At 64.5% G+C, this 96937-nt stretch carries 106 protein-coding genes and 2 tRNA genes; 73 read left to right on the top strand and 35 right to left on the bottom strand.

Features of this window, described 5'->3' with window-relative positions:
• Positions 1-18: 18 nt before the first annotated feature.
• The 3 genes from B5483_RS20345 to B5483_RS20335 all read left to right on the top strand — a co-directional run bounded on the left by B5483_RS20345 (position 19) and on the right by B5483_RS20335 (position 2063).
• A tRNA-Met gene (locus B5483_RS20345) sits at positions 19-95 on the top strand.
• Between the two features lie 386 nt (positions 96-481).
• Positions 482-1225, top strand: a complete 744-nt coding sequence (locus B5483_RS20340) for a spermidine synthase family protein (RefSeq protein ID WP_079731749.1) — start codon at positions 482-484, stop codon at positions 1223-1225.
• Positions 1226-1361: 136 nt separating this feature from the next.
• Positions 1362-2063, top strand: a complete 702-nt coding sequence (locus B5483_RS20335; RefSeq protein WP_079731748.1) for a Crp/Fnr family transcriptional regulator — start codon at positions 1362-1364, stop codon at positions 2061-2063.
• 7 nt (positions 2064-2070) lie between these two features.
• On the opposite strand, the gene B5483_RS20330 is transcribed toward B5483_RS20335, so the two are convergent.
• On the bottom strand, positions 2071-3378 hold the full coding sequence (locus tag B5483_RS20330; RefSeq protein WP_245829434.1) for a sulfotransferase family protein: 1308 nt from the start codon (positions 3376-3378) through the stop codon (positions 2071-2073).
• 145 nt (positions 3379-3523) lie between these two features.
• On the opposite strand from B5483_RS20330, the gene B5483_RS20325 reads away from it, so the two are divergent.
• The gene (locus B5483_RS20325) at positions 3524-3955 is read left to right on the top strand and encodes a GtrA family protein (RefSeq protein WP_231634826.1); all 432 of its coding nucleotides are present in this window, start codon (positions 3524-3526) and stop codon (positions 3953-3955) included.
• Between the two features lie 54 nt (positions 3956-4009).
• On the opposite strand, the gene B5483_RS20320 is transcribed toward B5483_RS20325, so the two are convergent.
• A complete protein-coding gene (locus B5483_RS20320; RefSeq protein ID WP_079731746.1) occupies positions 4010-4708 on the bottom strand; it encodes an OmpW/AlkL family protein in 699 nt (232 codons plus the stop codon).
• A 235-nt stretch (positions 4709-4943) separates the two neighbouring features.
• On the opposite strand from B5483_RS20320, the gene ccoN reads away from it, so the two are divergent.
• From ccoN to hemN, 10 genes are read left to right on the top strand one after another with little or no spacing between them, the layout of a single operon-like run.
• On the top strand, positions 4944-6596 hold the full coding sequence (ccoN, locus tag B5483_RS20315; protein WP_054948312.1) for a cytochrome-c oxidase, cbb3-type subunit I: 1653 nt from the start codon (positions 4944-4946) through the stop codon (positions 6594-6596).
• A gap of 25 nt (positions 6597-6621) precedes the next feature.
• A complete protein-coding gene (gene ccoO / locus B5483_RS20310) occupies positions 6622-7371 on the top strand; it encodes a cytochrome-c oxidase, cbb3-type subunit II (protein ID WP_079731745.1) in 750 nt (249 codons plus the stop codon).
• The gene (locus tag B5483_RS20305) at positions 7368-7538 is read left to right on the top strand and encodes a cbb3-type cytochrome c oxidase subunit 3 (protein WP_079731744.1); all 171 of its coding nucleotides are present in this window, start codon (positions 7368-7370) and stop codon (positions 7536-7538) included. Before ccoO ends, B5483_RS20305 begins: the two co-directional genes overlap by 4 nt.
• Positions 7531-8451, top strand: a complete 921-nt coding sequence (gene ccoP / locus B5483_RS20300) for a cytochrome-c oxidase, cbb3-type subunit III (protein WP_054948309.1) — start codon at positions 7531-7533, stop codon at positions 8449-8451. The genes B5483_RS20305 and ccoP overlap by 8 nt, the downstream gene beginning before the upstream one ends.
• A 36-nt stretch (positions 8452-8487) precedes the next feature.
• Positions 8488-9945: a cytochrome c oxidase accessory protein CcoG gene (gene ccoG / locus B5483_RS20295; protein ID WP_054948308.1), complete on the top strand. Its 1458-nt coding sequence runs from the start codon at positions 8488-8490 to the stop codon at positions 9943-9945.
• Positions 9942-10400 (top strand): FixH family protein, encoded by a 459-nt coding sequence (locus B5483_RS20290; RefSeq protein WP_054948307.1) that lies wholly within the window; start codon positions 9942-9944, stop codon positions 10398-10400. Before ccoG ends, B5483_RS20290 begins: the two co-directional genes overlap by 4 nt.
• Complete coding sequence (locus tag B5483_RS20285; protein WP_079731743.1) at positions 10397-12544, top strand: heavy metal translocating P-type ATPase; 2148 nt, start codon at positions 10397-10399, stop codon at positions 12542-12544. The genes B5483_RS20290 and B5483_RS20285 overlap by 4 nt, the downstream gene beginning before the upstream one ends.
• On the top strand, positions 12541-12711 hold the full coding sequence (gene ccoS / locus B5483_RS20280) for a cbb3-type cytochrome oxidase assembly protein CcoS (RefSeq protein ID WP_054948305.1): 171 nt from the start codon (positions 12541-12543) through the stop codon (positions 12709-12711). The genes B5483_RS20285 and ccoS overlap by 4 nt, the downstream gene beginning before the upstream one ends.
• Positions 12708-12929: a hypothetical protein gene (locus tag B5483_RS20275; protein ID WP_054948304.1), complete on the top strand. Its 222-nt coding sequence runs from the start codon at positions 12708-12710 to the stop codon at positions 12927-12929. The genes ccoS and B5483_RS20275 overlap by 4 nt, the downstream gene beginning before the upstream one ends.
• A 32-nt stretch (positions 12930-12961) precedes the next feature.
• Complete coding sequence (gene hemN, locus B5483_RS20270) at positions 12962-14275, top strand: oxygen-independent coproporphyrinogen III oxidase (protein WP_079731758.1); 1314 nt, start codon at positions 12962-12964, stop codon at positions 14273-14275.
• Positions 14276-14294: 19 nt separating this feature from the next.
• On the opposite strand, the gene B5483_RS20265 is transcribed toward hemN, so the two are convergent.
• Positions 14295-14567, bottom strand: coding sequence for a PilZ domain-containing protein (locus B5483_RS20265; RefSeq protein WP_054948318.1), 273 nt, complete (start codon positions 14565-14567; stop codon positions 14295-14297).
• Positions 14568-14938: 371 nt separating this feature from the next.
• On the opposite strand from B5483_RS20265, the gene B5483_RS20260 reads away from it, so the two are divergent.
• Positions 14939-16150: an amidohydrolase family protein gene (locus tag B5483_RS20260; protein WP_079731757.1), complete on the top strand. Its 1212-nt coding sequence runs from the start codon at positions 14939-14941 to the stop codon at positions 16148-16150.
• A 22-nt stretch (positions 16151-16172) separates the two neighbouring features.
• On the opposite strand, the gene B5483_RS20255 is transcribed toward B5483_RS20260, so the two are convergent.
• The 8 genes from B5483_RS20255 to B5483_RS20215 form a co-directional block, all read right to left on the bottom strand.
• Positions 16173-16304, bottom strand: coding sequence for a DUF2474 family protein (locus B5483_RS20255; protein WP_079731742.1), 132 nt, complete (start codon positions 16302-16304; stop codon positions 16173-16175).
• Entirely contained in the window at positions 16304-17311 is a 1008-nt protein-coding gene (cydB, locus tag B5483_RS20250; RefSeq protein WP_079731741.1) for a cytochrome d ubiquinol oxidase subunit II, read from the bottom strand. Before cydB ends, B5483_RS20255 begins: the two co-directional genes overlap by 1 nt.
• Before the next feature lie 5 nt (positions 17312-17316).
• Positions 17317-18726 carry a cytochrome ubiquinol oxidase subunit I gene (locus B5483_RS20245; protein WP_079731740.1) on the bottom strand — a complete coding sequence of 470 codons (1410 nt, stop codon included), beginning with the start codon at positions 18724-18726 and terminating at the stop codon, positions 17317-17319.
• A 280-nt stretch (positions 18727-19006) separates the two neighbouring features.
• Positions 19007-19798 (bottom strand): sulfite exporter TauE/SafE family protein, encoded by a 792-nt coding sequence (locus B5483_RS20235; protein ID WP_079731738.1) that lies wholly within the window; start codon positions 19796-19798, stop codon positions 19007-19009.
• Positions 19799-19816: 18 nt separating this feature from the next.
• Positions 19817-21385, bottom strand: coding sequence for a bifunctional protein tyrosine phosphatase family protein/NAD(P)/FAD-dependent oxidoreductase (locus B5483_RS20230; RefSeq protein ID WP_079731737.1), 1569 nt, complete (start codon positions 21383-21385; stop codon positions 19817-19819).
• A 32-nt stretch (positions 21386-21417) separates the two neighbouring features.
• A complete protein-coding gene (locus tag B5483_RS20225) occupies positions 21418-21834 on the bottom strand; it encodes a DUF6691 family protein (protein ID WP_079731736.1) in 417 nt (138 codons plus the stop codon).
• A 1-nt stretch (position 21835) separates the two neighbouring features.
• Entirely contained in the window at positions 21836-22279 is a 444-nt protein-coding gene (locus tag B5483_RS20220; RefSeq protein ID WP_079731735.1) for a YeeE/YedE family protein, read from the bottom strand.
• Between the two features lie 11 nt (positions 22280-22290).
• A complete protein-coding gene (locus B5483_RS20215; RefSeq protein WP_079731734.1) occupies positions 22291-23217 on the bottom strand; it encodes an MBL fold metallo-hydrolase in 927 nt (308 codons plus the stop codon).
• 78 nt (positions 23218-23295) lie between these two features.
• Between B5483_RS20215 and B5483_RS20210 the strand changes: the two genes are divergently transcribed.
• Positions 23296-23931, top strand: a complete 636-nt coding sequence (locus B5483_RS20210) for a peroxiredoxin (RefSeq protein ID WP_054946957.1) — start codon at positions 23296-23298, stop codon at positions 23929-23931.
• Positions 23931-24287 (top strand): ArsR/SmtB family transcription factor, encoded by a 357-nt coding sequence (locus B5483_RS20205; RefSeq protein ID WP_054946956.1) that lies wholly within the window; start codon positions 23931-23933, stop codon positions 24285-24287. The genes B5483_RS20210 and B5483_RS20205 overlap by 1 nt, the downstream gene beginning before the upstream one ends.
• A 134-nt stretch (positions 24288-24421) precedes the next feature.
• Here B5483_RS20205 and B5483_RS20200 read toward each other — a convergent pair whose 3' ends face one another.
• From B5483_RS20200 to B5483_RS20185, 4 genes are all read right to left on the bottom strand, one after another.
• Positions 24422-25144, bottom strand: a complete 723-nt coding sequence (locus B5483_RS20200) for a M23 family metallopeptidase (RefSeq protein WP_245829432.1) — start codon at positions 25142-25144, stop codon at positions 24422-24424.
• A 153-nt stretch (positions 25145-25297) separates the two neighbouring features.
• Positions 25298-26089, bottom strand: coding sequence for a ferritin-like domain-containing protein (locus B5483_RS20195; protein ID WP_079731732.1), 792 nt, complete (start codon positions 26087-26089; stop codon positions 25298-25300).
• 2 nt (positions 26090-26091) lie between these two features.
• On the bottom strand, positions 26092-26565 hold the full coding sequence (locus tag B5483_RS20190; RefSeq protein ID WP_079731731.1) for a peroxiredoxin: 474 nt from the start codon (positions 26563-26565) through the stop codon (positions 26092-26094).
• Entirely contained in the window at positions 26562-29273 is a 2712-nt protein-coding gene (locus B5483_RS20185; protein ID WP_079731756.1) for a bifunctional [glutamine synthetase] adenylyltransferase/[glutamine synthetase]-adenylyl-L-tyrosine phosphorylase, read from the bottom strand. Before B5483_RS20185 ends, B5483_RS20190 begins: the two co-directional genes overlap by 4 nt.
• Before the next feature lie 57 nt (positions 29274-29330).
• Here B5483_RS20185 and B5483_RS20180 point away from each other — a divergent pair, with 57 nt between their 5' ends.
• The 4 genes from B5483_RS20180 (at position 29331) to B5483_RS20170 (ending at position 31654) form a co-directional block, all read left to right on the top strand.
• Entirely contained in the window at positions 29331-29636 is a 306-nt protein-coding gene (locus tag B5483_RS20180) for a hypothetical protein (RefSeq protein WP_176168142.1), read from the top strand.
• Positions 29637-29785: 149 nt separating this feature from the next.
• Complete coding sequence (locus B5483_RS20175) at positions 29786-30769, top strand: agmatine deiminase family protein (protein WP_139384090.1); 984 nt, start codon at positions 29786-29788, stop codon at positions 30767-30769.
• 104 nt (positions 30770-30873) lie between these two features.
• Entirely contained in the window at positions 30874-31002 is a 129-nt protein-coding gene (locus B5483_RS23715) for a hypothetical protein (RefSeq protein WP_281251258.1), read from the top strand.
• Positions 31003-31159: 157 nt separating this feature from the next.
• The gene (locus tag B5483_RS20170) at positions 31160-31654 is read left to right on the top strand and encodes an Hsp20/alpha crystallin family protein (RefSeq protein WP_054946950.1); all 495 of its coding nucleotides are present in this window, start codon (positions 31160-31162) and stop codon (positions 31652-31654) included.
• A gap of 13 nt (positions 31655-31667) precedes the next feature.
• Here B5483_RS20170 and B5483_RS20165 read toward each other — a convergent pair whose 3' ends face one another.
• Positions 31668-32339 carry a spermidine synthase gene (locus B5483_RS20165; RefSeq protein ID WP_079731730.1) on the bottom strand — a complete coding sequence of 224 codons (672 nt, stop codon included), beginning with the start codon at positions 32337-32339 and terminating at the stop codon, positions 31668-31670.
• Positions 32336-34336 (bottom strand): threonine--tRNA ligase, encoded by a 2001-nt coding sequence (gene thrS / locus B5483_RS20160; protein WP_054946948.1) that lies wholly within the window; start codon positions 34334-34336, stop codon positions 32336-32338. The genes B5483_RS20165 and thrS overlap by 4 nt, the downstream gene beginning before the upstream one ends.
• Positions 34337-34646: 310 nt before the next feature.
• Between thrS and B5483_RS20155 the strand changes: the two genes are divergently transcribed.
• From B5483_RS20155 to ddmA, 4 genes are all read left to right on the top strand, one after another.
• A complete protein-coding gene (locus B5483_RS20155) occupies positions 34647-35393 on the top strand; it encodes an alpha/beta fold hydrolase (RefSeq protein WP_079731729.1) in 747 nt (248 codons plus the stop codon).
• Between the two features lie 16 nt (positions 35394-35409).
• Entirely contained in the window at positions 35410-36285 is an 876-nt protein-coding gene (locus tag B5483_RS20150; protein ID WP_079731728.1) for a tetratricopeptide repeat protein, read from the top strand.
• The gene (locus tag B5483_RS20145; protein WP_079731727.1) at positions 36282-37274 is read left to right on the top strand and encodes an LLM class flavin-dependent oxidoreductase; all 993 of its coding nucleotides are present in this window, start codon (positions 36282-36284) and stop codon (positions 37272-37274) included. Before B5483_RS20150 ends, B5483_RS20145 begins: the two co-directional genes overlap by 4 nt.
• A 148-nt stretch (positions 37275-37422) precedes the next feature.
• The gene (gene ddmA / locus B5483_RS20140) at positions 37423-38649 is read left to right on the top strand and encodes a dicamba O-demethylase ferredoxin reductase subunit DdmA (protein ID WP_079731726.1); all 1227 of its coding nucleotides are present in this window, start codon (positions 37423-37425) and stop codon (positions 38647-38649) included.
• A 48-nt stretch (positions 38650-38697) separates the two neighbouring features.
• Here ddmA and queG read toward each other — a convergent pair whose 3' ends face one another.
• Positions 38698-39783: a tRNA epoxyqueuosine(34) reductase QueG gene (gene queG, locus B5483_RS20135; protein WP_079731725.1), complete on the bottom strand. Its 1086-nt coding sequence runs from the start codon at positions 39781-39783 to the stop codon at positions 38698-38700.
• Positions 39784-39858: 75 nt separating this feature from the next.
• On the opposite strand from queG, the gene B5483_RS20130 reads away from it, so the two are divergent.
• From B5483_RS20130 to msrB, 3 genes are all read left to right on the top strand, one after another.
• Positions 39859-40869 carry an ABC transporter ATP-binding protein gene (locus B5483_RS20130; protein ID WP_079731724.1) on the top strand — a complete coding sequence of 337 codons (1011 nt, stop codon included), beginning with the start codon at positions 39859-39861 and terminating at the stop codon, positions 40867-40869.
• Complete coding sequence (locus tag B5483_RS20125; protein ID WP_054946941.1) at positions 40866-42122, top strand: ABC transporter permease; 1257 nt, start codon at positions 40866-40868, stop codon at positions 42120-42122. Before B5483_RS20130 ends, B5483_RS20125 begins: the two co-directional genes overlap by 4 nt.
• Positions 42123-42231: 109 nt before the next feature.
• Complete coding sequence (gene msrB, locus B5483_RS20120; RefSeq protein WP_054946940.1) at positions 42232-42723, top strand: peptide-methionine (R)-S-oxide reductase MsrB; 492 nt, start codon at positions 42232-42234, stop codon at positions 42721-42723.
• 19 nt (positions 42724-42742) lie between these two features.
• Here msrB and B5483_RS20115 read toward each other — a convergent pair whose 3' ends face one another.
• Both B5483_RS20115 and B5483_RS20110 read right to left on the bottom strand, forming a co-directional pair.
• The gene (locus B5483_RS20115; RefSeq protein ID WP_054946939.1) at positions 42743-43372 is read right to left on the bottom strand and encodes a PilZ domain-containing protein; all 630 of its coding nucleotides are present in this window, start codon (positions 43370-43372) and stop codon (positions 42743-42745) included.
• A gap of 148 nt (positions 43373-43520) precedes the next feature.
• A tRNA-Leu gene (locus tag B5483_RS20110) sits at positions 43521-43605 on the bottom strand.
• Positions 43606-43824: 219 nt separating this feature from the next.
• Between B5483_RS20110 and B5483_RS20105 the strand changes: the two genes are divergently transcribed.
• The gene (locus B5483_RS20105; protein ID WP_079731723.1) at positions 43825-44886 is read left to right on the top strand and encodes a protein kinase family protein; all 1062 of its coding nucleotides are present in this window, start codon (positions 43825-43827) and stop codon (positions 44884-44886) included.
• 127 nt (positions 44887-45013) lie between these two features.
• Here B5483_RS20105 and B5483_RS20100 read toward each other — a convergent pair whose 3' ends face one another.
• Positions 45014-45295 carry an integration host factor subunit beta gene (locus B5483_RS20100; protein ID WP_013831643.1) on the bottom strand — a complete coding sequence of 94 codons (282 nt, stop codon included), beginning with the start codon at positions 45293-45295 and terminating at the stop codon, positions 45014-45016.
• Positions 45296-45553: 258 nt separating this feature from the next.
• Here B5483_RS20100 and B5483_RS20095 point away from each other — a divergent pair, with 258 nt between their 5' ends.
• The 3 genes from B5483_RS20095 (at position 45554) to B5483_RS20085 (ending at position 49982) form a co-directional block, all read left to right on the top strand.
• Complete coding sequence (locus B5483_RS20095; RefSeq protein WP_054946937.1) at positions 45554-47209, top strand: peptide MFS transporter; 1656 nt, start codon at positions 45554-45556, stop codon at positions 47207-47209.
• A 68-nt stretch (positions 47210-47277) separates the two neighbouring features.
• Positions 47278-48657: an amidohydrolase gene (locus B5483_RS20090; protein WP_079731755.1), complete on the top strand. Its 1380-nt coding sequence runs from the start codon at positions 47278-47280 to the stop codon at positions 48655-48657.
• On the top strand, positions 48654-49982 hold the full coding sequence (locus B5483_RS20085; RefSeq protein ID WP_054946936.1) for an amidohydrolase family protein: 1329 nt from the start codon (positions 48654-48656) through the stop codon (positions 49980-49982). The genes B5483_RS20090 and B5483_RS20085 overlap by 4 nt, the downstream gene beginning before the upstream one ends.
• Before the next feature lie 105 nt (positions 49983-50087).
• Here B5483_RS20085 and dxs read toward each other — a convergent pair whose 3' ends face one another.
• The 6 genes from dxs to B5483_RS20055 all read right to left on the bottom strand — a co-directional run bounded on the left by dxs (position 50088) and on the right by B5483_RS20055 (position 56167).
• Positions 50088-52010, bottom strand: coding sequence for a 1-deoxy-D-xylulose-5-phosphate synthase (gene dxs / locus B5483_RS20080; RefSeq protein WP_079731722.1), 1923 nt, complete (start codon positions 52008-52010; stop codon positions 50088-50090).
• Between the two features lie 113 nt (positions 52011-52123).
• Complete coding sequence (locus B5483_RS20075) at positions 52124-52585, bottom strand: Fur family transcriptional regulator (RefSeq protein ID WP_013831647.1); 462 nt, start codon at positions 52583-52585, stop codon at positions 52124-52126.
• Between the two features lie 80 nt (positions 52586-52665).
• Positions 52666-52815 carry a hypothetical protein gene (locus B5483_RS20070; RefSeq protein ID WP_245829430.1) on the bottom strand — a complete coding sequence of 50 codons (150 nt, stop codon included), beginning with the start codon at positions 52813-52815 and terminating at the stop codon, positions 52666-52668.
• 200 nt (positions 52816-53015) lie between these two features.
• Positions 53016-53219, bottom strand: a complete 204-nt coding sequence (locus B5483_RS20065) for a hypothetical protein (protein ID WP_079731721.1) — start codon at positions 53217-53219, stop codon at positions 53016-53018.
• 19 nt (positions 53220-53238) lie between these two features.
• Positions 53239-54831: a bifunctional phosphoribosylaminoimidazolecarboxamide formyltransferase/IMP cyclohydrolase gene (gene purH, locus B5483_RS20060; protein WP_079731720.1), complete on the bottom strand. Its 1593-nt coding sequence runs from the start codon at positions 54829-54831 to the stop codon at positions 53239-53241.
• A 100-nt stretch (positions 54832-54931) separates the two neighbouring features.
• The gene (locus tag B5483_RS20055) at positions 54932-56167 is read right to left on the bottom strand and encodes a dicarboxylate/amino acid:cation symporter (RefSeq protein ID WP_079731719.1); all 1236 of its coding nucleotides are present in this window, start codon (positions 56165-56167) and stop codon (positions 54932-54934) included.
• Positions 56168-56317: 150 nt separating this feature from the next.
• Between B5483_RS20055 and glmM the strand changes: the two genes are divergently transcribed.
• The 3 genes from glmM to thiD all read left to right on the top strand — a co-directional run bounded on the left by glmM (position 56318) and on the right by thiD (position 58747).
• Positions 56318-57658 carry a phosphoglucosamine mutase gene (gene glmM, locus B5483_RS20050; RefSeq protein ID WP_079731718.1) on the top strand — a complete coding sequence of 447 codons (1341 nt, stop codon included), beginning with the start codon at positions 56318-56320 and terminating at the stop codon, positions 57656-57658.
• Positions 57658-57885 carry a DUF1272 domain-containing protein gene (locus B5483_RS20045; protein WP_054946929.1) on the top strand — a complete coding sequence of 76 codons (228 nt, stop codon included), beginning with the start codon at positions 57658-57660 and terminating at the stop codon, positions 57883-57885. Before glmM ends, B5483_RS20045 begins: the two co-directional genes overlap by 1 nt.
• A gap of 115 nt (positions 57886-58000) precedes the next feature.
• The gene (thiD, locus tag B5483_RS20040) at positions 58001-58747 is read left to right on the top strand and encodes a bifunctional hydroxymethylpyrimidine kinase/phosphomethylpyrimidine kinase (protein ID WP_054946928.1); all 747 of its coding nucleotides are present in this window, start codon (positions 58001-58003) and stop codon (positions 58745-58747) included.
• A 24-nt stretch (positions 58748-58771) separates the two neighbouring features.
• Here the strand turns inward: thiD and B5483_RS20035 are convergent, their stop codons facing one another.
• On the bottom strand, positions 58772-59647 hold the full coding sequence (locus B5483_RS20035) for an LOG family protein (RefSeq protein ID WP_079731717.1): 876 nt from the start codon (positions 59645-59647) through the stop codon (positions 58772-58774).
• Positions 59648-59761: 114 nt separating this feature from the next.
• Here B5483_RS20035 and B5483_RS20030 point away from each other — a divergent pair, with 114 nt between their 5' ends.
• Complete coding sequence (locus B5483_RS20030) at positions 59762-60817, top strand: S66 peptidase family protein (protein WP_079731716.1); 1056 nt, start codon at positions 59762-59764, stop codon at positions 60815-60817.
• A gap of 37 nt (positions 60818-60854) precedes the next feature.
• Here the strand turns inward: B5483_RS20030 and B5483_RS20025 are convergent, their stop codons facing one another.
• Positions 60855-61196 (bottom strand): hypothetical protein, encoded by a 342-nt coding sequence (locus B5483_RS20025; protein ID WP_054946926.1) that lies wholly within the window; start codon positions 61194-61196, stop codon positions 60855-60857.
• Positions 61197-61540: 344 nt separating this feature from the next.
• Between B5483_RS20025 and B5483_RS20020 the strand changes: the two genes are divergently transcribed.
• Positions 61541-63289 carry a sensor domain-containing diguanylate cyclase gene (locus tag B5483_RS20020; protein WP_245829428.1) on the top strand — a complete coding sequence of 583 codons (1749 nt, stop codon included), beginning with the start codon at positions 61541-61543 and terminating at the stop codon, positions 63287-63289.
• A 600-nt stretch (positions 63290-63889) separates the two neighbouring features.
• On the opposite strand, the gene B5483_RS20015 is transcribed toward B5483_RS20020, so the two are convergent.
• Both B5483_RS20015 and B5483_RS20010 read right to left on the bottom strand, forming a co-directional pair.
• Positions 63890-65185, bottom strand: coding sequence for a lipopolysaccharide biosynthesis protein (locus B5483_RS20015; protein WP_231634697.1), 1296 nt, complete (start codon positions 65183-65185; stop codon positions 63890-63892).
• Between the two features lie 57 nt (positions 65186-65242).
• Positions 65243-66436 (bottom strand): glycosyl transferase, encoded by a 1194-nt coding sequence (locus tag B5483_RS20010; protein WP_245829436.1) that lies wholly within the window; start codon positions 66434-66436, stop codon positions 65243-65245.
• A gap of 782 nt (positions 66437-67218) precedes the next feature.
• Between B5483_RS20010 and B5483_RS23570 the strand changes: the two genes are divergently transcribed.
• The 5 genes from B5483_RS23570 to B5483_RS23285 all read left to right on the top strand — a co-directional run bounded on the left by B5483_RS23570 (position 67219) and on the right by B5483_RS23285 (position 69577).
• Positions 67219-67818 carry a helix-turn-helix domain-containing protein gene (locus B5483_RS23570; RefSeq protein ID WP_245829426.1) on the top strand — a complete coding sequence of 200 codons (600 nt, stop codon included), beginning with the start codon at positions 67219-67221 and terminating at the stop codon, positions 67816-67818.
• Between the two features lie 739 nt (positions 67819-68557).
• Positions 68558-68719, top strand: coding sequence for a hypothetical protein (locus B5483_RS20000; protein ID WP_217698231.1), 162 nt, complete (start codon positions 68558-68560; stop codon positions 68717-68719).
• Between the two features lie 82 nt (positions 68720-68801).
• On the top strand, positions 68802-69050 hold the full coding sequence (locus tag B5483_RS19995; protein ID WP_079731712.1) for a type II toxin-antitoxin system RelE family toxin: 249 nt from the start codon (positions 68802-68804) through the stop codon (positions 69048-69050).
• 12 nt (positions 69051-69062) lie between these two features.
• Positions 69063-69404 (top strand): helix-turn-helix transcriptional regulator, encoded by a 342-nt coding sequence (locus tag B5483_RS19990; RefSeq protein ID WP_079731711.1) that lies wholly within the window; start codon positions 69063-69065, stop codon positions 69402-69404.
• Entirely contained in the window at positions 69404-69577 is a 174-nt protein-coding gene (locus B5483_RS23285) for a helix-turn-helix domain-containing transcriptional regulator (protein ID WP_176168140.1), read from the top strand. The genes B5483_RS19990 and B5483_RS23285 overlap by 1 nt, the downstream gene beginning before the upstream one ends.
• On the opposite strand, the gene B5483_RS19985 is transcribed toward B5483_RS23285, so the two are convergent.
• Positions 69574-70626: a phage portal protein gene (locus tag B5483_RS19985; protein ID WP_176168139.1), complete on the bottom strand. Its 1053-nt coding sequence runs from the start codon at positions 70624-70626 to the stop codon at positions 69574-69576. The genes B5483_RS23285 and B5483_RS19985 overlap by 4 nt on opposite strands.
• Entirely contained in the window at positions 70626-72479 is a 1854-nt protein-coding gene (locus B5483_RS19980) for a terminase large subunit domain-containing protein (RefSeq protein WP_079731753.1), read from the bottom strand. Before B5483_RS19980 ends, B5483_RS19985 begins: the two co-directional genes overlap by 1 nt.
• Before the next feature lie 174 nt (positions 72480-72653).
• On the opposite strand from B5483_RS19980, the gene B5483_RS19975 reads away from it, so the two are divergent.
• The 21 genes from B5483_RS19975 (at position 72654) to B5483_RS19880 (ending at position 87638) form a co-directional block, all read left to right on the top strand.
• Positions 72654-73466 carry a GPO family capsid scaffolding protein gene (locus tag B5483_RS19975; RefSeq protein WP_079731710.1) on the top strand — a complete coding sequence of 271 codons (813 nt, stop codon included), beginning with the start codon at positions 72654-72656 and terminating at the stop codon, positions 73464-73466.
• 63 nt (positions 73467-73529) lie between these two features.
• Complete coding sequence (locus B5483_RS19970; RefSeq protein WP_079731709.1) at positions 73530-74612, top strand: phage major capsid protein, P2 family; 1083 nt, start codon at positions 73530-73532, stop codon at positions 74610-74612.
• Positions 74613-74653: 41 nt separating this feature from the next.
• Positions 74654-75448 (top strand): phage terminase small subunit, encoded by a 795-nt coding sequence (locus B5483_RS19965; RefSeq protein ID WP_079731708.1) that lies wholly within the window; start codon positions 74654-74656, stop codon positions 75446-75448.
• A gap of 138 nt (positions 75449-75586) precedes the next feature.
• Positions 75587-76069: a head completion/stabilization protein gene (locus tag B5483_RS19960; protein ID WP_079731707.1), complete on the top strand. Its 483-nt coding sequence runs from the start codon at positions 75587-75589 to the stop codon at positions 76067-76069.
• Positions 76069-76293 carry a tail protein X gene (locus tag B5483_RS19955; protein ID WP_079731706.1) on the top strand — a complete coding sequence of 75 codons (225 nt, stop codon included), beginning with the start codon at positions 76069-76071 and terminating at the stop codon, positions 76291-76293. The genes B5483_RS19960 and B5483_RS19955 overlap by 1 nt, the downstream gene beginning before the upstream one ends.
• Positions 76294-76297: 4 nt before the next feature.
• A complete protein-coding gene (locus B5483_RS19950) occupies positions 76298-76630 on the top strand; it encodes a hypothetical protein (RefSeq protein WP_079731705.1) in 333 nt (110 codons plus the stop codon).
• Positions 76631-76633: 3 nt separating this feature from the next.
• Positions 76634-77086, top strand: a complete 453-nt coding sequence (locus tag B5483_RS19945; RefSeq protein ID WP_079731704.1) for a D-Ala-D-Ala carboxypeptidase family metallohydrolase — start codon at positions 76634-76636, stop codon at positions 77084-77086.
• Positions 77083-77478 (top strand): hypothetical protein, encoded by a 396-nt coding sequence (locus tag B5483_RS19940; protein ID WP_079731703.1) that lies wholly within the window; start codon positions 77083-77085, stop codon positions 77476-77478. The genes B5483_RS19945 and B5483_RS19940 overlap by 4 nt, the downstream gene beginning before the upstream one ends.
• Positions 77479-77488: 10 nt before the next feature.
• Positions 77489-77611 carry a hypothetical protein gene (locus B5483_RS23710; protein ID WP_281251257.1) on the top strand — a complete coding sequence of 41 codons (123 nt, stop codon included), beginning with the start codon at positions 77489-77491 and terminating at the stop codon, positions 77609-77611.
• A complete protein-coding gene (locus B5483_RS19930; protein WP_079731701.1) occupies positions 77608-78033 on the top strand; it encodes a hypothetical protein in 426 nt (141 codons plus the stop codon). Before B5483_RS23710 ends, B5483_RS19930 begins: the two co-directional genes overlap by 4 nt.
• Positions 78030-78548, top strand: a complete 519-nt coding sequence (locus B5483_RS19925; RefSeq protein WP_079731700.1) for a phage tail protein — start codon at positions 78030-78032, stop codon at positions 78546-78548. The genes B5483_RS19930 and B5483_RS19925 overlap by 4 nt, the downstream gene beginning before the upstream one ends.
• Complete coding sequence (locus tag B5483_RS19920) at positions 78545-79216, top strand: phage virion morphogenesis protein (RefSeq protein ID WP_079731699.1); 672 nt, start codon at positions 78545-78547, stop codon at positions 79214-79216. Before B5483_RS19925 ends, B5483_RS19920 begins: the two co-directional genes overlap by 4 nt.
• Positions 79217-79391: 175 nt before the next feature.
• Entirely contained in the window at positions 79392-80024 is a 633-nt protein-coding gene (locus tag B5483_RS19915) for a DUF5666 domain-containing protein (RefSeq protein WP_139384088.1), read from the top strand.
• 243 nt (positions 80025-80267) lie between these two features.
• Positions 80268-80495, top strand: coding sequence for a hypothetical protein (locus B5483_RS22980; RefSeq protein WP_139384087.1), 228 nt, complete (start codon positions 80268-80270; stop codon positions 80493-80495).
• 288 nt (positions 80496-80783) lie between these two features.
• Entirely contained in the window at positions 80784-82112 is a 1329-nt protein-coding gene (locus tag B5483_RS19910; protein WP_245829424.1) for a sulfotransferase family protein, read from the top strand.
• 129 nt (positions 82113-82241) lie between these two features.
• On the top strand, positions 82242-83135 hold the full coding sequence (locus tag B5483_RS19905) for a baseplate assembly protein (RefSeq protein WP_079731752.1): 894 nt from the start codon (positions 82242-82244) through the stop codon (positions 83133-83135).
• Positions 83132-83686, top strand: a complete 555-nt coding sequence (locus tag B5483_RS19900; RefSeq protein ID WP_079731696.1) for a phage tail protein I — start codon at positions 83132-83134, stop codon at positions 83684-83686. Before B5483_RS19905 ends, B5483_RS19900 begins: the two co-directional genes overlap by 4 nt.
• Before the next feature lie 12 nt (positions 83687-83698).
• Positions 83699-85975 (top strand): gp53-like domain-containing protein, encoded by a 2277-nt coding sequence (locus B5483_RS19895; RefSeq protein ID WP_176168138.1) that lies wholly within the window; start codon positions 83699-83701, stop codon positions 85973-85975.
• A gap of 14 nt (positions 85976-85989) precedes the next feature.
• Positions 85990-86373 (top strand): tail fiber assembly protein, encoded by a 384-nt coding sequence (locus tag B5483_RS19890; protein WP_079731695.1) that lies wholly within the window; start codon positions 85990-85992, stop codon positions 86371-86373.
• Between the two features lie 13 nt (positions 86374-86386).
• Entirely contained in the window at positions 86387-86644 is a 258-nt protein-coding gene (locus B5483_RS19885) for a hypothetical protein (RefSeq protein WP_079731694.1), read from the top strand.
• 175 nt (positions 86645-86819) lie between these two features.
• Positions 86820-87638 (top strand): DNA adenine methylase, encoded by an 819-nt coding sequence (locus B5483_RS19880; protein ID WP_079731693.1) that lies wholly within the window; start codon positions 86820-86822, stop codon positions 87636-87638.
• 74 nt (positions 87639-87712) lie between these two features.
• On the opposite strand, the gene B5483_RS22975 is transcribed toward B5483_RS19880, so the two are convergent.
• A complete protein-coding gene (locus B5483_RS22975) occupies positions 87713-88198 on the bottom strand; it encodes a hypothetical protein (RefSeq protein WP_139384086.1) in 486 nt (161 codons plus the stop codon).
• Between the two features lie 195 nt (positions 88199-88393).
• On the opposite strand from B5483_RS22975, the gene B5483_RS19875 reads away from it, so the two are divergent.
• From B5483_RS19875 to B5483_RS22970, 10 genes are all read left to right on the top strand, one after another.
• Positions 88394-88930: a phage baseplate assembly protein V gene (locus tag B5483_RS19875; RefSeq protein ID WP_079731692.1), complete on the top strand. Its 537-nt coding sequence runs from the start codon at positions 88394-88396 to the stop codon at positions 88928-88930.
• A complete protein-coding gene (locus B5483_RS19870) occupies positions 88930-89280 on the top strand; it encodes a GPW/gp25 family protein (protein ID WP_079731691.1) in 351 nt (116 codons plus the stop codon). The genes B5483_RS19875 and B5483_RS19870 overlap by 1 nt, the downstream gene beginning before the upstream one ends.
• Positions 89281-89296: 16 nt before the next feature.
• Positions 89297-90469, top strand: a complete 1173-nt coding sequence (locus tag B5483_RS19865) for a phage tail sheath subtilisin-like domain-containing protein (RefSeq protein ID WP_079731751.1) — start codon at positions 89297-89299, stop codon at positions 90467-90469.
• 58 nt (positions 90470-90527) lie between these two features.
• A complete protein-coding gene (locus B5483_RS19860) occupies positions 90528-91040 on the top strand; it encodes a phage major tail tube protein (RefSeq protein ID WP_079731690.1) in 513 nt (170 codons plus the stop codon).
• Positions 91041-91102: 62 nt separating this feature from the next.
• Positions 91103-91411, top strand: a complete 309-nt coding sequence (locus tag B5483_RS19855) for a phage tail assembly protein (RefSeq protein WP_079731689.1) — start codon at positions 91103-91105, stop codon at positions 91409-91411.
• 8 nt (positions 91412-91419) lie between these two features.
• Entirely contained in the window at positions 91420-91542 is a 123-nt protein-coding gene (locus B5483_RS19850) for a GpE family phage tail protein (protein ID WP_079731688.1), read from the top strand.
• 14 nt (positions 91543-91556) lie between these two features.
• On the top strand, positions 91557-94091 hold the full coding sequence (locus tag B5483_RS19845; protein WP_079731687.1) for a phage tail tape measure protein: 2535 nt from the start codon (positions 91557-91559) through the stop codon (positions 94089-94091).
• Positions 94092-94103: 12 nt separating this feature from the next.
• A complete protein-coding gene (locus tag B5483_RS19840) occupies positions 94104-94517 on the top strand; it encodes a phage tail protein (protein WP_245829422.1) in 414 nt (137 codons plus the stop codon).
• Positions 94514-95524: a contractile injection system protein, VgrG/Pvc8 family gene (locus B5483_RS19835; protein WP_079731686.1), complete on the top strand. Its 1011-nt coding sequence runs from the start codon at positions 94514-94516 to the stop codon at positions 95522-95524. Before B5483_RS19840 ends, B5483_RS19835 begins: the two co-directional genes overlap by 4 nt.
• Positions 95525-95941: 417 nt before the next feature.
• Positions 95942-96727, top strand: a complete 786-nt coding sequence (locus B5483_RS22970) for a sce7726 family protein (protein ID WP_139384085.1) — start codon at positions 95942-95944, stop codon at positions 96725-96727.
• Here B5483_RS22970 and B5483_RS23385 read toward each other — a convergent pair.
• A partial coding sequence (locus tag B5483_RS23385) for a hypothetical protein (RefSeq protein ID WP_217698230.1) occupies positions 96724-96937 on the bottom strand: 214 nt, incomplete at its 5' end. The two genes, B5483_RS22970 and B5483_RS23385, sit on opposite strands and share 4 nt — an antisense overlap.

Below are 96937 nucleotides of genomic sequence, written 5' to 3'. Positions count from 1 at the left end.
TGAACGCATCCTTGGTGACGCGGGGTGGAGCAGCCCGGTAGCTCGTCAGGCTCATAACCTGAAGGTCGTAGGTTCAAATCCTACCCCCGCAACCAAGCCTTTGCCAAAATCCTGCATCCCTCCGGCAGCGCCAATGGCAGTGCGTTCGACGTGCATGTCGCGCGAAAGGCCGGCCATCCACAATCATTCGACCTCCCGGACACAAGTCTCTTGCGCGACGGGGCAAAGGCGCTCATCGAAACGGGATCGGGGCCATTACTTCGTAGGCACGTCCCGGCTGAGAGACCTCCCGCGCTCCCGCTTACAGCAGGAGCGCGTCCCATGCGGTTCTCGGCAAGTTCTCCGGAAAATCAGTGCGCATTGCCGCCAGTCGCCGGATTGGGACCTGCCCTTTGAGTCCTCGTGCTCCCACCATTTCCCCCCAGACATGCGATCGACCGGACCCGAGCCGTGTTCGATGCAACCTCCCCGAGGAGCGTTCATGACAGAAGACGATGTGCTGGTCGGCACGGCCCATGTGCCCGAAGGTGTCGAACTGAGGCTGGTACAGCACGGCGACGGCTTCACCATCCTGCTTGAAGACAATGAACTGATGAGCACCGAGGCGAGCCATTCGGAAGAAGCCCTGGCAACGATGACCTGCGCCCGGCTTGGCGACCGCGAGGCGGTGCACATGCTGGTGGGTGGTTATGGCATGGGCTATACGCTGCGCGCCGCCCTGCGCGCCCTGGGTGACGATGCGAGCGTCGTCGTGGCGGAGATCGTGCCCGAGATCATCGAATGGGCGCTGGGTCCCATGCGCCATATCACATCGGGCTGCCTCGACGACCACCGCGTGATGCTGGTGAAGGAAGACCTCGCCATGCTGATCGACGCGGCGCGCGAGGGCTACGATGCGATCCTGCTCGATGTCGACAACGGGCCCGAAGGACTGACCCGCAGGCAGAACGATCTGCTTTATTCGAAGTCGGGCCTGGAAAGGACCATGCAGGCGCTGACCCCCGGAGGGATCGCCGCCATCTGGTCGGCATGGCCCGATCCGGCTTTCACCGCGCTGCTCGAGGATGTCGGGTTCGAGGTATCGGTGGTCATGGTTACGTCCGAGCCCGATGGCAAAGGCCACCAGCATGTCATCTGGTTTGCCCGCAAATGCGAAAAGGCACTGGCGACCGTGGCCCGCGACGCAGATGCTGGCGATCGGGTTCTCGATCTTTGCCGTGAATGACGGCGCCAGTCTGCCTGTCGCGGTCGGCCCGACCTGCGACATTGGTCGGGTAAGGGGGCTTGAGGCTTTGAGTACGCTGCGAATTACGGTAAATGCGGCGACTTGAGACAACGGAACGGCGCTGGTAGTAAAGCTTATGTCCAATTGTGACCTTTGCGTCGTTCGTAACCGGGCGATTTGCGCATCACTCGACGCGAAGGAGCTTGAAGCTCTCAATGCGATCGGTCGTACACGCACGATCACGCCCGGTGAATCGCTGATCTGGGAAGGCGAGGATTCGGTCCTCGTCGCCAATGTCATCGAGGGCGTGCTCAAGCTTTCGACCAATACTGAAGACGGACGGGAACAGATCGTTGGCGTCGTCTATCCGTCGGACTTCATCGGCAGGCCCTTCGGCGGGACATCGGGACATGGCGTCACCGCTTTGACGGATGCGAAGGTCTGCGTGTTCTCGCGACGGGATTTCGACGCATTCGCGCGTGAGCATCCGGAACTGGAGCACAAGCTGCTCGAACGAACGTTGGGCGAGCTCGATCGCACACGGCGCTGGATGCTGCTGCTGGGGCGCAAGTCCGCTTCGGAAAAGATGGCCAGCTTCCTGATCGAGATGGCAGAGCGTCTCAACGGGTCGGGTTGCCGCATTGATTTCGACAAGCCCAACCAGAGGCATCTTACCCTGCCGTTCTCGCGCCAGCAGATCGCAGACGTCCTGGGGCTTACGATCGAGACGGTCAGCCGCCAGTTCACCCGGCTCAGGAACGAAGGCGTGATCGACCTGCCTTCGCGCCGCGACGTGACCATTCTCGATTACGACGCGCTCGTCGCCGAAGCCGGCTGACGCCGCGTCAGGCTAGCGCCTCGCGCAGTGTTTCCGGCATGCTTTCGTAATGCCTGCGTTCCTGCTTGGGAGCGAGATCGAAAGCATTCACGTAGTGTTCGAAGCGGTCGCGGACCGTGTCGCTCTCCAGCCCGAACGCCGACAGGTCATAGCGATGGCGCTGCCAGCGATGCTGGCTGCGCGCCTTGCGGACATAGCGGCGCATGCGGGGCAGGGCCGGGGCGATCTCCATGCCGAGAAAGCGGTAGATTCGTTCCATGACGGCTTCCCAGTCTGAGTCCATTTCGCGGTAATGAACGTCGATCCGCTGGCTCGGGTGGATGCGGCTGCGCGCGGCCTGCATCCGGTCGATCTGCAGGCCGGTCTTCTCGAGCCACTGCTTGCCGATCCAGTGGGGATCGGCTTCATCGCTGTGAATGGTCATCTGGTTCCACACGAGCGAGCAACTGCTGCCAACGACGCGCACGGGATCGCGATGGATGAAGATCAGCCGCGCCTTGGGGAAGACCTGCATGAGCGCGGGAAGATCGAGCATGTGCTGCGGAGTCTTGAGCACCCACGGCTTGCGCGAACGGCCGCCGCGCGCCCAGCGCACCAGCCGCAGCAACCGGGCGACATGCTGGTAGGCAGGCGTTGCATCTTCGCCTTCGGTCCAGCGCGCGTAGCTGGGCACGCGCCATTGCGCTTCGTGCTTCATGCCCCACGCGGACGCGACCAGCAGTCCCAGTTCCTCTTCCGGCTCGTAGGGACCGGTGGGATGAATGACGGCCGTGCGCGGATTGAGATGGTGCACGGTCTTGAGCAGGAGACCTGCCTGCCGCGGGCGCCTGTCCTTGCGCCCGGGGCGATAGCCGGGCCGGGGCACGGGGCAGACGGTTTCGAAGAAGCGCAGGTGTTCGAACCGTTCGTCGGCCGCAAGCAGGCGATGCAGCCGCGTCGTGCCCGATCGCATCGGTCCGACGACGATCACCGGCGGAACGAGCGGTTCGGACAGGATTTCGCGCTCGCTCTTGAACCATTGCTGCGCCCAGAGACGCTCGCGCATGACCTTGAGGAATTGCCCCGTCGCCGCGAAGTGCCCGATCGGGTTGAGTGCGGCTTCCGCCTTCAGTGCTTCCACGAGGACTTCCAGAGGTTCAAGGAACCAGGGATCGCCGAAATCGTCGAGCCCGGTCTGCGCGCGCGCGATCGAACAGAGCTCCTGCACGTCCAGTTTGACTTGCGGCATGATGGAGCAGGCATCGAGGCCGGTCAGGAAGCGGTTGGCGACGCCCACAAGCGGTGAGCGGGTCGGTAGCGAGAATTCTCCGGTCATGATCGCAATAAGTGCATGTCGGGAAGAATTGTTCACCGCGACGGGAATCTTTCTGACAGGCATGTTGCTTGCAACAAGGCAGAGGGCGTAGTGTTGAAAGGAAATGGGTTCCTTTCAACACGGGTCAGGCCGACAGTCCGGTCGTTTGAACGATAAGTCCACGCATCCCGGCCTGCGCGAACGACTGGTCAATCGTCGCGGCTCGATCCTGTACATAAAGAATGCTGTCGCATCGACGGCTTCGTTCTTGTTCGACCTCCTGCTTATCTCATTGATGATTGAGCGATGGGGCTGGAACAAGCTGCTGGCCGTGTGCGTCGGTTTCATCCTTGCCAATGCGCTGCATTACCTGCTGGCCCGCGCGTGGATCTTTCGCGGCAGTCTGCGCGGCATCGCCAGCGGCTACATCTATTTCCTTGGCAATTCCCTGCTCGGGCTGGGGATCATCCTGGCCCTGTTCGCCTTCCTGGCAGATGGACTGGGCGTGCCGTACCTGATCGCCCGGGTCATCGCTTCGCTGTGCGCCGGGACCATCGTCTTCATTCTCAACGCGACGCTCAACTTCCGGCAGCTCTGACGAAAAAGGGGAGCCGCAAACGGCTCCCCTTCGCGTTGTCGGGAGAAGACCGGGTCAGAAGCGGTAGGATACGCCCGCGCTCAGCACCCAGGGATCGAGCTTGTGCCGGGTCTTGAGCGCCAGCGTGTCGCCTTCGTAGAAAGAGGCGGTCGGGCGCATCCAGTACTTCTTGGCATCGAGCGAAAGGCCGAAGCCCTGGTCGCCCAGTGCGATGTCGACGCCGGCCTGCGCGGCCACGCCGAGCTTGTTCGACATCTTGACCCTGTCGATCCCCAGCGCCGCCGCGGTTGCCCCCGGCTTCTCGTCGAAGACGAGGAACAGCGCCGGACCTGCGCCCAGGTAAGGCTTGATCGGGCCACCGGTGTCGAGGTGTGCCTTGGCGGTCAGCGTCGCGGGCAGGATCAGAACATGGTCGACCAGTTCCGTACCGGCCAGATCGCCGGCGCCGTTGACGTGGTGCTGGGTGAAGCAGCAGATCGTCTCGACCGAGAAGGTCTTGTTGAAGAAGTACTCCAGCGCGAGCGTGGGCACGACGTTGTCGTTCGCCCTGGTCTGCGGATTGCCGAGCGCGGCGACGGCGCCGCCCAGCGTCGTGGTGGTGTCGACGGACTTCACGCTGTCGATCTTGCCATCCGGCAGGACGGCGGTGCCGAGGACCTTGACCTGGAAGTGACCGTCAGGGCTGCCGGCCATGGCCGGAGCCGAGAAAGCGGTGGCTGCGGCCAGTGCGGCCATCATCGTCAGTTTGCGCATATTGCCTGTCTTTCGTCGCCGCCGGGACCGCCCCTTGCGGTCCCCCTATTGCCAGCGGCTGCAGGGACAGCCTTTCCTCGATCTCGCGCCAGCTTGATTTGATTCCGCGCAAATTTCCTTGGATTTCCGTTATTTTTGCCATGCGGACCCGATTTTGATTCCGGTCAATGCCGGATCGATTCTCAGCCTCCAAGGGGGCAGACAGGTTCAGCAACAATCTCGAAAGAGAAGGTATATGGTAACGGTCCTTGCGCGGGCAGGCGTTTGGCTTGTCGTGCTATTCCTTGCCGTGATCGCAGCTGCTTTGGCGGCTGACGGCGGGTTTGCAATTCACATGGCGATCGTCGCGCTCGCGGCCTTCGTCTGCCTCTGGTTCACCTTGCGCAACACGGACTATGCCGCCGTCTCGCGCGGTATCTTCCGGATGCCGGTGGATGAGGGCCGGTACGACGACGACCCGATCCGCTGGGGCGTCATCGCCACGGTGTTCTGGGGCATGGCGGGCTTCGCCGCGGGGCTGTTCATCGCCCTGCAGCTCACCTGGCCGGTCCTCAACTTCGAGCCTTTCCTCAATTTCGGGCGCCTGCGGCCGCTGCATACCTCGGCGGTGATCTTCGCGTTCGGCGGCAATGCCCTGATCGCGACGAGCTTCTACGTCGTGCAGCGCACCTGCCGGGCGCGGCTTGCCTTTCCCGGCCTCGCCCGCTTCGTGTTCTGGGGCTACCAGCTGTTCATCGTGCTGGCCGCGACCGGGTACCTGCTCGGCATTACCGAGAGCAAGGAATACGCCGAACCGGAATGGTACGTCGACTGGTGGTTGACGATCGTCTGGGTCGCCTATCTCGCGGTCTTCGTCGGCACGATCATCAAGCGCAGCGAACCGCACATCTACGTTGCCAACTGGTTCTACCTTGCCTTCATCATCACCGTGGCCATGCTGCATGTCGTCAACAACCTCGACATGCCGGTCAGCCTGCTCGGGTCGAAGAGCTACCCGCTCTTCGCCGGCGTGCAGGGCGCGCTGGTGCAGTGGTGGTACGGGCACAACGCGGTCGGCTTCTTCCTGACCGCCGGCTTCCTGGCGATGATGTACTACTTCGTGCCCAAGCAGGCCGAGCGCCCGGTCTATTCGTATCGGCTCTCGATCATCCACTTCTGGTCGCTGATCTTTCTCTACATCTGGGCGGGGCCGCACCACCTGCACTATACCGCGCTGCCCGACTGGGCGCAGACGCTGGGCATGGTCTTCTCGGTCATGCTGTGGATGCCGAGCTGGGGCGGCATGATCAACGGCCTGATGACGCTCAACGGTGCCTGGGACAAGGTGCGCACCGACCCGATCATCCGCATGATGGTCATGGCGCTCGCCTTCTACGGCATGAGCACGTTCGAAGGCCCGATGATGAGCGTGAAGAGCGTCAATTCGCTCTCGCACTACACCGACTGGACCATCGGCCACGTTCACTCGGGCGCGCTGGGCTGGAACGGCATGATCACGTTCGCCTGCGTCTATTATCTGGTGCCGCGCCTGTGGGGACGCGAGCGGCTCTACAGCCTGCGCATGGTGAACTGGCACTTCTGGCTCGCGACCATCGGCATCGTCTTCTACGCCGCCAGCATGTGGGTGGCGGGGATCACCCAGGGCCTGATGTGGCGTGAATACGGGCCCGACGGCTACCTCGTGAACTCGTTCGCCGACACCGTCGCCGCCCTGCATCCGATGTTCATCATGCGCGCCTTCGGCGGCCTGCTCTACCTCGCCGGCGCGGTGGTCATGGTGGTCAACGTCTGGGCGACCATCCTGGGCAAGCTGCGCCGGGAAGCGCCGATGCGCGATGCCGCCTACGACCCGGTCGCCGACCGTCCGATCCTGGCTCCTGCCGAATAAGCGTGACGAACAGGGAACAACGACAATGACTTCCATGACCGAACGCCACAAGACGCTCGAAAAGAACGTCACGCTTCTGGGCATCGCCGCGCTGGGCGCCGTCGTGATCGGCGGCGTGGTCGAGATCGCCCCGCTGTTCTGGATCGACAACACGATCGAGAAGGTGGAGGGCATGCGCCCCTACACCCCGCTCGAGCAGGCCGGGCGCGACATCTACGTGCGCGAGGGTTGCTACGTCTGCCACAGCCAGATGATCCGTCCCTTCCGCGACGAGGTGGAGCGCTACGGGCACTACAGCCTTGCCGCGGAATCGATGTACGACCACCCGTTCCAGTGGGGCTCCAAGCGCACCGGGCCGGACCTTGCCCGCGTCGGCAAGCGATACTCGGACGACTGGCATGTCCAGCACCTGAAGAACCCGCAGTCGGTGGTGCCGGAATCGGTGATGCCGCAATACGGCTTCCTGGCGGACAACGACCTCGACGTGCCGGACATCGCCGCAAACCTCACGGCGTTGCGGCGGGTGGGCGTGCCCTATACCGACCGGGACGTGAAGATGGCGCTGGCCGACCTCAAGGCCCAGGCCGATCCGGAAGCGGACGCGGGCGACCTTGAGGAGCGTTACCCCAAGGCACAGGTCCGCGACTTCGACGGCAACCCTTCGCGCCTGACCGAAATGGACGCGCTGGTCGCCTACCTCCAGATGCTCGGAACGCTGGTCGATGTCGACGGCGCTGCGGCGCAGGAGGAACTGGCTTCGGAGCGCGGCCGATGAGCACGCACTCCACATACGACATGCTGCGGCACATCGCCGACAGCTGGGGCCTGCTGGCGATGCTGCTGATCTTCCTGGTGCTGGTCGCCTGGCCTTTCCGGCCCGGCCAGCGCGTGAAGAACGACCATGCCGCCAACATGATCTTCAAGGACGAGAACGATGGCTGAGAAGCGTCTCGACGAAGCGACCAACACCGAAACCGTCGGCCACGAGTGGGACGGGATCGAGGAACTCAACACCCCGCTGCCGCGCTGGTGGCTCTGGACCTTCTACGCGACCATCGTTTTCGCGATCGGATACTGCGTGGCCTATCCGGCCTGGCCGATGATCTCGGGCGCGACCGAGGGCGTGCTGGGCTGGTCGAGCCGCGGTCAGCTCCAGAACGAACTGGATGCGCAGCAGGCGGCGCGGGCCAGGACGGTGGCCGCGCTGGCGGACATGCCGATCGAGCAGTTGCCCGACCATCCCGAACTGATGCGCGCGGCGATCGCCGGCGGATCGGCGGCCTTCAAGGTCAACTGCGTCCAGTGCCACGGCGCGGGCGCGGCCGGTTCCAAGGGTTATCCCAACCTCAACGACGACGACTGGCTGTGGGGCGGCGACCTCAAGACCATCGAGACCACGCTGATCCACGGCGTTCGCCAGCCCGGCGACGATCAGACCCGGCAGTCGATGATGCCCAACTTCGGCGCGGACGGCCTGCTGACGCCGGAACAGGTCGGCCAGATTGCCGACTATGTCCTGACGCTCTCGGGCAAGGCCAGGGCCAGTGCATCCTCGCAGCAGGGCGCGCAGATCTTCGCCGACAATTGCGCGGTGTGCCACGGCGCCGCGGGCAAGGGCAGCCGCCAGTTCGGCGCGCCGAACCTGTCGGATGCGATCTGGCTCGACGGTGGCCGGCGCGAGGACATCGTCGCGCAGGTCACCCGCCCGCACCACGGCGTGATGCCGGCCTGGGGCAATCGCCTCGATCCGGTGACGATCAAGATGCTGGCCGCCTACGTCCACTCGCTGGGTGGCGGCGAAGACTTCGCCGAGACCCCGGCCCCTCCCGACACGCAACCGACAGAGGCTGAATAAGCCGCCTGCCGCTCTGCCCCCAAGCGGACTGGAACGATGAACAAGCCCGACCCGATCAAGACGCAGGACCGCCCCGTTTCGCTCTATGCGAAGCGGGAGCCGGTCTTCAACCGGCGCATCGACGGCAAGTTCCGTCGCCTCAAGTGGGCGATCATGGTGATCTGCCTCGCGATTTACTGGGGCACGCCGTGGCTGCGCTGGGACCGCGGCCCCTATGCGCCCGATCAGGCGGTGCTGGTCGATCTTGCCCATCGCCGCTTCTACATGTTCGGCATCGAGATCTGGCCGCACGAGTTCTACTTCGTGGCGGGCCTGCTGATCATGGCCGGCATCGGCCTGTTCCTCGTGACCAGTGCGGTGGGCCGCGCGTGGTGCGGCTATGCCTGCCCGCAGACGGTCTGGACCGACCTGTTCCAGCATGTCGACCGCTTCTTCGACGGCGACCGCAATGCCCGCTTCCGGCTCTACAAGGCCCCTTGGGGACCGGCCAAGATCGCCCGTCGCCTCGCCAAGTGGACGGTCTATCTCGCGATCAGTTTTGCCACCGGCGGCGCCTGGATCTTCTATTTCGCCGATGCCCCCACGCTGCAGCAGGCGTTCTGGACCGGCACCGCCGACCCGGTTGCCTACGCCACGGTGGCGGTGCTGACGGCGACCACGTTCGTGCTCGGCGGCTTCATGCGCGAGCAGGTCTGCGTCTACATGTGCCCCTGGCCGCGTATCCAGACTGCCATGCTCGACGAGAAATCCCTGATCGTCACCTACAAGGACTGGCGCGGTGAACCGCGCGGCAGCGTCAAGAAGGCCGGGAAGAATCCCGGCAAGTTCGGCGACTGCATCGACTGCAACCAGTGCGTCGCGGTCTGCCCGACCGGCATCGACATCCGCGAAGGGCCGCAGATCGGCTGCATCACCTGTGCCCTGTGCATCGATGCCTGCGACCGGGTGATGGGCGAGACGGGCCGCCCGCGCGGCCTGATCGACTATGCCACGCTGGAGGATGCCGAGCGCGAGAAGGCGGGGCAGCCGCCCACGCGCCACCTCAAGCTGATCTGGCGTCCACGCACGATCCTCTATTTCGCGGTCTGGGCCGGGATCGGCCTCTCGCTGCTGTTCCTGCTGGGCACCCGCGTGCATACCGACCTGACCGTCGCCAAGGACCGCAACCCGCCCTACATCCTGTTGAGCGACGGTTCGGTCCGCAATGCCTACACCCTGCGCCTGCGCAACATGCAGGGCCGCCCGCGCAAGATGGAGATTTCCATCGAGGGCCTGCCCGGTGCGAAGATCTGGAGCGACGACGTCGGCATGGACGGGGCCGGCACCAAGTTGACGCGCACCGTACCCGCAGACGAGACGCAAAGCCTGCGCGCCTATCTGGTGGTGCCTGCCGGTACCCCCTCGCAGGAGTTCACTTTCCACTTGCAGGCCCTTGGCGAAGCGCGCGAACAGGATCGCGCCGAGGCCCAGTTCGATGCCCCGGGAGAGCAATGATGAGCCGCACTGTCCGCCCCTTTACCGGCAAGCACATGACCGCGATCCTCGTCGCAGGCTTTGGCGTTGTCGTGGCCGTCAATTTCACGATGGCCGGGCTTGCCAGCTCGACCTTCGGAGGCATCGTCGTCGAGAATTCCTACGTCGCCAGCCAGCATTTCAACCGTTGGCTCGATGAAGCGAAAGCGGAAAAGGCACTTGGCTGGACGCTGCATGCCGATCGCCGTGCCGACGGCCGGGTGCTTGCCGTTCTTGGCGATGTGCCGGACTATCCCACGGTGACCGCCGTGGCCCGTCACCCGCTCGGCCACAAGCCGGACATGACGCTGCATTTCGAGCGCGATGGCGGTGGCGAGTGGGTCAGTCGCGAAGTGCTGCCCGACGATCGCTGGACCCTGCGCTTCGCGGTCGAGGCAGGGGGGCAAACCTGGCGTACCGAGCAGGCGATCCGATGAACGCGCCGGTTCCCGACCTCACCGCGCAAGGCGCTGCTGCACAGCCCTGCATCGACAGCCGTTTCACCGTGCCCGGCATGCGCTGCGCGGGTTGCATCGGCAAGGTCGAGCGCGGCCTTGCCGCCGTGCCCGGCGTTGCCGCCGCACGCGTCAACTTCTCCGCCAAGCGCGTCGCGGTCAGCCACGATCCCGCGTTGACCGGCGACGATATCCTCGAGGAACTGCGCAAGCTGGGTTTCGAGGCCGAACGCGCCGCCGAGAATCCGCTGGGCCGCGATGACGCCGAAACCCGGCGCCTGCTGCGGGCCCTGGCGGTGGCCGGCTTCGGCATGATGAACATCATGCTGCTGTCTGTCAGCGTCTGGGCCGGGGCCGGAGGCGAGACGCGCGAGCTGTTCCACCTGCTCTCGGCGCTGATCGCCATTCCCGTCATCGCCTATGCCGGTCGGCCCTTCTTTGCCTCGGCGCTGATGGCCTTGCGCTATCGCCGCACCAACATGGACGTGCCGATTTCGATCGGGGTCCTGCTGGCAACGGGGATGAGCCTGTACGAGACCCTGACCGGCGGCATCCACGCCTATTTCGACGGCGCGGTCATGCTGCTGTTCTTCCTGCTCGCAGGCCGTGTGCTCGATGCGATGATGCGCAGCCGCGCGCGTTCGGGAATTGCCGCGCTGCTCGGTCGCATGGGGCGCGGGGCGCACGTGCTCGAAACGGACGGTTCCACCCGCTATGTCGAGGCGGACCGTCTGGCCGCCGGCATGGTCATGCTGGTTGCCGCCGGAGAGGCGCTGGCCGCCGATGGCGAGATCTTGGAAGGGCGCACCACGGTCGATTCCTCGATGCTCACCGGCGAGAGCGATCCGCGTCCGGCGGGCGTCGGCGAGACGATCCATGCCGGGACGATCAACCTCGGCAATCCGGTCCGTGTCCGGGTAACCGCGGCGGCACAGGATACCGCGATTGCCGATATCGCCCGCCTCATGGACGAGGCCGGTCAGTCGCGTTCGCGCTATGTGCGCATCGCCGACAAGGCGGCGCGCTACTACGCTCCAGCGGTGCACAGCCTCGCGTTCCTGAGCTTCTGCGGCTGGATGCTCGCGGGGGCGGGCGTCTACCAGTCGCTGTTGATCGCGGTGGCGGTGCTGATCATCACATGCCCATGTGCACTGGGCCTCGCGGTGCCGGCGGCCCAGGTCGTGGCGGCAAGTACGCTGATGAAGCGCGGGCTGCTGATCAAGGACGGGTCCGCGCTCGAACGTCTCGCCGAAGTGGATGAAGCGCTGTTCGACAAGACCGGCACGCTGACCCTTGGCGAGCCGCGCCCCGTCGACCTCACCGAGCTCGATGCCCGGCAGCGCGGTCTCGCGCTCGCGCTCGCGCAGGCGAGCCGCCATCCGCTCAGCCGCGGCCTGGCAAGCGCGCTGCGCGGTGCCGGCGTCGAACCGGCCACGCTCGATGACGTCAGCGAGACGGCGGGGCATGGCATGAACGGGCACTGCGCGGACGAACCGGTGGCGCTGCTGCGTCCGGAAGTGGAAGCGGGCGGGCTCGCCGTCGACCTGCTCGTCGGGGATGTGCGCAAGCGCATCGCCTTTGCCGATCCGCTCCGCCCCGACGTGCGCGAGACGCTGGAACAGCTCGGTGAACAGGGCATCGTTTCGGCCATCGCCTCGGGCGACCGTCAGGCGGCAGTGGCGCAGGTCGCGCGCGAGCTCGGGCTTTTCGCCACCGCCGCGATGCGCCCGGCCGACAAGCTGGCGCTGCTGGAGCGCAAGGCGGGGCAGGGCCACAAGGTTCTGATGATCGGCGACGGCCTCAACGATGGCCCGGCGCTTGCCGGTGCCCATGTCTCCATCGCTCCGGGCGGGGCGAGCGACGTCAGCCAACAGGCTGCCGATGCCGTCTTCGTCGGCGACAGGCTCATGCCGGTATCGCTGGCGATCCGCGTGGCGCGTGCGACGATGCGGGTGGTGCGCCAGAACTTTGCGCTGGCGGCCATCTACAATCTCTTTGCGGTGCCGCTGGCGATCTTCGGCTTCGTGACGCCGCTCCTCGCCGCGATCGCGATGTCGGCCAGTTCGCTGATCGTCGTCGGCAATTCGCTGCGGCTGGCACGAGCTGCGGGGAGGCCGGCGGCGTGACCATTCTCGGCTTTCTTATCCCGCTGGCCCTGCTCATGGGCCTCGTCGGCCTCGGCGCCTTTTTCTGGGCGATGAAGAGCGGGCAGTTCGAGGATCTCGACGGTGCGGCCAACCGCATCCTGATAGATGAGGACGGCGACGATCCAGATGGGGACCGCAATTCGTGAAGCGCCAGCTTGCCCTGTTTGCCGCGCTGGCGCTGTTGCCGGCCATGATCGGCCCGCTCGAGGCCGAGGCGCGTGCGTTCGTTGCCCCGTTGTGCAGCGGCGGCGCGGTCTCGATTCCGGTGGCGCCCGATGGTCCTCCGGGACCGGTGCAGGGACCTTGCTGCGCGAAAGGGTGCCACAGCGGATCTTCGCGCAAGCGGCTTGATCGAACGCAATGACGAAGGGCGCCATTGCGGCGAATGTCCCGGGCATGTGGACATATCTGCCAGACCTGCTCGCGATTCCCATACCGCGCTACACCAGCTTCCCGACGGCGGCCGAGTTCGATGACCGCGTCGGCGCGGCCGATCTCCTGCGCGTGCTGGAGGGTGAGACCGGCGAAGTCTCGCTCTACGTGCACATTCCGTTTTGCGAGAAGATCTGCTGGTACTGCGGCTGCAACACCAGCGTCGCCAACCGGCGCGACCGGGTGTCGAGCTACCTCGATGCGCTCCACCGCGAGATCACGCTCGTCTCCGAACACCTGCCCAATGCCGCGAAGGTAACGCGCATCGCCTTTGGCGGGGGCAGCCCCAACGGCATCCCGCCGATCGATTTCGTCCGGCTGGTCGATGCGTTGACCCTGCAGTTCGCCGCTTCGCGCCCGGTCATCTCGATCGAACTCGACCCGCGCACGATGGGCCCGGACTGGGCGGCGGTGATCGGGGCGGTGCAGATCGAGCGCGCAAGCCTTGGCGTCCAGACCTTTGCGCCCGCGTTGCAGGAGGCCATCGGCCGCGTGCAGCCGGTGCAGATGATCGAGGACACCACGGCGATGCTGCGCGCCGCGGGGGTAGGATCGCTCAATTACGACCTCATGTACGGTCTGCCCGGCCAGACCATGGCTGACCTTGAGGATTCGCTGCGGCGGAGCGTCACGCTCGGCGCGGACCGCATTGCCCTGTTCGGATACGCCCATGTCCCGCACCTGATCGCGCGCCAGCGCAAGATCGACGACAGCGCGCTGCCCGATGCCGAGACGCGTTTTCGCATGGCGGCGTTCGGCTACGAGTATCTCCTGAGTGAAGGCTATGTGCCGATCGGATTCGATCACTTCGCCTTGCCCGGCGACACGCTCGCCCGTGCTGCCCTGACCGGGAAGTTGCGGCGCAATTTCCAGGGCTTCACCGAGGATCGGGCGCCGGTCCTGATCGGGCTGGGTGCCTCGTCGATCAGCAGCTTCCCGGAACTTCTCGTCCAGAACGAGAAGAACACCGGCCGCTATCGCATGATGCTTTCGCAGGATCGCCTGACCGCCAATCGCGGGATCGTGCGCGGTGCAGACGATCGCCGTCGCGGCGCCGTGATCGAGGGCCTGCTGTGCCAGGGCCGTGCCCATGTCGATCCCGACTTGCGGCGCGAGGCGTTCCCGCTGCTGGAGCCCTACCTCGCGGCGGGGCTGTGCGAAGCCGATGGCGACGACCTGGTGATCCGGTCGGGCGGCCTGCCCTATGCGCGGTCCATCGCAGCGCGCTTCGACCCCTACCGCAAGGATTCGCTGCGGCGGTTCAGTTCGGCGGTCTAGCGGGCGGCGGCGCTGTGCGTCAGACGCGGGTGTCGAATTCCACGCCGAACAGGTTCCCGTCGGTCCAGCGGACAAGGCCCCAGAGTTCGCGGCCGTCCTCGAGTTGGGCGCGCACGACGGAATTGGGCGCCGGCGGTGCACCTGCGGCAGCTGCGCTGAGACCGCGCGAGGAAATGTCGCGCACGATCACGTCGATGGTCTGGCCACTGGCATCGTAAAGCGTGAACCGCGTGCACTGGTTGCGGCGGCGTTCACGCAGAATTGGTGTCGGCTTGAAGCGGCTGGTGTCCATGCTCCGCGTCATAAGCCGGGGATGGTTAAGGGATTGTACCTGAGAGATGCCGTGCGATTGCCGCTCGGCCACCTTCGGTGCGCTTTTTTGAACGGCGATTTCAATATTGACCTTGGTCAATGTCGGGCGGCTCGACCTGCGACAGTAAGGACGTGCCGGTCTCGCACCGCTTCCCTTCGGGAAAGGTGCGAACCGCTTCTCCCCAACTTCGGGCGACCCAACCTCGTGACGGGTCGCCCTTTCTTTTTCCGCAAGACCCTCGCGGCATAGCGATTGATGCGCGTCAATGCGCCCGGCGCGGCGATGGCCAGACTGTCGAATGCCCCGGCGCCTTGCGCAAGGGTGCAACTGGCAAGCCGGGAGTTGAAGTGATGCAGCGCGATGACCTCGTCATCATCAGCACCGAAGACCACCTTTGCGAACCGTCCAGCCTGTTCGACAACCAGCTTTGCGGCGGACTGCTGGCTGCCGCGCCGAGGCGGGGCGTGGATACGCAAGGCGCCCCGGCCTGGTTCTATCAGGACCGCGCATGGCCAGTCGCTCACTGCGCCTCGTTTCTCGCTGGTGGCGCTGGCCCCGAAACGGTCGCGCAAGTCCACCTGCGGTCCGGCTGCCAGGATGTCCACGCAAGGATCGACGAAATGGACGCGAACGGCGTGGCCGCCTCGCTGTGTTTCGGCGATGCGCTGGGGGCCGATAGTGCCATCTTCCATGCGGCCCCGGACAAGGTGCTGGCACTGCGCCACCTGCGGGCCGTCAACGACTGGCATTTCGACGAGTGGTGCATGGCCTACCCCGGTCGCCTCGTACCCCTGGGCATCCTGCCGACCTGGGATGTGCAGGCGAGCCTTGCGGAAATCGACCGTCTTGCGCGCAAGGGGCTGCGGGTCATCGCCCTTGGCGCGAATCCGGTCCTGCAGGGCCTGCCGCCGATCCGCGATGACCGTTGGCTCCCGATCTTTCGCGCCCTTGCCGATCACGACATGACCGTGGCCTGCCGCCCCGGCGCCGGGCAGGGGGCGCCCGGGAATGCAGGCGCCGCCGGTGTCGATGCCTGGGTTGCGACGATGCCGCTGGCGACAGCGCAGGCGCTTGCCGACTGGCTCCAGCTCGACGCGCTGCACGCGTGCCCGGAATTGCGCATCGTCATGCCCGAAGGCTCGGTCGGTTGGGTGTCTTTCCTCGCTGCCCGCGCGGACCTGATGGATTGGCGCAGCCCGGCAGGGAAAGAGTCGGGTCGACACGATGTGATGCCCTCGCATCTGCTTGCCCGGCACTTCTGCCATGCCTTCCGGTGGGACCCCTCAGGTCTCGCCAACTGGGCCGAAGCGGGCGAGGACAACATCGCCTTTGCCGCAGGCTATCCGCGCACCATGGGGCCATGGGCAGACGCGGCGGCGCAGTGCCTTGAGCAGCTCGGCGAGATGCCCCAGGCGGTGATCGACAAGGTCACCCACGGCAATGCGATCCGCTGGTTGCGCCACGAGGCGCTGTTCGAGCAGTTCTCCCGGTCCGAAATCACCGTGGGGGCGCTGCGTGCCCAGGCCGCGGCAAAGGGCGTCGAGACGGCCTTGCTCGATTGATTCGGCGGACGCGGGGCGCCGGCTATCTCAGCCAGAACCGGATCGCGAGCGAGAGGAGCCCCAGCCCGGTCACGCTCCCGACCCAGATCAGCGCCATCCAGCCCAACCGCTTCCACAGCGGGGCTTCGTCTGCGTCGAGGCGCGAGCCCTTCATCAGTGATAGCCTTCGTGGCCGACCTTGCCGCGGAACACCCAGTAGGCCCAGCCGGTGTAGATGAGGATCAGCGGCAAGGTCAGCGCAACGCCAACCAGCATGAAGATCTGGCTGCGTTCGGGCGCGGCGGCATCCCAGATCGTCACTTCGCCAGGAACGACATAGGGCCACATGCTGACACCAAGGCCCGCCATGCCGAGCAGGAAGATGCCCAGAGCGAACCAGAAGGGCGCGGCCTCGTGTCGCTTGGCAAGGGCGCGGAACAGCAGGAAGGCAAGGATCGCGGTAAGCAGCGGGACTTGCGCCGCGAACAGGACGTTCGGCATTTCGAACCAGCGGGTCCAGTAATCCTCATCGAGCAGCGGCGTGTAGAGGCTGACGGCGACAAGCAGCACGAGCGTTGCCACGGCGGCGCGCTTCGCCACCTTGTAGGCATGGGCTTGCGGCGTGCCGTCCAGTTTCCAGACCAGCCAGGTCGCGCCGAGCAAGGCGTAGCCTGCCACCACGCCGAGGCCGGTCAGCAGCGTGTAGGGTGTCAGCCAATCCCACCATGAGCCCGCATAGGCGCGGTTCGACACCTCGATGCCCTGCAGGATCGCGCCGAGCGTCATTCCCTGCGCCATCGCTGCGACGAACGATCCGCCCGAGAAGGCGAGGTCCCAGAATGGCCGGTGCGCCGGATCGCGCCATCTGAATTCGAAGGCGACGCCGCGAAAGACGAGGCCGAGCAGCATGGCGATGATCAGCGGATAGGTCGCGGGCAGCACGATTGCATAGGCCAGCGGGAACGCGGCGAAGAGGCCGCCGCCGCCCAGCACCAGCCAGGTCTCGTTGCCGTCCCACACCGGCGCGATGGAATTCATCGCTCGGTTGCGTCCCTCGCCCACCTTGAAGCTGGGAAAGAGGATGCCGATGCCAAGGTCGAAGCCGTCCATCACGACATAGGCGAAGACGCCGAAGGCGATGATGAAGGCCCAGATGACGGTGAGGTCGAAGTTGACGTCCATCCTGCTTACTCCCCCTTTCCGGCGGGATGCTGGTGCGGCCCGGGCGTGATTCCGGCGGTGCGGACGGGCCCGTCCTCAAGCCCGGTTTCCTGCGGGTGCGGCGCCTTGTCCATCAGCTTGAGGATATACCAGGTGCCGATCGAGAAGACGGAGAAATAGACTACCACGAATGCCAGCAGCGAGGCTCCGACCGCGGGCGCGTCGAGCGGGGAGGCGGAATCGGCGGTGCGCAGCAGGCCGTAGACCGTCCAGGGCTGGCGGCCGACCTCGGTGGTCATCCATCCGGCAATCACTGCGACGAAGCCCGAGGGCCCCATCGCGATTGCCGCACGGTGCAGCCAGCGCCAGTCGTAGAGCTTGCCCCGCGCACGCCCCAGCAGGCTCCACAGGCCGATGCCGAGCATTGCGAAGCCTAGCCCGACCATGGCCCGAAAGGCCCAGAATACGGGCCCGACGGGCGGCTGGTCGGCTTCGGGAACGGTGTCGAGGCCGGCAAGCGGTGCGTTCGGATCGTGCTTGAGGATCAGCGAGGAAAGCTTGGGCACCTCGATCGCGTAATCGACGCGCTTTTCCTTGCTGTCGGGAATGCCGAAGAGGATCAGCGGCGCACCGTCGGGATGGCTCCGGTAATGGCCTTCCATCGCCATGACCTTGGCCGGCTGGTGTTCCAGCGTGTTGAGGCCGTGGGCGTCACCGAGGAAGATCTGCACCGGCGCGACGAGTGCGGCCATCCACATCGCCATAGAGAACATCTTGCGCGCGTGGGCATTGGTCCGGTCGCGCAGCAGATGCCAGGCGCCGACCCCGCCGACCGCGAAGGCGGTGGTGAGATAGGCGGCGGTCACGGTGTGCAGCAGGCGATAGGGGAAGCTGGGGTTGAAGATCACGTCGATCCAGCTCGGTCCGGGCAGGAACTGGCCGTTGGCGCCGATCTCGAAACCGGTTGGGGTCTGCATCCAGGAATTGACCGAGAGGATCCAGAAGGCCGAGACGAAGGTTCCGCCGGCCACCATGCAGGTGGCGAAGAAGTGCAGCTTGCGCCCCACCCGCTCCATGCCGAACAGCATGACGCCCAGGAATCCGGCTTCGAGGAAGAAGGCAGTCAGCACCTCATAGGCCATCAGCGGGCCGATCACCGGCCCGGCCTTGTCCGAGAACACCGCCCAGTTGGTGCCGAACTGGTAGGACATGACGATGCCGGAGACGACGCCCATCGCAAAGGCGACCGCGAAGATCTTGAGCCAGTAGCGGAAGAGGTCGAGGTACAGAGCCTTGCCCGTCTTCAGCCACAGGCCTTCCAGCACCGCGAGGTAACTGGCAAGGCCGATGGAGAAGGCCGGGAATATGAAATGGAAGCTCACCGTGAAGGCGAACTGGATGCGTGCCAGCAGCAAGGCGTCGGCGTGATCCCACATGGATCTTTCCCTCCTGTCCTTTCGGTGCCGGTCCGTGCTGTCCGGCTGCAGTGTCGTGACGGTCGCGGGGCGTGCGTGGAATTAGGCCCGGCAGGATGATGCGATCAGGTAGTGCGGCCTGTGCGGCCGGTCTGGATGAGGCGCTGCAAGCGCGCCTTGCGCCAGCGCTGGAAGGTCTTTTCCGACATGCCGACCTCGCGACAACTTTCGACGACGCCGCGACCTTGACCTACAAGCGCCTCGATTTGAAGGCATTTCTGCTCCTTGTCGGCAATGCGTCTCAGAGCGAGGTTCCGCTTTTCCAGAGCATGTAGGCGGCAACGACGAAGATCAGGCCGGCAAAGACGGTGGTCAGCGTCCCCGCGCCGGACAGGCGCTTGGCCGCCAGGGTGCCGCCCACGCCGCCAAGTATGCCGCCGACGATGAACACTGCCGCCAGCAGCCAGTCGACAAGTCCCGAGGCGGCGTAGTTGAGCGCGGTGGTCAGGCCGAAGGCGGTCACCGCGACGAGGCTGGTGCCCACCGCATTGATCATCGGCATCGAGGTCGATGCGACGAGGCCGGGGACGATGAGGAAGCCGCCGCCGATCCCGAAGAAGCCGGAAAAGACGCCGGTGCCCAGGCCGAACGAGACGACCTTGGGGGCATTGTCGCGATTGCACTGCGCCCCGGGCTCCCCCTGGTTGCGGCGGCCGCGGATCATCAGCACGCCGACCGCGATCATGACGAGTGCAAAGAGGAAGAGCAGCTTTTGCCCGTCGATCGCCTTGCCGAGCGTCGAGCCGAGAAACGCGCCGAGGATGCCGGAGGCGGCATAGACCGCACCGCACCGCCATTTCACGTTATGGGCGCGGGCGTGCTGGACAAGGCCGGTGGCGGCGTTGACGGCAACGGCAAAGGCGCTGGTGCCGATCGCCACGTGGGGGCTTTGCACGCCGACGAGATAGACCATCAGCGGCACGGCGAGGATCGATCCGCCGCCTCCGACGAGGCCGAGCGTGAAGCCGACGAGAACGCCCGACAGCGCGCCAAGCGCGAGGTGGAGCGTGTCGATCTGGACGGGGTCGATCATGGTCTGCGCTCCTTTCGTCTACTGCAGGGGAACCGGCGGGACGAGCCACTCGCGGCCTTTGAGCATGCCGTGCCAGTATATCGGCGGCAGCGCGTCGGCCTTGAGGTACCAGGCCAGGCGCGAGGGCCGCGTGCCGTCGATCAGCCAGGTCGGCAGGGTCGGAGAGAGCTTGCCGCCGTAAGTGAACTCGGCAAGGACGATGTGGCCGCGATCGACCGTGAGCGGGCAGGAGCCGTAGCCGTCGTACGCCGCGACCGCATCGCGGCCGTCGAGCGCGGCAAGGGCATTGACGGCAACGACCGGGGCCTGCTTGCGCGCCGCCGCAGCGGTCTTGGCGTTGCCGGTGTTGCAGCCGTCCCCCAGCGCAAAGACATTGGCGAAGCGGACATGGCGCAAGGTTGCGGCATCGACTTCGGCATAGCCGTTCGCGTCCGCCAGCGGACTGGCCGCGACCACGCTGTTGCCCTCCTGCGGCGGGACGACGTGGAGCATGTCGAAGTTGCGGGTGACCTCGCCGTCAGGGGTGCGGAAGGTCGCGGTGCGGTTCGGCCCGTCGACGGCGATGAGGTTCGATTCGAAGTTCAGGCCGATGCCATAGCGTTCGACCGTCTCCATCAACGCGGGCACATATTCCGGCACCCCGAACAGGACGCCCCCGGCATTGTGGAATTCGACCTCGATGTTCTTCAGCAGGCCCTGCTTCTCCCACTCGCTGCACGACAGGTACATGGCCTTCTGGGGCGCGCCTGCGCATTTGATCGGCATCGGCGGCTGGGTGAACAGCGCGCGGCCACCCTGCATCTGCTGGACGAGCTGCCAGGTGTAGGGAGCCAGGTCGAAGCGGTAGTTCGAGGTGACGCCGTTCTTCCCGAGCGTGGCTTCCAGTCCGGCGATCTTCTCCCAGGCCAGGCGATTGCCCATGGCAACGATCAGGATGTCGTAAGTGACGCGGGTGCCCCCGGCGAGCTGGACCGCGTTGGCATCGGGATCGAAGCTGGAGACCGCATCGCGGATCCATTCGGCCCCGCGCGGCAGGACCGAGGCGGTCTTGCGCACGGTGTCGCGCTGCTGGAAGACGCCGCCACCGACCATGGTCCAGCCCGGCTGGTAGAAGTGATCCTCGCGCGGTTCGACGATTCCGAGGGAAAGCCCGTGGCGGCGCTTGAGAATCGAGGCTGCGGTGGCGATCCCGGCAGAACCGCCGCCGACGATCAGCACCTTGTAGTGCGGCGCCTTTGCGCCCTGCGGTGCCGGGGCACGTGCAAAGGCGGCCTTGGCGACCTGCTCGGAGCGGTTGCCGGTCCGGCAATAGGCAAGCACAGGCGCGGGGAGGTCCTGAAGGGCCGCGGCGAAGTCGGCGGCCTGATCCTGGGCCGTCACGCCGCCGCCGACGGGCAGGTAGCGCATGGCGATGCCTTGCGCGCCCGCTGCATCGGCCAGCATTGCGAAACTCGGCTGGCCGGCTTCCTCGCCGTCGGGGCGATTGCACACGATGGCGCGAAAGCCCAGCGCGGCGAGCGCCTCGAGATCGCCGGGTGCGATCTGGCCGCAGACCGAAAGGCCGGGGGCGATTTGCCGAGTTTCCATGGCTGTTACTCCGTAAGGTCCGGGGGGGCGGGTTATTTCGATCCGCCTTCGGTGAGGCGGAAGCCGACCATTCCTGCCACCATCGCCAGCACGAAGACGGCGGCGGGGACGGGATTGGTGACGAGAGACGCGACAGCGGGTCCCGGGCACAGACCGCCCAGGCCCCAGCCGATGCCGAACAGGGCAGCGCCGCCGATCAGCTTGCCGTCGATGATACGCGTGCCGGGCAGCGAAAATTCCTCGCAGGCAACCGGCGCGGGCATGCGGCGCTGGACCAGCCAGGCGAGGGCCATGACCAGCACTGCGCCGCCCATGACGAAGGCGAGAGTGGGGTCCCAGTTTCCGGCGACATCGAGGAAGCCGCGCACCCGCGAGGGATCCATCATTCCGGAGATGGCAAGGCCGGCGCCGAAGAGCATGCCGGAGAGAAGTCCGATCAGGTGACGCATGTTACCAGCCTCCACCAAGGGCGTTGACCAAGGCGACAGTCACCATGCCCGATGCAATGAAGCTCCCGGTCGCCACGATCGAGCGCGGCGATAGGCGCGACAGGCCGCACACGCCGTGACCGCTGGTGCAGCCGCTGCCAAGCCGCGTGCCGAATCCGGTGATCAGGCCCGCCACGGCCAGAACCGCGTAGGAAGGCGGGAAGCGGGACTCGATGCCGCCCAGAGCGGTGGTCATGATGAGCGCGCCGATCGGCAAGCCAACGATGAACAGGGCTGCCAGCATGCGCGGCGCTCCTGAAGCGAGGCCGAGCGTGCGCGCGGCAAGGCCGCTGACACCGGCGATGCGGCCAGCACCGAGCAGCATGACCGCTCCGGCCAGTCCGATCAGGATGCCGCCGATGAAGCCGTGTAGCGGCTGGGCGTGCGGGAAGAGTTCGGAAAGCATGTCCTGGGCCCTCAGATCGCGTTGATTGGGATCTTGATGTAGCTGACCCCGTTGCTTTCTGGCTGCGGGAAGTGGCCGCCGCGAATGTTCACCTGCACCGAGGGCAGGATCAGGTTCGGCACCGCCAGGGTGCTGTCGCGGCTGGTTCGCATCTCGACGAATTCCTCTTCACTCACGCCGTCGTGCACGTGGACGTTGCCGCCGCGTTGTTCTTCGACGGTGGTTTCCCAGGCGAAGGTGTCGCGGCCCGGCGCCTTGTAGTCGTGGCACATGAACAGCCGCGTTTCGCGCGGGAGACTGAGCAGGCGACGGATCGAGCGGTAGAGCTGGCGCGCATCGCCGCCCGGGAAGTCGGCGCGGGCGGTGCCGTAGTCGGGCATGAACAGGGTATCGCCCACGAAAGCGGCATCGCCCACGACATAGGCCATGTCAGCAGGGGTATGACCCGGCACGTGCAGGGCGATGGCCGGGATCGAGCCGATCATGAAGGTCTCTCCGTCGGCGAAGAGGTGATCGAACTGCGAGCCGTCACGGGCAAATTCGGTGCCTGCATTGAACAGCTTTCCGAAGACGTCCTGCACCCGCTGGATCTCGCGACCGATCGCAAGCTTCCCGCCCAGTTTCTCCTGCAGGTAGGGCGCGGCGGAAAGGTGGTCGGCGTGGGCGTGGGTCTCGATAAGCCATGTCACTTTAAGATTTTCAGAAGTGATATGGGCGATGATGCGGTCCGCAGAAGCGGTCGAGGTGCGGCCGGCAGCCGCCTCGTAGTCCAGCACGGAGTCGATGACCGCAGCCTCCCGAGTGGCGGGGTCGGCGACCACGTAGCTCACCGTAAACGTGGCTTCGTCGAAGAAGGCGGTGATGGCGGGGCGCAGGACCGGGTCGGCTCCCGCGGCTTCGATCTGCGCAGTGGCTTTGGACAGGATGGCGTCAGACATTGCGATTCTCCGATTTTCAGTTTATGTAATTATGTAATTCAGTTGCGTCAAGCGGACAATCGCGATAGTGAGCAGCCCATGGAAGAAGAGACCCGTCCGCACTGTTGTCCGCTGCGTATCGGCGACACGGTACCCAACTTCACCGCGCGCACCACCGCGGGACCCGTTGCGATGAAGGACTTCGCAGGGCGATGGCTGGTGTTCTTCTCCCATCCGGCGGATTTCACCCCGGTATGCACATCGGAATTTGTGGCTTTTGCGCGGGCGGCGGATCGTTTCGCGGCGATGGACTGCGCGCTCATGGCGCTGTCGGTCGACAGTTTGTACGCCCACTTCGCGTGGGTGCGCGCGATTCGCGATCGTCACGGCGTGGAAGTGCGCTTCCCGATCGTCGAAGATCCGACTCTCGTGATCGGTCGGGCTTACGGCATGGTGGCGCAGGACGCGCACGATGCCGGTGCCGTGCGCACCGTCTTCGTCATCGATCCCGAGCAGGTCGTGCGTGCAATGATCTGCTATCCGGTGGAAATCGGCCGGTCGGTGGAAGAAATCCTGCGCATCGTCGCCGCTCTCCAGGCCGCCGATCGCGAACAGGCGCTCCCGCCCGAGGGGTGGATGCCGGGCCAGCCGCTCCTTGCGCAGCCTGAACCCACGCTCGATTCGGTCCTTGCCGCCGACGATCCGATGGGCTGGTTCTTGCAGGAGCGGAAGTGATGGCCGGCGAGCCGCCCATCGATCTGCTCAAGGCGATTGCCCATCCCTTGCGCTACGCCATCCTCGCTGCAGTGGCGGAAGGCGAGCGCAATGTCGGCGAAATCGAGGCGATGACCGGGATTGGGCAGCCGACTCTTTCCCAGCAGTTGTCCGTTCTCAGGCAAGCCGGGCTGGTGACCTCGCGGCGCGAGGCCAAGCTGGTGTTCTATGGCTTGGAGCAGGGTGCGATGGCGCAGGCGCGCGACAGTCTGTCGGCCCTGGTCGGGGATGATGAGGCAATGCCGGTGGCAGCGCGTCCGCTGGAAGGGCCGATACGGCGGCGCGGCGGCGCGGCGGTGTTCGCACGGCTGGGCTGATCCGCCCTTGTCCGGGGAGCGGCACTCCAGAATCAGAAAAGGCGACCTGGCGGCCGCCTTCTCCTCCTCTCCAAACCTTTAAGCGCTACCCAGCTTCACATCGCTGCGGACGGTAAGCTGCGGAACGTTCTGTCTCAGCCGCCCTTGGCGTCGTTCTCGGCCGCGGCGGCAGCCATGCGGTCGCCCTGCATGTAGGGGACCGGGTTGACGGCGATGCCATCGACGCGAACTTCATAGTGCAGGTGCGGGCCGGTCGAGTTGCCGGTCGAGCCGACGTAACCGATTATGTCACCCTTGTGGACGACCTGGCCATCGGCGACGTTCAGGCGCGACATGTGGCCGTAGCGGGTCTGCAGGTCACCGCCGTGTTCGATCGAGACGAACAGGCCGTAGCCGCCGAAAGTGGAAGCGCGGCTGACCACGCCATCGGCCGAAGCATGGATGGGCGTGCCGGTCGGCGCGGCGAGATCGACGCCCTTGTGCGAGCGGCGACCGCCGAGGATCGGGTGCTCGCGCATGCCGAAGCTGCTGGTCATGGTGTCGTGGTCGAGCGGATTGCGCGACGGGATCGACACCGAAGCGATGCTGGCGCTGCTGCCGAGGGTCGGCTTGGCCTTGGAAACGGCGAGGCCGGTTTCCTCGTAATTCTGCCAGGAGCTGAAGAGCTGGCGGAACTGTTCGTCCTCGCCGCCGCTGACCGACTGGCTTGCCGACTGCGACGTACGGAGCGGGGCGGAGATGTCGGCTGCAGCTGCACTGCTGTTGGCCATCGCGGGATGCGCCGCGACGAGAAAACCGCCTGCAACCAGGACACCGGTCACTGCGCGGAACTTGGCGAAAGACTTCGTTACGACCACTCGCAATACCTTTTTGTCCGCCGGCATCCATATTTGGACGCGACGCTTTTCTTGTCTGACGCAGGCCACGAAATCGGCCCGGTCAAAGTTTACCTGGAGATGGTCGGAACCCCCCGCCGTCTCGCGAGTTGCAGTTATGCTTACCGTTCAGTCTCAGGCAACCCCTGCGTAGAGATCGCGCGATAAACCGGCTGCGAGACGCGCCGAGTCGTTGAACGGAGGTTTCAACAGGCCTCGAAAGTGGCGGGAAACCAACGATTTCCACAATTCGTTTACCGGTTCATTTAACGTTTCGGCGACGTCGACGAAGTGCTTTGAACCGAAACCGACATGGCGAATCTCGTCGTCAAGGATGCGACTCAGGATCTTTGCGCCGGTCTCGTCTCCGGCATTGCGGACGCGTTCCAGCGTCGCCGGCGTCACGTCCAGCCCGCGCGCTTCGAGAACCATCGGCACCACTGCGAGCCGTGCGGCGACGTCGTGACGCGTCTCGTAGGCGGCATCCCACAGGCCGTTGTGGGCGGGCAGGGCGCCATAGTGACTGCCCAGCGTGTGGAGGTGCCTTTCGATGAGCGCATAGTGCATCGCCTCGTCGGCGGCGACGGACAGGAAGTCGCTGATGAACTGCTCGCCCATCTCCCCGCCGAATCTTCCGACGATGTCGAGCGCGAGATCGATGGCGACGAATTCGATGTGGGCGAGCGAGTGCCACAAGGCGATTCGCCCGCGTTCCGACCCGCCCTTGCCGCGTTTGGGCATGCGGTTGGGCGGCAGCAGTTCGGGCGCATCCGGGCGACCCGGTACGTCGGGCATGGGCACGTCGAAGGCAAAGGAAAGGCGGCCAAGGCGCCACTCGCGCGCAACCTTGCGCGCGGCCATGGCCTTGGTGCGCGGATCGCGCTCAAGCAGGGCCGCGCGGATCGCGCACGCGATCGATTGGGTCATCCCTACAGCGCCTTTGCGGCCTCCAGCACGGCCTCGACGTGGCCCTTGACCTTTACCTTGTCCCAGACCCTGGCGATCTTGCCATCCGGGCCGACGAGGTAGGTCGTGCGGACCATGCCCATATAGGTGCGCCCGTAGTTCTGCTTCTCGGTCCAGATGCCGAGTGCGTCGGAAAGGCCGTTTTCCTCGGCATCGGTCGCCAGTGGGGCCTTGAGGTCGTGCTTGGCGATGAAGTTCTGGTGCTTCTTGGCCGAGTCCTTGCTCACGCCCAGCAGGGCGACGCCTGCCTTGTCGAATTCGGGCTTGGCCGCCGAGAACTCGATGTTCTCGGTCGTGCAGCCCGGGGTGTTGTCCTTGGGATAGAAGAACACGACAAGCTTCTGGCCTGCGAAATCGGAGGCTTTCAAGCTGCCGCCATCCGGGGTTTCCATGGCGATGTTGGGAAAGGCGTCGCCGACGCCGGGGCGGGTGCTCATCTGTCAGTCTCCAGTGTTTCGCCAAAGGCGGCCTGCCAGCCCTGCGCGACTTGCGTCCGTGCCTGGCCGAGCGCCGTCTCGAGTTCGTCCCAGGCCCCATAGCCGCAAGCGCGCACAAGTGCCATGCATGCCGCCTCGACCGGAACCAGTGAATCCGGCGCCAGCAGGCGGGCAGCCACGAGGAAGCGGGTGAGGACGTCGTGCGCCGCGATCAGGTCTGCGGACAGCAGCCCTGCGTCAGCCAGTTGCACGATGGCCTCGCGCAAATCGGAAACCAGCCCCTTGCCCTCACGCAGCTGGATGAAATGGACGAGAAACTCGAGGTCCACGAGCCCCCCGCGTGACAGCTTGACGTCGAGCGGGCCCTTGCCTGGTTTGTGCTGGGCCATCGTTTCGCGCATTTCCAGCACGTCGCTGCGCAGCTTTTCCGGGTCGCGCGGTCGGGTCAGCACTTCATGGACGAGCGCGTCGATCTCGCTGCGCCCTTTCGCCGAGCCGAACAGCGCCCGTGCACGGCACAGGGCCATGTGCTCCCAGGTCCATGCCTGTTCTTTCTGATAGCGTGCGAAGCTGTCGAGGCTGGCTGCCAGCGGGCCTTGCGCGCCGGATGGGCGCAGCCGCGTGTCGACTTCGTAGAGCGCGCCTTCGGCTGTCGGCACCGAGAGCGCGGCGATCACCCGCTGGCAAAGGCGATTGTAGTACCGCGTCGCCCCAAGCGGCCGCTCTCCGTCCGACTCCTGCGAGAAGTCGCCATTGAACAGGAATACGAGATCGAGGTCGGAGGCGTAGGTCAGGGCGCCGCCGCCCATCCGGCCGAGACCGAGGACGAGCAGTTCGCTGTCCGGCACCTTGCCGTGGGTCTGTTCGAATTCCTCGATGGCAGAGCGGGTCAGCACATGGATGGCCGCTTCGGCGATCCGGGCAAGGCCATGGCCGATCGCAAGCGGGTCGTTCACCCCTTCGATCAACTGGACGCCCAAGGCAAAGCGCTTCTCGCCCACCTTGCGCCGCACGGTGTCGAGAATCCGCTCGTAGTCGTCGTCCGATTCGAAGCGGGAGAACTGCGCGATCAGCGTTTCGACGTCCCCCGGAAGTTCGAAGGCGCTGGAATCGATCAGCGGGTCGAGCAGGTCGGCTCGGCGCGCCAGCGCATCGGCCAGCGGCGGGGCCAGCGAGAGGATGCGGGCGAGCCGCTGCAGCAGCGCAGGCCGCGCTTCAAGCAGGCGGAACAGGTTGATCGCGGTCGGCAGGTTGTTGAGCAGTTGCTCCCAGCGCAGCAGGGCGCGTTCGGGTTCGGGCGCGGCGGCCAGCGCGGCGAGCAGGTCTTCCTGGATCGCCTCGAAGGCCGTGCGCGCGGCATCGCTGCGCAGGGCGCGCATCCGGCCCGACTGCCACCCGGCGATCCGCTCGACGAGCCCTGCCGGGTCGGCAAAGCCCATCGCCTCAAGTCGCTCGACGAAGCTACGCTGTTCCGGCACGGCGACGCTGGTCGTGGTGCCTTCGGGCGTATTCGCCATGATCAGCCTGTCGTAGCGTTCGCCGACGGTTTCGGTGATCTGCGTGAGCTCCGCGATGAGCGCCTGCCCGTCGGGAAGTCTATCGAGCCGGGCCACTTCGTCGAGCGCTTCCGGTTTGATCGGCAGGCTGTGGGTCTGCTGGTCGAGCACCATCTGCAGGCGGTGTTCGACGGTGCGCAGCCGATCGTAGCTTTCGCCGAGCAGGCGCGCTTCTTCAGCAGGGATCAGCCCTGTATCGGCCAGCGCATTCAGCGTTTCGCGGGTGCCGCGCAGGCGCAATTGCGGGTTGCGTCCGCCGTGGATCATCTGGTGGGTCTGGGCGTAGAACTCCACTTCGCGAATGCCGCCCCGGCCCTTCTTGAGGTCGAACCCGGGCCCGACCACCGGTCCGCCGCGGGTATTGGCGCGGATCTGCGAGGTGAGGCGGCCGATTTCGGCGATGGCTCCGAAGTCGAGGCTCTTGCGCCACACAAAAGGCCGGATCGCGGCAAGGAAGGTTTCTCCGGCAGCGATGTCGCCGGCACAGGCGCGGGCCCGGATGAAGGCGGCGCGCTCCCAGGCCAGCGCGGAAGATTCGTAATGCGTCAGCGCGGCATCGATGGAGATCGCCAGCGGGCTCACTTCCGAGGCCGGGCGAAGGCGCAGGTCGACGCGGAAGACGTAGCCGTCCTGCGTCACTTTCGCGAGCGTCTCGACCACCGCGCGGGCGACGCGCTGCGCCGCCTCGCCCGGTTCATCGCGTTCGCGCCGGGGCAGGAGTTCGGGATCGAACAGGAGGATCGGATCGATGTCCGAGCTGTAATTGAGTTCGCCCGCGCCATGCTTGCCCAGCGCCAGCGCGAGGAAGCCGGCCGGCTGCGCATCGGGCGCGCGGCGGCGGATGCCTTCCGCGATTGCCGCATCGAGCGCCCGGTCGGCAAAGGCGGACAACTCGCCCGTCACCTGCAGCAGCGGAAAGGCTCCGGCAAGATCGCCGATGGCCAGCGCGAGGGCGAGCGCCTGTTTCTCGCGGCGCAGCGCAACGCCGACATCGGCGATGCCGTCACCGGCTGCCTTGGCCCAGGCCAGCGCACCCGTGCCGTCTCCGGAGGCGAGTATTTCTGTCAGTTCCGGCAAGCGGTCCAGCGCCCCGGACAAGTAGGGGGCATGCGCGCGGGCGCGGTCGATTGCTCCGGTCCAGTCGACTGTCATGGCCCATCCCTGCCTGCTGCCCGCGCCGAGGGCAAGTGGGGCGTGGTCGTTTGGCGCATGGCAAAGCGCCGCGCTTGTGAAACGCATGCCGGTCTGGCACGTGTTCGCCATCCCCCCATGCACCCAGAGGTCGCAATCTTGAAGCAGAGAGCCTTTATTCTCGCCGCGCTGGCGCTCAGCGCCTGCAGCACGCCCTATGCCGGCCCGGACATGCCCAAGGGCACGGCGCTGCCGCCGCCGGAAGAGACGATCGAGGCGGACAGTCCGCAGGTTTCGGTCGATACGAAGAAGGCGACGGTGAAGTCGCTCGCCTCTGATGAATTCGAAGGTCGCGCCCCCGGCGACGAATATTTGGACAGCTGAAACCGGAACGGGATTGTCGAGGACGTCGCCCTCCATTACGCGCTCGGCCTCGACTTCGCCGCTGGCGACTGATGATCCAACTGGCGCAAGGACAGTGAGTTTCTGCGTCATCCGTGACGAATTATGTGCCCCTGAAGGAGGCTGCTGACTTGACGTTCCAATTGCCGCCGGAGTGGCATCCCCAGGACTGGATCTGGATCGGCTTTCCCCATGACCCGGTCGAATGGCCGGGCTTCCTGGGCGCCGCGCAGGAGCAGATGGCCCGCTTCGCCAGTGCCGTGGCCGATTCCGGTCAGGAAGTGCGCCTGATCGTGCGGGACGAGGCCAATGCGGCCCGCGCGGCGGCGCTCTGCTCTGCGAACGTGAAGCTGGAGATGCGGCGCTACGGCGACGTGTGGCTGCGCGATACCGGGCCACTGGTGGTCATGGACGAGGCGGGCGAGCGCAAGGCGATGCGCTTCGGCTTCAACGGCTGGGGCGGCAAGTACCTGATGGACGGCGACCAGGAAATCGGCGCGGAACTGGCGCGCGATGCCGGGCTGCCGGTCGAGACGGCGGACTGGATCCTCGAGGGCGGCGCGCTCGACGGGGATGGCACCGGCCTTGTCGCCACGACCGAGCAGTGCCTGCTCAATCCCAACCGCAATCCGTCGCTGACCCGCAACGACCTCGAAACCCGGCTCCAGCGGGACCTCGGCTACGACCGCGTGCTGTGGCTGGGCGAGGGGCTGATCAACGACCATACCGACGGCCATGTCGACAACCTCGCGCGCTTCGTCGCGCCCGGCCTGCTGGCCCTGCCGCGCGCGACCGGTGCGGACGATCCCAACGCGCATATCTATGCCGATGCCAGGGCCCGGGCCGAGGCCATGGGCATAACAGTACGCGAAGTGCCCTCGCCGGGCCGGGTCGAAACCGACGGGCGGATCGAACCGGCCAGCTACATGAACTTTGCCATAACCTCGAAGCTGGTGGTGGTGCCGATCTACGGAACCGAGCACGACGACGACGGCATCGATGCGATCGCGCAGCTTTTCCCCGATAGGGATACCGTGGGCATCCTTGCCGATGCCGTGCTGGCAGGCGGCGGCTCGTTCCACTGCTCCAGCCAGCAGATGCCTTCGCGGCCCTGACACTGCGGCCCGGTCTTCATTCCCCATCGCCGGCCGTGCGCCGCGATGGGGGCATGCCTGGACTTTAACGAATTGGTAAGAGTCTGCAGCGCACTCTGCGCAGCATGGCTCACGTCATTGCCCTTGCCCAATCCGTCCAGCGCACCAACCGCGCACCGGAAGTGCTGCGCGCGGCAATCGTGGCCGGCTGCGCCCTAGCGCTGATCCTCGCCAAGGCGCCGCTTCCCTTCTGATCCGCTCCGGACAATTCCGCGATGAAGGCAGGTCCTGCCTGTCGCCGCGTGTCCTGTCCTGCGCTTCCGGGATCGATTCCCGCGCGCCATTGACCGGCGTCAATGCATGTCGCGCGAATCCGTGCGAGCCATCGCCTCGGATACAAGGAGAGAGGCAATGGCTGAATTTCGTTCCCTCATTCCATTCGGGCGCAGTGCGCTGGGCCGGGGTGGCTACGATCCGTTTTCGGGCTTTCGTCAGGAGATCGACCGCTTGCTCGAGGACTTCGGGCAGGGCATCCCCTCGACGTTCGGCAATGGCAAGTCGGGCTTTCTCGTGCCCAAGGTCGATGTCGCGGAGACCGAGGCCGGGCTGGAGTTGACTGCCGAATTGCCGGGCTTCGACGAGAAGGACGTCTCGCTCGACATCGAGGACGGCGTCATGACCATCCGGGCCGAACACAAGGACGAGCGCGAGGAAAAGGACGAGAAGAAGCACTATCATCTCGTCGAGCGCACCCAGGGCACGTTCCTGCGCCGCCTTGCGCTGCCGTTCGAGGCCGATGCCGACAAGGCGACGGCGCATCTCGACAAGGGCCTGCTGAAGGTTTCGGTGCCGCGGCTGGCCACGGCCGAGAAGAAGCCGAAGTCGATCCCGGTCGGGAAGAAGTAGGCTGCCGGGCCGCTCAGGCGGCCCTGGCGAACCAGATCACGTGCTTGGCGCCCTTGCCGTTGCTGCGTGCGGCGACCTTGACTTCGTCGACGTCGAAGCGGGCTTTCTGCAGGCGGCGCGTAAAGGCAGGGTCGGGGCCGGCCGACCAGATCGCGAGGACCCCGCAGGGCGCAAGCGCGGCCTTGGCCGCGCGCAGGCCGGAGGAGGTGTAGATCACGTCGTTGTCCGCGCGCACGAGGCCGTCGGGGCCATTGTCGACGTCGAGCAGGATCGCGTCGTATTCGCCTTCCGATCCGGCGATGATCGGCGCGACGTCGGCCTGCACGAGGTTCACGCGCGGGTCGTCGAGGCAGCCTGCGGCGACTTCGGCCATCGGGCCGCGCGCCCATTCGATGATTTCGGGCACGAGTTCGACCACGGTCACGCGTCCGTCTGCGGGCAGCAGCTTGAGCGCGGCGCGCAGGGTGAAGCCCATGCCATAGCCACCGATCAGCAGATGCGGCTGCCTGACGGCGCCGATGCGCTCGATCGCCTGCACCGCCAGCGCTTCTTCAGAGCCCCACTTGCGCGTGCTCATCAGCTCGTTGTGGCCGAGGACGATCATGAAATCGCGGTCGTGCCGATAGAGCTCGAGCAGTTCGCCGCCCGGGACTTGCGCCGTGCCGAGGAGTTCGCGCTGGATCAAGGGCGCAGGTCCGGTGCGGTCGCATCGCCCTTGAGCATGGCTATGGCGTCGTCGAGGCTCATCACCTTCTGGTGCTCTGCGCCCAGCGTACGCACGGCGACGGTCTGCTCTTCCGCCTCGCGCTTGCCCACGACCAGCAGGTGCGGGACCTTCTTGAGCGAGTGTTCGCGCACCTTGTAGTTGATCTTCTCGTTGCGCAGGTCGGTCTCGACGCGCACGCCCGCGGCCTTGAGCCTCTCGGTGACTTCGCGGGCATAGTCGTCGGCGTCCGAGACGATCGTTGCCACGACCGCCTGCACCGGCGCGAGCCAGACCGGCAGCTTGCCGGCGAAGTGCTCGATGAGGATGCCGATGAAGCGCTCGTAGGAGCCGAAGATCGCGCGGTGCAGCATGACCGGGCGGTGCTTCTCGCCGTCTTCGGCGATGTAGCTCGCGTCAAGGCGTTCGGGCAGCACGCGGTCCGACTGGATCGTGCCGACCTGCCAGGTGCGCCCGATCGCGTCGGTGAGGTGCCATTCCAGCTTGGGCGCGTAGAAGGCGCCTTCGCCGGGCAGTTCCTCCCAGCCGTATTCCTCGGTCGCAAGGCCTGCGCGCACGACTGCGTCGCGCAGTTCGGCCTCGGCCTTGTCCCACATCTCTTCGCTGCCGAAGCGCTTTTCGGGGCGCAGGGCGAGCTTGATCGAGTAGGTGAAGCCGAAGTCCTTGTAGATCCGGTCCGCCAGTTCGCAGAAGGCCTGCACTTCGGCGACGATCTGGTCTTCACGGCAGAAGATATGGGCGTCGTCCTGGGTGAACTGGCGCACGCGCATCAGTCCGTGCAGCGCGCCGTGCGGCTCGTTGCGGTGGCAGCAGCCGTTCTCGTAGATGCGCAGCGGCAGGTCGCGGTAGGACTTGATCCCCTGGCGGAAGATCAGGACGTGCGCCGGGCAGTTCATCGGCTTCAGGGCCATCCAGTCCGCATCGTTGGACACGAGCGGGCCCTCGTCCGCGACGTTGGGAACCTCGTCGGGGATGACGAACATGTTCTCGCGGTACTTGCCCCAGTGGCCGGACTGCTCCCACTGGCGGGCGTCCATCACCTGCGGAGTCTTGACCTCCTTGTAGCCGGCACCGTCGATGGCGCGGCGCATGTAGGCTTCCAGCTCGCGCCAGATCACATAGCCCTTGGGGTGCCAGAACACCGAACCGTGCGCTTCGGCCTGGAGGTGGAACAGGTCCATCTCGCCGCCCAGCTTGCGGTGGTCGCGCTTGGCGGCTTCCTCGAGCCGGGTCAGGTGGGCATTGAGCTGCTTCTTGTTGAGCCAGCCGGTGCCGTAGATGCGGGTCAGCTGCGCGTTCTTCTGGTCGCCGCGCCAGTAGGCCCCGGCAACGCGCATCAGCTTGAAGGCCTGCGGGTCGAGCTTGCCGGTCGAGGGCAGGTGCGGGCCGCGGCACATGTCGAGCCAGTCGTCGCCCGACCAGTAGACGGTCAGGTCCTCGCCCTCGGGCAGTTCGGCCGCCCATTGCGCCTTGAAGGTCTCGCCCTCGGCGGTCCACTTGTCGATCAGCTGCTGGCGGCTCCAGACTTCACGGCGCAGCGGCTTGTCGGCCTTGATGATCTCGCGCATCTTTTCTTCGATGGCGGGAAGGTCGTCCATGCCGAACGGCTCGCGCGAGGCCGGGGCCATCACGTCGTAGTAGAAGCCGTCGTCGGTTGCCGGACCGAACGTGATCTGGGTGCCGGGCCACAGCGCCTGCACCGCCTCGGCCAGCACGTGCGCAAAGTCGTGGCGGGCGAGTTCGAGCGCCTCTTCCTCGTCGCGGCCGGTCACCAGCGCCAGCGCGGCATCGCCGGTGAACGGGCGGGTCAGGTCGACCAGCTCACCGTCGACCCTCGCGGCAATCGCGGCCTTGGCGAGGCCGGGGCCGATCGCGGCGGCGACGTCGCCGGGGGTTGACCCCTGCGGCATTTCGCGCACGGTACCATCGGGAAGGCTGATCTTGAACATCTCGGACATCGATCTCGTCTTTCGTTCCTGAGCCGCAGCGCCATGGCACATGGTCGCGCGCGGCGGAAGGTCCGGCGTCAGGTAAATTCGTTTCGGATCCGGGAAGTGACGCCTGCCGCCCGGACCCCCGGGCACGGTGGCTCGCGTCTTCAGGCCGCGACCAACCGTGCCCGGGCCAGCCGGGTTGTCGTGGTGGTCGTAGTGGTAGTGAGCTGCGTCATCGCCGGGGCGTCTAGCAGGTCGCGCCGGGGGAGTCACGCGTCTGAAGTCCGAAGGTTACGCCTTGCCCTCGTGCGCCATGGACCCCACCTTTCGGGGCATGACCGAAACCTGCTTCCACGAGATGCCCGACGGGCGACGGATCGCCTATCGACTCACCCTGGGTGAAGGACCGATGATGGTGTTCCTGCCCGGCTACATGTCCGACATGGCCGGCAGCAAGGCGGCCGCGGTGTTCGACTGGGCGCATCGCCATGGCCGCGCCTGCCTGCTGCTGGACTATTCCGGTTGCGGCGAAAGCCCGGGTGACTTTGCCGACGGCACCCTGCTGCGCTGGAAGGACGAGGTGGTTGCGCTGATCGAGGCGCTGTGTCCGGGGCAGGTGGTGCTGATCGGTTCGTCGATGGGCGGCTGGCTCATGCTGCTGGTGGCGCTGGCCCTGCCCGAGGGGCGCTGTGCCGGGCTGGTCGGCATCGCTGCTGCGCCCGATTTTACCGAGTGGGGTACCAGCGAAGCGAACAAGGCACGGCTTGCTGCGGGCGAAGCGGTCTTCGAAGACAATCCCTACGGCCCAGAGCCGACGCCCACCCATCCCGGGTTCTGGCAGAACGGGCAGGCCAATCTCCTGCTCGGCCACGAAATCGCGATCGATGCGCCCGTGCGCCTGCTGCATGGCCAGCAGGACGCCGATGTCCCCTGGGAAATCGCGCTCAAACTCGCCAAGGCGCTGCGTTCAGCCGACGTGCAGGTCCAGCTGATCAAGGACGGCGATCACCGCCTCTCGCGCGAGAACGACATTGCGTTGCTCCTGCGCACGCTGGATGCACTCGTGAGCGGGGCGGCCTGACCGGAGACCTGTCCCGATGATGCTGCCCGTTTCGCTGATCCTTGCCCCCTTCATGCTGGCGCAAGTCGGTCCCACTGCCGGCTACGGCGCCTCGCCTGCCTCTCAGCTTCCACTCGAGATCATCGAGAAGAAGCAGGACGAGGCGCGCAAGCGTGCCGTGCAGGAAATGCCCCGGCCGACAGCGCCGCGCGGCGCCGGTTGCATGGCCGCGGCCGAGGCCAGTCCCGAGCGCACGGTGCAGGTCGCGCGCGACGCGCTCAATCAGGCGGTCGGGCGCGAGAAGGTCAGGGCCGGGCTCTGCCTCGGCGTGGCGCTCAGCGATCTCGACCGCTGGGGCGAGGCGCAGCAGGCCTTCGTCAATGCCCGCGACGCGACCGAGGCGGACGATCACCAGACCCGCGCCCGCCTCGGCGCCATGGCGGGCAATGCCGCGCTGGCGCAAGGCGACGCCGCGCAGGCGCTCATGCTGCTGGGCCCCGCGGCGAGCGAGGCGAAACTGGCCGAGGACAACGCGCTCACCGCTTCGATCGCGCTCGACCGCGCCCGCGCCCTCGTTGCCGTCGACCGGCCCGACGAGGCGGCCGACGCCCTGACCCGGGCGCGCGAAGCCGAGCCCGACAATGCCCAGGCCTGGCTGCTATCGGCCACGCTTTCGCGGCGGCAGAACAAGCTGATCGAGGCGCAGACCCAGATCGAGCAGGCCGCCGGGCTGGCCCCGCGCGATGCCGAAATCGGGCTCGAGGCCGGCGTGATCGCCGCGCTTTCGGGCAACGACGGCGCCGCGCGCCGCAGCTTCAACTCCGTCCTTGCGCTGGCCCCCGGCAGCGACCTGGCCACCAGGGCGCAAGGCTATCTCGACCAGCTCGGCCCCGAAGGAGCCAGGACCCCATGATTCCCCTTTCCGTCCTCGATCTCGTCACCGTGCGCGAAGGCAGCACCGTTGCCCAGTCGCTGGCGATCAGCGCCGACTATGCCCGGGCCGCCGAAGCGACGGGCTACAAGCGTTTCTGGGTGGCCGAGCATCACGGGATGGACGGGATCGCCGGAGGCGCGACTTCGGTGGTGCTGGCCCACATCGGCCAGGCGACCTCGAAGATCCGGATCGGTGCGGGCGGGATCATGTTGCCCAATCACACGCCTTTCGTGATCGCCGAACAGTTCGGTACGCTTGCCGCGCTGTTCCCGGGCCGCGTCGACCTCGGTCTCGGCCGCGCACCGGGCGCGGACGGGCGCCTCGGCAATGCCCTGCGCAAGAACATCATGGCCGCGGCCGAGCAGTTCCCGCAGGACGTGGTCGAACTGCGGGCGCGTTTTGCCGGACAGGCGGTGGGCGGCGTCACCGCGCCGCAGGCCGACGGGGCCGACGTGGAGATGTGGATCCTCGGATCGAGCCTGTTCGGTGCCCAGCTCGCCGCCATGCTCGGCCTGCCCTATGCCTTCGCATCGCACTTCGCGCCTGCGCAGCTCGACGATGCCGCCCGCGTCTATCGCGAACGGTTCCAGCCTTCCGAAGTGCTCGACAAGCCGCATTTCATGGCGGCGATCAACGTGATCGCGGCCGACAGCGACGAGGAGGCCGCCTATCTCGCCTCGTCGACCGACCAGAGCTTCGTCGCCTTGCGCACCGGCAATCCGGGACGTCTCAAGCCGCCCGTTCGCGATTATCGCGCCAGCCTGCCGGGATCGGCGCTGGCCATGCTCGAGCAGGTCCGCTCGGTCAGCGCGATCGGCACGCCGCAGAAAGTGCGCGAAGGCATCGAGGCCTTTATCGCGCGCACCGGGGCGGACGAACTGATCGTGTCGGGCGCCACTTTCGATCCGCAGGCGCAATGCCGGTCGCTGGCCCTGACGATGGAAGCGATGGAACGGGTCACGGGTTGAGGGGATGGCTGCGCTTGGGTTGATGATTGCGTAACCCCAAGGCGGGAAAGGATCTTTCGCTGCTGGGGTGAAATCGGCAAGTATCTAGGCATTGACCCCGCCAGGGAAATTCCTCAAGCGAACGGCGAGTCAGGGAAACAGGAATACCATGAGCAAGGCAGACGTCGTAATCGTGGGAGCCGGGCATGGCGGCGCACAGTGCGCGATCGCCCTTCGCCAGAACGGCTTCGAAGGAACCATCACCGTCATCGGTCGTGAGCCGGAATATCCCTATGAGCGTCCGCCGCTCTCGAAGGAATATTTCGCGCGCGAGAAGACCTTCGACCGCCTCTACATCCGTCCGCCGACGTTCTGGGCCGAGAAGAACATCGAGTTCAAGCTTGGCACCGAAGTCACCAAGGTCGATCCCAAGGCGCACGAACTGACGCTCTCCAACGGCGAGAGCTACGGTTATGGCAAGCTCGTCTGGGCCACCGGCGGCGATCCGCGTCGCCTTTCTTGCCAGGGGGCCGACCTCACCGGCATCCACGCCGTGCGCACCCGCGAGGACTGCGACACGCTGATGGCCGAAGTCGATGCGGGCACGAAGAACATCGTCGTCATCGGCGGCGGCTACATCGGTCTGGAAGCCGCTGCGGTGCTGTCCAAGATGGGCCTCAAGGTCACCCTGCTCGAAGCGCTTCCGCGCGTGCTGGCGCGCGTTGCGGGTGAAGACCTCTCGACCTTCTACCAGAAGGAACATGTCGATCACGGCGTCGACCTGCGCACCGAAGTCATGGTCGACAGCCTCGTCGGCGAAAACGGCAAGGTCACCGGCGTGCAGCTTGCCGGCGGCGAAGTGATCCCGGCCGAAGGCGTCATCGTCGGCATCGGCATCGTGCCTGCCGTCGGTCCGCTGATCGCGGCCGGCGCGGCCGGCGCCAACGGCGTCGACGTGGACGAGTACTGCCGCACCTCGCTGCCCGACATCTATGCGATCGGCGACTGTGCGGCTTTCGCCTGCGACTACGCCGGCGGCAACGTGATGCGCGTGGAATCGGTCCAGAACGCCAACGACATGGGCACCTGCGTGGCCAAGGCGATCTGCGGCGACGAGAAGCCCTACAAGGCGTTCCCGTGGTTCTGGTCCAACCAGTACGACCTCAAGCTGCAGACCGCCGGCATCAACCTGGGCTTCGACAAGACCGTGATCCGCGGCAATCCGGAGGAGCGCAGCTTCTCGGTCGTCTATCTCAAGGACGGCCGCGTCGTCGCGCTGGACTGCGTGAACATGGTCAAGGATTACGTGCAGGGCCGCAAGCTGGTCGAAGCCGGGGCCACCCCCGACCTCGAAGCGCTGGCCGATGCCGGCAAGCCGCTCAAGGAACTGCTCTAGGAATACCGGTCTCCCTTTCCCCGCGATTGCGGGGCAGGGGGCAAGCTGTCAAACGACGCCCTGAAGCTTGTCTGCGGCCCATTGTGCCGCGTCGGCTACGGCAGGGTCCGGATCGTCCAGCAAAGGCCCGACCTGTTCCAGCAGGTCGGGCCTTTGGCTGTTTCCGGCTGCGTAGAGGCAATTGCGGACGAACCGGTCGCGGCCGATGCGCTTGATCGGCGAGCCTGAGAAGAGCTTGCGAAAGCCTGCATCGTCGAGGGTGAGCAGGTCCGCCAGCGGCGGCGCGGTCAGTTCGCCGCGCGGCAGGAAAGTGCGGTGGACATGCGCGACTTGCGCGAACTTGTTCCAGGGGCATACCGCCAGGCAGTCGTCGCAGCCGTAGATCCGATTGCCCAGCGCCTCCCGGAATTCGAGCGGGATCTCGCCTTTGTGCTCGATCGTCAGGTAGCTGATGCAGCGCCGCGCATCGAGCCGGTAGGGCGCGGGAAAGGCCTGCGTAGGGCAGGCGTCCTGACAGGCGCTGCACGATCCGCAGCGGTCGCGGCCCGGGGATGAGGGGGCAAGGTCCAGCGTCGTGTAGATCTCGCCGAGGAACAGCCAGGAGCCGTGCTCGCGGCTGACCATGTTGGTGTGCTTGCCCTGCCAGCCCAGTCCGGCGGCGGCGCCCAGCGGCTTTTCCATGACCGGCGCGGTATCGGTGAACACTTTCACGCCGACCGAGCCGTCTTCGCCGCCAAGCCCGCGTTTCTCGCCCTCCGAGACGATCCAGCGCGCAAGGTGCTTGAGCGCCTTCTTCACCGTGTCGTGGTAGTCGGCCCCTTGTGCATAGACCGATATGCGCGCAATTTCAGGACGATCCGCATGCGCCAGCGGGTCGGCAGCGGGAGCATAGCTCATACCCAAGGCAATCACGCTGCGCGCTTGCGGCCAGAGCTCCTGCGGCGAGCGCCGGTGGTGGGCCCGTTCCTTCATCCACGCCATCGAGCCGTGCATGCCTTCGTCTAGCCACGTCTCCAGCCGCTGCGCGCGCACCGGGTCTTCGCTTGCCGAAGCGACGCCGAAGGCGCAGAACCCGAGCGATCGGGCCTGGGCCAGCAGGTCCTCAATGAATGTGTCCGGCGCGACGTCGACCAATGCGGAGTTAACCAAGCTTGCGGATGTTCCCGTTTATGGCTCTCCCTCGACGGTATCTACCGCAGGAGAGCGCGCATGAATGTCGCACTAGGAGATTGGCGAGTGGCGGGCAATGACCAGGCTGCCTGTGCCGATGGGCCTGACTTCGGGCCGCTCGCCATCGAGGCGCGGGGACTGGTCAAGCGCTTCGACGGGGTAACGGCCGTCGACGGCGTCGATCTCACCGTGCCGCGCGGCGCGGTCTACGGGATTCTCGGTCCGAACGGTGCCGGCAAGACGACGACGCTGCGCATGCTGCTGGGCATCATCGATCCCGACCAGGGCTATCGCCGTATTCTGGGCGCGGATCGTCCGCATGACGTTGCCCATGCCATCGGCTACCTGCCCGAGGAGCGCGGTCTCTATCCCGCGATGAAGGCGGTGGATGCAATCGCCTTCGTCGGCGCCTTGCGCGGCTTGCCGCTGAAGGAGGGCCGCCGGCGCGGGCGCGAACTGCTCGAACAGCATGGTCTGGGCTATGCCGCCGACCGGCAGATCCGGCAGCTTTCCAAGGGCATGGCGCAGCAGGTGCAGATCCTCGGCACGCTCGTCCACAAGCCGCGGCTGGTGATCTTCGACGAACCGTTTTCCGGGCTCGATGCCCTCAACCAGGGCAAGCTCGAGAGCATGATGCGCGGTCTTGCGCAGGACGGGACGACGGTGATCTTCTCCACCCATGTCATCGCCCATGCAGAGCGACTGTGCGACGAAGTGGCGATCATCGCCGGGGGCAAGGTGCCTTTCGCCGGGCCGGTCGACGTCGCGCGTGATCGCATTCCCGCGCAGGTCCGGCTGGAGACGCGCGCGCAGGACGGGGCGTGGCGCGGGGCACTGCCTGCCGATGCGCGCCATGAAGGCAGCTTCTGGTTCTTCTCGCTGCCCGATACCGGGATCGAGCCGCTGCTGCGCGCCCTGATCGAAGGGGAAGCGGGCATTCACTCTCTTTCGATCGAGCGGGCGGGCCTGCACGATGCCTTCGTGGCGATTGCCGGCGAGGCTGCGGCGCGGGCGCTGGAACAGGAAAAGCCGGAGGAACTGAACCGATGACCCGCCCCCGCGGCAGACTGTCGATCGCCCGCGCCGCATGGGTCGTTGCCCGGCGCGATTTCGTGGCGATCCTGATGAGCCGGACCTTCTTCTTCTTCCTGCTGGGGCCATTGTTCCCGCTGGTCGTCGGCGGACTGGCCGGCAGCGTCGGTCAGCGCGTGCAGCAGACGGCGGACAATCCCCATGTCGCCATCGTCATGCAGGGCGACGATGCAGAGGCGATGCGGGCGGCCCGGGATCGGCTGGCGGCCAATATCGGCGGCCTTCTGCCCGATTTCCTGATCCTGCGGCGACTGGAGCCGGGCGAGCGGTTCGATCCGCGCGCCATCGTCGACGGTGGCAGGGCCAATGTCGCGGCGGTGCTTTCGGGGACGCCGCAGGCGCCGGTTCTCACCGGCCCGGAAGACCAGATCGAACGCTGGCGCGGCCCGGTGGCGCTCATCGCTTCGGAAGCGCTGGCGCCGCGCGAACGGGCGCTGCCCGAAGTGCGGCTGGACCGAACCGTGACGAGCAACGCCAATGAGCGCAAGGGCCAGCTCAGGACCGCGCAATCCGCGCAGATGCTGCTGTTCCTGTTGACGATGATGCTGGCGGGCATGGTCCTGTCCAACCTCGTCGAGGAAAAGGGCAACAAGATCATCGAGGTTCTTGCCGCGGCGATTCCGATGGAAGCGGTGTTCTTCGGCAAGCTTTTCGCGATGCTCGGCGTGTCCTTCGTCGGCATCTCCGTCTGGGGCGCGGTCGGGGCGGCGCTCTATGTCGCGGCGGGATCGGCGGTGCCGCAATTGCCCGATCCGGCGGTCGGCTGGCCGATGCTCCTGGCGCTTGGCGTCGTCTATTTCGCCATGGCCTACCTGCTGCTCGGCTCGGTCTTCCTCGCGATCGGTTCGATGGCCACGACGGTGCGCGAGGTCCAGACCCTGTCGATGCCGGTCACGATGCTGCAGCTTCTGGTCTTCTTCTTCGCCAGCTTTGCGATGACCCAGCCCGGTTCGTTCATGGAGATCGCCGCAGTGTTCTTCCCGTTCAGTTCGCCTTTCGCGATGCTGGCGCGTGCCGCGCAGGACCCGGCGCTGTCGCCGCACCTGTTCGCGGTCATCTGGCAGGTGATCTGGGTCGGTCTGCTGGTACGCTTCGGTTCGGCGCTGTTCAGGCGCAGGGTGATGAAATCGGGGCCGGGTTCATCGGCCGGGCGCGGCGGGCTCACGGCGTTGCTGCGCCGGGCTTCGGGAAAGGCGGCGCAAGGCGCCTGAGCGCGGGCCATTAAGGCTAGGTATTGAATTCGCGAGGTATGTTCCGATCTCGTGACAGTCTGCGCATAGCCCGCAGGCGCCCTGCCGTGCCCGTAACAGGAGAACCCGGATGCCTCTTGCCACCTCGCGCCGCGAATTGCTTGCCTGGCTGGGAATAGGGGCGGCCCTGCCGGTGCTGACCGCGTGCGGCAGCGGCGAGGCCGAAGCGAAGACCTATCCTGTCAGCTACAGCGAGGCGGAATGGCGCAAGCGCCTGACGCGCGAGCAATTCCAGATCCTTCGCGAAGCGGGCACCGAGCGACCCTATTCCTCACCGCTCAACAAGGAGCACCGCAAGGGTATTTTCGTCTGCGCGGCGGACGGTAACCCGCTGTTCTCCTCAGCGACGAAATTCGACAGCGGGACCGGCTGGCCCAGCTTCTGGAAGCCGTTGTCCGGCGCGGTGGGGACCTCGACCGACTACAAGCTCGGTTATCCGCGCACCGAAGTGCATTGCGCCAAGTGCGGTGGGCACCTGGGCCATGTTTTCGACGATGGACCCAAGCCGACCGGCAAGCGCTATTGCATGAACGGGGCGGCGATGAAGTTCCGGCCCGCGTGATTACGCCTGTCTTGCCGGCTCAGGCCGTGCCCGGACCCTGCAACTGCATGCGGTAGACGCGCTGGGCCAGTTCTTCCATGCTCATGAGCTGCCGGAAGACCAGGCCATAGGCCGGGTGCTTGCGCCAGCATACGGTGGCTTCGAATTCGGGAAGATGATCCCCGCCGATCCGGATCGTCTGGCCGATCGCCAGATGCTGCGACGTTTCGATGCGCGCGCCCTGGCGCGACAGGTCGCAGACCGTTGCGGAAGCCGTCGTACCGGCGAAGGACAGGGTGACTCCGTGGTTGACCCTGATCCGGACCGGCCGCTTGGGGAACGGACCCGCTTCGGCGATGAAACGCATGATATCGACCGAATCGAGGAACCGGACACCGGCTTCGCCGTCCTTTTCCCAGACCTTCTCGATCCCGAACTGTTCGCCGGTCGCGATTTCGAGCGCCAATGGCTCGTCGTTGACGACCGGATGGAAGATCTTCAGCTTCGCGCCGCTTTCGGAAACGTCCCTGACGATGCAGAGAAATTCGCCACTGGGGCCGACAAGCTTGGCGCTGCGCAGCATGAGCGCAAAGCGCGGCTGAATGCGCTTTTCGTTGTGGTCGTCGATTTGACCTGCCTCGGGCTCGGACAGAATTCCCGGGTATTTCATTGCGAGCGTACCCCCCATGGTACTCGCGCTCTGGCGACACCTGTTGCTACGATCTGCATTGCCGAAGACAACTGCAGTACGGTTTTATCACCTTTGCATGGTTTCGATCCGGTAAACACCCGGATCAGCGCAGGTCCGGGGTGTTTTTTGGTGCGGACGGCGGGACTCGAACCCGCACTGGGATACCCAAGCGGATTTTAAGTCCGCAGCGTCTACCATTCCGCCACGTCCGCACGTCGCAGGAAAACGGCTCCTAGCTGGCTGCGTGCCGCTGCGCAATCCGCATACAGTGCCCGGGCGCGCGGTGTTGCATCTGCAGGGCTATTGCCCGAAGTCCTATGGTTAAATCCGGCTTAAGGTCCAAACTTAAAGAAATATCAATGCGCTGGCCGCAGTCCTGCGGCAACCCCCCGCCCTCTCGTCGACCTGCCGTAACGAAAGGATGGAACTGCATGACTGGACTGCTCACGCGCCGTGGACTCATCGGGACAGCCGCCGCCGGAATAGTGCTGAGGCCATCGCTGATCTGGGCGCAGAGTGCCTACCAGACGATCATCGACGGGCGCACGTTCCGGGGCACGCGTTCGCCCGGCGGGTCGGGTACCGATGGCGGCACGGCGATCAAGGCCGAGAGCAACACCCTTATTCGCAACTGCTATTTTCTCGACCTGGGCAATGGCGCGATCCGCTTTTTCCATACGACGACCGAGACTGTCGCCATCGAGGACTGCCAGGTCGCCAACATGTACCGCTTCATCGAGAACTGGTCCTGGAACCATCCCGATGTGCCCGCGCCGGTCAGCGACTTTACCGTCCGGCGCGTCAATGCCGCCCGGCTGGCGCGCAACTTCATGCGGGTCCGCTATGGCTCGACGCGCGGGCTGATCGAGGATGTCGTGGCGCGGGGCAATGGCGAATGCGCGAACTATTGCGTCGGTTTCGCGCTCGACGATGAGGCGCACGACATCGTCTATCGCCGTGTCGAGGCGCACGATTTCTGCGAAACCCAGCGTCCGTCCGACCAGTACTGGAATGGTGACGGCTTCTCCGACGAGCGCGGGAACAGCAAGATTCGCTACTATTCCTGTGTGGCAACCGGATCGAGCGACGGGGGCTTCGACACCAAGTCGCAGGACGTCTACATGGAAAACTGCCTTTCGAGCGGGAACAAGCTCAACTACCGGCTCTGGAATACCGGCACGCTCAAGAACTGCCGCAGCGAAAATCCGGTCAAGCGCGGCGGCACCGGCTGGATCGGGCATTTTTCGTTCTTCGGAGGAAGCGGTCCGAACTACGTGCTCGACAGTCCGGTGGTTCGCGCCGATGCCACCAACAAGGCGCCGGTTCTTTACTTCCAGTCGAGCGTGCCGGCGACGGTCACCATCTACAATGCCGATATCGATGCCCCGGGCGCGGCGCTGATTCAGGTAGACAAGGGGCGGCCGGCGCCCACCATCAAGTGGGTTCCCGAACGCAGCCAGCAGAAAATCCGCGTCGCGCGCGATTATGCGTAAGAGTTGGTCCCGGCGCGGGCCAGGTCAGGGCATGAGCGGGGAATCTGGCAAAGGGACGCATGCGGGCGCTTCGACGGGCTCGGCCTGCGGGGGATGACAGGCTCGTCGAAGTTTGCCCGCGCGCGGCTTAGCTGACGTTCAGCTTGGCGCGCATTTCCTTGCCGGGCTTGAAATAGGGCACCTTCTTCTCGGGAACTTCCACGGTTTCCCCGGTGCGCGGGTTGCGGCCCTTGCGGCTGTCGCGGTGGCGGGTGGAGAAGGCGCCGAAGCCGCGCAGTTCGACGCGGCCACCATCGGCGAGGCGCTGGGCGATCTCGTCGAAGAAGGTATCGAGCGCACGCTCGACGTCTTCGGTTCGCAGCTCAGGGTTGTCCTTCGCCAGGGCCTGCAGCAGTTCCGATCTGATCATTTCAACGTCCCCCCAAAAAAATCTTCATGGCTTGGGCGAATCACAAAATTTCGTGAACTTTGCCGATTGCGAAAAGAGAAAATGCCATTCCACGGCTTTATGCGCAATGGCTTAGCAGTAATCCCTTAGAATGCACCCTTAAGCACAGGGTGGGGGGGGCCGCGCTGCGGGCCCCCCCCATTTACACCCTCGTTTTGTCCGCTACCTTGCCCCCCTTCATACCTTCTCTGCCGTCAAGGAAAGGCCACAAGAGGTCGCATGAAGGACATAACAAACTGGAACGAGGGTGACTGGATCGCGGCAATCGCTGCGCTTGCCCTGTTCGCTACGCTCGCCATCGGCGGCCTCATCGCCACCCGCAAGAGCGAGGAATTCGTCGGCCACCCCCGGGGCCTGTTCGTGCTGTTCTATGCCGAGATGTGGGAGCGCTTCTCCTACTACGGCATGCGCGCGCTGCTGATCCTTTACCTGACGAAGTTCTGGCTGTTCAACGACGGCGACGCCTCGCTGATCTACGGGGGCTATACCAGCCTCGTCTACATTACCCCGGTGCTGGGTGGCTACCTTGCCGACCGCTGGCTGGGCCAGCGCAAGGCGGTGCTGTTCGGCGGCGTCGTGCTGGCGCTCGGCCACCTGTTCATGGCCTGGGAAGGCATGCAGGGCGTGGCCGATCCGGCCGTCAAGCAGGCGGATCCGGCGATCAACGTGTTCTGGCTGGCGCTCTCGCTGATCATCGTCGGCTCTGGCTTCCTCAAGGCCAATATCTCGGTGATTGTCGGCCAGCTCTACAAGATGACCGATGCCCGCCGCGATTCGGCCTACACGATCTTCTACATGGGCGTGAACGTCGGTGCGGCGCTCGGCACGATCCTCGTCGGTTACCTGGGCGAAACGATCGGCTGGTCCTGGGGCTTCGGCCTCGCCGGCATCGGCATGGTGCTGGGCCTGATCATCTTCGTCGTCGGCAAACCGGCACTGCTGGGGCAGGGCGAGCCGCCCAGGCCGCTGCAGAAGAACAACGAGTTCAAGCTCTACGGCACCGGCATTGCCGCGGTCGCGGTGATCTGGTTCCTGATCCAGTACGTGGACGTGATCCAGAACCTGCTGATCATCACTGGCGTCGCGATGCTCGCCTACACGCTCTACGAAGCCTTCAAGCTTCCCAAGGAGCCGCGTGAACGCATCTTCGCGATCCTCTTCCTGATCGCGCTCAACCCCGTGTTCTGGGGCCTGTTCGAGCAGGCGGGCGGTTCGCTCAGCCTCTACACCGACAAGTACGTCGATCGTGGCGGCGTCCCGACCAGCCTGTTCCAGTCGATCAACCCGATCTACATCGTGCTCTTCGCGCCGCTCTTTGCCGGTCTCTGGCAGATCCTCGCCAAGCGCGGGCTGGAGCCTTCGGCGCCGGCCAAGTTCGGCCTTGCGCTGGTCCAGGTCGGCCTTGGCTTCCTCGTCTTCGTCTGGGGCGCGGGCACCGGCGATCCGGCGGTGATGACCTCGGTCGTCTTCGTCTTCCTGATCTACCTGCTGCACACCACCGGTGAGCTGTGTCTCTCGCCCGTAGGCCTCTCGGCCATGACGCGGCTGGCCCCGGCGCATCTGGGCAGCTTCATCATGGGCGCTTGGTTCTACATGACCGCGGTCGGCAACTTCGTCGCCGGCAAGATCGGCGAAGCGACCGGCGGTGAAAGCGGCGAGATGTCGAAGGACCTCACGCTGGCAATCTACAGCAAGATCGGCTGGGTCACGATCGGCATTGCCGTCGTCGTCCTGCTGCTCTCGCCGATCGTCAAGCGCTGGATGCATCTCGATTCGCTCGAAGATCGCGATCACGACGATGGCCTGATGGGTCAGGGCGAAGTCGGGCTCGAGGCGCAGGAAGCCGGGATGCACCCGGAAAACCGGCCGACCTGAACGACGCAAATGCGACGGCCCGGGTGGAAACGCCCGGGCCGCTCTTTTTGGTGAACAGGGGTTTTGTCATGAAAGTACCGCCCGCATTGCGGCCATGGACCGGTGTGCTTGCGCTGGGCATCGCCCTCGCGCTGCCGACCGGTGGCGCGCTGGCCAGGAAGAAGGACAAGGAAGCGGCGGTCGAGACGCCCTATCCTTCGACCTACAGGCCCTATCCAGGCAGGCCCACCGCACTGGTCGGCGCGACGGTCTATGACGGTCGCGGCGGGCGCATCGATAACGGCACGGTGCTGTTCGAGAACGGCAGGCTCGTTGCCGTGGGCGGGCCCGACCTTGCGGTGCCCGATGGCTACATCCGCGTCGATGCCGCGGGCAAGTTCGTCACCCCCGGGGTGATCGACGCGCACTCCCACCTGGGCGACTATCCCTCACCCTCCGTCGACGCCCTGGCCGACGGTAACGAGGCGACCAGCCCGACCACGCCTGAAGTCTGGGCCGAGCACTCGGTCTGGCCGCAGGACCCCGGTTTCACCCGCGCCCTCACCAATGGCGGGGTTACCTCGCTGATGGTCCTGCCCGGCTCGGCCAATCTCATGGGCGGACGTTCGGTCACGCTCAAGAACGTGCCGAGCCTGACGGTGCAGGGGATGAAGTTCCCCGGCGCCCCCTATTCGCTGAAGATGGCCTGCGGCGAGAACCCGAAGCGCGTCTATGGATCGAAGGGCCAGAAGCCCTCGACCCGCATGGGCAACTTCGCTGTCGACCGGCAGACGTGGCTCGATGCCAAGAAGTACGCCAAGGACGAGGAGCGCGACCGCGACCTCGCGAACGAGACGCTGGTCGGCGTGCTCGACGGCGAGATCCTCGTGCAGAACCACTGCTACCGCGCCGACGAGATGGCGCTGGTGATCGATATGGCCAAGGAGATGGGCTACAAGGTCGCCGCGTTCCACCATGCGGTGGAGGCTTACAAGATCGGCGACCTGCTCAAGCAGAACGACATCTGCGCTGCCGTCTGGGCCGACTGGTACGGCTTCAAGATGGAAGCCTACGATGCCATTCCCGAAAACGCGGCGCTGCTGCAGAAGGAAGGCGTCTGCGTGATCATCCACTCCGATAGCGAAAACGGCATCCAGCGTCTCAACCAGGAAGCGGCCAAGGCGCAGGCGGACGGCCGACGCATCGGTATCGACATTCCCGACGCACAGGTGGTGAGCTGGTTCACCTATAACCCGGCCAAGGCGATGGGCGTTTCCGATCGGACCGGCAGCCTGGAATCCGGCAAGATGGCTGACGTCGTCCTGTGGAACGGCAATCCGCTCTCGGTCTATACCCGTCCGGAGAAAGTCTGGATCGACGGGGCGCTGATGTATGACGCGCTCGATCCCAAGCGCCGCCCGGTGAGCGACTTCGAATTGGGCCAGCCCGGTGAAGGAGATGTGAAGTGAAGCGCCTCTCCGTCACCATTACCGTCGCGCTTGCCGGTGCCGCGGCGCTCGCAGTGCCCTCGTTCGTCTCCGCGCAGGACTTCGCCATTACCAATGCCACGGTTGCCACCGGCGACGGCAGTGCGCCCATCGAGGGCGGCACTGTCGTCGTTCGCGGCGGCAAGGTCGTTGCCGCCGGGGCGGGTGTGGCCGTGCCTGCAGGCGTCGAGGTGATCGACGGCAGCGGCAAATGGGTCACCCCCGGCATCTTCGCGAACTATACCGACCTGGGCCTCTTCGACGTGCAGGAAGTGAGCGAGAGCGACGACCGCGGATCGGATGGATCGCCGTTCAACGCCGCGCTGGACGTCGCGCCCGCGATCAATCCGGCGAACGAGCACATCGCCATCAGCCGCGAAGGCGGGGTGACGCGTGCCAGCGTGACGCCGTTCAACGGCAATTCGATCTTCGCCGGGCAGGGCGCACTGATCGATCTCGGCGCCGATCCCGACGCGGTGACGAAGGCCCGAGCCTTCCAGGTTGTCGCGCTGGGTGAAGGCGGGGCGAAGCTCGCCGGCGGCAGCCGCGTCGCGGCTTACGTCGCCTTGCGCAATGCCCTGCGCGAGGCAAAGGACGTTGCGGCCATGACACCGGGCGCGGATCGCAAGTCGGACGCGATGCTGACGCGCGCCGATGCCGCTGCGCTGGCACCGGTCATCGCCGGGACGCAGCCGCTCTACGTCGAAGTGGAACGCGCGGCCGACATCCGCTCGGTACTCTCGTTGAAGCGCGATTTTCCCAAGCTCGACCTCGTGCTGGTCGGTGCGAGCGAAGGCTGGCTCGTCGCCGGCGAGATCGCAACGGCAGGCGTGCCGGTGATCGCCATGGCGCTGAATGACCTGCCTGCGCAGTTCGACCGCATCGCTGCCACTCAATCCAATGTCGGCCGGATGAAGCGGGCAGGCGTCAAGGTCGCGATCGGCATGCTCGCGAACGACAACCAACCGCGTTACGCACCGCAGGAGGCCGGCAACCTCGTCGCGCTGAACAGGATCCCCGGCGCGGCAGGCCTGAGCTGGGGAGAGGCACTGGCTGCGATCACCTCGGTCCCTGCCGAGATCAGCGGCATGGACGGTCGCAACGGCCACATGCGCGCCGGCGTCCTGGCGCCCGGCGCGGTGGGCGACGTGGTGGTCTGGGACGGCGATCCGCTGGAACTGTCCTCGGCGCCGCTCCAGGTATGGATCGACGGCGTCAAGCAGCCGCTGGACAATCACCAGAGCCGCCTGAAGGAACGCTACAAGGACCTCGACCGGACCTACCTGCCTAAGGCCTACGACTGGTAACCCGGCTCGCAATCACGAAGAAGCGGCGCGCGCCCACCGCGCAAAGTTCACCCTGAATGGGACTTGCGCGCGAGGGGCCGCCGCAGGTGCCCCTGCGCCTGCCGGTCAGGCGCGCGCTTCGTTCACGCCCGCGCTGTTGTGGCGCAGCGCCTTGAGCACGGTGTCGACGATCTGCGGGGCGTTCAGCCCGGCCTCGTCGTACTGCGCTTCGGGCTTGTCGTGGTCCTGGAACACGTCCGGTAGGCGCATGGTGCGGATCCTGAGGCCGTTGTCGGTCAGGCCTTCGTCGCTCGCCATGGTGAGGACGTGCGCGCCAAGGCCGCCGATCGCGCCTTCCTCGACAGTGACGACCACTTCGTGGCTGAGCATCAGCTTTCGGATCAGTTCGCTGTCGAGCGGCTTGGCGAAGCGCAGGTCTGCAACGGTGGTCGAAAGGCCCTTGGCTTCCAGCGCGTCGGCTGCCTTCAGCGCCTCGCCGAGGCGGGTGCCGAGGGAGAGCAGGGCGACCTTGGTGCCTTCCCGAACGATGCGTCCCTTGCCGATTTCCAGCACTTCGGGCTTGTCGGGAAGGGCGACGCCGGTGCCGTTGCCGCGCGGATAGCGGAAGGCGATCGGGCCGCTGTCATGCTGCGTGGCGGTGTGGACCATGTGGACCAGTTCCGCTTCGTCGGCGGCGGCCATGACCACGAAGTTGGGGAGCGTCGCCAGATAGGTCACGTCGAAAGAACCTGCATGGGTCGCACCGTCGGCACCGACGAGGCCGGCACGGTCGATGGCGAAGCGCACCGGCAGGTTCTGGATCGCGACATCGTGCACGACCTGGTCGAAGGCGCGCTGCAGGAACGTCGAGTAGATTGCGCAGAACGGGCGCATGCCCTGCGCGGCCAGACCGGCAGCGAAGGTCACCGCGTGCTGTTCGGCGATGCCGACGTCGAAGCTGCGGTCCGGGAACTGGCTGGCGAACTTGTCGAGCCCGGTGCCGGACGGCATGGCCGCCGTGATCGCGCAGACCCGCGGATCGTTCTGCGCCTCGGCGATCAGGGCCTTGGCAAATACGCCGGTATAGCTGGGCGGACCGGCAGGGGCCTTGGCCTGCTCGCCGGTGACGACATTAAATTTCTGTACACCGTGATATTTGTCCGCCGCTTCCTCGGCCGGGGCATAGCCCTTGCCCTTCTTGGTCACGACGTGAATCAGGATCGGACCTTCGGCAGCGTCGCGCACGTTCTCGAAAATCGGGATCAACTGGTCGAGGTTGTGGCCGTCGACCGGGCCGACGTAGTAAAAGCCCAGTTCCTCGAACAGGGTGCCGCCCATGGCCATGCCGCGGGCGAATTCGTCGGTCTTCTTCGCCGCGCGGTGCAGCGCTTCGGGCAGGCGGCGCGAAACCTTGCGCGCGAAGTCGCGGATGTTGAGGAACGGGCGTGAGGACACGAGCTGGGCCAGATAGGCGGAAAGCCCGCCCACCGGCGGGGCGATCGACATGTCGTTGTCGTTGAGGATCACGATCAGGCGGTTGCCCGCCTCGCGCGCGTTGTTCATCGCCTCGTAGGCCATGCCCGCACTCATCGCGCCGTCGCCGATCACGGCGATGCCGCGGCCCGGCTGGCCCTTGATCTTGTTGGCGATGGCAAAGCCCAGTGCTGCCGAGATCGAGGTGGAGCTATGCGCGGTGCCGAAGGGATCGTATTCGCTTTCGCTGCGCTTGGTGAAGCCGGAGAGACCGCCGCCCTGGCGCAGGGTGCGGATGCGATCGCGCCGCCCGGTGAGGATCTTGTGCGGGTAGGCCTGGTGGCCGACGTCCCAGATCAGCCGGTCCTCGGGCGTGTTGAAGACGTAGTGAAGCGCCACTGTCAGCTCGACGACGCCGAGGCCGGAGCCGAGGTGGCCCCCGGTCTGGCCGACGGCGGAGATCATTTCCTCGCGCAGTTCATCGGCGAGCTGGCGCAACTGCGCGGGCTTGAGCCTGCGCAGGTCAACGGGCGTATCGACAGTGTCGAGGAGGGGCGTTGCCGGGTTGGCGGTCATGGATCGTGTCTACACGGATTGCGGGCAGGAGTCGAATACGCTGCCCTGCCGCATGGCGGACAACTTCGCAAGGCCGCGAGGGGCTTGGCGCACGTCGGGGCGTCGGCGCCGGGTCAGCTGCAGGCCGCGCAGGTTCCGCGCAGTTCCACCACCGGGCGCACATCGGCGAAGCCCGCGTCACGCGCCGCGGCGATCAGCGAACCGGTCAGCCGATCATCGTCGATATGCACGATCTGGCCGCAGGAATCGCAGATCAGGAAGATGCAGTCGTGGCGGCAGCCGGGGTGGCTGTTGGCGACATAGGCATTGGCGCTTTCGACCCGCCGGGCCAGGTTGGTGCGCACGAAGAGGTCGAGGATGCGATAGACGCTGTTGGGCGCGACGCGCTTGCCGCGCAGCGCCGAGACGTTTTCGGCCAGGTCGTAGGCTGAGGCCGGGCGGTCATGTTCCGCCAGCGCGGCAAAGACGTCGGCGCGCATTTCGGTCCACTGCTCGCCGGCCTTGAGAAGCGCGGACTGCGCCGCCTTGACGAGCCCTTCGCCCGAATGTTCGTGATGTACGTGTCGTGTCGCCATGGCCGCAATATGGGGCCGGAACCGGCGGGAAGCAATCGCGGCGGGCCGGCAAGAGGCTCCGGCCTGTCCGGCGTCGCGCCTCAGCGCGTCGTCGCGGCCTCGGCGGGCGGGACGATGTTGTCGGCCAGCGAACTGCTGTGGTGAAGGCCCATCGAACCGAACACCAGCAGTGCGCCCCCGGCGAACCCGAGAGCGAAGAAGCGGTAGAAGTCGGCCTTGAAGAGTCCCATGTCCTGCGTAGCAATCCGTAGTTCGATTTCGATGCGGCCCACATGCCGCCAAAGTGCTTTCGGTCCAGTGAATAAACCCACATTTCGCATGATGCTGCGATCAGTCGCTCGCCGCTTGCGATGAATGGAGGGAACAATGAGGGCCGGAAGAGGCGCACGTGGTTTCGCGCCGGTTTCTGCCGGGATGGCCGGCGGTGCGGTCAGCCGGGGCGGAAGGCCCAGCCTGCGACGGCCAGTATCGACAGGCCGAGCAGCGGGACGGCGAGGCATCCGAAAGGCAGCGCCGCGGTGGCAAGGATCCGCCGTCTGCCGTGCACCTTGCCAAGGCGAAGGAGCACGGCAGCGGAAACCAGACCGGCCAGGAAGGCCAGTCCCAGAAGCGGTCCGAGCCAGTGCAGCCACATGGCCGTCCCGGCTCCGGTATCAGTGCTTGAAGTGGCGCATGCCGGTGAAGACCATTGCCAGGCCCGCCTCGTTGGCAGCCTTGATGACTTCATCGTCGCGGATCGAGCCGCCCGGCTGGATCACGGCGGTAGCACCTGCCTCGGCTGCGGCGAGCAGGCCGTCGGCAAACGGGAAGAAGGCGTCCGATGCGACGGCCGAGCCGACCGTGCGCGGCTCGTCCCATCCGAACTTCTCGGCGGCCTCGGCGGCCTTCATCGCGGCAATGCGCGAGGAATCGCGGCGGTTCATCTGGCCTGCGCCGATGCCGGCGGTCACGCCGTCCCTGGCATAGACGATCGCGTTCGACTTGACGTGGCGCGCGACGGTCCAGGCGAAGAGGCAGTCCTTCAGCTCCTGGTCGGTCGGCTCGCGGTCGGTCACCACCTTGAGGTCGTCGAAGCCGATCGCACCGTTGTCGCGGCCCTGCACCAGCAGGCCGCCGGTGATCGGTTTTACGGAAAGGCCGCCGCGGCGCGGATCGGGCAGGTCGCCGGTCAGCAGCAGGCGCAGGTTCTTCTTCTTGGCGAAGAAGGCGCGGGCGTCCTCGTCGGCATCGGGGGCGACGACGACTTCGGTGAAGATCTTGCAGATCGCTTCGGCCGTGGGCCCGTCGAGAGTCTGGTTGACCGCGACGATGCCGCCGAAGGCCGAAACGTCGTCACAGGCCAGCGCGCCTTCCCATGCCTCGAGCAGCGACTTGCCCTGGGCGACGCCGCAGGGATTGGCGTGCTTGACGATCACGACGGCCGGGTCCTGGCCCTTGAACTCGGCCGCGAGTTCGAAGGCGGCGTCGGCGTCGTTGTAATTGTTGTAGGACAGTTCCTTGCCCTGCACCTGCTCGCCCTGGGCGAGGCCGCGGGTGTAGGGGCCGACCGGCGTGTAGAGCGCGGCCTTCTGGTGCGGGTTCTCGCCATAGCGCAGTTCGGTCACGAGACGGCCATTGACGGCGAGCATCTCGGGGAAGGTCTGGCCCTGGTCGGAAAAGGCGAACCACTGCGAGATCATCGAATCGTAGGCGGCGGTCTGGGCGAAGGCGCGTGCGGCCATCAGCTTGCGGAAGGCCAGCGTGGTGCAGCCTTCGGTCGCTTCCAGCTCGACGAGCAGGCCTTCATAATCGCTGGGGTCGGTGACGATGGTGACATAGGCGTGGTTCTTCGCCGCCGAACGCACCATCGAGGGGCCGCCGATGTCGATGTTCTCGATGATCGTGTCGCGGTCCGCACCCTTGGCGACGGTCGCCTCGAAGGGGTAGAGGTTGACGACGACGAGGTCGATGGCGCCGATTTCGTGGTCGGCCATGGCCTTGGCGTGCTCGGGATTGTCACGCACCGCCAGCAGGCCGCCGTGGACCTTGGGGTGCAGCGTCTTGACGCGGCCGTCCATCATCTCCGGGAAATTGGTGACTTCCGAGATGTCCTTGACGGCAAGGCCGGCATCGCGAAGCGCCTTGGCGGTGCCGCCGGTTGAAACGAGTTCGACGCCGCGTTCGGCCAGCGCCTTGCCGAGTTCCGCAAGGCCGGTCTTGTCGGACACCGATAAGAGTGCGCGGCGGATCTGGACGGAATCGGTCATGACGGTGGTTTCCTGCAGTGATGGGAGTTTTCGGGCCCTCTAGGTCGAGACTCTCGCGGGGGCAAGATGGGGTGTTGCCCCATGGCCTGTAGCCCCAGATTTAGTCCTCTGTCGCGGCAGGTGCGCTCTGCCGAGGGATATCTACGCTCGCCGTGACCGCAACGTCCATGGTGACGTTCCCGACCGTGCGCATGATGTCGGGCAGCATCTCCACCGCGACCAGCACTGCCAGCGGCCAGAGCGGCACGCCCATGGCCGCGGCGATCGGCGCGGTGGAAGCAATGAAGCTGACCGTGCCGGGCAGCGAGACCGAACCGAAGGTGGTGAGGAAGGCGACGAAGGCCCCGGCGGCGATGGCGCCGGGATGCAGCTCTGCCCCGGCCAGGTGCGCGGCATAGATGACGACGCCCACGTTCATCGCCGGGCTCGTCGCGCGAAAGATGGTCACGGCCAGCGGCAGGACAAATTCGGCTGTCGTCGTTGCGACGCCCAGCCGGCGGCACGAGGCGAGCATCGTCGGCAGGCTGGCGAGCGAGGACTGGGTGGAAATGGCGACGACTTGCGCGGGCAGGACCGCCGCCGCGAACCGGCCCGGCGACTTGCGCGCGATCACGGCAGCTAGCGGGTAGGCAAGGACCAGGAACACGGCCCCGCAGGTGCTGACCAGGACCATGTAGTGCGCCAGCGCGCCGATCGCGGCGAGGCCGCTGCGCGCGGCAAGGCCGAGGCCGAGGGCGAAGACGCCGATCGGCGCGACTTTCAGGACCCAGCCGATCAGGACCATCATCGCCCCGGCCAGCCCTTCGAACAGCAGGGCGAGTTGCCGGCGCGGCGCTTCGTCGAGCCGCAAGGAGGCGATGGCGAACAGGGCGACGAAGATGATGACCGGGAGCAGGGCATCGTTCGCAGCCGAGGTCACGACATTGGTCGGCATGATCGAGAGCAGGAAGTCGCCGATGCCGGGCACTTGCGGCGGGGCCTGGGTCCCGGGCACGGCGACGCCTTCGGGGGGCGGGCTGAAAGACAGCAGCAGCGGCATGACCGTCGCGCCGACGAAGGCGCTGAATGCAAGCGAGCCGAAGATGAAGCCCATCGTGCGCTTCGCCATGGCCTCGGCGCGGGCTGCGGCGGCAGTCTCGACGATACCCGTGAACAGCAGGCCGGCGACGAGCGGCAGGATCGTCATCTTGAGGGCCTGCAGCCACAGCGTGCCCACCGGTCCGGCAATCGCGAGCGCAGAGTCCATCTGCGGCGAGCCTGCGAGCAGCGCGCCGCAAACCAGACCCGCGACGAGACCGGCAAGCGTCAGCAGGCCGGGGACGCGGATCTCCGGCATCCGTGACGCGCTGCCTTTTCGGGATGTCTCGTTGCTCAGGATCGCACCAATGACTGGCCTTATCGGGCAACAGACATTAACGAAGTTGCGCGACATGGCAATTTGCCCGCAAGGGCAAGACCGACAACACAATTGATAGCGATCTTGAGCATGGGCAAGCAGTTCTTCGGCACCGACGGCATTCGCGGGCGCACCAACCAGGGGGCGATGACCGCCGCCACCGCCATGAAAGTGGGGCAGGCCGCAGGCAGCCGCTTTTTGCGCGGCGACCACCGGCACCGCGTGGTGATCGGCAAGGACACGCGCCTGTCCGGCTATATGCTCGAAAATGCGATGGTCGCCGGATTTACCAGCGTGGGCATGGACGTGGTCCTGCTCGGGCCGATGCCGACACCCGCGGTGGCCCTGCTCACGCGCGAACTGCGCGCCGATGTCGGGGTGATGATCTCGGCCAGCCACAACCCCTACCAGGATAACGGCATCAAGCTGTTCGGCCCGGATGGCTACAAGCTCTCCGACGAGGACGAACTGGCGATCGAGGCAATGCTCGGGCAGGACCTTGCGCTTGCCGATGCCGAGGATATCGGGCGGGCCCGCCGCATCGACGACGCGCGCGGGCGCTACATCCACGCAGTCAAGCGCTCGCTGCCCGAGGACATTCGCCTCGACGGGCTAAAGATCGCGATCGATTGCGCCAATGGTGCGGCCTACCAGGTCGCTCCTTCGGCCTTCTGGGAACTGGGCGCGGAAATCGTCGCGGTCGGGGTCAATCCCAATGGCAAGAACATCAACGCACGCTGCGGTTCGACCCATCCGGCGCTGTTGCAGGAAACGGTGGTTTCTTCCGGCGCGGACATCGGCATCGCGCTCGACGGCGATGCCGACCGCCTGATCGTCGTCGATGAGAAGGGCCAGACGGTCGACGGCGACCAGATCATGGCGCTGATCGGCAGCCAGTGGGCGGAACAGGGGCGCCTGACCGGCGGCGGCGTGGTGGCCACGGTCATGTCCAACCTCGGGCTCGAACGCTTCCTTCAGGAGCGCGGGCTGGATCTGGTGCGCACCAAGGTCGGCGACCGCCACGTCCTCGAGAAAATGCGCAGCGCTGACTACAATGTCGGCGGCGAACAGTCCGGACACATGATCCTGCTCGACCATGCGACCACCGGGGACGGCACCGTCGCTGCGCTGCAGGTGCTCGCCGCGCTGGTCAAGTCGGGCAAGCGGGCCAGCGAATTGCTGCACCTGTTCGACCCTGTGCCGCAGCTTTTGCGCAACGTGCGCTTCTCGGGCGGCAAGCCGCTGGAGGTCGACCGGGTCAAGGCCGCGATCGCCGATGCCGAAGCTTCGCTCGCGGGCAAGGGCCGGTTGGTGATTCGCCCATCGGGCACCGAGCCGGTGATCCGCGTGATGGCCGAAGGCGACGATGCCGGCGAAGTCGAGGCGGCAGTCGCCTCGATCTGCTCGGCCGTGGAAGAGGCGACCGTCTGATGACCCTCGAAATGCGCCCCGATTGCGAACGCTGCGGCACCGATCTGCCGGCAGAGGCGCCCGGCGCCTTCATCTGCAGCTTCGAATGCACTTTCTGCGCCGAATGCGCGGACGACCTCGATGACATGTGTCCCAACTGCGGCGGCGAGCTTACCGACCGTCCGACGCGGGCCAAAAAGCATCATGCGGCGCATCCCCCCTCGACGCAGAGGCGGTACAAGGCCTAAGGGAGATATTTCCCCCCGCAGGTGCAGCGACAGGCTCGGCACGCTCCGGGGCCTTGTGCAGACCCCGAACCGTTCGCCCTGAGCCTGCCTGTGGACGTGCGGTAGAGATTATCCGATGAAGCCAGCTCGTATCCTTGCCATTGCCGGTTCCGACAGCTCGGGCGGCGCAGGCATCCAGGCCGACATCAAGACGATCACCGTGCTGGGCGGCTATGGCATGACCGCGATCACCGCGATCACGGCGCAGAACACGCTCGGTGTCCAGGCTATCGAGGCACTTTCGCCCGAACTGGTCGCGGCGCAGATCGATGCGTGCATTACCGACATCGGTGTCGACGCGGTGAAGATCGGCATGCTGGGTTCGGCGAAGATTGCGGAACTGGTCGCAGATCGCCTGGAAGGGCTGGACGTGCCGGTGATCTTCGATCCGGTCATGGTCTCGACGAGCGGATCGACGCTGGCGGACAAGGAAACTGTCGCCGCGTTCGAACGGCTGATCCGCCTTGCTACGCTGACCACGCCGAACATCGGCGAACTGGCGGCACTTGGCGGGCCCGAGTCGATGGCATCGCGCGGCGCGGCCTATCTTGCGAAGGGCGGGGACGCCGAAGGCGAAACGGTCGAAGACCGGTTGATCGTGCCGGGCAGCGAGCCGGTCGTCTGGGAAGGATCGCGGATCGATACGCGCCACAACCACGGTACCGGCTGCACGATGTCCAGCGCCATCGCGACCTTTCTCGCGCAGGGCTCCACGCTTGAGGAAGCCATCGAGGACGCCCGCGACTTCGTGCGCGCGGCCCTGCTCAACGCGCCGGAATTCGGCGCGGGCAACGGACCGTTGGGACATCACGCGGTCCGCTGATCTCCGCTGGCTGCCGGCCGCCTGCTAGCCGCAGTCGAGGTCGTAGAATTCGCGGATCTTGGCCCAGCCGTCCTCTCCGGTTTCGCACCAGTGGAACAGGTCGAGGTCGCTGGCATTGATCGTGCCTTCCTCGGCCAGGGCCTCGAAATTGATGATCCGTTCCCAGAATTCGCGGCCATAGAGCAGGATCGGGATCGGCTTCATCTTGCCTGTCTGGATCAGCGTCAGCAGTTCCAGGAACTCGTCGAGCGTACCGAACCCGCCCGGGAACACCGCGACGGCGCGGGCGCGCAGCAGGAAGTGCATCTTGCGCAGCGCGAAATAGTGGAACTGGAAGGACAGGCGCGGCGTCACGTAGGGGTTGGGCGCCTGCTCGTGCGGCAGGACGATGTTCAGGCCCAGCGATTCGGCGCCGACGTCTGCTGCACCCCGGTTGGCCGCTTCCATGATCGACGGCCCGCCGCCCGAGCAGACGACGAACTGGCGCATGCCTTTTTCGACCACTGCGCACTTGCTGGCGAGCTGGGCGAGCTTGCGGGCCTCGTCATAGTACTTCGACTTGGCGACCAGCCGCTCGGCAATTTTCTTTTCCCGCTCGTTCCTCGCCTTCGCCAGCAGGGCGTCGCACTCGTCGGGCGCGGGGATGCGGGCCGATCCGTACATGACGAGAGTCGAGCCGATGTTCGCTTCTTCGAGCAACATTTCCGGCTTGAGCAGTTCCAGCTGGAAACGCACCGGCCGCAGCTCGTCGCGCAGCAGGAATTCGGTGTCCTGGAATGCCAGCCGATAGGCCGGGTTCTGAGTCTGCAGGGTGCCTTCCTGCTGGTCGGCGAAGGAGGCTTCCTGCTCCGCCTTGTAAAAGCGGCGGTCGGCTATCTTCTTTTCTTCTTCTTCGGTCATATGCCCTAGATGGAGGTTCGATCGGCTTCCGTCGAGAGAATAGCCGCATCATATTAAACTCTTGCGAACGGACGGGGACTCGCCTGCCCGGGCTGGTGCGGCTAGGCTTGCGCCATGACGATCACCGACCTTTCGCGGCGCGGCGCGCTGATGGGCCTAGGCGTTGCCGCCGCCACGCTCGCCGCCCCTGCCATGTCGGCAAGACCGGACAGGACGTCAGGCCCGCAAAAGCCGCCGCGTCTGCGTCAGGGGGACGTGCTGGGCCTCGTCGCTCCGGCCGGCTTCATCGGCGACCGCTTCGGGTTGGAGGAGATCGAGGAGGCCGTGCGGGCCATGGGGCTGGAGCCCAGGGCCGCGCCGCACATGCTGGATCGCGAAGGCTATCTCGCCGGATCGGACAAGAACCGCGCCAGTGACCTCATGGCGATGTTCGCCGACGACGGGGTGCGCGCGATCATGGCCGTGCGCGGCGGCTGGGGCTCTGCGCGGATCCTGCCCTGGCTCGATTTCGGCGCAATTGCCCGCACGCCCAAGCTGTTCGCCGGGTTCAGCGACAATACCGCGCTCCACCTCGCCTTCGCCGCGCGGACCGGGGTGCCCGGCATTCATGGGCCGAACGCTTCGGCATCCTGGCCCCCGGCGGCGTGGGAGTCGTTCCGCGCGCTGGCTTTCGACGGGGCGACGCCGACATATGCCGTGCCGGGGCATGTCGGGCCCTACCTCGGCCGCCGCGGCGAGCGGGTGCGGACCTTCCGGGGCGGAAAGGCGCGCGGCCGGTTGATCGGTGGCAATCTTACCGTCCTCGCGGCTCTGGTGGGTACGCCCTACCTGCCCGACTTTGACGGTGCGATCCTGTTTCTGGAGGATACCAACGAGGCGGAGTACCGCATCGACCGGATGCTGACGCAGCTCGCCCTATCGGGCATTCTGGCAAAGGTCGCGGGCGTCGTCTTCGGGCAGTGCACCGGCTGCAGCAATCCCGATGGCGGCTATTCGAACTTCACGATCTACGAGGTGCTCGATCGCCAGTTCTCCGCACTGGGAGTGCCGGCTTTCCAGGGCGCTGCCATCGGTCATATCGCCGGGCAGGTGAGCGTGCCGGTCGGCGTCATGGCCGAGATCGACGCCGATGCAGGGACGATCGCGATCCTCGAACCGGCGGTGAGCTGAAAGCGTGCCGGGCAGCGCCGCGCGCTGTCTCCGGCGATCAGGCCGGCGCCGCCGCGCTGCGACCGAGGCCGAAACGTGCGACGAGATCGGAGAAGATCTGGCTGTCCAGCGGATCGGCGAATTCCAGACCGGCGCTGTGTTCGTTGGCCCAGGCGACGAAGGCCATCGCCGGACGGCATCCCGGCAGCGCGAGGCTTACGGCTTCATCGGCGCTGAGGCGGCCGATGCCTTCGACTTTCGCGCCGAAGCGCGTCAGGTCCTTGAGCAGCACAGTGCTGCTTACGAAGTCGCGACGGAACTTGGCCAGCATCTCGACCTGCTCGCGCGGTTCGCGGCGGTGGATCGGCGGTGATCCGAATTCAGGGTCGAGATAGGCCATTTCGATGCTCCGGCGTTCATGTTTCCGGCCATTAACTACGGTATCGCAGGGCGGAATTTCAGTCCGGAGGGGCCGAAAGAGCGAATTTTCATCGCGATTAAGCATATCGCCTGGAGCGCGCCCTCACGATCTGCGGGCGCTCGGCAAGGAGGATGCGGTCTTGCAAAATTTTCACAATCGATTGCAAAATAAGTGAAATTTCGGCGGGCATTCCCATGTGTGACAAGTAAACACATCACGAATTCAGCGACTTACCATGTCGGCTTAACCCGCTGATAACCCTGTCCCGCCTATTTCTTCGACTCATGGGATGGGTGGCAAACACAATCGGGGCAGTCTTGTCGATGCGTGCGGCAGGCAAGGCGCTTGCGGCGGCCTGTCTCTATTTCGCACTGGCCGCGGTGACGATCCATCTCACCAGTCACGAGGGCAGCATCGCTACGGTCTGGCCCGCGAATGCCGTCGTGGTCGCCATGATGCTGCAGCGGCCGCGTTCGGAATGGTCGCTCTACCTGTTGGCCGCATTGCTGGGTAACGGTGCGGCGAACATGGCCATACGCGGGGCCGGGATCGGCTCGCTTATGCTCGGCATGTCCAACCTGCCGGAGATCCTGATAGCGGCATGGATGTTTCGCCGCATCGTCAGCGCGGACAATGCGTTGCTGCACGACAAGGGCTCGGTATACCGCTTCATCCTCGCGGCGGGCCTGATCGCGCCTGCTGCCAGCACCGGTTTCGGCGCGCTGACAGCCTACCTGATGTTCGACCAGCCGATCGGCGAATCGCTCGGTATCTGGTTTGCAGCCGATGCTCTTGGCCTGCTGATTTTCACGCCGTTCTTCCACTCCCTGATTGCGGGCCATTACGTCCAGTGCTTCCGTTCCAAGTCCGGGATCGAGCGACTCAAGACGGGGGCCCTGCAGGGATTGGTGGTCGCAGTCGCGGCGGGTGTCTTCGCGCAGAGCACGTATCCGCTGCTGTTCGTGCCGGTTCTGCCTCTGATTCTCGTTACATTCCGGCTCGGCTGGCTGGGCACCAATCTGGCTGTCATGCTGATCGCCGCGATCGGCGCCTTGGCAACGATGCATGGCGTCGGACCGGTGTCTCTTGCCTCGGTTCACGGGTTCTGGGCCCAAGCAGGCTTCTTCCAGCTCTATCTCGCCTTTCTCCTGCTCACCAACATGCCCATCGCGGCCTCGCTCAATGAGCGCCGCATCCTGCTCGACAAGCTGGCCGAGCGTGAACGCGCGATCCACCTGCTGGCGGAGCGTTCCTCGGTCCTGCTCGTGAACTTCTCCCCGGCAGGGCGCTGTACCCAGGTCGCGGGCGATGCCTCCTCGATCTTCGGTCGTCCTGCGGCCGACCTTGTCGGCGAGGATATCCTCGACTTGCGGGAGGACTGCGCCGATGCGCTGATGAGCGCCCACGTCGAGGCGATCGACAACCCGCAGGGCAAGGCAGTCGCCGAAATTCCGCTGGGCAACGGGCGCTGGATCGAGGCGACCTTCACCGCATCCTATGACAGCGAGGGCCAGTTCGCAGGGTCCATCGCCACGATATTCGATGCCACGCGGCGCAAGCAGCGCGAGCGCGAACTGGCCGACGCAGCCCAGACCGATGAACTGACCGGCGTGCTCAACCGGGCCGGTTTCATGGAGCGCTTTCAGGCTGCCATTGCCGACAGGCCGGAAACCGGCCTCAGCCTTGCCCTGATCGACGTCGACCGGTTCAAGTCGATCAACGACGAACTTGGCCACCTGGTCGGCGACGCCGTTCTCAGGGAAATCGCCGCGCGCCTCGTCAGCGAAGTGCGCGAGACAGACGTGGTCGGGCGCCTCGGCGGTGACGAGTTCGTGCTGCTCCTGCGCACCGACAACAGCGAGGTGGCGCAAGGCATCTGCAAGCGTATCGTCGACCGGGTAGCGAGTGAAGCGGTGGACATGCGCTTCGGGCAGGAAGTCCGGACGCAGATCAGTTGCGGCCTCGTCTACCATATCGCCGGGCTGGGGGTGGAGGACATGATCCATAACGCCGACATGGCGCTCTACGCTGCCAAGCGCGCAGGCCGTAACCAGCTTCGGGTCGCGGCCTGACCCTCCCTGTAAACGGCTGAATTGTTCAGGAATGCGATCAGGTGACAGGTTCGTCTGACGAGCCGAAGTTGTGTCTCCGGAGCGCGCAGGATAGTGGGAAGTCGCTGCTCACGTTTCGGACGTTGCGCCTCGGGCCGTCCCCCCTTGGACTCCAATCCCGGCATGCAGGCAGGCAGCACCTTCCCCTTCCGACATCGCAGAATGCGTCTGGCAGAACGAAGGCCGCAACAGGCGTTCGCGCCCTTGCAGGCCGCGCAAAATCGAGGGGCAGCTGCGCAACTTGCGAAGGGTCCCGGCCCGGAATCAGAAAGGGCCGCTCCTTTCGGAGCGGCCCCCTGACCGGCCCTTTTGTTCCCGAACCTGTCCATGGACTTTGCCCTTACGGTGCATGTCGTGGTCTGGTTCGCGATCCTGGCAAGGGATGCCTTTCGCGGTCGATTTATAAATACGCCTCGCGAGTGAGTCGGGCAAGCCCCCATGCAGGGTAAGACATCATGAGTAGGTATCATCGCCAGGCTCCTCCCATGGAGCCGTGCGCGTTTGCCAAACTTCGGGGCGGTGGCCACCTGCATGATTTGGCGAAGACATGGATCGGCCGGACTATGCCGGCTTCGTCGCTTCTGCCGTGTTGGAATTCTTCGTTCGAAGAACACGATGATAGGCAAGCGCGGCCAACGCCATGTAGCTCGCAGCACTGCCCATGGCCACCGACCACGCGATGCGCTCCGCACCGAACCCCGGCAAGAGGAGTATACCCGCGGCGAGGACCGCGACGCCCCCGATCCGCGCCGACAGGGCACGGCCCGCGCCTTCGCTAGAATGGAGGACTGGCTCGAAGGCTACGCTGGCCAGCTCGAAACTGCCTGCCACAGCCAGTGGAATGAGAATCCCGGCGCCTCTTGCGAAGGTCTCGCCGCCGATGAGCCTGAGAAGGTCGGCACCCAGAAAATACGCCAGCAGGGTCGTGGCTAGGCCAGCCACTGCCGCGATGGAGCTTGTCTGGAGCGCAAGGCGTCTGAAGACTTCGGTGCTGGCCGCAACTTTCACATGCGCGACCTCGGCATAGACCGAGCGGGTCAGCAGGGCAGACAGTTTCGCCATTGCCTGGGTCAGTTGATTGGCCAGACGATAAAGGCCCGCTGCGCTCGTTCCTACCAGGCCGCCGACCAGAAGCAGCGGCCCTTGGCGAAGCAGGGCATCGATCGTTCCGCCTGCGTGGGTCATCACGGAAAAGCGGACCAGTCCCGGATTGTCGGCGAGGGTCTGTCTCCAACTGCGCATGTGGCTCCATCTTACCGCTTCCGGGCACAGGTGGCGGGCCATCGCCCAGTACAGGGCGGCTTCGAGGAGATCGATGAATGCCCACGCGAAGAGGTATCGCGCTACCGTCGGGCCCAGCCACCAGATCAGCAATGCGGCGGTCAGTCTGCCGATCGGCACAACAGCTTCGACGTAAACCGCCTTGTCAAACCGGTTGAGGGCCCTGACGATCCCGGTCGGCGTGGAAACGAGCGCCCACAACATGGCGCAGGAAAACCAGAATGCCGTGTCGATGTAGGCAGGATTGAGCGCCAGCGTCGTAGCAAAGCCGTATATGGTGATGAAGGCGATGACACAGCCAAGCATTGCGCCTGCGGCGTCCATGAGCCCGCAAGCCATGGCAAGCCGTCCGAACCGGTTCCAGTCCTTGCGGTGAACGAACTCGGCGCCGTACCTGATCACCACACGCCAGGTCTCGAAACCGGCCAGGGCAATCAATGCCTGAGCCGTGCCGAAAATCAGCGAAAAATGGCCGAAATCCTTCAGTCCCAAGGAACGGGTCAGGATTGCGAGATAGGCAATTCCGCAAACCGCGCTGAAGCCCTTGCCGCCCAGAAGCCAAGCCGTGTTGGCCAAGATTCGACTGAGAGGACTCCTAGTTCGAACCTCGGCGGTACTTGCTGTCATGGACGCTCATCTGAACGATAAGTCGCCATTCTGCAACTGGATCGCCGCTCCATCTGCCGCTCGGGGCGCCCGATCGGATTGGACACTTTGCTCGATGATGTCCGCCGCCCGTGCGATCGGATCGACGGATGACAGGCTCGGTCTTCCGCGTTCATCCCACGCCAGGCCTTCCAGAGTGGCCTGCGCGCGTTTCATCTGTGCAGCCTTGAACCGGGCATGATCCCGAAAGGCCCGTGTGATCGCCCCGGGGATGTCGCATTCAGGCGCAACGACCTCGCCGAATTGCCACATCGCGTAATCGGCGCTGCCTTGCCATGCCACGTCGTGCGCGTTCACGAACAGGCACGGGCGGGGCTGGACGAGGAATTCATAAACCTGGCTGCTCACGTCTCCCAGGTACAGATCGGCCCCCAAGGTATACGTCATGTCTATCGACTGGCGCGAACCAAGATCGACGATGACCCGGCCCGGTTCTGCCAAGGCTTCCCAGTGTTTGCGTCGCGTCTCATCCCAGTGTGCTGCCAGGCGAACGTGCGGTGCAACGACAAGGTTGTAGCGATCGTCGCGCAGGATGGCCTCGACCAGACGATGAACGAAATCCCCTGCCGACGATAACCTGGTATTGAAATGCGGGTTATACAGAACGACCGGCCTGTCATCATGGAACAGCCGGGATCGTCTCGCCTGCATCTGGAGGCTTGCAGACACTTTGATCGGGCCTACGGCGTCGCAATTGTCCGGGCGGACCAGCCCCTCCGCCAACAGCCTTTCCCTGTCCTTCTCGCCCGCCACCAGGACGCGATCGAAGTATCGGAAGCGCTTCTCAAATCCGACGGCGCGATCGCCGGCGCCGTGCGGGATATGGATGATGCTCGGGCATCGGCCAGGCAAGCGTTTCAAAAGGGTGGACGTGCGCTCGGCGCAGAGGATGGCGTCTCCGGCCCGAATTCGGTTCGCCCAGATCAGCAGGCGCGTGATCTTGTCCATACTCTGGGGCACGCGGCAACCGAATGGAGCGGGCAGGTCCATGCTCACGATTCTGGGCGGGGGAAACCCCAGGCTGGACGCCAGGTGCTCGATTTCGTCAGCTTCGTCAGCTTGGGGAATGAAGACCGAAACTTCGAAGGTTCCGCGGCGCTGCAGTTCGAATGCCACAGGCAGGAAATGGGCGAATTGGTGTCGCCCGCCGATGGCCGGCACGTTCAAGCGCGGTTTCACTTCGATAAGACCTGGCGGTGCTGGAATTGAGGCGAAGATGCGATCGAACTGGCGAGGATCTTCCGGGGCCCGCGAATGTTCACGTGTCCATAGGCGCGGCATACGCGTCTTGATGCGAGTTCAGAGTCGCCTGTCATATTTCCCCTGATCAGTCGCATGCCTTGGCCAGAAACCTCTACCGCTTAAGCAGTTGGAGTAGCCGTTGTCCACTAATCCAGCCTGCGGTGGGCGGACGATTGGCGGAAATTTCCCGCTGACGGTGACAGCGGAGTGGGGCGCTACCTCCACATTATCATAACCGTCGCGCGGATCGTCTACCATGACGGTCGACCAAGTGCAGGTGCCACGGTGGGGCGCCGCGAAAGGCTTACCGCCGAGCCGGGCGGGAACATCGCGAATTAGCCAAAATGTCAGGAAAAGTGGATGCCCCGCGAGGGCTCGAAGAAGCTCGTCTTGTCAATGCGTTAGGCTGCCTAACCTCTCCCAATCACTCACCCATTTCTGCGGGCTCCGAGAGCCCAGTGTCTAACCCTAACCAAGGTGCTGGAGCCGTCGAGGGACGGCCTTCAAGTGGCACGCGAGGTCGCGATACGGCATGGCGAAAGAGCTACGATGTCGACGACGTGCGCGCCCAGGTTTCGACGATCTACTGGCAGCCATCCGCCAGGAACGAGAATGCTCTGAAATTTTTTGATGTCTTCACGAAATCCGTCTCGAGATATTCGGACCACATCCGGAAAGCTGGGAAGCAGTTGCCCATTTCCATGAACGCCAAGGCCGTCCTTGAGGCGCTGTTGAGTGTGATGGACGGGAAGACTGGCCGGTGCGATCCGTCATTGGACACTATCGCGAAGCGGAGCCGGCTGTCCCGTCGCACGGTTGTGCGGCAGTTGGATGTGCTCAGGGCGCAGAACATCATCAACTGGGTGAGGCGCACGGTAAAGACCGGCAATGCTCCAGGTGAAGGCCCCCAGCGGCAACAAACCAGCAATTCATACTTTATCGACATGCTGCAGCTCCCGATCGAGATCGTCCGGACGCTTCGTCAGAAGCTCGGTGGAAAGCTGAGAGAGAAAGTTCGGCACCTCCATGGATCAGGTGCCGTCCCCAGTCGCATGGCGATCAAGGCAGAAAGGCTGCTGAAGGGTGTTACGAGCGCCCTGACCTCGGGCGGAGGCCGGGAGCAGGCGGAACGGCGTTCCTTGGTAGGAGGTACAGCTATGTCGCGACTCGCGCACATGTACGGCGATGACGCTGAGGCATTGCGGCAGCACGAGGAAATGCTGAGTTCCTTCTCTGTGCCTAGTGCGAGTGCCAAACTGGCATTGTACCCCGTGCTCAGAACTAGAAGGGAAAAGGACTGAGGGCGCTTGGGCGCCCTCAGGCGTCAGATTTGTATTGTCCCCATGCCTAAACGTGTTTTCCCGCCTTCAGCGGATCGCCAGCGGTGCCGGCGTGTGAGGGCGGCTGCGCCGCCCATGGGTGTTCCAGGGGGCCAAGAGCAAGGGCCGTGCCACTCCGTTGCGGCGTGCGATCGGAGATGCCGCGAAAAGATGCCCGCAGCTGCATCAATTCGCATCAATCGAGCGATCGAGGTTCTCTCGGTGCAGCCAGCGACCTAGGCCGATTTCCCGAGCCTGCGGGAGCGCATCAAAACCGACACGAAAAGCGCGCGGGCGAGGCGGGGGGAAAAGCGCGCGGCGAGGGGTGGCCGCGCGGCCGAGCCCGTGCAGAGGGCGCAGCGGCGGGCAGAGGGCGCGAATTTAAGCCTCGAATGGGTCTGTACCGGTAGACGGCGCTGACCGGCGCTGTACGGAACTCCTGGAGGGCTGCCGGTTGGGGCGGGATTTGGCACGGAGCGTAATATTATGACGCGGAATTGCCGGGCGGATCGCTCCGACGCGCAAACGAACAAGCCCCGCTCCTGACTGTCGCGGCCGGGAGCGGGGCTTGTTTGCAATGCGCCAGGTTGATTGGCGTGGTCAGTGCAGGTGGCGCGGCCTGTCCGTCATGTGGGGCCGGAATTCGAGCAGGGCGGCTTCGGCGCGGGCGAGTTCGGCAAGGATGTCGTCGCGCACTCGTGTCGTCACGGCGCAGCTGACGGTGCTGCGGGCGCAGCACATCGAGTTCGTCGCGCAGGCGCACGAGCCGCCAGCGCGCCATGAAGCCGGGATCCAGGAACAGGGCCTCGCTGATGAAGGCGAGGACGCCGCCCAGTTCGCGGGCGTGGCGGGCGCGATCCGAGGCTATCCGCCGCCTCGTTGAGAAGGGGCTGTCCAGCGAATGACCATTCACGCCCGGCAATGTAGCTATTGACTACATGGTAGCGTTGGGCTACGTAACGCCCATGAAGCAAGTCACCTACACCCGCGCCGCGATCAAGACGTTGCGCCGCATGCCGGCCAATGTCTCGGTCCGGATCGTCGAGAAGGTGAATGCCTATGCCGCCGACCCTGCATCGCAGGCCAACAACGTCACAGCGCTGAGTGGTCGCGAAGGCATCAGGCTGCGCGTGGGAGACTGGCGCGTCATCATGGATGACGGAACGGTGCTGGCAGTTCTGGAAATCGGACCGCGCGGCGGCATCTACAAGTGAAAGGAGTACGTCATGGGTGAAATGATAACGATCCCGCTGGACGAATACCGGGCCATGAAGGCTGCCGTGATCGATCTTGCCGACCTGCACAGCTATGACCGCGCCATGGCCGCCATCGCGCGCGGCGAAGAAGAGCTGGTGCCTGCCGAAGTGGCGCAGCGCCTGTTCGATGGGGAGGCCCCCTTGCGCGTCTGGCGAGAATATCGCGGCCTGACCCAGCAGGCGCTGGCCAATGCGTCAGGCGTCAACCGGGTCCAGATCGCCAATATCGAGGCGGGCGACCGTGTCGGCTCGGTCGCCACGCTGGGCAAGCTGGCCGATGCACTGGGCATTCTGATCGACGATCTGGCCTGATGGCCGCCGAACTCACCCACTTCGACACGGCGGCACACCTGAACGAGCCGGAAGACCAGACCGAGTTTTTGGCCGCCGCACTCAGGACCGGAGATCCGCAGGCCATCGCCGCCGCCATCGAAACCGTTGCCCGCGCACTGGGCATCAGCCTGCGGATCGATCCTAGCGCCTAATCCGCCGCCTTGGCGCGCTCCCGGAACCGCACAGCCTCGAAGCCAAGCGCGTCGTTTAGTTCCAGAAACACCGACTGTAGCGGCGCGATCTCCAGTTCGAAGAATGCGTCCGTAGCCTTCGTCACATCCCCAAATCCACCGGCGTTCGCCGGCACGATGCCGAGCAGCTGGGGCGGCACGCGGTGGGCGGCGAGCACGTCGTCGCGTGTCGTGTTTTTGATGCCGAGGAATTCGTCCTTCGCGGCGACTTCCGCGATCGGGATCAGCTTGATGCCGGCTTCCTTGCCGTCCGGCGCATGGACGAACAGGTTACGGAAATTGCCGGGGCCTTTCGATTTCTTCAGCGCGTCGCGCATCGCGTCGACGTCGCCGTTGGCGAATGCTCCCGTAGCGTAGAGGATGTAGCCCGCGTGGCTGCCGTTCTCGTAATAGCGGCGGCGGAACAGGGTGGCGTTCTCGTTGAGCAGGGCTGACTGTAGCGCCGACAGGTACTCCGGTAACCCGTAGATTTCCTGATTGATGTCGGGTGCGAGCAGCTGGTGGACGGTGGCGGGGGCGAATTCCTCTTCCTGCTGATAGCCGGGCACCCACCAGAAATGGCCCGGCTCCACGCCGCGCCGCGTGTACTTGGCGAGGCAGTGTTCGAGCCGCATCACATCGCCCAGGCGGTTGCGGATCTCCCGCACGTAGGCGTTGCCGAGGACCAGGTAGTCCTGAACCATTCCGGCAAAGGTGCGGCGGCTCAGCTGGGGCGTGGGCTCAAGGCTGGCGGCCAGCATGTTGCGCTTGAGGATGATCGCGCTGGAATGGTGCGGCGAAGCGCGAAAGGCGCGGGCCAGACCGTCCATCGACACGGGCGGCTCGTACCAGCGCCGGTTGTGCCAGCATTCCAGCATGTCCAGCATCGACGCCCGGTTCAGGACCGGTTCCGGATCGCCGAAGGTGAATGCCTCGATCGCGCTGCCGCGATTGTCGTTCGACGCGACCGGCGCGCCGTTCGACGCCTCGGCCGATTCACGGCGGTTCATGCGGCGTGCGCGCTTTCCCATCAGATAATCTCCATTGTGCCCTTCGGCGCTTCCTTGCCGTCGAGCGGTTCATTCATGAGGATGTGCATGATCGCCCAGGCGAGATCGGCGTGGCCGTCATCGCCGCCGCGCCCGGCCTTGAAGGTCAGGTTGCGGCCGCTGCTGGTGAGCGTCTTCTTGATCGAGACGAAGGCAGAGACAATGTCGAGCATGCCGACATCGAAGGCGAGGCGCCCGCGGCGGATCACGTTCTGCGCCTTCATTACCATCTGCGCCTTGAGTTCGAGCGAGTACTCGATCTTCGCCACCGAACAGCCCGGCAGCGCGCCCGGCTTGGCCAGCAGCTGATAGACGCCCGCGCCCACGCCCTTGGCGTCGATGCCCAAGTAGGTGCAGGTGTAGCGTGACAGGATCGCCTTGATGAACTCGGCCTGCTGCTCGAAATCGAGCCCGCGCAGCTGGTGGCGCTCAAGCACCCGGAACTGTCCGCCTTCGACCAGCGGCGGCGCGGCAATCACCAGCGCGGCATTGTCGCCGTTCTCGCTCTCCTGCGGGTCGTAGCCCGCCCAGATCGAGCGGTTGCCATAGGGGCGTTCGGCCTCGATGTTGAAGTCGGTCCAATCGACCAGACTGTCGACGCCGCACGCGATCATGTCATTGAACTTGAAGGCCGAGAGGCTGTCGTCGACGAACTCGCACAGGAACAGGTTGGCGAACTCATCAGGCGCGTACTCGTCCCGCAGTTCCTCGATGTCGAACAGGTCGCAGCCGCCCGCTTCGGCGTCCTCGATGTTGACGATGTGCCGCCAGATGCGATCGGGCCCGGTGCTGCCCGCCGCCAGCGCCTTGTGGCTGACGTCGATCGAGACCCGGCCTTCCTTCTTGCGGCGGCGGTTGCGGCGCTCTCCGGTCCAGTAGGGATAGGCGGGGTGGGCAACGCTGGACGGCGTCGAGAAGTAGGTTTTGCGCCACTTCTTGTGGGTCGCCATGCCCGAAGCGACCTTGTTCAGTTCCTCGAATGAGTGGACCCAGAAGAACTCGTCGAAATAGAAATTGCCGTGGCGGCCCTGCGCCGTGCGGAAATTCGTGCCAAGGAAGTGCAGTTCGGCCGCCGCTTCCTCTTCGGGTCGCAGGTCCGAAGTGATCAGCATCGGATCGCCGGTCAGGGGCACGCCCACCAGCTTGGCGAAGCTGACGATGTAGGACCGAAACTGGTGGGCCTGCGCCTTCGATGCGGACAGGAAGATCTGGTTCCGGCCCGTCTCGATCGCGTCGATCAGGGCTTCGAAGGCGAAGTAATAGGTCGCGCCGATCTGGCGCGACTTCAGGATCATGCGCGTGCGCTGGCTGAGCGCGTTCCACCAGGTCAGCTGGTAGTCGTAAAGCCCGTCGAGGAAGATGCGCTTGAGTTCGGCCGCCTGATCGGCGGTGAAGTGGTTCTTCTTCGGCTTGCGGCGCGGCCCGGCATTGCGGTTGGCCACCTTGGGGTTGAGGTCGCCGGCATGCCCGCCCGGTTCCTCGTACCGGCGCACGCGGGCTAGGCTTTCGATCTGGCGGGACAGCGCGTCCATTTCGACCAGGTCGGCGCTCGTCTTCTTCTCTTTCGCGATCAGCGTTAGCAGGCGGATTTCAAGCCCGTCCTCGATCTTGCGGATCGACGGCGCATCGTCCCACGCATCGCGCTGCTTCCAGGACTCGATCGTGGCGCGGGGAATGGGCGAGCCCCTTTCGCTGGCGACGCCGAAGAGTTCGAACTCCTGCGCGATCTGCGTGATGCCCCACCCGCGCCAGTACAGGCTGCGCGCATGACGGCGCGGATCGAACTGCCACATGGCAGACGGTGCACCGGGTTGTGGAGGCGTTTGGATGGGCATCGCGGCGACCATGCCGCGCGACAGGTCCCTTAATCATGGCCGTCCATTTGGTCAGCCGCCCATCCAAATGCAGCCCCTTGAGGAAGTGGCCCCACCGTCGCCTTTCTGGACCCGTCAACCAATTGGAAGGTCTTGGGGCACGCCGCCCCGCAACCACGGGAACCGGAACCGATCATGGCAAAGAGCAAGTTTTTCCGCGTCGCTGTTGAGGGCGCCACCGTCGATGGCCGCGTCATCCAGCGCGAATGGCTCGAACAGATGGCCGCCAGCTACGATCCGGCCACGTACACCGCGCGGATCAACTGCGAACACATCGCAGGCTACAGCCCAGAGCGCCCATTCAACGCTTATGGCTCGGTTCTCTCGCTGAAGACCGAGGAAGTCGAACTCACCATCAATGGCGAGAAGAAGATGCTTCTCGCGCTCTATGCCGAGATCGACGCCAACGATCAGCTGGTCGAGATCAACAAGGCCGGTCAGAAGCTCTTCACCAGCTGCGAAATCCACCCCGACTTCGCAGGCGAAGGCAAAGCCTATCTGGTCGGCCTCGCCGTGACCGATCAGCCTGCCTCGCTCGGCACCGAACCGCTCAAGTTCGCTGCGATGTCGCGTCCCAACGTCTTCACCACGGCGCATGAAACCGCGATGGAACTCGCTGCTCAGCCGCTGGACGGCGAGCAGATCGGGGAAAGCATTGGCCGCTCGCTCCTCGCCTTCTTCAAGAAGGACAAGAAGGATGAGCCGGTTTCGCCTCCGGCCGCGAATGCGCCCGCACCGGCCAACGACAACGCCTTCGACGTCGACAAGTTCGCCGCCGTCATGGGCCAGCAGATCGCGGCGGCATCGAAACCCGCCAACGATGCCGTTGCTGCGCTCGGTGCCCGCTTCGACGCCCTCGAAGCCAAGCTGAAGACCACCGAACAGCCCGGCACCTTCAACCGCACCCCGGCCACCGGCGGCACCGGCTCCATCAAGACCGACTGCTGATCCCCCAAGCAGCCAGCTTCCTCCGCACGTCCCCCGCCTTTATCCCGCCAGGAGCCCACGCACATGCGTAACGAAACCCGCCTGCTCTTCAATGCCTACGTCAGCCAGATCGCGCTGCTCAACGGCATCGACAATGCCACCGTCAAGTTCAGCGTCTCGCCATCTGTCGAACAGAAGCTGGAAGAGAAAATTCAGGAATCGAGCGACTTCCTGACCGAGATTAACGTCGTTGGCGTGCCGCAGCAGACTGGCCAGAAGGTTGGCGTCACGGTAACCCGTCCGCTTGCGAGCCGCACCAACACCGCTGGCGGCGACCGCCGTACCCCGGCCGATCCTACCGACACCACGGACGATGGCGGTTATTTTTGCCGTCAGACCAACTTCGATCATGCGATCAAGTATTCGAAGCTGGACGCCTGGCGCCATAAGCCGGAGTTCCAGACCCTACTGCGCGACGTCATCCTGAAGCAGCAGGGCCGCGATCGCATCATGATCGGCTTCAACGGCACTTCGGCAGCGGCTACGACCGATGTCGACGCCAATCCGCTGCTGCAGGACGTCAACGAAGGCTGGCTGCACAAGATCCGCACGAATGCCCCGTCGCGCGTCCTGAATGACGGCGACCTGACCGTCGATCCGACCAAGGCGATCTATGTCGCGGCGGGCGTGGAAGTGGTCGATGGCGATGCCAGCAACACCGCGACTGCCGAAGCCGACTATGCGAACCTCGACGCGCTGGCGTTCGATGCGCTCGACCTGCTCGATCCGTGGCACCGTAGCGATACCGACCTTGTCGTCATCGTCGGTTGGAAGCTGGTCAAGGACAAGTACCTGAACCTGCTGCAGGCCGCTGGCGACACCGCGACCGAACGTGAGGCCGCGCACCGCATCCTCACGCTGCCCAAGCAGCTGGCCGGCAAGCGCGCCGTGATCGTGCCCTTCTTCCCCGAAACCTCGATGCTGATCACCAGCCTCGATAACCTCTCGATCTACTGGCAGGAGGAAACCCGCCGTCGCCAGATCAGGGACGAGCCCGCGCTCGACCAGATCGAGAACTATGAATCGGTGAACGAAGACTACGTCGTCGAAGACTACGGGCGCACCGCCCTCGTCGAGAACGTGGTCATGGGCAAGAAGCCCGCCTGATCCGATCCCATCCCGATAGCTCCACCTGACAGGACACGCACATGAGCCTCGCTCGCCGCCACAGGGACCGCGTCCTTGCCGCCAAGACCGTTGCGTCCGCTCCCGATGGTGGAGCGGCCGTCGTCCCCGCTGCCGCCCCCTCTTCGGCAGCGGGGGCGGCCAACGCCTCCCCCGAAAATCGCGCAGCCGCCCAGATTGCGCTGCGCCTGACGCATGACCTGCGCCGCCTGAAGGAGATCAAGTCGATCGACCTGAAGATTGCGGCCAAGCGCGAAATGCTGCCGCATTACCGTGACTGGCTTGTCGGCCTGCACAAGGCTGATGCGGGCGTGGGTAGCGGCATCGCCGCCGAAGTGCTGCCGACCTGCATGGTCTGGATGATCGATGTCGGCGAATATTCGGACGCAATCGACCTTGCCGAATTCATGATGCGCCACCGCGTCGAGATGCCCGCGCGCTATCAGCGCGATACCGCGACCGTCATCCTTGAGGAAATTGCCGAAGCCGCGCTCAAGGCTCAGGCGGCCGGTGAAGAGTTCCCGCTTTGCATTCTCGATGGCGTCGACCACCTGACCTATGGCGAGGACATGCATGACCAGGCCCGCGCCAAGCTGCTCAAGGCCATCGGCGTCGAGCAGCTGCGCAGGGCCGAGGAATCCGAAGCCGAGACAAGCGCACCGCGCCTCAATGCCGCGCTGGACGCACTGCGCGAGGCCCAGCGCCTCCATGATCGCATCGGCGTGCGGGACAGGATCAGGCGGGCTGAGAAGCTGCTGAAGGCCGTCACACCCGAACCCGAAGAAACCAACGAACAGGGCGGCAATACGTCCGCCTGACAGGCTCGCCCCCGGCGCTCGGGGGCGGATCGCGCGAGGCGGGAGGTTTTCCAAACCGAAGGGCCGTCCTCTGACCCGATCCCCACCCCCGTTAGCTGCCCCCGTCTTGGCTGACACCGAACAGCGAGATTGCCGCAAATGACCTTCGTCGCCCGCCCCCCGGAATCGGAAATCGATCAGGCCCCGGTCGCGGAAACCACCGTCGCCAATGACGGCTTCTTTCCGGACATTGACCCCGCTGCCGTTCGGGACGCCGCCCGCATCCCGACCAGCATCACGCCCGCGCGTCTGCGCGCTGCAATCCTTGGCGCGATCATGTCGGTGGAGATCGACCTTCGTGTCTGGGCGGCGGCCCGCGTGGCTGAGGGCTACACCACGCTCGCAGCCGTTCCCGCAACGCAGCTGGATGGACAAAGCGTCCAACTGATCCGCTACAACCGCGCGGTTGCCCTCTTCACCAAGGCCGAACTGATCGAGCGGCACCGCGATTTCGATACGACGTCGGCCGGCAGCAAACAGGCGGACGAACTGGACGTGTCGATTGGCGAACTGCGCCGCGATGCCATGCATGCGATCCGCGACATCCTCGGAAAATCGCGAACCACGGTGGACCTCATCTGATGGCGGCCGAGCAGCGCCTCGTTGCCCGGTCGGGAGACAAGCTGGATCTGTTGCTGTTTCGCGAGGCCGGCCTTGGCCCGTCCGACCTGACCCGCGTCCTCGATGCCAATCCGGGCCTTGCCGATCTTGGCCCGATCCTTCCGCTCGGCACGGTCGTGATCGTGCCCGCCACTGCCGAGACAAGCGCCCCGCGCGTGCGGCCCCTCATCCAGCTCTGGGACTGAAACCATGGATCTGCGCACCATCCTCCCCTCCATCGTCGACGCCATCGGTTCGCTGACGCCTTCGCTGATCGGCTCGGCCGTCGCCCAGGCATGGAAGCCGGGCCTCTCGTGGCGCCAGCGTTTCGTGCAGTGGATCGTCGGCTCCACCGTCAGCTTCTACGCCACCCGCGCCATCATCGAACTGACGGGCTGGAATGACTTCGTCGCGCAGTCGATCGCCTTCGGCATCGCGCTGCTCGCTTTCGACGCCACGCCCCGCCTCGCCAAGGCGGCGACCGACGCGCTCGCCAGCGTGCCGGGCCGCCTTGCCGACCGCTTCCTCCCGAAGAAGGACTGAACCATGCAGCTGTCGCCCAACTTCAGCCTGGACGAATTCATCGCATCGGCAACAGCCGAGCGCGAACGGATCGCCAACTCCCCGAACGCGGTTCAGATCGCCGCCATGAAGTTGCTGTGCACGAAGGTGCTGGAGCCGCTTCGCGCCCACTTCGGACAACCGGTTCGGATCACTTCGGGGTTTCGTGCTCCGAAGCTGTGCCTTGCTGTCGGTTCGACCACGGGAAGCCAGCACGCGAAGGGGGAGGCTGCCGACCTCGAGATCACTGGCGTCGACAATCTCACCGTGGCCACCTTCATTCGTGATCGCCTGCCCTTCGACCAGTTGATCCTTGAGAACTACACGCGCGGAAACCCGAACAGTGGCTGGGTTCATGTCAGCTATCGTGACGGTCGCCTGCGCAAGGATTCGCTGACCTTCGCGCGCCGAAACTATTTCAAAGGGCTGCTCGCTTGATCGGTGCATCCCATCTTGCCCTTGCCGGGGCGCTGGCTGCCTGCCTCTCGGGCATTGGGGGCTTCGCCTATGGCACGCGCATTGGCTTGGCGCAGGAACGCGCGGCGCAAAAGCGCGCGGACGATGCGGCCGATGCTGTCCGCCGCAAGCTGCAGGGCCAGATCGATGCGTCTGCCGAGCGCGCCCAGGCCGCCGAATTTGCCCGGCAATCCAGCGTCAGGGAGATCTACCATGAAAGCCAGAAGGTCATTGAACGCCCGGTCTATCGCAACGTCTGCATTGATGCTGATGGCGTGCGCCTGCTCGACCGTTCCGCCGCGATCGCCAACGCCGAAGGTCTCGGCCAGCCTTCTGGCTCCGCCACCGCCCCTGCCCAAGCCGCAGCGCAATAACGCAGGCGAAATGACCGGCACCGATGCGCTCGCCAGCCTGAACGCACTTTACGATGTGGCCGGCCAGATCCGGGCGACGCTGATCGAACTGCAGGCTCAGGTCCGCATTACCCTGTCAGGAGGCGATCAATGAAGAACATCGAACTCTTTGACGATTACACGGGCGCAATTCTGGCCCTGCTCTACCAATCGTTTCCCGTGCCGACGGCGCTCGATGCACGCAAGCTGTCCGGGCATGGGGAGATCGACGAATTCGGCCGAATCGTCGATGACATGGGCCGTCCGTCCAGATCGTTCGAGATCGCGATATCGACGCTGGGCTGGCTTGAAAGCGCTGGTTTCATCTCCTCGCGGCAAAAGAACCAGTACGGTCATGTGCAGGTCACCCTGACAGCGCAAGGGCTGCAACTGTTGAATGCCGTGCCGGACGCGCTGAAAAGCAAGGAACCTTCCGGAGAAAAGCTGGTCAGGTTCATTCGGGAAGGATCGCTTGGCCTTGCCCGCGAAACGGTCAAGGCAGTCATCGCCGCCGGCGTCAGCGCGGGGCTGTCATGAGAAAGGCCGATAGTCTCCGGCGCTGGCTCACCGCCTTCCTGCCCGACCTCAAAACGCACCCTGATCGGCTGCAGGTCTACCTTGAAGGCGGCCAGATTGGCGCGCGTCGTTCCGCCACGCTGTCCTTTGCATACGCCTATACGGTAAAGGCGCTCATCACCGACTTTGCGGGCGATACCGACACGATCATGGTGGCCGTGCTGGCGTGGATCGAGAAGGAACAGCCGCAGCTGCTGCAGGCGAGCGACGGCAAGCCCTTCCAGTTCGAAGCCGAACTGCTCGACAGCGAAACTTATGACATCGAACTGTCGATCGACCTGACCGAGCCCGTGCTAGTCATCCCGCGCGCGGACAGCAGCGGCTACGATGTGAACCACCCTGAGGAACCGGCCTTCCCGCCGATGTTCGACGGCGTAACGGCATCCTTCCTGCAGGGCTTCGGCAATGTCGACCTGCTCGCCGAAACTACCGATCCCGACGCGGTGCTGACCCCGGCCGTTCCACCTGACGCATGAAGGACGATCTGGCCGAAGTCGAACGCATCGCAGGCGCCCTGCTGCGCAGCCTGTCGGCGGGCAAGCGCCGCGCGATCATGCGGAAGGTGGCCCGCGAACTGGCGATCGGCCAACGCAGGCGCATCACTGCCCAGCAACAGCCCGATGGCAGCGCCTTCGAACCGCGCAAGACGAAGGAACCGCCCGTCTCGGGCCGTGGCACGGCCTGCTTCCTCTATCCCGCACACGGCGGCGGTCAACCGCGCCGGGTGATCATGAAGAGCTTCACCTGGGGCACCGGTCGCTCGATGACCGGCTTCGACATCGAGGCCGGGGGCATCCGCACTTTCGAATTCGACAAGGTGGTCAAATGGCTCCCGGTGCCGGAGGAATACCGCAATCGCGGTGCCGGCAAACTGCGCCGTCGCGGCGGTCTGCGCCGCAGGGCCATGTTCCGCCGTCTGGCCAGTTCGAAGTTCCTGAAGACCCAGACCGATGATCAGGGCTTCTGGGTCGGCTTCACCGGTAAGGTCTCGCAGATCGCCAGCGTTCATCAGCAGGGTCTGCGGGACAGGCCTTCGCTCAGAGCCAAGGCCGTGCCCTATCCCCGGCGCGAACTGCTGGGCGTGACGCCAGTTGATCGCGAGCGTATGCTCGATGCGCTCTATTCTCTCATCGATACAGGGTAAACGTGCCGCTTATCCGAGTGTCATGTCATGGATTGAGCTGACGAGGTTGTCTGTCCAACGCATTGGCTTATGACCACCTGTGGAACTCATATCCTTTCATCCCGTTACATACACAGAATGTCTCAACGACATTCATATATCGAAAAGGAGAATCTGCGAAATTCGGAGAGCTTTAATGTTCAATAAAATCCTAATATCTGTCACCGCCCTTACAGCGCTTTCACTTTCGTTTTCAGCAGCGGCGCAAACTCCAACGACAGCTTATGATGGTGAATGGCTAAGCGTTTCAGGAACGGTACAATCAGTATCTGGCGATAATTTTGTCCTGGATTATGGTGAAAAAACCATTCCCGTAGAGATGGACGACTACGACTGGTATGACGAAAACAAGTTGGTCGTCGGCGATCAGGTGAGTGTTACCGGTCGGATGGACGATGATTTTTTTCAGTCTCGCCGCATTGAGGCAAGCAGTGTCTATGTCGATGACTTGCACACGCTATTCTATGCGAGCGCAGATGATGAAGAAGATGCAGTCGTTCCGGTAGTCGATTACGATGTATTGCGTACTGGCGGACTGACACTGACCGGGAAAGTTCAGTCAATTAATGGCGATGAGTTCCAGCTCGACACCGGGCTTTTCAATTACCGAGTCGATACCGACAAGCTCTATTACGATCCGTTCGATGACACCGGAATCCAGCATATTACCGTTGGTGATCGTGTTTCAGTGACCGGAACAATGGACAGCGCGGATCTATTTGACAGGCGGGAAATAGACGCAACCGCACTAACAGAGCTCAGCAGCTAGCTGTAATAAATGACTCTTAAAACGTGGCCTCAGGCAAACATGCTTGGGGCTACGTTTCCAATTGCTAAGTACTAGCGGTGATAACCTAACGGAATTGTCAGCTGATATGGCTGAGCTACGGCTTGGGGCGCAACATCCGAGAGCTTCATTTGTCTGATTTCCACCTCTACATAGTTTCACCTTCTGCTCAATTCGGCCTGCGTTCAGAATGCTCCTGTATGCTTGTTGAGCAAGGAGGTCCTAATGCCAATTTATGAAGTGCGGCGCAGAAATTCTCAGTTTTCTTCTGAGATCACCCATGAATTTGAAGCAACTGATGCCAATGAGGCGTTACTTATCGCCCAAGATCGTGCGCGACTTCGTGTGGTTGAATTATGGGAAGATGGAGAAGTGCTTTGCAAATTGGAACGGGAATCTGTCGGGGAACTGGAAATCTGGACAATTCGTCGCCCGCGATGGGAAGATCGCTAAATTAGGACTGAATAGGCGAATTTTGCGGTTAAGACTGCGTTCTCTAGGGGGAAATTGTCCAATGATTCTATCGCTAATATAGAATATATAATCATGTATTTTGCAAATTTGAGTCTATTCAATATAAGTTAATTATATAAATGCTTTTTCATTCTGTTGTATTCTTATAATATAAAATATCAATCATATTACGAAATGTGGTATTGTGTAGATCTGGATAGGTGGGTGTACATTTGGATTATTCATTGTTACCTCGCCCGGATTCTCTCCGAAATTTGGACGAATGACTTGGACACTCGGATTACTCGGCCGCCACAACGGACCGCCTTCATCAGCATACTCGATGCCAGCCTTCGTGCAGGTCGCAAGCTCGGCATGGTGCAGCCTGCGCGCCTGGAGAAAAATCATTTGCTCGAGCAAGCGGCGGCGGCGACGGGTTTGGAGGACTTTGGCGACCGCTGGTTTGAAATGCCAATGGATGTGCTATTAGATTCTATCCGGCATGAAGCGTGTCTCAATGCGGCAGGCGACTGGTCGGCTATGCAGCAGTTTCACCACATTTTGCGCGACCGCCTTCTGGCACAAATGTGGTTCAAGCGTCATCCGGAGATTCTCAACAGACCTTTGCCGCACCCGGTGGTGATCGTCGGTCCGATGCGATCGGGGACAACTCGCTTGCACCGGCTGCTTGCCAGTGATCGGCGTTTTAGCCATATGCGCAGCTTCGAGACGATCAGCCCCGTACCGCGGCCCGGGTTCGAAGCGGTGATGGCAGGAGAGGCAGAGGATTTCCGTCCGATACTCGCGCAGCGCATTATGAAAGTCGCGCGCCTGGCCAATCCGCGTACATTGTCGATCCATCCTACCGGCCCCTATGAGCCCGAAGAAGAACTTGGACTGCTTGTCGCAAGCATGTGGGGAATGAAGCACGAGGCTCAATGGCATGTGCCTGGCTACGGTCGCTGGTGTGAAAATCAGGATGCGACGCCAGCGTATCGATATATGGCCGATCTTCTCCGTTTGGTTGGGTGGTCGCAGCAGGTTTCGACCCTTCGCCCATGGATCCTCAAAACTCCGCAGCACATGCTCGATCTGCCAGCTCTGCTAAAAGTTTTCCCGGATGCGCGACTGATCTTCACCCATCGCGACCCTTTGCGAATCGTCGGCAGCGCCGCTTCGCTCGCGTGGAATCAAACAATTATCTATTCCGATCATGCGGATGCTCACGAAATTGGGCGCGAGTGGCTACGGAAAACTGAACTCTTGGTCGAACGCATGCGTGCTGCGCGCCGTGCCATCCCTCCGGAGCGGATGATCGATGTTCAATATGACGACATGGAACGGGATTGGCGCGGAACGATGCGGCGGGTCTACCGCTTTCTCGGCCTCGACATTGAACCAGCAATGCCGGCGATGGAGCGCTACCTTGATCGCGCGAAAGCTTTGAAGCGACATCCGCACAGATACAGCCTAGAAGAATTCGGTCTCTCAGACGGTGAGGTGCGTGAGCGACTGGCAGCTTACGTGCGCGCGTTCGATGTTCCAATCGAGGGAGAGCAGACATTGCAGAAATCCCGACCTTGGGCATGGGATCGCAGAACTGCCCCACCGCAGTAATGATGATTAATGTGCCTTTTGGCCGATTAGTTTAATCGCGGAATTCCAAAATCGACAATCCATTTGGATAGCCGCCCATCCAAATGCAGCCCATAGCCATCGCCGTGCCAGCCCAGCGACATGGGCGGCATGGCCGATGCTACATTCACCGCTGTCGATCTCTCGCGCCTGCCTGCGCCCGATATCGTCGAGGAACTGGATTTCGAAACCATCCTCGCCGATGCCGTCTGGCGCATGCAGGCGGAAATGCCGGAGTTCGTCACGCGCGACAGCGATCCGGCGACCAAGCTGCTGCAGGTCTTCGCTTACTTCGCCCAGCTGCTGCGCCAGCGCGTCAACGATGCCGTGCGCGCCGTCATGCCCGCCTATGCCGTGGGCGCGGATCTCGACAATATCGCGGCCCTGTTCGGCATCACCCGCTTCACCCTGACCCCGGCCGATGGGGCGCTGGGCACGCCCGCCGTCATGGAAAGCGATGCCGATTTTCGCCGCCGCATGGTGCTGGCGCCTGAAGGCTATTCGGTCGCCGGGCCTGAGGGCGCGTACATCTTCCACGCGCTTTCGTCCGATCCGGATGTTCTGGACGCCAGCGCCACCAGTCCGACCGCCGGGGAAGTCCTCGTCTCCGTCCTCTCACGCACCGGCACCGGGGAAGCCTCGACAGAACTTGTCGAGACGGTTGCCGCCTATGTTTCGGATGAGACGCGCCGCCCGCTGACGGACTTCGTCACCGTCCAGTCGGCCGAGATCGTCGCTTATGCCGTGGACGCTACGCTGACCACCTTCAGCGGCCCTGACGGCGGTGTCGTCCTTGCCGCGGCGCAGGCGAACCTCGATGCCTATATCGAAGCCAGCCACCGCCTCGGCCGTGACATTACCCGCTCGGCCATTTTCGCCGCCCTCCACGTCGAAGGCGTGCAGAATGTCGAACTGACGACGCCGGCCAGCGACATCGTGATCTCGCGCACGCAGGCGCCCCACTGCACCGGTACCACGATCAATTACGCCGGGACCGGCGAATGACATACCCGTCGCTGCTGCCTCCCGGTTCCACGGCGCTGGAGAAGGCGCTCGAGCAGGTGGCCGCCGGTCTTCTGGAGATCCCGACGCCTGTCCGTTCGGTCTGGTCGCCGGACGATTGCCCGATCGAGCTGCTCCCGTGGCTGGCATGGGGCCTCAGCCTCGACAACTGGTCCACCAGCTGGCCCGAGGGCATCAAGCGCGAGCGCGTGCGGCAGGCCATCGCCATCGCCAGGCGCAAGGGCACGGCCGAATCGGTGCGCGCGGTCGTTGCCAGCTTCGGCGGGTCCGTTGCCATCCGCGAATGGTGGCAAAGCGAGCCGAAGGGCGACCCGCACACCTTCAGCCTCGTCCTCAACCTCGATTTTGCCGACGCGCCCGCTTCGGCCGCCTTCGTCGACCAGGTCATTGCCGAGGTCAGCCGCGCCAAACCGGTGCGCAGCACTTTCACCTTCACGCAGGGAATCAACACGCAGGCCAGTGTCGGCCTGCTTGCCGCCGTGCGCCCCACCATCTTCGCCCGCCTGTCCTGCATGGCGCCGGCTGCGACCTGACCGGAGGAATTCATGGGTCTCACCCTCATCGTCACCAATGCGGGCCGCGCTGCGCTTGTGAATGCGGCCAATACCGGTACCGCCCCGGTCACGATTGTTGAGGTCGGCCTGACCGGCACTGCCGTGACGCCCGATCCCACCGCGACCGCTCTGCCCGGTGAGTTCAAGCGCATCTCCACGCTGTCGGGCGATGTCGTGGCCGACGATACGATCCACCTGATCGTGCGCGATGAAACCGGCGATGTCTTCACGGTCCGCAGTCTTGCGCTCTACCTTGCAGACGGCACGCTCTTCGCGATCTACGGGCAGGCGGACGTGCTGGTCGAAAAGTCCGCGCAGGCGCTCATGCTTCTCGCGATCGACGTCCAGTTCGCCGATGTCGATGCGACTGAATTGACCTTCGGCGATGCCAATTTCCTGAACCCGCCCGCGACCACCGAACAGCAGGGCGTCGTTGAACTCTCGACGCTGGCGGAAGCCATCGGGGGGACCAGCACAAGCCGCGTGCCGGCGGAGAAGATGGTCAAGGATGCGGTGACGGCATGGCTCGATGCCCGCTTCGGCGCGAACAACGCCGGCATCTGGCACCCTGCCAACGATGGCGCTGGCTCAGGCCTCGACGCCGATCTGCTCGATGGTCAGCAGGGTAGCTGGTACAGCAACATCCCGGCGCGCCTCGGCTATAACCCCGTCCAGCAGGGCACCGGCAACGGGCAACTGGCCGGGAACGTCATCAAGATCGGGTGGAGTGCAGCCAGTCGCCTCAAGGCCACGGTCGACGTTACCGATCAGGGCAACTTTGTGTTCGACAGCCATATTTACGATGTGTGGCGCTCATCCAATGATGGCGCTGGCAGCGGTTTGGATGCGGACCTGCTCGATGGCCAGCAGGGATCGTATTACCTGCCTGCAGGCAGTTACACGGCGGGCGATGTCAGAAGCAAATTGTTGACGGTTGATGGCAGCGGTAGCGGCTTGGATGCCGATTTGCTGGATGGCTACCAGGGCAGCGCCTATGTGCGCGCCGCAGTGCAAAACACTTTTACGTCCACCCAGTTTTTCGACGTAACGGGCGAGCAAATTGTATGCAAATATGCCGGGGTTAGCTCGCCCAGCCTTATTATGCGGGCGGATGGGAGCAATTTCTACTTACTCCTGAGCGATGCCGCAACCGAGCCATCGAATAGTTTCAATAGCCTTCGGCCATTTGTCCTTAATCTGGCGACTGGCGCCGTTGAAATGCGCGCCGGGCTGAATGTGCTTTCCTCGCTTACGTTCAACGGCGCGACTGTTTGGCACGGCAGCAACGACGGCGCCGGCAGCGGCCTGGATGCCGACCTTTTGGACGGCTTGCAGGGAAGCGCCTACGCTCGGCTTGATTCGACTTCGCGGCAAGACTTTAACGCGAATATACTTGTCGGCGATGCGGTTGCAGCCGGCAACGAGGGCGGCCAGATCGATGTTGCGCGGGCGCCATCTGGATCAATGATAAGTGATCCGTCTATTGACGTTTACGCCGACACCTTCCGAATGCTCGCCCCTTTTTCCGGCGGGACCAGGACGCTAACTTTTTCGTTCTCGGCAAGCGGAACGGTTTGGCACTCTGGCAATGACGGCAGCGGCAGCGGTTTAGATGCTGACTTGCTTGACGGTTATCACGTTTCATCACTTGCCCGTTTGTCCGCCGCTAATACGTTCTCGGATGTAAACGTATTCAGCACTTTGCAGAAGTTCACCGGCGGCGGCCTTAATGGCGGCATTGCCTTGCAGAATTCGAACGGCGGGCGCGATTGGCGTGTGCTGCAAAAGGACGATGGGACTTTTCATCTAACAGATGAATCGGCGGGCGCTTCGCGGTTCATGATCACAGCAAGCGGCGTGGCCTATTTCAATTCCACTGGCCTTGCCTGGCACTCTGGCAATGACGGCAGTGGCAGCGGCTTGGACGCGGACTTGTTGGATGGCTACCAAGCCGCCGCCCTTGCGAAAGTCGCGGACTTCGCGGCCGACCATTCCGCCACCGGCTACCAGAAATTGACCGGCGGGCTGGTCATGCAATGGGGCCGCATCAACCTAACGACGCGCCCGGGCTACGGCGTCGTGACTTTCCCCATAGCGTTCAGCGCGGCCCCTTTTTACGTCGACAGCGGCTGCGCAACGGAAGTCGGCAACGCGGACGCCCAGGGCAACGGCCCGCTCCCCTACGGCGCATCGGCAACGAACATGAACGTTTACAATGCAGCGCCGGGCGGCGGGAACGCCTGGTGGATCGCGATTGGCAAAGTTTGAAGGATTAGAGCGAAATGGCACTGTTTTTCAGCGCGAGCGTTGGCGGCTTTTTCGATGATGGCGTGCATTCCGTCATTCCAGGCGACGCGCGTGAAATCACCCGCGCCCGACACGCTGAATTAATGGATAGCGCAAGCGCGGGAATGCTGATCACTGCGAATGAAAATGGCGATCCGGTAGCGCTGGAACCTCCCCTGCCAGACGACGCCGAATTGCGCAGGCGCCTGCGCGCGGAGCGCGACCGGTTGCTGGCCGCGTCCGACTTCACCCAGCTGCCCGACAGCCCGCTGACCGATGAACTCCGTGCCAATTGGGCCGCCTACCGTCAGGCCCTGCGCGATCTTCCCGAAACCGTCACCGATCCGGCCGCCGTCGAATGGCCGGTCGCCCCAGCCTAGAAAGGAACCTACCGTGTCCGAACTTACCTTCAGGATCGGCGCCTTCAATGCCGATACCCGCGCCGTCCCCGTCACCTTCACCAGCGGCGAGATCGTCCACAAGCGCGACGTGAACGCCGTGCTGAAGGCTGATGGCAGCTACGACAGGGCGGCCACCAAGGCCCGCGTCGAGGAAGTTGCGATGGGCGTGGCGCACAAGATCGCAGCGGGTGTCATCACCGTGCCCGCGCCTGAGCCGGTGTCGCCGGAAGATACCGCAGTATCGGAATAATGCCCGGCGGCGGGGTTTCCCGCCGCTAACTGGCCCCTTTCCGGAAGGGGGCTTCGGATGTTCCAGCATCCTGAAAACCGCGAGCCTGCACTCGCACTCTCAAGGCGGCGCGCCCGCCTGTTTTGAGTTCCCTTCCGTGGCATGCCGCGAAGGGCAATCGTGCAGGAAATCCAACATGTCTACCCCTTTTGTTCTCGTTCGCCCCGTTTCCCCCGTTGCCGGTTACATCGGTGGGAAACGCAATCTTTCTAAGCGCATCTGCGCCATCATCGAACGTACGCCGCACAGCAGCTATGCCGAACCCTTCGTTGGCATGGGCGGCATCTTCCTGCGCCGATCGCGCCGCCCGAAGGCAGAGGCGATCAACGATATCTCGGGCGACGTCGTCACCCTGTTCCGCTGCCTGGCCGAACACTATCCCTACCTGATCGACATGCTGCGCTTCCGCGTCGCAAGCCGGGCCGAGTTCGAGCGCCTGCTCGCCCAGGAGCCTGACACGCTGACGGATCTGCAGCGCGCCGTGCGTTTCCTCTACGTCCAGCGCCTGGCATTCGGCGGCAAGGTTTCGGGCCGCAATTTCGGCGTCGATGCCGGCGCACCCGCCCGCTTCGATGTCGGCAAGCTGGAACCGATGCTGGCCGACCTCCACGATCGCCTGCAGTCGGTGACGATCGAGCGCCTGCCCTATGGCGATTTCATCCGCCGATATGACCGCGACGGCGCACTGTTCTACCTCGACCCGCCCTACTGGGCCTGCGAACGCGACTACGGCCCCGGCGTCTTCACCCGCGAAGACTTTGCCGCGCTGGCGGATCAGCTGATGGGCATCAAGGGCAAGTTCCTGATGTCGCTGAACGACAATGTGGGCGTGCGCGAGACGTTCGCAGCCTTCACCATCACGCCGATCGACACGACCTACACGGTGGGCGCGAGTTCTCGACCAGCGCGCGAAGTGCTGATCAGCAACTTTGCGCTGCCTGCAAACGACAACTGACTCTGGCCATCCCTGCGAGACGAGTTCCGCTTGCACTCGCAGGGATGGCAGCCGTCAGTGTCATCTCTCTAAGGTCAGCGATAGCAACCCGAGCCTTTTCGCCGATCCGCTGAAATCTGGGCGAAGCGCTGACCATCGAAAGCATAGGGCCGTGCTATGCAATCGGAATGCTCATAATTGGTCCAACGAGCTATCACGACACGCGAGTTTGGCGCAGTCTTGATGTCAAGTTCCGGGTAGTCCTCGCCGCCAATCGGGAAGCTGATTATCTTCCCAGTGCGCAGGTCTCCTACCCAACTGAAGGTGCAATAAGTACCGCACCCAACCGTGATGATTGTGTAGTGTCCCATGGCGACAGGATTATCTCGAAACCCGCGCGTGATCGCGGTGCGAAACCCTCTGTATTGGGCACCAGCCCCTGTGAAGTCGGGCTTTGCACGCGGCCCAGAGTAGACTGGGACAACATATTTCTTGAGATTGATTGACTGAGAACTTGCCGGCGCTCCGGCCAACGTCAGCAAGACGCTGACCATTACCGCCGCTGTGAAGCCCTTTTTCAACGTCAATTCCCCCTATTCCACCCAAGTCGGACACTCGAAATGTTAGAGGATCAGGTTCCCGAATATCAAGCCGTGTGAGGCTGAGCGGATCGGAGCACGCTGACCTCCGATCAAATGCATCGCCCTGCATTTGGTCAGCCGCCCATCCAAATGCTGCCACGCGAAACCCGATGAAGAGCGCGCCATGGTCGCCCCATGGCGCAAACCCTCGATCCCGAACAGCTAACCGGCGACGTGCTGCGGCTCGGCGTGATCGCGTCTGTCGATCATGCCAATGCCACCTGCACGGTCGAAAGCGGCGATGTGGTCACCGGCGAACTGCCGTGGATCTCGCCGCGTGCGGGCAGCGTGTGCGTATGGTCGCCGCCCACGGTCGGGGAACAGTGCCTGCTGCTTTCGCCCGAAGGCGATATCGAAAATGGCGTGGTCATCGTTGGGCTCTACTGCGATGCCTTCCCCTCGCCCTCGGCCAATCCCGATCTCGTCCACCTCGAATTCCGCGACGGCGCGGTTATTGCCTACGATCAAGCAGGCCATGCCCTCACGGTCACGCTGCCCGCTGGCGGCACTGCCTATGTGGATGCACCGGGCGGCCTGACCCTCAACTGCGACGTCACCGTCAACGGCAAGCTTACTGCCAGCACTGACGTCATCGGCGGCGGGATCAGTCTCAAGGACCACAAGCACTCTGGCGTGCAGGCCGGTGCCGCGCAGACCGGGGCGCCCGTCTGATGACCGGCATGGCACGCACATCCGGCGAGGCGCTCGATGGTCTCGAACACATTCGCCAGTCGGTCGCGGACATCCTCTCCACGCCCATGGGCACCCGTGTCGGCCGCCGCGAGTATGGCTCGCTGCTGCCCGAACTGATCGACCAGCCCATGACGGCGGCGAACATCCTGCGCGTCTATGCCGCCACCGCCGTTGCCGTGACGCGCTGGGAAAACCGCATCCGCCTGCGCCGCGTAGGTGTGGCCGCCGGGGATCGCCCGGGTGCAGCCACCGTCGTCATCGACGCCACGCGCACGGATACAGCCCCCGCCAACGCATTGGTGCGCCTTTCCGTCCCTCTTGCAGCTTGAACCCAAGGAGCCGCTCATGGCCTTCAAACATGGAATCACCGTTACCGAGATCAGCACCGGCGCCCGAACGCTGGCCGCAGTCTCCACCGCCATCATCGGCCTTGTCGCCACCGCATCCGACGCGGACGCCACCGTGTTCCCGCTCGATACGCCCGCACTGGTGACGGACGTCGAAGCCGCGATCGGCGATGCCGGGGTGAGCGGCACTCTGGCCCATTCGCTTCGTGCCATTGCCGACCAGGCGCGCCCGATCGTCGTCGTGGTCCGCGTGGCCGAAGGCGCGGATGAGGCCGAGACGGCCAGCAACGTGATCGGCACCACGACCGCCGAAGGACAGAAGACAGGCATGCAGGCGCTCTTGGCTGCGCAAGGCCAGTTGGGCGTGAAGCCGAAGATTCTCGGCACGCCCGGCCTCGAAACGCAGGCAGTCACTGCCGCGCTTGCCGTCGTTGCGCAGAAGCTGCGTGGCTTCGCCTATGCGCGTGCGGTGGGCGATACCGTGGCCGATGCGGTCCTTTACCGCGCGAACTTCAGCGAGCGTGAACTCATGCTGCTGATGCCGGACTTCCTCGCGTGGGACACCGCCACCAGCGCCAACGTTACCAGCTATGCCGCTGCCCGCGCCATGGGCCTGCGCGCCCGGATCGACGAAAGCTACGGCCCGCAAAAGACGCTTTCGAACGTGGCGGTTTCCGGCGTCGTCGGCCTGACCAAGGACATCCACTGGGATATCGAGGACATGGCCAGCGATGCGGGCGTGCTGAACGCTTCGGAAGTGACGGCGCTGGTCCGCTCGGACAGCGGCTTTCGCTTCTGGGGCAACCGCACCTGTTCGGACGATCCGCTGTTTCAGTTCGAAAGCACCGTGCGCGTGGCCCAGCTGCTGGCCGATACCGTCGCGCGCGGCATGGACTGGGCGATGGACAAGCCGCTGACCCCGGCGCTGGCCAAGGACATCATCGAGACGATCAACGGCTTCTTCCTCGAACTGAAGGCCGCCGGCGTCATTCTCGGCGCCAATGCTCGGTTCGATGAGGCGAACAACTCCACCGCTAGTCTGCAGGCGGGCAAGCTGCGCATCGACTACGACTACACCGTGCCGCCGCCGCTCGAGGATCTCGGCTTCAACCAGCGCATTACCGACAGCTATTTCGCCGACTTCGCGAGCCAGCTGACGCAGACGGCATAACCGGCGCGCTCGCCCGGCGCGCCGCCCTCCCATCCCCACTTTTGCATAGGAGCCCACCATGGGACTGCCCCGCACGCTCAAGAACCTGATGCTGTTCAACGAAGGACAGAACTATGTCGGCGACGTGAAGACCGTCACCTTGCCGACTCTCACCCGCAAGCTCGAAGAGTATCGAGGCGGGGGCATGTCCGCCCCGCTCAAGCTGGACATGGGCATGGAAGCGATGGAACTGAAGGCCGTCTTCGGCGGTCCCATGCGCGATATCCTGCGCCAGTGGGGCATGACCAAGGTGAACGGCGTCTACATGCGCTTCGCCGGCTTTTACCAGCAGGACGATACCGGCAACTCCGATTCGGTAGAAGTGATCGTGCGCGGCCGGCACAGCGAAATCGAGATGGGCGATCAGGAAGTCGGCTCGCCTGCTGATTTCACCGTCACGTCGGCGCTCGCCTATTACAAGCTCGTCTGGAACGGCCGCACGGAAATCGAGATCGACCCCCTGAACATGGTCGAAGTCGTCGATGGCACCGATCGCCTGGCAGAACAGCGCAGCGCCCTCGGGCTGTTCTGACCCTCCGGCCCGGCGCACCCCGCCGGGCCGCCTTCCTTTCCCCCTGAACTTTGGAATCTGACATGACCGATAGCTCCGCCGAAATCCGCACTGTCACGCTCGACACGCCCATCCGGCGCGGCGAACAGACCATCGAAACCGTACAGGTTCGCAAGCCCAAGGCCGGCGAGCTTCGTGGCCTCTCTTTGTCGTCGCTGCTCAATCTGGATTATGCCGCGCTGGAAGGTCTTCTGCCGCGTATCACCGCTCCCTTGCTTTCAAAGCAGGACATTGCCGGGCTCGATCCTTCCGACCTTACCCAGTTGGGCAGCGAGGTGATGGATTTTTTGCTGCCGAAGGGCGCAAAGGCGGCGCTCTCCCCTACGACGTAAACGATACCATGGCGGACTTGGCGGTCGTGTTTCACTGGCCGCCATCCGCGATGGACGACATGCACCTATCCGAACTCATGAGCTGGCACGCCCGTGCCGTGAAACGCTCTGAGGTCCCTTTTGGCCCGTAACGCGGGAAACCCCGATGTCCGACCGAAACCTTCGAATCAGAGTGCTGCTGGAAGGGGCAGACCGCCTGACCCGCCCGATGCGCGATGCGGCTGCTGGCTCGACCAGACTGGCGCAGACGATCAGGGTAACGCGCGACCAGTTGAAGGGGCTGGAGCGGACGCAATCGGATCTCGGCCAATTGCGGCAACTGAAAGCCGGACTGCGCGATACCGAAAAGCGCATGGCAGAGGCACAGGCGCGCACTACCCAGCTGGGCCGAGCCCTCGCACAGACCGAAGACCCGACCAAGAAGATGCGGGCTGAGTTCGATCGGGCACGCAGGGAGTCGGAGCGTCTCGGCAATGAACACCGGCAGGAAACCGCGCGCCTGCAGGAACTGCGCTCCCGCCTGACGGCTGCGGGCGTTTCCACCCGCGATCTGGCCGGCAACGAAAGGCGCTTGCGAACCGAGGTGGAACGAACGACCGCCGAACTTCGCGACCAGGAACGCCGATTGCAGGAAGTGACCGACCGTTCACGCCGGTGCGCCGACGCGCGCGCTCGCTTCTCGAGTGTGCAGGGGGCCGCAACCGGCCTTGCTGCCGGCGGCGCGGCTGCGATCGGAACCGGCATGGTCATGGCAAGGCCGCTCGAAGGGGCGGTCGAAGATTCGATGCAATTCGAATCTGTTATGACCGACATCAACCAGAAGGTGAACCAGTCGCGCAAGGCTGGCCGCCTGATGGGGCTCGAGCTTCGCAAGGCGGCGCTGGCGGTCAACCAGATGCCGGAAGACCTTCAGCATGGCGTCGATACATTGACTGGCTTTGGTCTCGAAGCGGGCAGGGCCGTTGACATGATGGCGCCGATCGGCCGCGCGGCGACCGCCTACAAGGCCGATATCGACGATCTCGGGCGTGCCAGCTTTGCTGCATACGACAACCTGAAAGTGCCGATCGCCCAGGCTGGCAAGGCACTCGATATCATGGCGCAGGCGGGCAAGAGCGGGGCCTTCGAAGTGAAGGACATGGCTCAGTATTTCCCTGAGCTGACGGCCAGCATGCAAAGCCTTGGCGCAACGGGCGTACCGGCCGTCGCAGACCTTGCGGCCGCCTTGCAGATCACCCGAAAGGGGGCAGGCGATTCCGCGGGCGCCGCGAACAACCTTCAGAACCTGCTGTCCAAGATCAACGCGCGGGACACGATCAAAAACTTCGCGAAATTCGGCATCGACATTCCGGCAGCGATGAAGAAGGCAGCCAAGGATGGACGTAGCCCGATCGAGGAGATTGTCCGCCTTACGCAAATGGCCACCGGGGGCGACCAGGCCAAGCTGTCCAGCCTGTTCGGAGACATGCAGGTGCAGCAGGCGCTGCGGCCGCTTATGTCGGCCTTTCAGGAATACCGGTCCATCAGGGCAGACGCACTGGCCGCCGAAGGTACGGTGAATACGGATTTCGCCGACCGCATGAACGACACCGCCGAAAAGGTGAAGCGCCTCAAGATTCAGTCGAAAGAGCTTTCCACCACGCTTGGCGATCAATTGGCCCCAATGGCGGGTTCTGCCTCTGAACGCCTGTCGGTCTGGGGCGACAAGGTCTCAAAGTTGGCCGAGCGCCATCCGAATTTGGTTCGGGGGCTTGCAGTTGCGGCAGCCGTTTTTGCAGCGCTCTTCCTTGTCCTCGGCGGCGGCGCGATTGTCATGGCCGGCCTGGTCGCTCCATTCGCGGTGCTTTCAGCTACCGCGACTGCCTTGGGGATCGGCTTGTTGCCTTTGATCGGGATCGTGGCCGGTGTCGTGGCTGGCGTCGTTCTGCTCGCAGGCGCGGCCTATCTCATTTACGCCAAATGGGATGGGATTGCCGCATGGTTCGGAGACCGCTGGACTGAGATCAAAGGCTACTTCACCGGTGGCATCTCCGGCCTCACAGCGATGCTAGTCAACTTCTCGCCCATCGGCCTGCTCTATCGCGGTATTGCGTCCATGCTGGATTGGCTTGGCATGTCCCTGCCTTCGCGTCTCTCGGAAATTGGCGGTCACATTATTCAGGGCCTCATCAATGGCATCGCCAGCATGTACGGCGCTCTCAAATCCAGGATCGTTGAGACCGCCAGTTGGGTCGCCAAATGGTTCAAGGAAACGCTTGGCATCCATTCGCCCTCGCGTGTCTTTGCGCGGTTAGGCGGCTTTGTCATGGCCGGGCTCGATCAGGGCCTTGCTGACAATACTGCAGCCCCGTTGCAGCGAATTTCGACACTGTCCGAGGCAATGACCAGGAGTTTCAATGCGGACGGCAGGGGGATGCTGGGCCGTTTCAACGATGCCTCGGGAAAAGTTGCCAGCGCCCTTGCGGCCGGGGCTGCTGCGGTGCCCGCGATGGCACTGGCTTCCCCCACAGCGATAAAGCCCGAAGCGCACGCTTTCGCGGGCACTGCGCCAAGCAGCGCAACGTACAATATCACCATCAATGCCGGGACTGCGCCTGCTCGGGACATTGCCGAGGAAGTCCGCAATGCGATCGAGCAGATCGAGCGCGAGCGGCGCGGGCGCGGCTTCGGCGATGAATAGAAAGGCCACGCGATGCACCTGATGGCACTCGGCATGTTCCTGTTTCAGGTTCCGACGCTCGCCTATGACGAACTGCAGCGCAAGACGGACTGGCGCTTCGCTCGCTCGGCCCGCGTCGGTGCGCGCGATGCCGTCCAGTTCCTCGGTACCGGTGATGAGAAGATCAGCATGTCCGGCGCGGTCTATGCCGAGATCACGGACGGGCGCGTCTCGATCGACCAGCTGCGCGAGATGGCCGATCAGGGTGAGGCCCTGCCACTGGTCGATGGCAGCGGTACCGTGTTCGGCAATTTCGTGATCGAAGCGATTGACGAAAGGCACGTCGCCTTGATGGCCGATGGCCGCCCGCTGCGGATAGACTTCGCCATAGACCTGCTGCGCGTCGATGATCCGGCGCCTGCCAACAACGCGGAAACGGCAGCATGAGCGAGGCGATCACCAACGTCCCGGACTGGCGCGTCACGCTCGACGGCAAGGATCTGACAGAACGGATGCGCCCGCGCCTGGTCTCGCTCACAATCTCCGAAAAGCGCGGGGACGAGGCCGATCAGCTGGACATCGTGCTGGACGATACGGACGGCGGGCTCGCCATTCCCAAGGAAGGCGCGCTGCTGCGCGTTCAGCTGGGCTGGAAGCAGGGACGCGATGTCACGCCCGGCCTGATCGACAAGGGTAGCTACAAGGTCGACGATGTCAGTCACTCCGGCCCGCCCGACCAGATCAGGATCCGCGCACGCGCCGCGGACTTCACCAGCCAGATCCGCAACCGCCGCGAACAGAGCTGGAAAAACACCACGCTCGGCGCTGTGCTGCAGGATGTCGCCGGCAGGAACAGCCTGACACTGAAGGTCGCTGCTGACCTCGCCGCGATCGCGCTGCCCTCGATCAGTCAGAGCCGCGAAAGCGACGTCGCCTTCCTCCGCCGCTTGGGGCGGGAGAATGACGCGGTCGCCACAATCAAGGACAGGCACCTTATATTTGCGCGCAAAGGCGCGGGAACGACTGCGGGCGGTAATGCGCTGCCAACGCTCACCCTGACGCGCCGCAGCGGAGACGGCCACAACTGGCAACGCCAGAAGCGCGACGGGCAGGAAGGCGTGACCGCCAGCTGGCATGACCGGAAGGGCGCGAAGCGAAAAACCGTGACCGTGGGCAAGGCCGACAACGCGAAGAAGTTACGAAAGGTCTATCCGGACGAAGTATCGGCCAAGCGCGCCGCCATCGCCGAGCGAGACCGCCTGAAGCGCGCACCCGCTACACTGGACCTGAATCTGGTACTGGGCAGGCCAGATGCCTACCCGGAATGCCGCGTCTCGGCCTCGGGTTACAAGGACGAGATCGATGCGACTACCTGGCTGGTTTCAGAAGTGACGCACCGGCTCGACAATGGAAGCGGGTACATCACGGATCTAAGGATGGAGACGGCACCTTGAGTGTCATGGGGCTCTGCGATCGATTTCGGTTGCCGCGGTCAAAGACTCGTGGCGCGAGTGGAATCATCCGGCCTGTTAAGTGATTGCAAAAGGGTTTGGGCCAACGGCATCTACTTTGAACTTTCAGTTGGCAGTCATCTGGACTAGATCGGCCGCCACAGCTGTGATCCATAAGGCGGGAGTTACACGCCTATGTCGGTCGTTCGGCCGAGCAAACGGACTTTCCGCAAGTGCGGTTTGCCAACGAGAAATACCGAGGCGAGGTGCCGATTGCTGCCGTCGAGCATTTCCAATGAGGGCTGTGTAAGTTTCGCCCGGAAAACAAAGCCCTTCTTCCTTGCTGGAGTTTGAGTTACGCTTTATGGGCCGCCGCTTAGCGGCCAGATCGCACTTATTCGCCGTGGCTAGGGAAAAGATGTGACGAAACGCGCGGGAGATGATCGAGCAGAGCCTAAGGCAAAAGCTGCACTTCTTGATTTCCTGCGCTCGACGGGTGAGTTATCCAGCCAATCTTCAGTGAGTGCCGAACTCATTCTCGACAATTACAGAGTTCGGGCAGACGTTGCTGTGTGTGACCGAAACGATCTGCACTGCTACGAAATCAAAACCGACCGTGACACGCTTGCTCGTCTTGACCGGCAGCTTGAGGTCTATGCTCGGCATGCCAATTTTGTCACTGTCGTCGCGGCGACACGGCACATCAACGCCATTATGTCGCGAGTGGACCTCCACGTTGGCATAATCGAAATGGTCGGCTTCGATTGTCATAATCCGCTCCGCGTGGTGCGCAAAGCATCGCGCTCACCCGCATTTGATGCAAATGCGTTGCTGTCCCTCGTTCCCGTAAGGGATCTTCAATCTCGGCTCGCGATAACTGGTCGGCTCCGGCGACACGAAGTGGTCGCCGAGGCAGTTGAGTTGGCCGTCGAGAAGAAGAAGCAGGCCGTTCTCGCCTTTTTTGCTGAGCGCTACGGGCCAAATAGTCGGGCGCTGTGGCGAGCAACTCGGCGGCGTAAAATCCGACCCAGCGATCTCTCCATTCTCAGGCGTTGGAGCCAGGAGGCGGATGCCATCAAAGATGGCAATGGCGTTCGAGTCTCGCCACCAGCGTTGCGCGGCTGTACCGACGCGGCGGTCTATAGGCACGTTGGCCAGAGTTTTGGACCGATTCCGGATGAATTAAGAGACATGTTGGCCGATTAATCGACCCAAGGTTCGTCTGTTGTTAGCGAGGCGCCCGCCGATTGCGCCTGAACATGCATATGAATGTTCATTCGAATTGTGGTCCATTTACCCGCTGCATTGAGGCCTTCCATTTGTAAGCGCGAAATTCCGCGCACCTGTTCGGTTGAGTGACGCGGTGTGAAGGATGTGTCCACCAAGGAAGAGGTGGACACATGGAGATGGCACCGA

Origin of the sequence: Novosphingobium mathurense (assembly GCF_900168325.1) — a bacterium.
Taxonomy (GTDB): domain Bacteria; phylum Pseudomonadota; class Alphaproteobacteria; order Sphingomonadales; family Sphingomonadaceae; genus Novosphingobium; species Novosphingobium mathurense.
This window is presented reverse-complemented; position numbering and strand designations above follow the sequence as displayed.

What these genes read in the sequence shown, in the direction of transcription:
- B5483_RS20340 (WP_079731749.1), top strand. Translation starts at nt 482, where the DNA reads ATGACAGAAGACGATGTGCTGGTCGGCACGGCCCATGTGCCCGAAGGT.
- B5483_RS20335 (WP_079731748.1), top strand. Translation starts at nt 1,362, where the DNA reads ATGTCCAATTGTGACCTTTGCGTCGTTCGTAACCGGGCGATTTGCGCA.
- B5483_RS20330 (WP_245829434.1), bottom strand. Translation starts at nt 3,378, where the DNA reads ATGACCGGAGAATTCTCGCTACCGACCCGCTCACCGCTTGTGGGCGTC.
- B5483_RS20320 (WP_079731746.1), bottom strand. Translation starts at nt 4,708, where the DNA reads ATGCGCAAACTGACGATGATGGCCGCACTGGCCGCAGCCACCGCTTTC.
- ccoN (WP_054948312.1), top strand. Translation starts at nt 4,944, where the DNA reads ATGGTAACGGTCCTTGCGCGGGCAGGCGTTTGGCTTGTCGTGCTATTC.
- ccoO (WP_079731745.1), top strand. Translation starts at nt 6,622, where the DNA reads ATGACTTCCATGACCGAACGCCACAAGACGCTCGAAAAGAACGTCACG.
- B5483_RS20305 (WP_079731744.1), top strand. Translation starts at nt 7,368, where the DNA reads ATGAGCACGCACTCCACATACGACATGCTGCGGCACATCGCCGACAGC.
- ccoP (WP_054948309.1), top strand. Translation starts at nt 7,531, where the DNA reads ATGGCTGAGAAGCGTCTCGACGAAGCGACCAACACCGAAACCGTCGGC.
- ccoG (WP_054948308.1), top strand. Translation starts at nt 8,488, where the DNA reads ATGAACAAGCCCGACCCGATCAAGACGCAGGACCGCCCCGTTTCGCTC.
- B5483_RS20290 (WP_054948307.1), top strand. Translation starts at nt 9,942, where the DNA reads ATGATGAGCCGCACTGTCCGCCCCTTTACCGGCAAGCACATGACCGCG.
- B5483_RS20285 (WP_079731743.1), top strand. Translation starts at nt 10,397, where the DNA reads ATGAACGCGCCGGTTCCCGACCTCACCGCGCAAGGCGCTGCTGCACAG.
- hemN (WP_079731758.1), top strand. Translation starts at nt 12,962, where the DNA reads ATGTGGACATATCTGCCAGACCTGCTCGCGATTCCCATACCGCGCTAC.
- B5483_RS20265 (WP_054948318.1), bottom strand. Translation starts at nt 14,567, where the DNA reads ATGGACACCAGCCGCTTCAAGCCGACACCAATTCTGCGTGAACGCCGC.
- B5483_RS20260 (WP_079731757.1), top strand. Translation starts at nt 14,939, where the DNA reads ATGCAGCGCGATGACCTCGTCATCATCAGCACCGAAGACCACCTTTGC.
- B5483_RS20255 (WP_079731742.1), bottom strand. Translation starts at nt 16,304, where the DNA reads ATGAAGGGCTCGCGCCTCGACGCAGACGAAGCCCCGCTGTGGAAGCGG.
- cydB (WP_079731741.1), bottom strand. Translation starts at nt 17,311, where the DNA reads ATGGACGTCAACTTCGACCTCACCGTCATCTGGGCCTTCATCATCGCC.
- B5483_RS20245 (WP_079731740.1), bottom strand. Translation starts at nt 18,726, where the DNA reads ATGTGGGATCACGCCGACGCCTTGCTGCTGGCACGCATCCAGTTCGCC.
- B5483_RS20235 (WP_079731738.1), bottom strand. Translation starts at nt 19,798, where the DNA reads ATGATCGACCCCGTCCAGATCGACACGCTCCACCTCGCGCTTGGCGCG.
- B5483_RS20230 (WP_079731737.1), bottom strand. Translation starts at nt 21,385, where the DNA reads ATGGAAACTCGGCAAATCGCCCCCGGCCTTTCGGTCTGCGGCCAGATC.
- B5483_RS20225 (WP_079731736.1), bottom strand. Translation starts at nt 21,834, where the DNA reads ATGCGTCACCTGATCGGACTTCTCTCCGGCATGCTCTTCGGCGCCGGC.
- B5483_RS20220 (WP_079731735.1), bottom strand. Translation starts at nt 22,279, where the DNA reads ATGCTTTCCGAACTCTTCCCGCACGCCCAGCCGCTACACGGCTTCATC.
- B5483_RS20215 (WP_079731734.1), bottom strand. Translation starts at nt 23,217, where the DNA reads ATGTCTGACGCCATCCTGTCCAAAGCCACTGCGCAGATCGAAGCCGCG.
- B5483_RS20210 (WP_054946957.1), top strand. Translation starts at nt 23,296, where the DNA reads ATGGAAGAAGAGACCCGTCCGCACTGTTGTCCGCTGCGTATCGGCGAC.
- B5483_RS20205 (WP_054946956.1), top strand. Translation starts at nt 23,931, where the DNA reads ATGGCCGGCGAGCCGCCCATCGATCTGCTCAAGGCGATTGCCCATCCC.
- B5483_RS20195 (WP_079731732.1), bottom strand. Translation starts at nt 26,089, where the DNA reads ATGACCCAATCGATCGCGTGCGCGATCCGCGCGGCCCTGCTTGAGCGC.
- B5483_RS20190 (WP_079731731.1), bottom strand. Translation starts at nt 26,565, where the DNA reads ATGAGCACCCGCCCCGGCGTCGGCGACGCCTTTCCCAACATCGCCATG.
- B5483_RS20185 (WP_079731756.1), bottom strand. Translation starts at nt 29,273, where the DNA reads ATGACAGTCGACTGGACCGGAGCAATCGACCGCGCCCGCGCGCATGCC.
- B5483_RS20180 (WP_176168142.1), top strand. Translation starts at nt 29,331, where the DNA reads ATGGCAAAGCGCCGCGCTTGTGAAACGCATGCCGGTCTGGCACGTGTT.
- B5483_RS23715 (WP_281251258.1), top strand. Translation starts at nt 30,874, where the DNA reads ATGGCTCACGTCATTGCCCTTGCCCAATCCGTCCAGCGCACCAACCGC.
- B5483_RS20170 (WP_054946950.1), top strand. Translation starts at nt 31,160, where the DNA reads ATGGCTGAATTTCGTTCCCTCATTCCATTCGGGCGCAGTGCGCTGGGC.
- thrS (WP_054946948.1), bottom strand. Translation starts at nt 34,336, where the DNA reads ATGTCCGAGATGTTCAAGATCAGCCTTCCCGATGGTACCGTGCGCGAA.
- B5483_RS20155 (WP_079731729.1), top strand. Translation starts at nt 34,647, where the DNA reads ATGACCGAAACCTGCTTCCACGAGATGCCCGACGGGCGACGGATCGCC.
- B5483_RS20150 (WP_079731728.1), top strand. Translation starts at nt 35,410, where the DNA reads ATGATGCTGCCCGTTTCGCTGATCCTTGCCCCCTTCATGCTGGCGCAA.
- B5483_RS20145 (WP_079731727.1), top strand. Translation starts at nt 36,282, where the DNA reads ATGATTCCCCTTTCCGTCCTCGATCTCGTCACCGTGCGCGAAGGCAGC.
- ddmA (WP_079731726.1), top strand. Translation starts at nt 37,423, where the DNA reads ATGAGCAAGGCAGACGTCGTAATCGTGGGAGCCGGGCATGGCGGCGCA.
- B5483_RS20130 (WP_079731724.1), top strand. Translation starts at nt 39,859, where the DNA reads ATGAATGTCGCACTAGGAGATTGGCGAGTGGCGGGCAATGACCAGGCT.
- B5483_RS20125 (WP_054946941.1), top strand. Translation starts at nt 40,866, where the DNA reads ATGACCCGCCCCCGCGGCAGACTGTCGATCGCCCGCGCCGCATGGGTC.
- msrB (WP_054946940.1), top strand. Translation starts at nt 42,232, where the DNA reads ATGCCTCTTGCCACCTCGCGCCGCGAATTGCTTGCCTGGCTGGGAATA.
- B5483_RS20115 (WP_054946939.1), bottom strand. Translation starts at nt 43,372, where the DNA reads ATGAAATACCCGGGAATTCTGTCCGAGCCCGAGGCAGGTCAAATCGAC.
- B5483_RS20105 (WP_079731723.1), top strand. Translation starts at nt 43,825, where the DNA reads ATGACTGGACTGCTCACGCGCCGTGGACTCATCGGGACAGCCGCCGCC.
- B5483_RS20100 (WP_013831643.1), bottom strand. Translation starts at nt 45,295, where the DNA reads ATGATCAGATCGGAACTGCTGCAGGCCCTGGCGAAGGACAACCCTGAG.
- B5483_RS20095 (WP_054946937.1), top strand. Translation starts at nt 45,554, where the DNA reads ATGAAGGACATAACAAACTGGAACGAGGGTGACTGGATCGCGGCAATC.
- B5483_RS20090 (WP_079731755.1), top strand. Translation starts at nt 47,278, where the DNA reads ATGAAAGTACCGCCCGCATTGCGGCCATGGACCGGTGTGCTTGCGCTG.
- dxs (WP_079731722.1), bottom strand. Translation starts at nt 52,010, where the DNA reads ATGACCGCCAACCCGGCAACGCCCCTCCTCGACACTGTCGATACGCCC.
- B5483_RS20075 (WP_013831647.1), bottom strand. Translation starts at nt 52,585, where the DNA reads ATGGCGACACGACACGTACATCACGAACATTCGGGCGAAGGGCTCGTC.
- B5483_RS20070 (WP_245829430.1), bottom strand. Translation starts at nt 52,815, where the DNA reads ATGGGACTCTTCAAGGCCGACTTCTACCGCTTCTTCGCTCTCGGGTTC.
- B5483_RS20065 (WP_079731721.1), bottom strand. Translation starts at nt 53,219, where the DNA reads ATGTGGCTGCACTGGCTCGGACCGCTTCTGGGACTGGCCTTCCTGGCC.
- purH (WP_079731720.1), bottom strand. Translation starts at nt 54,831, where the DNA reads ATGACCGATTCCGTCCAGATCCGCCGCGCACTCTTATCGGTGTCCGAC.
- B5483_RS20055 (WP_079731719.1), bottom strand. Translation starts at nt 56,167, where the DNA reads ATGCCGGAGATCCGCGTCCCCGGCCTGCTGACGCTTGCCGGTCTCGTC.
- glmM (WP_079731718.1), top strand. Translation starts at nt 56,318, where the DNA reads ATGGGCAAGCAGTTCTTCGGCACCGACGGCATTCGCGGGCGCACCAAC.
- B5483_RS20045 (WP_054946929.1), top strand. Translation starts at nt 57,658, where the DNA reads ATGACCCTCGAAATGCGCCCCGATTGCGAACGCTGCGGCACCGATCTG.
- thiD (WP_054946928.1), top strand. Translation starts at nt 58,001, where the DNA reads ATGAAGCCAGCTCGTATCCTTGCCATTGCCGGTTCCGACAGCTCGGGC.
- B5483_RS20035 (WP_079731717.1), bottom strand. Translation starts at nt 59,647, where the DNA reads ATGACCGAAGAAGAAGAAAAGAAGATAGCCGACCGCCGCTTTTACAAG.
- B5483_RS20030 (WP_079731716.1), top strand. Translation starts at nt 59,762, where the DNA reads ATGACGATCACCGACCTTTCGCGGCGCGGCGCGCTGATGGGCCTAGGC.
- B5483_RS20025 (WP_054946926.1), bottom strand. Translation starts at nt 61,196, where the DNA reads ATGGCCTATCTCGACCCTGAATTCGGATCACCGCCGATCCACCGCCGC.
- B5483_RS20020 (WP_245829428.1), top strand. Translation starts at nt 61,541, where the DNA reads ATGCGTGCGGCAGGCAAGGCGCTTGCGGCGGCCTGTCTCTATTTCGCA.
- B5483_RS23570 (WP_245829426.1), top strand. Translation starts at nt 67,219, where the DNA reads ATGAACGCCAAGGCCGTCCTTGAGGCGCTGTTGAGTGTGATGGACGGG.
- B5483_RS19995 (WP_079731712.1), top strand. Translation starts at nt 68,802, where the DNA reads ATGAAGCAAGTCACCTACACCCGCGCCGCGATCAAGACGTTGCGCCGC.
- B5483_RS19990 (WP_079731711.1), top strand. Translation starts at nt 69,063, where the DNA reads ATGGGTGAAATGATAACGATCCCGCTGGACGAATACCGGGCCATGAAG.
- B5483_RS23285 (WP_176168140.1), top strand. Translation starts at nt 69,404, where the DNA reads ATGGCCGCCGAACTCACCCACTTCGACACGGCGGCACACCTGAACGAG.
- B5483_RS19985 (WP_176168139.1), bottom strand. Translation starts at nt 70,626, where the DNA reads ATGGGAAAGCGCGCACGCCGCATGAACCGCCGTGAATCGGCCGAGGCG.
- B5483_RS19980 (WP_079731753.1), bottom strand. Translation starts at nt 72,479, where the DNA reads ATGCCCATCCAAACGCCTCCACAACCCGGTGCACCGTCTGCCATGTGG.
- B5483_RS19975 (WP_079731710.1), top strand. Translation starts at nt 72,654, where the DNA reads ATGGCAAAGAGCAAGTTTTTCCGCGTCGCTGTTGAGGGCGCCACCGTC.
- B5483_RS19970 (WP_079731709.1), top strand. Translation starts at nt 73,530, where the DNA reads ATGCGTAACGAAACCCGCCTGCTCTTCAATGCCTACGTCAGCCAGATC.
- B5483_RS19965 (WP_079731708.1), top strand. Translation starts at nt 74,654, where the DNA reads ATGAGCCTCGCTCGCCGCCACAGGGACCGCGTCCTTGCCGCCAAGACC.
- B5483_RS19960 (WP_079731707.1), top strand. Translation starts at nt 75,587, where the DNA reads ATGACCTTCGTCGCCCGCCCCCCGGAATCGGAAATCGATCAGGCCCCG.
- B5483_RS19955 (WP_079731706.1), top strand. Translation starts at nt 76,069, where the DNA reads ATGGCGGCCGAGCAGCGCCTCGTTGCCCGGTCGGGAGACAAGCTGGAT.
- B5483_RS19950 (WP_079731705.1), top strand. Translation starts at nt 76,298, where the DNA reads ATGGATCTGCGCACCATCCTCCCCTCCATCGTCGACGCCATCGGTTCG.
- B5483_RS19945 (WP_079731704.1), top strand. Translation starts at nt 76,634, where the DNA reads ATGCAGCTGTCGCCCAACTTCAGCCTGGACGAATTCATCGCATCGGCA.
- B5483_RS23710 (WP_281251257.1), top strand. Translation starts at nt 77,489, where the DNA reads ATGACCGGCACCGATGCGCTCGCCAGCCTGAACGCACTTTACGATGTG.
- B5483_RS19930 (WP_079731701.1), top strand. Translation starts at nt 77,608, where the DNA reads ATGAAGAACATCGAACTCTTTGACGATTACACGGGCGCAATTCTGGCC.
- B5483_RS19925 (WP_079731700.1), top strand. Translation starts at nt 78,030, where the DNA reads ATGAGAAAGGCCGATAGTCTCCGGCGCTGGCTCACCGCCTTCCTGCCC.
- B5483_RS19920 (WP_079731699.1), top strand. Translation starts at nt 78,545, where the DNA reads ATGAAGGACGATCTGGCCGAAGTCGAACGCATCGCAGGCGCCCTGCTG.
- B5483_RS19915 (WP_139384088.1), top strand. Translation starts at nt 79,392, where the DNA reads ATGTTCAATAAAATCCTAATATCTGTCACCGCCCTTACAGCGCTTTCA.
- B5483_RS22980 (WP_139384087.1), top strand. Translation starts at nt 80,268, where the DNA reads ATGCCAATTTATGAAGTGCGGCGCAGAAATTCTCAGTTTTCTTCTGAG.
- B5483_RS19905 (WP_079731752.1), top strand. Translation starts at nt 82,242, where the DNA reads ATGGCCGATGCTACATTCACCGCTGTCGATCTCTCGCGCCTGCCTGCG.
- B5483_RS19900 (WP_079731696.1), top strand. Translation starts at nt 83,132, where the DNA reads ATGACATACCCGTCGCTGCTGCCTCCCGGTTCCACGGCGCTGGAGAAG.
- B5483_RS19895 (WP_176168138.1), top strand. Translation starts at nt 83,699, where the DNA reads ATGGGTCTCACCCTCATCGTCACCAATGCGGGCCGCGCTGCGCTTGTG.
- B5483_RS19890 (WP_079731695.1), top strand. Translation starts at nt 85,990, where the DNA reads ATGGCACTGTTTTTCAGCGCGAGCGTTGGCGGCTTTTTCGATGATGGC.
- B5483_RS19880 (WP_079731693.1), top strand. Translation starts at nt 86,820, where the DNA reads ATGTCTACCCCTTTTGTTCTCGTTCGCCCCGTTTCCCCCGTTGCCGGT.
- B5483_RS19875 (WP_079731692.1), top strand. Translation starts at nt 88,394, where the DNA reads ATGGCGCAAACCCTCGATCCCGAACAGCTAACCGGCGACGTGCTGCGG.
- B5483_RS19870 (WP_079731691.1), top strand. Translation starts at nt 88,930, where the DNA reads ATGACCGGCATGGCACGCACATCCGGCGAGGCGCTCGATGGTCTCGAA.
- B5483_RS19865 (WP_079731751.1), top strand. Translation starts at nt 89,297, where the DNA reads ATGGCCTTCAAACATGGAATCACCGTTACCGAGATCAGCACCGGCGCC.
- B5483_RS19860 (WP_079731690.1), top strand. Translation starts at nt 90,528, where the DNA reads ATGGGACTGCCCCGCACGCTCAAGAACCTGATGCTGTTCAACGAAGGA.
- B5483_RS19855 (WP_079731689.1), top strand. Translation starts at nt 91,103, where the DNA reads ATGACCGATAGCTCCGCCGAAATCCGCACTGTCACGCTCGACACGCCC.
- B5483_RS19850 (WP_079731688.1), top strand. Translation starts at nt 91,420, where the DNA reads ATGGCGGACTTGGCGGTCGTGTTTCACTGGCCGCCATCCGCGATGGAC.
- B5483_RS19845 (WP_079731687.1), top strand. Translation starts at nt 91,557, where the DNA reads ATGTCCGACCGAAACCTTCGAATCAGAGTGCTGCTGGAAGGGGCAGAC.
- B5483_RS19840 (WP_245829422.1), top strand. Translation starts at nt 94,104, where the DNA reads ATGCACCTGATGGCACTCGGCATGTTCCTGTTTCAGGTTCCGACGCTC.
- B5483_RS19835 (WP_079731686.1), top strand. Translation starts at nt 94,514, where the DNA reads ATGAGCGAGGCGATCACCAACGTCCCGGACTGGCGCGTCACGCTCGAC.